Genomic DNA, 112,835 nt, shown 5'->3' with positions numbered 1-112,835 from the left:
AGACGCGCATCGCGTGCAGTTTGTCCATGGTTGGTCCATCGACGCAGTGGGGGCGGCCCGCACATATACGGAGCGGGCCGGGTTGCGCCTATCTAAGCACAGCCCGGCGCGAAGTCGATGGGGCTTTGGTGGGGCGGGACGATGGGCGCGTTCGACGTGAAATCCCTCTCCCGCCTCTCGCGCCCGCGCATGCGGGCGCTGACGGCGTCAGGCGGCCTTTGGCCGCCGAGAGCCCGGGAGAGGGTGCCCGCGAAGCGGGCGGGTGAGGGTCGTGCGAGGATCAACGAACCCATCCTCGGCGGCACCCTCACCCTTCCCGCGCTTTGCGCGGGCCCCTTCCCTCTCCCGGGGCGGGAGAGGGACTTCAGGACAGCCGCTTTGGATGATGGGGCGCCCTCAGGTGGCCGGCACCGGCTTGGCGGCCGGGGCGCGGCCCAGCGTCGGGACCAGCAGCGCGGCCCCCAGGCAGAGAAGCCCGGCGATGAAGAAGGCCGGCAGGTAGCTGTCCAGCGTGCTGCGGGCGTAGCCGGCCCCGAAGGCGGCGCAGGCGGCACCGATCTGGTGCCCGGCGAAGACCCAGCCGAAGACGAGGTTGGCGCGCTCCCGTCCGAAGCGTTCCGCCGTCAGCCGGACGGTCGGCGGCACGGTGGCGATCCAGTCCAGCCCGTAGAACACCGCGAACAGCGACAGGCCGTAAAGGGTGAAATCGGAATAGGGCAGGAACAGCAGCGACAGCCCGCGCAGCCCGTAATACCAGAACAGGAGCCAGCGGTTGTCGTAGCGGTCCGACAGCCAGCCCGAGGCGACCGTGCCGACGAAGTCGAAGACGCCCATCAGCGCCAGCAAGCCGGCGGCCCGCACCTCCGGCACGCCGAAATCGACGCAGAGCGGGATCAGATGGGTCTGGATCAGACCGTTGGTGCTCGCCCCGCAGACGAAGAAGGTGGCGAACAGCACCCAGAAGACCCGCGTCTTCGACGCGTCGCGCAGGGCGCCCAAGGCGGCGGCCACCACCGATCCGGCGGGCGGCGGCGGGGCGGTCGCCGCGCCCTCCTCCCCATAGGCGGCCAGCCCGAGGTCGGACGGACGGTCGCGCATCAGGGCGAGCACGGCCAGCGCCGCCACCCACAGCAGCCCGCACAGCAGCGCCAGCGCGACGCGCCAACCCATCTGCTCGGTCAGCATCGACAGCAGCGGCATGAAGACGAGCTGCCCGGTGGCCGAACTGGCGGTCAGCAGGCCGACGACCAGCCCGCGCCGCCGGCTGAACCAGCGCGTCGCCACGGTGGCGCCCAGCACCATGGCGGTCAGGCCGGTGCCGAAGCCGACGACGAATCCCCACAGCAGGATCAACTGCCAGACCTCGCGCATGGCGAGCGACAGCAGAAGCCCGCCGCTGACCAGCGTCAGCGAGGACAGCACCATCCGCTTGACGCCGTAGCGGTTGATCAGCGCGGCGGCGAACGGCCCCATCAGGCCGAACAGCAGCAGGCGGATGGCCAGGGCGATGGAGATGTCGGCGGTGGACCAGCCGAACTCGCGTTGCAGGGGCAGCAGGAGGACGCCGGGGGCTCCGACCGCGCCGGCCGACACCAGCATGGTCAGGAAGGTGACGCCGACAACGGCCCAGCCGTAATGGACGTTGCGCCGCGCCAGCGCGGCGGCGACGGGGGAGGACAGCATGGATGCGGTTCCGGTCTGGCGGAAAGGGTCAGGCGGGCCGTTCGACCGCGATGGCCGTGGCCTCGCCGCCGCCGATGCACAGGGAGGCGACACCGCGGCGCTGCCCCCGCGCGGCCAGCGCGTGGAGAAGCGTCACGATCAGCCGCGCGCCGGTGGCGCCGATCGGGTGGCCGAGCGCGCAGGCCCCGCCGTTGACGTTCAGCGCGTCGCGGGGGATGCTTAGGTCGCGTTGCGCGGCCATGGCGACGACCGCGAAGGCCTCGTTGATCTCGAACAGGTCGACGTCGCCGACACTCCAGCCGACGCGGTCGAGCAGCTTGCGGATCGCCGGAATTGGCGCCGTGGTGAACCAGGCCGGGTCCTGGCTGTGGGTGGCGTGGCCGAGGATGGTCGCCAGAACGGGCAGCCCCTCGCGTTCCGCCAGCGAGCGGCGGGTGAGCAGCAGCGCCGCCGCCCCGTCGGCGTTGGCCGAGGAGCTGGCCGCGGTGATCGTGCCGTCGCGGCGGAAGGCCGGCTTCAGGCCGGGGATTTTCTCCGGCGCGACCTTCAGCGGATTCTCGTCGTCGGCGACGGTCCGCTCTCCGCCTTTCACGGCCAGGGTGACGGGCGCGATCTCGGCGGCGAAGGCGCCGCTCGCGATGGCGGCGCGGGCGCGGGTCAGCGTCTCGACGGCGTAGGCGTCCTGCTCCGCGCGGGTGAAGCCGTAGAGGTCGGCGGTCGCCTCGCCGAAGTCGCCCATCGGGCGCCCGCCCTCATAGGCGTCCTCCAGCCCGTCGAGCATCAGGTGGTCGAGGATGCGGTCGTGCCCGATGCGGTAGCCGCCGCGCGCCTTGGCCAGCAGATAGGGCGCGTTGGACATCGACTCCATGCCGCCGGCGACCACGAGGTCGGCGGAGCCGGCGCGGATCAGGTCGTGGGCGAGCATCGTCGCCTTCATGCCGGAGCCGCAGACCTTGTTGACGGTGGTGGCGCCGGTGGCGTCGGGCAGACCGGCGCCGCGCGCCGCCTGTCGGGCCGGCGCCTGCCCTTGGCCGGCGGGCAGCACGCAGCCGAGCAGAACCTCGTCCACCCGCTCCGGCGCCAGGCCCGCTCGGCTTAATCCGGCGCGGCTCAGCGCGGCGCGGACGGCGTGGGCGCCCAGCGCGTGGGCGGGCAGGGCCGACAGCTCCCCCTGGAAACGGCCGAGCGGCGTGCGCGCGGCGGACACGATGACGACGGGATCGGTGGCGGGATTGGTGGTGTCCATGATCGCGAACTCCTGGATGGGGTGGGGATCACTGCACCGTCAGGCCGCCGTCGACGTTGATCGACTGGCCGGTGATGAAGGATGCGGCGTCGGAGCACAGCCAGACCACGGTGTCGGCGACCTCGCGCGGCTGGCCGACGCGACCGACCGGGTGCAGCGGGCCGAGCGCCGCGTTGACCGCCTCTTCCCCGCCGAAGGAGCCGGCGCTCATCGGCGTCTGGATGATCGCCGGGCAGACGGCGTTGATGCGCACGCCGGACTTGGCGACCTCGATGGCGACGCTGCGGGTCATGCCCTCGACCGCCGCCTTGCTCGCGGAATAGACGCTGTTGCCGGCCAGACCGATCTGGCCCAGCACGGAGCCGGTGGACACGATGGCGCCCTTGCCCTGGCGCAGCATGATCGGCAGCTCGTGCTTCAGGCACAGCCAGACGCCCTTGATGTTGACGGCGACCATGCGGTCGAAGTCGGCCTCCGTCGTGTCGGCCACCGACCGGCCGAAATGGATGCCGGCGTTGTTGAAGGCGTAGTCGAGCCGGCCGTGGTCCCGCTCGATCCGGGCGAACAGGGCGGCGACCTCCCCGGCGTCGGCGACGTCGGCCTGGACGAAGACGGCGCGCCCGCCGGCCTGCCGGACGAGGTCCACCGTCTCCAGCCCCTCCGTCTCGCGCCGCCCGGTGACGATGGCCGTGGCGCCCGCCTTGGCGAAGGCCAGCGCGGTCGCCCGCCCGATGCCCGAGGTGCCGCCGGTGACCAGGGCCACGCCGCCGCTCATATCCGTCATTGTCCTCTCCATGCTCGCTGGGTTATGATGATGATCATCATGAATGGACTTATTCATGACGTCCATCATGAATATCGCCGTGACTCCCCACGATGGAGGCGTGGCAGCCATGCACAGGGTGACGACGTGAAGGTTTCCAAGGAAAAGGCGGCGGAGAACCGGGCCGCCATCGTCAAGGCGGCGGGACGCCTGTTCCGCGAGCGCGGATTCGACAAGGTCGGGGTGGCGGAGATCACCAAGGCCGCCGGGCTGACCCATGGCGGTTTCTACGGCCATTTCGCCTCGAAGGACGCGCTGGCCGCCGAGGCGTGCGAGGCCGCCTTCGCGGAGAGTCTCGACCGGCTGCCCGCCGACGAGGAGTCGCCGGAGGGGGCGCTCGACGCCTTCCTGACGCGCTATCTGAGCGAACGGCACCGCGACCGGCCGGACGCCGGCTGTCCGATGGCCGCCTTCGCCGGGGAGGTGGCGCGGCAGGACCCGGCGGTGCAGGAGCGCTTCGGGACCGGAGTCGAGCGCTTCTTCGAGGCGGTGGAAGAGCGCTTGCCGGAGCGGGGCGGGGAGGGAGACGCCGGCCGCCGTGACCGCGCCATCGCCATTGTGTCGGCCCTGATTGGCGGCATGGCGCTGGCCCGCGCCACCGCGCAAGCCGATCCCGACCTGTCGGCGGAAATCCTGGCGGCGTTGCGCGGTCAGCTCGGCATCCTGGGAAACGGCGTGGGAGACGGCGGGGCGTGAGCGCGCTTGCCGACGCTCAGCGCACCAGCGCGACCGGCTCGCCGCTGTCCGGGTGGGGGATCACCGCCATCGGCACCCCGTAGATGGCGTCCAGCCGGGCCGGCGTCATGATCTCGGCCGGGGGGCCGCGGTCGATCAGCCGACCGCCCTGCAGGGCGACGATGTCGTCGCAGAAGCGCGCCGCCATGTTCACGTCGTGCAGCACCGCGACCACCCCGATGCCGCGCTCGCGCGACAGGCGGCGGACCAGGGCCAGCACCTCCACCTGATGGGCGACGTCGAGCGCCGAGATCGGCTCGTCGAGCAGCAGGCAGCCGGCGTCCTGCGCGATCAGCATGGCCAGCCACACCCGCTGCCGCTCGCCGCCCGACAGGCTGTCGACCAGCCGGTCGGCGAAGGGCGCGGTGTCGGTCAGCGCCAGCGCCTCCTCCACCTTGCGGGCGTCCTCCGCGCGGAAGGCGCCGAGAGCGCCGTGCCAGGGATAGCGGCCGAGCGCCACCAACTCCCGCACCAGCAGGCCGGACGCCGCGGGCATGTGCTGCGGCAGATAGCCGATCCGGCGGGCGAGCGCCCGCTGCCGCCAGCGGTCCAGCGGCTGGCCGTCGAACAGCACCCGTCCGTCGCTCGGCTGCTGCTGGCGGGCGAGGATCTTCAGCAGGGTCGATTTGCCGGAGCCGTTGTGGCCGATCAGAGCGGTCACCCGGTGGGGGAATAGGTCGCAGGACGGCAGGTCGAGCAGCAGGCGCCCCGGCAACGCGAAGCGCACCCCGTCGAGGCGGAACATCGGCTCCATGGCGGGCATCATGCAGACGCCCCCGGCGGGGTGCGCCGCCAGTAGGCGACGGCGAGCATGCGGTCGCGGTCGACGCCGCATCCGCGCAGATGCTCGCGCAGCCGGGCGAGGTCGTCGAACTCGCAGGCGACCCAGGCGAACAGGGTGGCGCTGTCCGCCGGGAGGGGCAGGGCGCGCACCGCCTCGACCAGCGGGCTGGCCGTATCGGCGCTGCGGCGGTGCAGCCAGCGGATGGTGATTCCCGTGGGGCCCCGGAGCGGCAGCTCGTCCGCCGCGTCCTCCACCTCGATCAGGGCGGTGCCACGGGCGTCGTCGGGCAGCTCCTCCAGGATGCGGGCGATGGCGGGGAGGGCGGTCTCGTCGCCGGCCAGCAGGTACCAGGAGGCCGGACGGATGCCCAGCCCGTAGGGGCCGGACATGCCGCAGAGGTCGCCGGGCCGCGCCCGCCGGGCGAAGTCGGCGCCGGGGGCCTCGCCGGAATGGCCGTCATCATGGCCGTCATCATGGCGGTCGTCCTCGTGCAGGACGACGTCGATGTCCAGCTCACCGGCGTCGGCATCGACACGCCGCAGGGTGTAGTAGCGGACCGCCGGCCGGCGCTCCGGCTCCGGCAGGACCGGCCGCCCGTCGGGGCCGGGGCGCGGCCAGGACGGCACCGCCAGCCCTGGCGGCGGCAGGTAGAGGCGGACATGCAGGTTGTCCGACGTCGCGAAGCGGCCGAGATCCCGGCCGCGGAAGGTGATGCGGCGCAGGCGCGGGGTCAGGTCGCGGACGGCGGCGACGCGGATTTCGCGGAAATCGGCGAACAAGGCCCCGGTCTCGACGTCGCCGGTCCAGACGATCGCCGCGTCCTCCCCGAGCAGGCCGAGCAGCTGCTCGGTGACCGAGCCGCGGAACCGCTCCAGGAGGCCGCGGTCGTCCGATTCCGTCCGCAGACGCAGCGCGTCCGTGCCCACGGTCAGCGTCAGGCGGCCGAACGGCCCGTCCGTCGTCAGGCGGTCGCCGTCGCGGGTGAAGGTCAGCCCGTAGGGCTCGGAGGCGGCGACCAGCCAGTCCGCCGCGGCGGCGGGGGTACCGGGGAGGATGTCTCGGGAAATCGCGGTGTCGCAGAGGAAGCGGGTCATCAGCGCCGTCCCAGAAGCCAGAGGAGGAAGGGGCCGCCGATCACGGAGGCGAGCAGCCCGGCCGGCACTTGATAGGGGAAGATCACGCCGCGTCCAAGCCAGTCGGCGGCCAGCATGACCAGCCCGCCGAGCAGGGCGGAGCCGGCGAGATGGGCCGCCGCCCGCTGCAGGCCGAGCATGCGGGCGAGGTGCGGCCCCATCAGCCCGACGAAGCTCAGCGGCCCGACGATCAGCGTCGCCGCCGCGGTCAGCAGCGCCGACAGGCTGAACAGGACGGCGCGGCTGAGCGGCGGGCTGACCCCCAGCGCCGCCGCCACCCCGCCGCCGAGCGGCAGCAGGTCGAGCCAGCGGGCGACGAAGGGGATGGCGGCGACGGCGAGCAGGGCGAGCAGCAGCGCCGCCAATCCGTCGGTCCAGCCGACCAGATAGGTCGAACCGGACAGCCAGGTGACGAGTGTCTGCAGGCGCGGGTCCTGCCCGGCCATCAGAACGGCGACGACGACCCCGGAGATGGAGCTGGTGGCGATCCCGGCCAGCAGCAGCCGGTCGGGCGAGACGCCGTCCTTGCGGCCGAGCGCCAGCATCGCCGCCAGCACCGCTGCCGCTCCCGCCCCGCCGGCCAGGATCTGGGCGCCGCGGCCGGGGGCCCCCGGATCCTGGCCGGCGGAGAACATCAGAACGATCACACCGAGGATCGCGCCGGAGGAAACGCCGAGGATTTCCGGCGCCGCCAGCGGGTTGCCGGTCATCCGCTGCAGCGTGGCGCCGGCCACCGCCAGCATCGCCCCGCCGGCCAGCGCCGCCAGCGCCCGCGGCATCCGCCAGGGCTCCACCGCGGCAAGGGCGCTGCCGGCACTCCACTCCCAGCCGTCCGGACCGCGGCCGGCGGCGACCGCCGTCCACAGGGCCAGCGGCAGCAGCAGGGCGCCGGCGGCGAGCAGCAACGCCGGGCGGTGCGCCCGCGGCGGCGGCGCTGCGGCGGCGGTGACCGGTGGCGCCGCCGTGCGCAGGCGGGGCAGCAGCCACAGCAGCATCGGCACGCCCAGCACCGCGGTGACGGCGCCGGTCGGCAGCTCGCGGTAGGTGACCGGGGCCAGCAGCACGAGGGCGTCGGTCGCCCACAGCAGGGCGGCGCCGCACAGCGTCGCCCACAGCAGGCGCGGACCCAGCCGGCGGGCGCCGGCCATGCCGACGATGGTCGGGGCGGCCAGCCCGACGAAGCTGACCACGCCGACGGCGGCGACGCTCAGCGCCGCCAGCATCACCGCGATCACCAGTCCGGCCAGCCGGGCGCTCGCCACCGACAGGCCCAGGCTGCGCGCCCCGCCCTCACCGAGGCCGAGCAGGACCAGCGGGCGAAGGACCAGGACGGCGGCAAGCGCCAGCACCGTCAGCCGCGGCGCCAGGAAGGCGGCCGTGCCCCAATCCTGCTGGTCGAGGAAGCCGGCGCCCCACAGGAACAGGCCGATCAGCAGGTCGTGGTTGAACAGCACCATCACGCCGCTGACCGACCCGGCGTAAAGGCTGAGGACGAGGCCGGCCAGAACGACGGTGACCGGCGACAGCCCCTTGCGCCAGGACAGCGCCAGCAGCGCCGCCGCCGACAGCCCGGCGCCGGCCAGCGCCACCCATTCCCGCCCCAGCGCCAGCGCGTCGGGCAGCCACAGCGTGGCGACGGCGAGCGACAGATGCGCGCCGGCGGAGATGCCCAGCGTGGCGGGCTCGGCCAGCGGGTTGCGCAGGACCTGTTGCAGGATGGCCCCGGCGAGCCCCAGCGCCGCCCCGACCAGCAGGGCGACCGCGAAGCGCGGGAACAGGACGTAATGGGCGGCGAGTTGCTCGAGCCGCGCCGGGTCGGGAGCGACGAGCGCCCGCCACCACAGCTCCGGCGGCAACTGCCGCTCAAGGACGACGACGGACGCCAGCCCGGCCAGCAGGAACAGGCCGAGGACCGGTCCGGCGGGACCGAAGCGGCGGGACGGGGGTGATGTCGCGGTGTCAGCCATGATGCGGGGCAAGCCCTTCGCCGAGCAGGCGGACGAAGCGCTCCGCGGTCGGCACGCCGCCATAGAACAGGATGGGCGGCAGGATGGTGACCCGGCCTTCACGCAGGAAGGGCAACCCGGCGAACAGCGGCAGGACAGCCAGCGACTCCAGCGCCCGCCGGCCCTCGCTGCCGATGTGGACCAGCCCGGCGTCGGGACGCCCGGCCAGCCGGTCCATGGTCGCCGTGGCGTGGCCGTAGGGGCCGCTGGGACCGGTCCAGGCGTTCTCGATCCCCAGCCGGTCAAGGACATCCTGATAGAGGCTGTTGCGCCCATGGACGAGGACGCGCCTGCCGTCGAGAACGCTGAGGACATAGAGCGGGCGCGGCTCCCGGATAGACAGGCGGGCGCGCGCCTCTTCCATCGCGCGGTCGAGCCGGGCGACCGCGCGGTCCGCCGCCTCCGGCACGCCGAGACCGGCGGCCAGCTCGCGCAGCGAGGCGACGGCGAAGGCGAGTTGTCCGCCTGGCCGCCCGTCCTCGTCGGATCGGGTGTCGAAGGACTGGTAGAGGGTCACGGGGGCGATCCGTTCCAGCCGGCCCCGCACCGCCGACAGCATGCCGTCGGTGACGAAGCGCGCCGGCGCCAGCCGGTCGAGCAGTTCCAGGTTCGGCTCCGCCCGCGCGCCGATGTCCAGGACGCCGTCCGGCACCGCCGGTTCGATCACCGACCGCCGGTAGCGGTCCAGCTCGGGCAGTCCGCGGGGAGCGATGCCCAGCGACAGCAGCGCCTGAGCGCTCGTCCAGTCGAGCGCGCAGACCCCGCCGGCCGTTCCCCGCTCCGCCGACCATGCGCCGCCGGTCATCAGGCAGACTGGCAGCATGGCGGCGGTGCGGAGGAACCGGCGCCGATCGACGGCGCCGTCGATGCCCGGCATCGGTGGCAACATCGGGGACAAGGGTCCGGCCTTACCAGCTGTACTTCAGAGTCGCCAGGATTTGGCGGCGGTTGCCATAGAGCACGGTGTTGTCGTAGAAGCCCGCCGAATAGTACGTCTTGTCGGTCAGGTTGCTGACGTTGAGCGCGGCGCTGGCGCCCGCCAGTTCCGGACGCAGGGCGCCCAGGTCGTAGCGGATGGCGGCGTCGAACAGCGTGTAGTCGGGAATGGTCGCGGTATTGGCGGCGTTCTTGGACGAGCCGACGTAGCGCACGCCCGCCCCGAGCCCGAGGCCGTCCAGCGGACCCGACCGGAAGGTGTAGTCGCCCCAGGCCGAGGCCATGTGGCGGGGAATTCCCTTCGGCTGCAGCCCGACCGAGCTGCTGGTGGAGCCGACGGCGGGATTGTCCTTGGTGATCTCGGCGTCGACGAAGGCGTAGGAGGCGATCAGGCTGAACGCCTCCGTCAGCGCCATCTTGCCTTCCAGCTCGATGCCGCGGCTGCGGATCTCGCCTTCCTGCACGGCGTAGCCGCTGTAGAGCGGGTCGTTGGTCGCGACGTTCTGCTGGGTGATGTGGTAGAGCGAGGCGGAGATGAAGCTGTTCCAGCCCGTCGGCTGGTACTTCACGCCCACCTCGTACTGCGTGCCGGTGGTCGGCTTGAAGGTGCCGCCGCCGCGTTCCGGCGCCAGTGTGCCGGTGGTCGGCTGGAACGAGGTCGCGTAGCTGGCGTAGGGCGCGATGCCGCTGTCGAAGACGTAGCCGAGGCCGGCGCGTCCGGTGAAATCCTGGTCGCGCGTGGTCTGGAAGCCGTTGGACAGGTTGTCGACCTCCTTGCCGACCACCCAGTCCTGACGGCCGCTGAGCGTCAGGATCCAGTTGTCGTAGCGCAGCTGGTCCTGGAGATAGGCGCCGATCTGGGACAGCTTGCTCTTCCCGTTCACCCAGGGGTCGGCGTAGATGAACTCCGTCCCCGGATAGGTCGGGTTGAAGATGTCGACGACCAGCGAATTCAGCGTGTTCCGCCGCGTCTCCTTGCCGGAATAGTAGCCGTAATCGACGCCGGCCAGGATGGTGTGCGAGATCGGGCCGGTGGTCAGCTTGCCCTGGATGTTGCTGTCGATCAGGTAGGTGTCGGTGCTTTTTGGACGGTCCTGCAGCCCCACCGGGTAGTAGCGCCCGTCCACCAGCTCGACCGGCCATTCGGTGCTGAAGGCGGACTGGAAGCTCACCCGCGAATGCATGTAGCGGGCGTTCTGGTGGACCGTCCAGCTCGGGCTCAGCTCATGATCGATCTCATAGCCGATCGACGTGTTCTTCACCCGCCAGTCGGACACGCCCGGAACGCCGAAATAGAGGTCGGTGCCGATCTGGTCGAGCGCGCTGCGCGGGATGCTCTGCTCCGCCCCGCTCATCTTCAGCGACTGATAGCTGGCGAGCAGGGTCATCCTGGTCTTGTCGGTCGGCTTGAAGGTCACGGCCGGCGCGAGGTAGAGGCGGTCGTCCGGCGCGTGGTCGACCTGGGTGTCGGACAGGCGGCCGAGCCCGGTCAGGCGGTAGAGCACCTTGCCCTCGCCGTCGACCGGCCCGCCGAAATCGAAGGCGGCCTGACGGCGCTTGTAACTGCCGGTCTGCAACTGGATTTCGTGCAGCGGCTCGGCGGTCGGCCGCTTGGTGGTCAGGTTGACCACGCCGCCGGGCGAGGTTTGGCCGAACAGGACCGACGAGGGGCCCTTCACGACGTCGACGCGCTCCAGCCCGTAGGGTTCGAAATTGGTGTCGTAGTTGTTGAAGCCGGCCCGCAGGCTGTCGCGGTAGATGCCGAACAGGTTGAAGTCGCGGAAGCCGCGCATCGAGAAATCCGGGGCGCCGGGGCCGCCGGGGTAATCGACCACGGAGATGCCGGGCGAATAGGCGACCGCGCCGGCGAAATCCTGCACGGCGCGCTGGTCCAGCTCCTCGCGGGTCACGACGGAAATGGTCTGCGGAATCTCGACGAGCGGCGTCTCGACCTTGGTGCCGACGGCGCTGCGCGTCGCGACATAGCCGTCGGTGCCGCCGACGACGCCCTGGACGGTGATCGGGGCGAGAACCGTGGCGTTGACGCCGGTCGATCCGCCGTCGACCGTTCCGCCTTCCGGCTGTTGCTGCGCCAGGGCGGTTGGCTGATGCGCCAAACCGGTCATTCCCGCCAACGTCGTCGCCAACAGGAACGCTTTCAGACGCCCGCGTTTGCCCGTCGCCGGACGACCGGCCGCTGTGGCCGCCCCAACCCCAATCTCCATTTCCAAACCCCCGAATGACGCTCGATCCGGCGGGTTCCGCGTCCTGCGAAACCCGTCTCCTGGCTCTAAGACGAAGGGGGTAGGCGGAACTTAAGGGGATTCTTTCATCGCCGCGAATTTTTTAGCGGGTGAATTTTTCCTGCACGACCGCCCCCGCGGTCAGCCGGAGCAGATGGTCGGCCACGTCGAAATAGCGATCGTCGTGGGAGATGACGATGATCGTCTTGCCCATCGCCTTCAGGCTCGGCAGCAGCTCGGTGTAGAAGATCCGCCGGAAGGCCGGGTCCTGGTCGGCGGCCCACTCGTCGAACACCAGCACCGGCCGCCCCTCCGTCCAGGCCTGGAGCAGGGCCAGCCGCTTGCGCTGTCCGGTGGACAGGTCGGTGGTGCTGAACACCCCGTCGACCAGACTGACCTTGTGGGCGATCTCCAGCCGTTCCAGATAGGCCTGGGCTTCCTCCGGCACGTTTCCGCCCGCCTGGATCAGGTCGTCGAACAGGAAATAGTCGGCGAAGATGGTGGTGAAGAGTTGGCGGTAGTCGTCGCGCGTCTCCGGCGTCACCGGCCGACCGTTCAACAGGATGTCCCCGCCCTGCGGGGCGTAGAGGCCGAGCAGCATCTTGATCAGCGTGGTCTTGCCGCAGCCGTTCTCGCCGACGATGAACAGGATCTCACCGCGGCCGACGCGCAGCGACACGGGGCCGAGCACGAAGGGCGCGACGCCCGGCCCGGCCGGCGGATAGGCATAGCGGGCGTCGCGCAGTTCCAGCGAGTCGATGGTCGCGGGCGGCGGGCCGTCGTCCTTCATCAGCAGATGCGGTTCCGGCGAGGCGAAGGCCGCCGACAGTTCGGCGATGCGGCGGAAGGCGACCTGGGCGCGGCTGACGATGGGCAGCGTGCCGATCAGATGCTCCAGCGGCCCCTTCATGTAGAGCAGGACCAGGATGAAGCCGCTCAGCGTGCCACGGTCGGTGCTGGGCCACAGCGTCTCGACGCCGAGCGCCACCCCGATGACGATGAAGAACAGGGTGGAGCCGAACCCCTTGGCGACGACGAAGAGGGTGATCGAGCGGATCTGGACGTCGCGGATGCGGTCGATGGTCCCGCGCAGCGCCTCGCTCTGCAGGCGCAGCCGGCGCGGCCGGTTGATGCGCAGCTCCTTCGCCCCTTCCGCCAGCGAGCGGTAATGCTTCTGCAACTCGTCCTCGTGGGCGCGTGCCTCCTGGAAGCCCTCGATGCCGCGGCCGCGCGCGGCGTACTGCGCGGCGCTGCCGATCAGGATGGCCGCCGCCGTCGCCAGAAACATCGGCCAGGACAGCAGCGCCAGATAGACGAGGCTGCCCAGCGTGACGCTGAGCGACACCGCCAGCGGCGCGAAGGCGAAGGCGAAATCGCTGATGGTGTCCACATCGTGGGTCAGCACGGGGATCAGGCGGTGGCTGCGGTAGCGCTCCAGCCGGTCGATCGGCGCGGTCAGGATGCGGTCGCCCAGATCCTTGCGCAGCCGCGCGATGACCTGCTGCCCGATCCGGTTGGTGCCGATGTCGGACAGAACCGATCCGGCCAACGCCAGGGCGCACAGCCCGGCGAAGGCGAGCAGGAGCCCGGCGCCGGGGCTGTCCCCGGCGTGCAGGATGCGGTTGATGGCGGCGAGCAGCCCGGTCACGCTGAGCCCGCCCAGCACCCCCAGCAGGGTGGCGGCAGCGAGCAGCGGCCAGAAGGGGCGCAGGAGGCGGAGCAGCGCGGAAACGCTGGAACGGGGGGACGTCGGCATCGGCTTTCCAGGGGGACGGGACGGATGGCGGCCGGTGCGCAACCCCGCCGGGGGCGGGCGCGCACGGCCCTCCTGACTAGGACGAACGAGCGGCGCGAAACTGAAACGGCGCTTGCCGACCCGGTGCGGCGATCCGCCCCGTCTTGCGGTTCGGTCCCGGTCTGCCCTATAGCTGGCACACGATTTCCGGAGCCGAGCGGGCCTGTATGCCTCCGTCCCATCCTTCCGACGACGACCGCGTGACCGAAGAGGCGGCGGACTGGTGCCTGCGCCTGCAAGCGGAGGAGGTGAGCGACGCCGACCGGGCCGCCTTCGAACGTTGGTGCCGGGAGGACCCGCGCCATCTTGAGGAATTCGACGCGATGCGGGAACTCTGGGGCCTGTCCGCCGGACTGCGGCCGCGGGTGACCGCGCCCCCCGCCGCCATGCTCACTCCGGCGGCGGTGGTGGCGGCGGCGCGGCCTGCGCCGGTGCGCGGGCGGGCGGCGAACACCGGTGCCGTCCGAACCCCGAGACGGCAGCGGCGCTGGGCGCTGGCGGCCTGCGTCGCGGCGGCCCTGGCCGTCGGCTGGCCGGTGGGCTGGTCGTTCGGTGTGCTGCCCGGCACGGTGGACGTCTTCCTCGGCGGCGACCGGCACCGCGTGGTCGGTCTGCCCGACGGCTCCACGGTGGATCTGAACGTCCGCACCACCCTGTTCTACGCCCAGTTCCGCGATCGCCGCAGCGTCCTGATGGACCATGGCGAGGCCTATCTCGCGGTCGCGAGCGATGCCGCGCGGCCCTTCACCGTCTTCACCGCCGCCCATCAGGTCCGGGTGACCGGCACGAAGTTCAACGTCTGGGCCAACGACGGCGAACTCGTCGTGACTCTGGCCGAAGGGGCGGTGACCGTGAGCGCCGCCGCCGCGGCGGGGGAGGAGCCCCTGCGGCTGACGCCGGGCCAGCAGGGCCGCTTCGCCCGCGACAGCCGGTTCGGCAGCGTCGCGCGCGTCGATCCGACGCGGGTGCTGTCCTGGCGTGACGGCAAGCTGGTGTTCGACGACATCACCCTGGCCGACGCGGTCCCGTTGCTGAACCCCTACCTGTCGCAGCCGCTGCGCTTGGCCGACCGCCGGGTCGGGGCGATGCGCATCGGCGGCGTGTACGACGTCGCCGACCTTGACCGCGTGGTGGCGTCGCTGCCGCGGGTGCTGCCGGTGACGCTGGTCGCGAAGGACGGCGTGCTCCTCCTCTCCGCCCGCTGAGGCCGCGGGCCGGTCACCAGTGGTAGGACAGGGTCGCCAGCACCGCCCGCCGGTTGCCGAAGAAAACCGAGTTCTCATAGAAGCCCGGCGAGAAATAGCGGCGGTCGAACAGGTTGGTCGCGGTCAGCGTCAGCCCGACCCCGTCGAGCGACGGGCCGAGCCGGTCCAGCTCGTAGCCCAGGCTGACATCGACCAGCGTGTAGGCGGGGACGCGCACGCTGTTCGCGGCGTTGTATGTCGCGCCGACATACCGCATCCCGATGCCGGCGGTCAGGCCATCGGCCGGCCCCTCCTCGAAACGCTGGCGCAGCCAGAGCGACGCGGCGTGGCGGGGGACCGAGGCCACGCGGTTTCCGGTCTTGTCGGTGCCCCCGGGGTCGGGGGTGTCGCGGGCGACGCGTGCGTCGGTGTAGGCGTAGGCCGCCGTCAGATCGGTCGTTTCGCCGATCGTTGTCCGCGCCTCCAGCTCGACGCCGCGCGACCGCATTTCCCCGGTCTGGGCCGAAAAGCCGGGATGGTCCGGGTCGGCGGTGACGAGGTTGCGCTGCACCGCGCGGAACAACGACGCGGTGAACAGCCCGTCGAAGCCCTCGGGGCGGTAGCGCAGCCCGGTTTCCACCTGCGTGCCGCGGCTCGGCGAGAAGGGGCGGCCTTGCGCGTCGCTGCCGCTGGTCGGCTGGAAGGAGGTCGAATAGCCGGCGTAGGGCGTCAGGCCGTTCTCGAAGCGGTGGGCGAGGCCAACGCGCTTGGTGAAGGCGCGGTCGAATTGGCTCGTCCTCACCGGCGGACCATCGGACACGTGGCCGTGGGTGCCGGTGCGGCTCCAGTCCAGCCGCCCGCCGAGCGTCAGCCGCCAGCCCCCGAGGGCGATCTCGTCCTGGAGGTAGAGGCCGGTCTGGCGGACGCGGTCGGTCAGGTCGCTGGCCGGCGCTTCGTCCCAGGCGTAAGGGCCGCCATAGACCGGCTCGAACACGTCGAGCGGGTCGGCAACCGTGCCGTTCCGGCGCGTCTCGTGCGCCCCGTGGCGGCCGTGGTCGACGCCGGCCAGCAGGCCATGGTGGAGCGGCCCGGTGGTGACGCCGCCTTGCAGGTTGGCGTCGGCCAGCAGGGTGGAGCTGGTCTTGGGCCGGTCCTGCAGCCCGAAATGGTAGTAGCGGTCGGCCTCCAGCTCGCCGGACGCCGCCCAGCTTGACCGGTAGCCGACGCGGCTGCGGCTGTGGCGCAGGCTCTGGTTCAGCGTCCAGTCGCCACCCAAGACCCTGCCCAGGGCATGGCGGACCTCATAACCGGCCGAGAGGGTGCGCGAGCGGTAGGAACTCAGCCCCGGATAACCGAGGAACAGGCTGGAATCGAGGCGGCCGTAGGGATTGTCCAGCACCGTGCCCGACGCCGGGAAGCTCTGCTCCGCACCCATCTTGCGGAAATCGAGAAGGCTGGCGAGAAGCGTGATCTCGGTGTCCTCGCCGGCCGACCAGGACAGCGCGGGGGCGACGTAAAGGCGGTCGTCCGGCGTATGGTCGACCTGCGTGCCGCTTCGCCGTGACAGCACGGTCAGGCGATAGCGCAGCGATCCTTCGGCGTCGATGCGGTCGCCGATGCGGTCACCGATGTCGGCGGTGACCTGCCGCCGGTCATGGCTTCCGCCCTGGAGCTGGAGCCGGTGCAGCGGTTGGCCGGTCGGGCGCTTGCTGGTCAGGGCAATGGCGCCGCCGGGCGGCATCGCCCCGTAGATGGCGGAGGCCGGTCCTTTCAGCACCTCCACCCGCTCCACACCGAAGGGCTCATACTCCAGCCCATAGGGATTGAAGCCGCTGCGCAGCCCGTCGATCAGGACGGATTCGGTGCTCTGGCGGAACCCGCGGACGAAGACGTCGATAGCGCCCTGACCGCCGGGATAGTCGATGGGACGCACCCCGGCGCTGTAGGCCAGCACGCCGTTGATGTCCTGGACGTCGCGCTGGTCGAGATCGGCGCGCGTGACGATGGAAATCCCCTGCGGCAGGTCTTCGACCGGCGTTTCCGTACGGCCGACGCTGCGGTCGGGATTGGCGAGGCTCGCCGCCCGGCCGCTTGGCGGTGGGCGGCCCTCGACCCTCAGGACAGGCAGGACGTCGGCAGTCTCCGGCTGCCGGCCGATCGTCACCATCCGGTCCCGCAGGTCGAAGGACAGGCCGGTCCCGTTCAGCAGTTCGGCGAGGGCCGCCGCCGGGGCCATGCGTCCCGCCAGGGCGCGCGACCGGCGGCCCGACACGAGGTCCGGGCTGTAGAGGATCTGCAAACCGGTCTGCTGGCCGAAGCGGGTCAGCGCCTCGCCCAGCGGAAGGGGCGGGATCGCCAGCGGCCTGTCTTGGGCCGCAGGCTGCACGGAATCAGACAGGGCGGCGGGCGGCGCGGCGAACACCGACCAGCCGAGCGCCAGCCCGCCGAGCAGAAAGCCTGCGAGGCGCGGGGTCATCCAGAACTCGCGCAACGAATACTAGAAATCACCGCAGGAATTTCTGCCTTTTCCTCATTTGCAAATGACTGTCAGTTGCATTAGCTTGCGTCGGCTTGTCAAGCCTTGGGGACTGCCGCCCCGCCGCGGCGTCGCTTTGCACAAGGATCGTCCCATGCGACCGGTAGGAACCGCCGAGAATCAGACCCTGACCGACGTCTTCACGACGCATCGGCGGTCGTTGATCGGGATGGCCGAGCGGATCACCGGTTGCCGCCACCACGCCGAGGATGTGGTTCAGGACGCCTTCGTGAAGTTGCTGGGGACGGAATCGACCAGTTCCATCCGGGCCAAGGCGGGCTACCTGATGATGGTCGTGCGCAATCTGGCGATCGATCACTACCGCCGGAAAGGCCTGGAATCGCGTCTGATGGCGGCGGAGGAGGAAGGGCAGGCGGTGAGCACGCCGGAAGCGGCCTCGCCGGAAAGCGTGAACGTGAACCGCCAGCTCCTGCAGACGCTCGAATCGGCGCTGGCCGACCTGCCGGAGCGCACCCGCTACGCCTTCGAGATGCACCGGATCCATGGCCACAGCCAGAAGGACATCGCGGAGACCCTTGGCGTGTCGCCGACACTGGTCAATTTCATGATCCGCGACGCGCTGGTTCACTGCCGCAAGGCGATGAAGCGGGCCGATCCTTCCTCCTGAACGACGGGATGGTGCCCGACCGTGATGGTTGCTTGACCTGCGGCCCGGCGACGGCGTTACCTGTCCGGAACCAGACCGGGCGAGACTGGATCGGGCGAGACTGAATCGGGAATGCCGCGCGCTGCTTCGCCCGGGTTGGCTTTGCGGACCGATCGGACGGTTTCCGCCTTCCCGGAGACCGCCCGCCCATGATGCAAGCCGCCCCCTTCCAACCGACGATGGACGTCGAAACGCCGTTGGATCGCCAGTTGCGGCTCTGGCGGGGCCACCGCCGCCCGATGCCGCCCGACGCGCGGATGCGTGCCCTGACGGAACGGTGGCTGGTTCCTCATCTGGCCGCTTTGGAAGCGCTGATGCTTGAACTGCGCCATGGGGTCGATCGGGATCGGGAGGAGGGGCGGCTGACGTTTCCGCGGCGTCGCTACCCCTACCCGAAGGGTTTTTGCCGCGAGATCACCGACGCTGTCGTCGAGCGGCTCGGCCGGCGGATCGCTGCGCCGGTCACGCCGGTCACGCAGGCTCTTGCGGCCTTCGTCCATGAAGGTGGCAACCTGTCCCCGATCTGGGGGGCGCTGCGCGGCAGCTACTTCCAGAACGCCATGCAGTTCGGCGTCCTGTACGTCGACGCGGCCAACGACACCGTGACCGTGACCAAGCCCAAGGTGGAGATCCTGCCCTGGGAGGCGAGCGGCCTCGAACCCGTCGTCGAGGTGGCCCATTTCGCCCGGATCGCGCAGATCTACTGGGGTGGGACCATCTGGGCGAACACCCTGTTCCCGCGGCTGGCGCCGGTCTTTCCCATCCTCTACGTCGACCCGGACGGGCGCTCCCGCCTGCACCCGGACGGTCTTGGGGTCTTCGCCGAGAACATGGCCGGCGGCTGCCGGTCGGCCCTGGCCTTTCTGGAACAGGAATGGGAAAGCGGGCGCGTCCCGCCGGACGACGTCGCGGCGGCGCTCGCGCCATGGCGGAACCACGGCCCCTGGTTCGAGGAGATGTGCCCGACGCCCGACTGGGACCGGCTTCGCGCCTGTTTCGCCCGGGCGGCTGATCCGCAGGGACCGTACCGCACGACCCAGGGCTTTCAAGGGATGATCGAGGCGGTCAAGCGCGCGGGGGCGGTGTAGCGCTTCCGGCACCGGTGCTGTGGAGCAGGATGGTCCGATGAACGGCATTCCCAGCATCCGGATGCCGCGGGCCTACCGCGACGCGGCACGCCGGCGGCATCCGGCTGGACGGCGTCGAGTCGGGCGGACTCAACTCCTCCGAACGGGTGGCATGAAGCGGCATCTCGGGGTCGTGCTCACGGCGTGAGGACCGCCGTGGGGGCTGGCATCAGTCGGCGCGGACCGTCCGGTCCGCCGGACCCGTGCCGACGATGCGGACCCACAGGTCCTGCCACGCCGCCTGCGACGCGTCACGGGGCGTCTGGAAGCTTTCAACCGGACCCACCAGCCTCCCCGCCGGATCGACGACGGCCCGGATGCCCCAGAAGCCGAGCGATGAGACGCCCGGCATGCCGTAGCGATGGTCGAGGGCCTGCACCAGGGTGTTCCCGGACTCCAGCGGTTGTTCGCGCCAGATGAGGTTGTCCATCGAGAACCAGCGGAAGACCTCGGCCTCCGGGGTCGCCGCGATCGCCGTGATGGCCGGCGATCGGCCCCGCTCGAACCGTTCCCAGTGGATCTTGCCGTCGCTCAGCACGGAGTGGAAGCCGACCAGCACGGCGTCCGGGGTTTCGGCCACCACCCGGCGCAGCAGCGGCTGGAACAGGGTCGGGTAGGCCGTCACATTGGTGGTTGACGGGGCCAAGCCGCCCGTCTGCGCCCTGGCGATCGCCTCGACGCGGTCGTTGATGGCCCAGCCGCCCAGCGTATAGGTCGCCACCAGGATCAGCGCCGCGCCCGCGATGTCCTGCGCCAGGGCCGCCCGCTTGCGGAGCGCGACGCCGGCCGTCAGGGCGGCGACCAGGATCAGGCTGTAGACCGGATCGATGATCGGCATCGCGTTGATCGCGAAGCGCGTGTTGGTGAGCGGATAGAGCCACTGCGTCCCGTAGGACGTGAAGACGTCGATCACCGGGTGGGTCATCAGCGCCAGGATGGCCAGCCAGATCCAGGCGCGCCGCGCCTCGCCGTCGCCCGACGGGCTGTCCGGACCATGGCGCCGGCGCTGCCAGCGCCAGACCAGCCAGCCGAGCAGCAGGCCGGCGACCGGGCCGAACAGGATCGAATGGGTCAGGCCGCGGTGGTGGACCCAATTGGCGAAGGGGCCGCCGATCCAGCCGGCGGCGACGTCCAGGTCGGGGATCAGCGCGATGCCCGCGCCGACGGCCAGCGCGCGGCGGCCCAGCCGGCGGCGGAAGCCGGCCTGCGCGACCGTGGCCCCGAGAAGCATTTGGGTGACGGTGTCCATGGTCCTCGGTTGTGCCGTGACGCGCCGGGGTCAGGCGCCGGGGGCGATCGCCAGCATCCGCTTCAGCGCGTCCGAAATCTCCTCGACGCGCACCGGCTTGGGCATGATCGCGATCGGCTCCGGAAAACTTACCTTCAGTTTTTCGGAGATCTCGCCGGTGGCGTAGCCGCTGACCACCACAACGGGCAGGCCGGGCTCCTCGCTCCGCAGGTTGCGGATCAGTTCATCGCCGGCCATCACCGGCATCCTGAGGTCGGTGACCAGGGCGTCGAAGGAATCATCCTGCCAGAGCTTCAGGGCCTCCTGGCCATTGAAGGCCGTGGTGACCCGGAACCCTTCGTCCATCAGGCCATGCTCCAGCGCCATGATCGCGATGGCTTCATCGTCGACCAGCAGGATGTGGCGGGATTCGGTCACGGCGGCTCACCATACAGAGAAAACACAGTCCTGGGTGCGGGACGATGTGGTCCAGCTCCAGGTACGATTGTAACCGGCGACGCGATGAAAAACAAAGCGGAACGGGCTATGGTTGTTTCCCCAGCCATTTCGGGGGGCTTCTAGCCCTTGTTCGTTCCGCGGGGATGTGTGCATTCTTCCTGCTGGGAACCGGCATGGCGACGCCGGGGGAAGCCTTCACCAAGGGAAGACCCGCGACCTTGAAAATCGGCCTGAGGACGATGCTGATCGCGTGCCTGGGGGGTGTCGGGCTGGCCTTCACGGCCGGCACCGCCGCGATTCTGCAGGTCGAAGCCGGGGAGCGGCTCCAGCGTGTGATCGGCGGGCAGCTGCACCTCTACGCCGGGCAGGTCGCCGACAAGCTCGACCGTGGCATGTTCGAGCGCTACCGCGATCTTCTCGTCGTGACGAGCCTCGAAACCATCCGTGCGACCGACACCTCCCGCGATTCGCGGCGCGCCGTCCTCCAGAAGCTTCAGGACAGCTATCCGGACTATGCCTGGATCGGCTTCATCCGGCCGACCGGCCTTCTGGAGGCGGCGACGGGCCGTGTCTATGAAGGCATGGACGTGAGCGCGCGCGGATGGTGGAAGCAGGGGTTCGACCGCCCCTATGTCGGCGATGTGCACGACGCGGTGGTTCTGGGCAAGCTTCTCTACGCCAACCGGATGGAGGTTCCGCGTTTCGTCGATCTGGCGGCGCCGGTGCGCGACGAGCAGGGGACGCTGACCGGCGTCGTCGCCGCCCATCTGAGCTGGGATTGGGCGTCGGAGGTCGAACGCTCCGTGCTCGGCCAGATTTCCGAGGACGCCGAGGTCGAGGCGATGATCCTCTCCGCCGACGGCACGGTGATTCTCGGGCCCAAGCCCCTGGTGGGCAAGCCGCTGGCCTTCGCGTCGGCGCCGGGGCGGCGCGCCTGGGTCGAATCCTGGCCGGACGGGCGCCGCTTCCTGACGAGCGTGGCGCGGACGAAGGGCTACCGGGATTATCCCGGGCTGGGATGGAGCGTCGTGCTCCGCCAGCCGGTCGATCAGGCGATGGCGCCGGTCGCCGAGTTGCGGAACCGGGTGATCGCCTGGGGAATCGCCGCCAGCCTGCTGGCGGTCCTCGTCGGCCATGTCCTGGCGACGTGGCTGTCGGCGCCCCTGCGCGCCATGTCCAGGGCCGTCGAGGCGGCGGGTCCGGACGGCGCGATGCCCGTCCTGCCGCTGACCGGCCGCTACACGGAGGCGGCCACGCTGTCCGGGGCGCTGCACACCTACGTGAGCGACCTGCAGGAGACGGACCGGCGGCTGCGCGGCACCGTCGCCGAGAAGACGGTGCTGCTTCGCGAGGTCCATCACCGCGTGAAGAACAACCTGCAGGTGATCTACGGCTTGATGATGGTGGAGATGCGCCGCCTGCCCAAGGGGGACCTGTCGCGGGGCCGCATCGAGGCGCTGGCCGGGCGCGTCACCTCGATGGGGCGCCTGCACGAGCAGCTCTACACCTCCGGCGACCTGATGAACGTCGATTTCGGAACGCACCTGCGCCAGCTCTGCGACGCGCTTCAGGAGCTCCGCCCGAACGAGGCGATCGCCATCCACCCCGACACGGACGACGTGTCCTGCTCCATCGAACTCGCCACACCGCTCGGCCTGATCGCCAACGAACTCGTCGTCAACGCGCTGAAGCACGCCTTCCCGGAGGGGAGAGGCGGGACGGTCACGGTCCGGCTGCGGCAAGCGGGCGACCGTCTGACGATGACGGTGGCCGACGACGGCATCGGCTGCCCGGACATGCCGCCCAAGGGGGGAATCGGCACGACGCTGGTCGATGCGCTGGTCCGGCAGGTCGGCGGCACCATCACCTTCGACGCCCGGTCAGGCTGCACCGCCACGGTCAGCGTTCCGTTCACCGCCGACGCGAACCGTCCCGTCGCCGTTCACGCCTGATGTGATCCCGGCGTCGGGTGTGTGCCCAAATCATTTTTGGAAATCCGGACGTTACCGCTCAGTCTTCGCTTGTAAAAGCCGGCGGACCCTCCCATCTGGGACAGATCAAGATTGCTCCGGGGCCTGTTGTCTGCCGCTCCGGCCATCCGCTCTGGGTCTCTTTTTCCCAAAGTGCATTTGATGCCTTCCCGATGTCGGGCAGGACAGGGTGTCGACCGAGGACCTGCGGGCGCTTTGAGCGCCGCACACCCCGGATTTCAACACATAACAACAACGGCCGACGGGCTTCGCCCATATCGGCAAGGGGATTCTCATGACCATCAAGCTTCCGACGACCGGGGCGGCCCAGGCCGCCCAACCCCAGCATCAGCGCCCCGTTCCCGCGGTGGAGCCGGCGTGGGCGCCGGGGTGGCCCCGCCTCACCCCGCGCGAGATCCGCCAGATCGTTCTCGACACCTTGGGCTGAGCGGCCTTTTCGACGAAAAACCCTTTCCACACAAGCAATTGGGAGGATGATCGCCTTATGCTCGTTCAGGTCCGCGACAACGATGTGGGGGGCGCTCTGCGCGTCCTGAAAAGAAAAATGCAGCGCGAAGGGCTTTTTCGTGAGATGAAGCTGCACCGGCGTTACGAAAAGCCCTCGGAGCGCCGGGCACGGCAGGCGGCGGAATCGGTCCGGCGGCGGCGAAAGCTGCTGCGCAAGCGTTTGCAGCGCGAGGGCTATTGACCGTGGCCACCGATGCCTTAATTTGAGGGACGGCGTCAGGGCCGTCAGCACCCATTCCGGTTCCTCGCCGGACAGACCGTTGGAGACAGGACATAGCTAAACTCTACGATGCGGACCCGGTCCGCGAAGGCCCGCGCATCAATCGGGAAATCACGGCACGCACGGTGCGCCTCGTTGGTGCCAACGGTGAGATGATCGGCGTGGTCTCGCTGCGCGACGCCTTCGACGCTGCGGTCGAGGCTGAACTCGACCTCGTCGAGGTGGCCCCCCAGGCGGAGCCGCCGGTCTGCAAGATCCTCGACTACGGCCGGTTCCGGTTCGAGGAGCAGAAAAAGGCCAACGAGGCCCGCAAGAAGCAGAAGATCATCGAGATCAAGGAGCTCAAGCTCCGGCCGAACATCGATGACCACGACTACGACGTGAAGATGCGGGCGGCGCGGCGATTCCTCGAAGAGGGCGACAAGGTCAAGATGACCATGCGGTTCCGCGGGCGCGAGATGGCGCACCAGGATCTGGGCATGAACGTGTTGATCCGTGTGCGCGACCAGTTCGAGGACATCGCCAAGGTCGAGCAGATGCCCCGGATGGAAGGGCGCATGATGGTCATGGTCATCGCGCCGCGCTGACCGGCCGACGCGTTTGACGGCATGATCGATGGCAAGGGGACCGCCCTCCGTGGGGCGGTCCCCTTGCGTTTTTGGCGTCCGGCCGCCTTGATCGCACCCACTTTTCATCGGCATCGCTGAACCCAATCGCCGCGGCCCTGTTTAGAGGGCACGGTTGAACGGGAGCCTCCTCGATGCTGCGCCTTCGCCACGGCCTCACCGTCTCGTGCCTGCTCGCCCTGCTCCCATCGGGCGGGGTCCTGGCCCAGCAGCCTGCGAACGCTCCGCCCCCCTCGGTTACGACCGAGGTGGTGCGCGATCGGGAGATCACCCCGACCAGCGAATTCATAGGCCGCGTCCAGGCGATCCAGGACTTCGAGGCCCGCGCCCGCGTCGAGGGCTTCATCGAGCAGGTGGCTTTCCAGGAAGGCCAGAACGTCACCAAGGACACCCTGCTCTACGTCATCGAGCAGGCCCCCTACCAGGCCGCCGTGGACAGCGCCAAGGCCGACCTCGCCCGCGCCCAGGCGACCCTGCGCGAGGCCCAGCGCGCCTTCCAGCGTGCTCAGGAACTGCGGACCCGCGGCAACATCTCCCAGGCCGACCTCGATCAGGCCCAGGCGGCGCAGGAGACGGCGGACGCCGACATCATGCAGACGCAGGCCAAGCTGCGGCAGGCGGAGCTGAACCTCGGCTACACGCGCATTTCTTCGCCCATCGACGGGCGCATCGGCGCCACCGCCATGACGGTGGGCGACCTCGTCAACCCGTCCAGCGGCCCGCTCGCCACCGTCGTCCAGCTCGACCCCATCCGCGTCGTCTTCTCGGTCAGCGACCGCGACATCCTGGAGGTCCAGCGCGCCGCCCCCGATCTCGCCTCGGCCGAGGCGGTGAATCGCTTCGTTCCGGCCCTGCGGCTGGCGGACGGTTCCGAGTACGGGCAGAAGGGCAAGGTCTCCTTCGCCAGCAACCGCATCGACCCGCAGACCGGGACCATCCCCGTCTACGCCGACTTCGCGAATCCCAAGGGATTTCTGTTGCCCGGCCAGTATGTGACCCTCCTGATCCGCCCGGCGCAGACCGAGCGGCAGCCGGTGGTGCCGGTGTCGGCCATCCAGCAGGACCAGCAGGGCAGCTACGTCCTGGTGCTCGACCAGCAGAACCGGGCGCAGCGCCGCCCGATCGAGCCCGGGCCGCAGCTCGATCAGGTGATCGCGGTGCCGAAGGGAGTCCAGGCCGGCGAGACCGTCATCGTCGGCGGCGCTCAGAAGGTTCGCCCCGGCATGGCCGTGCGGCCCGAGCGGGCCCCCCAGACCGCCGAACAGCCGCGAGGATAGGCGCCCATGTTCTCCGGCCTGTTCATCCGGCGCCCGAACCTCGCCATCGTCATCGCGCTGGTCGTGACCATTGCGGGCGCGCTGGCCATCCTGGCCATCCCGGTGGCGCAATTCCCGCCGATCACCCCGCCCTCGGTGCAGGTTTCCGCCACCTATCCCGGCGCCAACGCCCAGGTCGTCGCCGACAGCGTCGCCGCCCCGATCGAGGCGCAGGTGAACGGGGTGGAGGGCATGCTCTACATGTCCTCGACCAGCACCGACACCGGCGCCTACACGCTGTCGGTCACCTTCGCGCAGGGAACCGACCCGGATCTGGCCCAGATCAACGTGCAGAACCGCCTGTCGCTCGCCACGCCGACCCTGCCGGCGGAAGTGTCGCGCCAGGGCGTCACGGTGCGCAAGCAGTCGTCCAACATGCTGATGGCCGTCAACGTCTTCTCGCCCGGCGGCCAGTTCGACCCGATCTTCATCTCCAACTACGCCAGCATCAACCTGCGCGACGCCATCGCGCGGGTGCCCGGCGTCGGCGACGCGCAGGTGATGGGCGCGCTGACCTACGCCATGCGCGTCTGGATGGACCCGAACCGCATGACGGCGCTGGGCATCACCGCGGCGGACGTGGTCGCGGCGATCCAGAACCAGAATCTCCAGGCCTCGGCGGGGCAGATCGGCGCCCCTCCCGTCCCCGACGGCCAGCAGCAGCAATTGACCATCCTGGCCCGCGGCCGGCTGGACGACCCCAAGCAGTTCGCCGGCATCATCGTGCGCACCAACCCGAACGGCGGCGTGGTGCGGCTGGGCGACATCGGGCGGGTGGAGCTGGGGGCGCAGAGCTACGGCTCCACCGCCAAGCTGGACGGCGACCCGGCGGCGACGCTGGTCGTCTACCAGTCGCCGGACGCCAACGCGCTGGACGTCGCCAAGGCGGTGCGGGCGGAGCTGGACCGGCTGTCCGGCCGCTTCCCGGAGGGGCTGGACTACGCCGTGGTGTTCGACACCACCAGCTTCGTCAGCGCGACGATCGAGGAGATCGTGCTGACGCTGGGCATCACCTTCCTGCTGGTGGTGGTGGTCATCTACGTCTTTCTCCAGGACTGGCGGGCGACGATGATCCCCACCCTGGCGATCCCGGTGTCGATCATCGGGGTCTTCGCCGTGCTGCTGGTGCTGGGCTACAGCGCCAACACCATCACGCTGTTCGCGCTGGTGCTGGCGATCGGGCTGGTCGTCGACGACGCCATCGTGGTGGTCGAGAACGTCCGCCGCGTCATGGAGGAGCATTCCGACCAGCCCGCCCCCTCGGCCAGCCGCATCGCCATGGAGCAGGTGACCGGGGCCATCGTCGCCTCCACCCTGGTGCTGGCCGCGGTGTTCGTGCCGGTGGCCTTCCTGCCCGGCATCACCGGCCAGCTCTACCGCCAGTTCGCGGTCACCATCACCACCGCCTTCCTGATCTCCGGCATGGTGTCGCTGACGCTGACCCCGGCGCTGTGCGGCCTGCTGCTGCGCCCGCCGACCCGGCCCTGGCGCCCGCTGGCCGCCTTCAACCGGGGGCTGGACGGGGTGCGCGACCGTTACGGCGGCCTCGTCGGCTGGCTGTCGCGCAAGCTGGTGATCGGGATCGCCGTCTTCGCCCTGCTGACCGCCGGGGCCTTCCTGCTGCTGCGCGGCCTGCCCACCGCCTTCCTGCCGGCGGAGGACCAAGGGTACTTCTTCGTCAACGTGCAGCTGCCGAGTGCCGCGTCGCTCAGCCGGACGGAGACGGTGATGACCGACGTCACCGAGCGGCTGCGCGCGACGCCGGGTGTGGCCCATGTGATCTCCATCGCCGGCTACAGCATCCTCAGCGGGGCGGCCTCCAACGTCGGCCTGCAGATCGTCGTGCTGAAGCCCTGGGGGGAGCGCGGGGCCGCCGAGACGGTGGACGCGCTGCTGGGCCGGCTGAGGCCACAGCTCGCGGCGGTGCCGCAGGCGACCATCGCCGCCTTCAACCCACCCTCCATCCCCGGTCTCGGCAGCACCGGCGGGTTCCAGCTCCAGGTGCAGGCGCTGGGCGGGCAATCCGCGCAGCAGCTCGGCGCCGTGCTGCGCGGCCTGCTGGTCGCCGCCAACCAGGACGCGCGGCTGTCGGCCGTCTTCAGCACCTTCAGCCCAGACGTGCCGCACCTGTTCGTCGACCTCGACCGCACCAAGGCGGCGCTGCTCGGCGTCTCGCCGGGTGACGTCTTCACCACGCTGCAGTCCCATCTCGGGTCGCGCTACGTCAACGACTTCAACCTCTACGGCCGGGTCTTCCAGGTCCAGGTGCAGGATGCCGCGGAGTACCGCGACGAGGTGGCGGCCATCGACCAGCTCTATGTGCGGAGTTCGTCGGGGGACATGGTGCCGCTGCGCAGCATCGTGACCATCCGCAACACGCTGGCCCCCGACAGCCTCGTCCGCTACGACCAGTTCCTCTCCGCCTCGGTCAACGGCAACCCCGCCCCCGGCGGCAGCTCCGGACAGGCGCTGGCGGCGATGCAGGAGGTGGCGAACCGCACCCTGCCGGCGGGCTACGCCACGGAATGGACCGGCTTGTCCTATCAGGAAAGCCGCATCGGCAACCAGACGGTCATCATCTTTGGTCTGGCGGTGATGTTCGGCTATCTGTTCCTGGTGGCGCAGTACGAGAATTGGCTGATCCCACTGGCCGTGCTGCTGTCCGTCGCCATCGCGGTCCTGGGGGCCGGCATCGGGCTGAGCGTCGCCGGGATCGCCAACGACGTCTACGCGCAGATCGGCCTCGTCCTGCTGGTCGGCCTCGCCGCCAAGAACGCCATCCTGATCGTCGAGTTCGCGCGGGAGCAGCGCGCCGCCGGCCACCCCGTCATCGACTCCGCGGTGATGGGCGCCCGCCAGCGCTTCCGCGCGGTGCTGATGACGGCGCTGGCCTTCATCCTGGGGGCGGTGCCGCTGCTGGTCGCCACCGGCGCCGGGGCGGCCAGCCGACGGTCCATCGGCACGACGGTCTTCAGCGGCATGACCGCGGCGACGCTGGTCGGCATCATCTTCGTGCCGGTGCTGTTCGTCGCCTTCCAGCGCCTGACCGAGCGGCTGGTTCCACACCGCGGCCCGGCAGACGTGCCCGCGAAGACCTCTCCGGCGGAATGACCCGGCCCGGTCCCTGTTGGACGTCGGACACACCCATGGACCCGGGAGGCACGGACATCATGAGCATGAGAGGAAGGGACCTCTGGTCCACAAGCGGTCTGATCGCCTTCGCCAGCGGTGCCGCCGTGGCGATCCTCGCCAGCCGCCTGCTGCCGCCGGTGGTCGCCCAGGCCGCCGGGACGACGATGGCGCGCGACCCGTTCGACGCCCTGATGGACGACCACCGCCACATCCTGGCGCTGCTCGACGCGATGGAGCGGACCCACACTGGCGAGACCTTCCAGCGGACGCAACTCTTGCTCCGTCTCAAGCGCCGTCTCGCCGCGCACGCCATGGCCGAGGAGGACGTCGTCTACCCCCTGCTGCACGACCACGCGCATCAGGAGGCGGACGCCCGGCACCTCTACGGCGAGCACGCCGACATGAAGATGCACCTGTACGCCCTCGAGCAGATGCCGAAGGACGATCCCGCGTGGCGGCGGCGCGTCATCCAACTGAAAGAACTGATCGCGGAGCATGTCCAGCAGGAGGAGGAGGTTGATTTCCCCAAGCTGCGGAACGCGCTGGACCAGCGGGAGACGGCCCGGCTGTCGGGCCATGTCCGGCGGGAGAAGGCCCTGCTGCTGTAGCGCGGCGATCCGGCTACGCCTCGGAGTCGGCGGTGATGCCGTGCTTGCGCAGCTTCGCGTAGAGGTTGGTGCGCGACAGGCCGAGGCTTCGCGCGGCTTCGAGCTTGTTGCCCTGCGCGTCCTCCAGCGCGGCGAGGATGAGCGAGCGTTCCAGTTCGTCCATGCTGTCGGCGAGGGGGCGCCTGCGCGCCGGCGATCCGGTGGGCCGGGGGGCGGCTCCGGGAAGGATGTCGGCGAAGTCGTCGGCCAGGATGCGCTCGCCTTCGGTGCGCACATAGACCTGCTCGATGACGTTGGCCAGTTCACGGACGTTGCCCGGCCAGTCATGCCCGCGCAACGCGTCGAGTGCCGCGGGGGTGAGGTCGCGCATCGGCTGGTCGAGGCTCACCGCCATCCGTTCCGAAAACAGCGAGGCGAGGATTTCCAGATCCTCCTTGTGGTCGCGCAACGCCGGCAGCTGGATCGGGAAGACGTTCAGCCGGTAGTAGAGGTCCGAGCGGAAGGTGCCGTTCCGCATCATCTCCGGCAGCGGCCGGCTGGTCGCGGCGATGATGCGAACATCGACCTTGATGACCTGATTGGAGCCGAGCGGCTCGACCTCGCGCTCCTGAAGCACGCGCAGAAGCTTGGCCTGAAGCGGCAGCGGCATGTCGCCGATCTCGTCGAGGAACAGCGTGCCGCCGTGCGCGAGCTGGAATTTTCCGGGCCGCGGCTGGCGGCCGGCCCCGGTGTAGGCGCCCGGCGCGACGCCGAAGAACTCCGCCTCCAGCAGGTTTTCGGGAATCGCCGCGACGTTGATGCCGACGAAGGGGCGGTCGACCCGATCCGAGGCGGCATGGATGGCCTGCGCCACCAGTTCCTTTCCGGTCCCCGTCTCGCCCAGCACCAGCACCGCCGAGTTGATCTGGCCCGCCTTGCGCACCAGCCGCTTCACCTGGAGCATCGCCGGGCTGAAGCCGACCAGATTCTCGACCGAGTATTTCGGCGCCCGGCTGGCGGCGAGTTCCTGTTCCATGCGCGCGAGCCGCGATTGCAGCTTGTTGAAGCGCTCGGCGATGGGGCGGAGGTAGGTCAGGCTGTTCTTCAGGGCGAAGGCGAGGGCGCCGATGATCTCACCCTGCTCGTCGCGCAGGGGCAGGCGGCTCACCAGCAGCGTGTGCTCGCCGTAGCGCATGATGTCGAGCGGGAAGGAGCGGCCGGTCTCGACCACGTCGCGCATCTGGCTGTGCGGGATGACCCGTTCGATGGGCTGCCCCACCACCTCGGTGAGGGAGCGGATGCCCAGCAGCGCCTTGCGCTTGTCATCGAACCAGACGTGCTTATCATTGGACCAGACGATCCGCGCGTCCTTGTCGACGAGGATGGCGCCGTCGATCATTTCGTCGATCATCACCATCAGCGCGCGCGCCGCCGCGAAATGCTCGTCCCGTCCCGCCGTCATGGCCCGCCTCCCGTCGCGTCGTTTCTGTCAATATTCTGAACACTGTTTGTCAAAATTCAGCACACGAGGGTAGCCCTGATATCGAGGGCGCCGACGGAAAAAGGCGCGAATCTTCAGGCAATCCGCCCGCTTGGCTCACCCATCCCCGGCCATGGCGACGCCTTCCATCATTGGCACGCCCCTTGCTTTGATTACACCAAGAAAATATGGGTGCAGCGAACAATCGGCCAGACGGCCGTCGTGGCGGCGCTCCGGCAGGGAGGGAAGCACGAGGGCATGACGCAGCAGCGTATTGGAATCATCGGCGCCGGGCTGATGGGGCATGGGATCGCCCAGGCGTTCGCCGTCGCCGGGCACCCGGTCGACATCCACGAGCCTGATCCGGGCCGCCGGGCCGGGATCGTCGAACGGGTCCGCGGCAACCTGCATGGGCTGGGGATGGACACCGCTGCCGCGGACCGGGTTCAGCCCTGCGAATCCCTGGAGGACGCGGTCGGCCGGGCGGACGTCGTCATCGAAGCGGTCCCGGAGGATCTGACCCTCAAGCAGCGGGTCTTCCTGGCGGTCGAGGCCGCCGCCCCGCGCCATGCGCTCCTGGCGAGCAACACGTCGGTGATCCCGATCACCCGGATCATGGAACCGCTTCGGGACAAGAGCCGTGCGCTCGGCACCCACTGGTGGAACCCGCCATACCAGATCCCGCTCGTCGAGGTCATCCAGACCGCCGACACCGATGACGCGGCGGTCGCCGCGATGATCGGGCTGCTGGCCGCCGTCGGCAAGACGCCGGTGCATGTCCGCAAGGACGTTCCCGGCTTCATCGGCAACCGTTTGCAGCACGCGCTCTGGCGCGAGGCCATCGCGCTCGTCCAGAACGGCGTGTGCGACGCCGAGACGGTGGACGCCGTGGTCAAGGCCAGCTTCGGCCGCCGCCTTGCCGTGCTGGGGCCGCTGGAGAACGCCGACCTCGTCGGCACCGACCTGACCCTGGCGGTGCACGAGCATGTCCTGCCCGACCTCGATCGGACGCCGGAACCGTTGCCCCTGCTGCGCGACCTCGTCGCGTCCGGGCGGCTGGGCATGAAGTCCGGCGCCGGCTTCCGGACCTGGACGGAGGCGCAGCGGACCGAGACCCACGCCCGTCTGGCGGCCCACCTCCAGCGGCTGGACGGCGTCGAGCGCGGGTGACCGCGCGCCTCCTCCTCTCCATTCGAATTGAACCCACACAGGGAACCTCTCATGGCCGCACCACAGAAGAAGGTTATCATCAGCTGCGCGCTGACGGGGTCGATCCACACCCCGACCATGTCGGACGCGCTGCCGGTGACGCCCGATGAGATCGTCGAGCAGGGCGTCGGCGCCGCCGAGGCCGGTGCCGCGATCCTCCACCTGCACGCCCGCGACCCCCGGACCGGGCAGCCGACGCCGGACCCGGCGGTGTTCATGCAGTTTCTGCCCCGCCTCAAGCAGTCCACCGACGCGGTGCTCAACATCACCACCGGCGGCTCGCTCAACATGACGGTGCAGGAGCGTCTTGCCGCCCCGCTCCAGGCCCAGCCGGAGATGTGCTCGCTCAACATGGGCTCGATGAACTTCGGCATCTTCCCGCTGGCCGACCGTTACCAGGGTTGGAAGCACGATTGGGAGGAGCCCTATCTGCGCAGCACCGACGACTTCATCTTCCGCAACACCTTCCGCGACATCGCCTATATCCTGGAGCATCTGGGCGAGGGCTGCGGGACGCGCTTCGAATTCGAGTGCTACGACGTCGGGCATCTCTACAACCTCGCGCATTTCGTCGATCGGGGGCTGGTGAAGCCGCCCTTCTTCGTCCAGACGATCTTCGGCATCCTCGGCGGCATCGGCGCGGAGCAGCGCAACCTCGTCTTCATGCGCGAGACCGCCGACCGGCTGTTCGGGACGGATTATGAATGGTCGGTGCTCGCCGCCGGGCGTCACCAGATCCCCTTCACGACCATGGCCGCGGTCATGGGCGGCAACGTCCGGGTCGGGTTGGAGGATAGCCTGTATCTCAGCAAGGGCCGGCTGGCCCGGAACAGCGCGGAGCAGGTCGCGAAAATCCGCCGGATTCTCGAGGAGCTGTCGCTCGAGGTCGCCACCCCCGCCGAGGCGCGCGCCATGCTTGCGCTGAAAGGTGCCGATCAGGTGGCCTTCTGAACCGCGACACGCCATTGACATCCAAGACGTCCGAAAGAAAGACCGAGATGCGAAACAGGAACGCTGTCGTCACCGGCTCCACCACCGGCATCGGGCTGGCGACCGCCCGCGAACTCGCCCGCCAGGGTTGCCACGTGATGCTCAACGGCTTCGGCGACCGCGCGGAGATCGACCGGCTGTGCGCGGACATCGCGGCGCAGAGCGGCACGACGATCGTCTATTCGGGGGCCGACCTCAGCCGGCCGGAGGAGGCCCGCGCCATGATGGCCGACGCGGCGGCGGCGCTCGGCCCCATCGACATCCTGGTGAACAACGCCGGGGTGCAGCATGTGGCGGCGGTGCACGAGTTCCCCGACGACAAGTGGGACCTGCTGCTCGCGGTCAACCTCAGCGCCGCCTTCCACACCATCAAGGCGGCCGTTCCGGCGATGCGGGAGCGCCGCTGGGGACGCATCGTCAACACGGCGTCGGTCCTCGGCATGGTCGGCGCCCCGCACAAGCCCGCCTATGTCGCGACCAAGCACGGCATCATCGGCCTGACGAAGTCGGTGGCGATCGAGGTGGCGGAGCACGGCATCACCTGCAACGCGGTGTGCCCCGGCACGGTGCTGACCCCGATCATCGAGAAGCAGATCGCCCAGCAGGCGCAGGTCACCGGCCTGCCGGAGGAGCGAGTCCTCCAAGCGGTGTTCCTCGACCGCATGCCGACCGGCCGGCTGATCCCCCCGGAGGAGGTTGCCGCCGCCATCGCCTTCCTGTGCTCCGACGCCGCCGCGTCGATCACCGGCACCGCGATCCCCGTGGACGGCGGCTACACGACCCACTGACACCCCGACCACCAAGAAAACAACACCCTAGGGAGTGAACCATGCGCAGCACCCGTCTTGCCGGCCTTCTCGCCGGAGTCGCCTTCGCCGCCCTGGCTTGCGGCACCGCCCAGGCCCAGATGTCGGACAACGTCATCAAGATTGGCATGCTGTCCGACCGGTCCGGCATCTACGCCGACATCAACGGCGAGGGTTCGGCGGTGGCCGCGCGGCTGGCCGCCGAGGAGTTCGGCAACGCCATCAACGGCACCAAGATCGAGATCATCGTCGGTGACCACCAGAACAAGGCGGACATCGCCGCCAACCTCGCCCGCCAGTGGATCGACGTGGAGAAGGTCGACGTCGTCGCCGACGTGCCGAACTCGGCGGCGGCGCTGGCCGTGCAGGGCATCACCAAGGACAAGAAGCGCATCTTCCTGATGTCCGGCCCCGGCTCCACCGATCTGACGGGCAAGGACTGCAGCCCCTACGGCTTCCTGTGGACGTGGGACAACCACGCCGTGGCGTCCTCCACCGCCCGCGCGCTGGTCGAGCAGGGCAAAAAGAGCTGGTTCTTCATCACCGCCGACTACGCCTTCGGCCATTCGCTGGAAACCGAGGCGGTCAACACCGTCAAGCAGCTCGGCGGCACCGTCAAGGGCAGCGTCCGCCACCCCCTGGCGAGCTCGGACTTCTCATCCTTCCTGCTGCAGGCACAGGCCTCGGGCGCGGAGGTCGTCGCCTTCGCCAACGCCGGCGGCGACACCATCAACGCGGTCAAGCAGGCCGCCGAGTTCGGCATTCCCCAGGGCGGCCAGACGCTGGCCGGCCTTCTGCTGAACGTCAACGACATCCACGCGCTGGGCCTCGACACCGCGCAGGGGCTGATGCTGGCGAACTCCTTCTACTGGGACATGAACGACGAGACCCGCGCCTGGTCGAAGAAGTTCGAGGAGCGGACCGGGCGCAAGCCGTCGATGAACCAGGCGGGCGTCTATTCGGCGGTCAAGCATTACCTGAAGGCCGTGCAGGAGGCCGGCACCGACGACGCGGACAAGGTTGCCGCCAAGATGCGCAGCATGCCCATCACCGACATGATGATGAAGGACGCGAGGATCGCCGACAACGGCCGGATCTTCAACGACATGTATCTGGCGCAGATCAAGACGCCGGGCGAGTCGAAGGCGGCCTGGGACTACTTCAAGATCCTCAAGACCATTCCCGGCGAGCAGGCCTACATCAACCCGAAGGACAGCGGCTGCCCCCTGGTGAAGTGACGGTGGAAGGGGAGCGATTTCGCTCCCCTTTCGACGTTCGGTCGTTCCGCGCGGGATCGGTCGTACAGGCCTCTCCTCGGGCCGGATCTCACTGATACTTGGCGTAGACCCAGAGAACGCGGGCGTCCTCGTCCCCTTCGGACACCCATAGGTGGGGTGTGCTGGCGTCGTAATACATGGAATCGCCGGCTTCCAGCCGCAGCGGCTCGTAGATCTGGCTGTGAACCACCAGCGTGCCGGAGACGACGTGGAGGAACAGCTCCGCGTCGTATTTGGCCCATTCCGGATAGGCGTCGAGCGAGCGGGCGACGACGGTGGTCATGATCGGGGTCATGACCTTGTTCGTCAGGTCCGGGCAGAGCCAGGCGTTGTTGCAGGTGCCGGTCGGAAAGGGACGGCCCTGCCCCGACCGTGTCACCGAACGGCGGCCGGCAACGCGCAGCGCCGGGGTGGGCCCGCCGATGATCGCCGCCGCGTCCATCTCGAAGCCGGCGGCGATCTTCAGCAGGGTGGTTACGGTCGGCGACAGCTCGTTCCGCTCGATCTTGGACAGGGTGGACACCCCGACCCCGGTGCGGTCGGCCGCCTGCTGGAGCGTCAGCCCCAGCCGCTTGCGCAGATTCTTCAGCCGGACGCCGAGGTCCAGTTCCCCGTCCGCCCCGCTCTGGGAAGGGGAGGGGGAGGCCGCGTCGGGCCGGTCAATCACATCCATTGCGTCGTCCGCCGCCTGTCGTGTCGCGATTCGTCGTACATGCTTGGTCGTCAGGGCGGGCCGCTTCATTGAGGGTCCTCGAACACCAGAACCTTTCCAGGATTCATCATATGGTCAGGATCCAGCAACGCTTTGATCTGCGTCATCAGCCGGTAGCGCGCCGGGTCGATGGAGCGGGCAAGCCGTTTGCGGTTGCTGAGGCCGATCCCGTGCTCCGCGCTGATCGAACCATCGCAGGCGAGCGTCGCGCTGTCGACGATCTCGTTGATCCGCTCCGCCGCCGTCTCGAACGCGGCACGGGAGGGAAAGGCGTCGTGGTCGAAATGGATCACCGCGTGCAGGTTGCCGTCGCCGACATGGCCGACGAACAGCAGCCGCGCCTGCGGAAAGGCGGCGCGCACGCCGCGCTCCGTCTCCGCCGCGAAGTCGCCCAGCCGGTCGAGCGGCACCACGGTGTCGTAGGAGACGCTGATGCCGGCAACCTTGTTCGCCTCCGACACCGAATGGCGCAGGCGCCACAGCGCCTCGCGCTGCGCGCCGCTCCGGGGGATCACGGCGTCGGCGACGAGGCCCCGCTCCAGCGCGTCGGCAAGGCACTCTTCCAGGATGGCGGCCAGATCCATGGCGGCGAAGCTGTCCTCGGCCTCGATCAGCACGTACCAGGGGTGCGGCTCCGCGAAGGGCAGGGTGCAGCCGGGAATGTGGTCGAGCACGAGCTGCATCTGTGAGTGCGACATGACCTCGTAGGCGCTGACCCGGTCACCGAAGCGGGAGCGGACGGAGGCCAGCAACTCCAGCGCCTGGTCGAGATGGCCGGCGCCGGCCATGGCGGTGGCGTTCGTCTGCGGCTGCGGGAACAGCTTCAGCACCGCCGCCGTGATGATCCCCAGCGTGCCTTCCGCCCCGATGAACAGGTGGCGCACGGCGTAGCCGCTGTTGTCCTTGCGCAGCCGTTTCAGGTCGTTCATCACCGAGCCGTCGGGAAGCACCACCTCCAGCCCCAGCACCATGTCGCGCATCGGGCCGTAGCGCAGCACCGCCGTGCCGCCGGCGTTGGTCGCGATGTTGCCGCCGATCTGGCAGCTCCCCTCCGCCCCCAGGCTGAGCGGGAAGAGGCGCCCGGCCTCCTGCGCGCGGGCCTGCAGATCGGCCAGGATGCAGCCGGCCTCCACCGTCATGGTGTTGTCCAGCGGGCTGACCTGACGGACCCGGTTAAGACGGTCGAGCCGAAGCACCACCGTGTTGTCGGAGAAGGGCGTGGCGCCGCCGCACATCCCGGTGTTGCCGCCCTGCGGCACGATCTTCCCGCCATGCTCGCGCACCAGCAGGACGATCGCCGCCACCTGCTCGGTGTCCGCCGGATAGACGGCGCACAGCGCCGTGCCCTGGTAGCGGCCCCGCCAGTCCCGCGTCAGCGGTTCCAGATCCACCGCCTGCGCGACCACATGGCGCTCCCCCAGGAGCACACGCAACGACGTCAGCAGAGACTGTGGGTCACGCATCGGGCAGGTCCTTGTGGCTTCGGGGTCGGAGGAGGGGCGCCGGGGTGGAGATCGGTGAGGCGGACAATCGGCCGGGACGATCGGACGTTGACGATACTGTTTCCCCATGTCTAGCATACGAAAAATTGTTCCCGAAAAGATAATTTTTGCCGGAGCAGCACCCAATGGGCACATCCTGCGAATCGTGCGATGCACGCGTCCTCCCGCGGAAACCGGGGACATGGCGGTGACCGCGCCGCTCAACATCGCCGAGGCCCGGCAGCGGGCACGCGCCCGCCTCCCGCGCGGCCTGTTCGAGTACATCGAGCGCGGAACCGAGGACGAAACCGGCATCGCGACGAGCAAAACGGCGCTCGACGGCCTCGTCTTCAAGCCGCGCGTTCTGGTGAACGTGTCGAAACGCGACGCCACCACCCGCCTGTTCGGGGTGAACCAGCCCATGCCGCTGGTCGTGGCGCCCACCGCCGTGGCCGGGCTGGTCTGGTACGACGGCGAGGTCGAACTGGCCAAGGCCGCCGCCGCGGTCGGCATTCCCTTCTGCGTCTCCACCCAGTCCATCACCTCCGTCGAGCGGATCGCCGGGGAATCCGGGGCGCGGCTGTGGTTCCAGCTCTATGTCTGGCGCAGCCGCGAGCGCACCCGCGAGCTGGTTCGGCGCGCCGAACAAGCCGGGGCGGAGGCGCTGGTCCTGACCGTGGACACGGCGGTGACGCCCAACCGCGAATACAACATCCGCAACGGTTTCGGGATTCCGATCAAGCCCTCGCTGCGCGCCGGGCTGGACTGTCTCGCCCACCCGCGCTGGTTCGCCGGCGTCTTCGCCAAGTATCTGCGCAACGGCGGCGTACCGACCTACGCCCACTATCCCGACGAGTTCCGCACCGCGCTGGGTCGGGCCGCCGTCGGGGACGAGATCGGCCTCGCCCAGGACGTGGGATGGGACGACGTGCGGAGCTTGCGGGACGCCTGGAAGGGCAAGCTGATTTTGAAGGGCGTGCTGCGCGCCGACGACGCGGAGAAGGCCGTCGAACTGGGTGTGGACGGGATTGTCGTGTCCAACCACGGCGCCCGCAACCTGGACCACGCCATCCACCCCGTGCGCTGTCTGGCGGACATCGCCGAGCGGGTCGGTGACCGGGTGACCGTCCTGGCCGACAGCGGGGTGCGGCGCGGCAGCCATGTCGCCGGCTATCTGGGGCTCGGCGCGCAGGGGGTGCTGCTTGGCCGCGCCGTTCTCTACGGGCTGGCCACCGACGGGGCGGCGGGTGCGCAGGCGGTGCTGGAGCTGGTCCGGCGCGAGCTTCTCACCACCATGGGTTTCCTCGGCGCACCGACCGTGGCCGACATCACGGGGACGGTGGAACGGCCACGTTGACGTGTGTTGATACGTCCGATTTTATCGTATCATCGCTTTTCATCCATGAAACGATTTGTTGTTGCAGCAAAAGGAAAAATAGGGTCACATCTTCTTTGTCGGATGCGGGCGGGGCCGGATCGAGGTCTCACAAGGGACGCTCCATCGCTCCCGTTCCCTCCGGCCCCCACCCGAGCGTTGGTCCGGGTGCGGTTTCAGGCACGGATTTCCGGCGGTGCGCCGGTCTTTGTCGATTTCATCGGACTCGTTTCATCGCGCTTTTTCCAATCGTCCCGAACCGGCTTCCCGCATCGCGGGGGCGAGGCCGCCCCGCGGCCGCAGCACACCGTCACGCCACGCCTCAAACGCCACGCTCACGAAATCCGAGGACCCCATGGCACTCACCCATTCGGAGATCAGCGGCCTGTTCAGCGCCATCGTCACGCCGCTGACGGCCGACGGTTCCGTCGACATCGCCGGCCTGAAGCGGCTGGTGCGCCACCAGCTCGACGCCGGGGCGTCCGGCGTCGTGCCGATCGGCGGCACCGGCGAGTATCCCGCCCTGTCGCGGGGCGAGCGCAAACGCGTCGTCGCCGCCTGCGTGGAGGAGGCCGGCGGCAAGCCGGTGATCCCCGGCGTGCTGTCCACCGGCTTCCAGGACGCGGTCGAGGCCGGGCGCGACTTCGCCGCCGCCGGGGCCGCCGCGGTGATGACCGTCACCCCCTATTACGCCGCCGGCACCCAGGAGGGCATGCGCGCCTATTTCCGCGCCTACCGCGACGCGGTGGACCTGCCGGTCATGCTGTACCAGATCCCGCGCCGCACCACCGTGGCGGTCACCGCCGAGGGCGTGCAGGCGATGGCGGAGGACGGCTCCATCATCGGCATGAAATTCTCCTCCTACGACATGCCGGAATTCATCAAGACGATGAAGTACGCCGGCGAGAAAATCTCCGTGCTGAGCGGCGAGGAGCCGCTGTTCGCCACCCACGTCGCGCTGGGCGCGCGGGGCGGCGTGCTGGCCTCGGCGACCATCTACCCGAAGATCTGGCTGCGCATCTTCGCGCTGGCGCGCGCCGGCAAGCTGAACGAGGCGCTGGCCGAACAGTCCCAGATCGATCCGGTGGTGAATTCCATCTTCCTGGAAACCAACCCCGGCCCGCTGAAGGCCTTCATGGCGATGGCCGGCATGCCGGTCGGCGGGGTGCGGCTGCCGCTGACCGCGCCGACCGCCGAGACCACCGAGAAGCTCCAGGCCGTCGCCCGGCACGCGCGCGACATCGCGCTCGCCTGACGGCCAAAAGGAACACGTCGGGCGCTTCTTCCCCTGGGGAAGCGCCCCAACAACGCGAAGCCGCGGCGGCGGCCGGTCAACGAACACGGAATGGCCTTAAGACACGTCGAGACACATCCGGTCGGACAGCCCGACGGACCACAAGGGAGACGGACATGGTGAATCGCAGGGAACTGGCTGGGTTTCTGGGCGCCGGCGCGGCGGTCGGGGCGTTCGGGGCCACCATGGCGGCGGGCATCGCCCCGGCCGCGGCGCAGGAGGGCGGCAGCTCCTTCGACCGGGTCCTGAAGGCCAAGAAGCTGCGCATCGGCGGTGTGGCGACCGGCGCCCCCTGGATCATGAAGGACCAGACGACCGGCCAGTGGTCGGGTCAGTTCTGGGACATCGGGTCGGCGCTCGCCGCCGACATGGACGTCGGCATCGAGGTGGTCGAGACCACCTGGGGCAACGCCATCCTCGACCTCCAGGCCAACAAGATCGACGTCATGTTCGGCATGAACCCGACGCCGAAACGCGCCCTGGCCGTCGACTTCACGGTCCCGGTCTACAACAGCGCCCTGGTCGTCATCGCCAAGCCGGGCTTCGAGCCGAAGAGCTGGGCCGACATGAACAAGCCGGAGGTGAAGATCGCGGTGGACGTCGGTTCCGCCCACGATCAGGTGGCCAGCCGCCTCTGCCCGAACGCCCAGCTCATCCGCTTCAAGTCGCTGGACGAGGCGACGCTGGCCGTGCGCAGCGGCCGGGCCGACGCCCAGTCGATCTTCTGGATGGGCGGCGTGCGCGCGGTAAAGCGCGACCCTTCGCTGGGCAAGGTGGTGGTGCCGCGCCCGATCTTCGGCTCGACCTCCAACGCGGCGGTGCGGCGCGAGCCGGACAAGACCCTGCGCGATTTCGTGAACACCTGGATCGTCTACGCCCAGGGCCTGGGCCTGATCCGCGAGGCGGTGGTCAACAGCCTCGCCAAAGTGGACATCGCCATGAGCGACATCCCGGAAGGCATCACCTTCTAAACGACCCGTCGACGGACCTGGATTCCGATGGCGCACGGCGGCCGGCCCCACGGGGATTCGGCCGCCGTTCCGAAGTTTTGCAAGCAGGCCCGCCATGTACACCTTCAACTTCGAGATGCTCTGGGGATACCGCTGGCTGTTCCTGAACGGGACACTGGTCACCATCGGTCTGACGGCCGCCGTCGTCGTGCTGGGCCTGCTGCTCGGGCTGGTCGGCGGGCTGGCCCAGCTCTCGCGCTTCGCGGTGCTGCGCTGGATCTCCTGGGCCTACATCGAGCTGTTCCGCTGCACGCCGCTGCTGGTGCAACTCCTCTGGTTCTACTACGCGCTGCCGATGCTGACCGGCATCCAGATCGACGCGATCACGGCCTCCGTCCTCACCCTGTCGCTCTACGGCGGGTCCTTCTACGCGGAGGTGATCCGCGGCGGCGTGGTCTCCATCGAGGCGGGACAGACGGAGGCCGGGCTGGCGCTCGGCATGACGCCGGCCAAGGTGATGCGGCGCATCGTGCTGCCCCAGGCGGTCAAGCGCATGATCCCGCCGCTGATGAACCAGTCGATCATCCAGTTCAAGAACACCTCGCTGGTCTCGGTGGTGGCGGTGCCGGACCTTCTCTACCAGGGGCAGGTCGCCGCGACGGACACCTTCCGCCCGCTGGAGGTCTACACCATCGTCGCGCTGATCTACTTCGTCGTGCTGGTCCCCCTGACGGCCATCGTGAAGCGGGGCGAGAAGCAGCTCCAGACCGGTCATTAAAGGTGACCCGGCGATCCAACGCGAGAGGCCCCGTTCCATGAGCACCCCCAAAATCGAAGTCGCCGGGTTGAGGAAACAGTTCGGCGATCTGGTCGTCCTGCGCGACATCACCCTGACGGTCGATCCCGGCGCCGTCGTGGCGCTGATCGGTCCCTCGGGGTCGGGCAAGTCCACCCTGCTGCGCTGCCTGAACCTGCTGGTGGTGCCGAACGGCGGCCGGGTCCGCATCGGCGGCGACGCCTTCGACTTCGAAAAGGGAAAGGCGCTGCCCCGGCCCAAGGCGCAGGCGAAGTTCCGCTCCAACACCGGCATGGTGTTCCAGCACTTCAACCTGTTCCCGCACATGACCGTGCTCGGCAACGTGATGGAGGGGCCGGTCTCCGCCAAGAACATGCCGAAGGCGCAGGCCGAGGCCATCGGTCGCCGGCTGCTCGCCAAGGTCGGGCTGGCCGACAAGGCCGACGCCTATCCGGACCGGCTGTCCGGCGGGCAGAAGCAGCGCGTCGCCATCGCCCGCGCGCTGGCCATGGAGCCGGAGGTGATGCTGTTCGACGAGGCGACCTCCGCCCTCGACCCGGAGCTTGTGTCGGAGGTGCTGGGGGTGATGCGCGACCTCGCCGCCGAGGGCATGACGATGATCATCGTCACCCACGAGATCGCCTTCGCCCGCGAGGTCGCCGACCGCGTGATCTTCATGCGCGACGGCGTGATCGTCGAGGAGGGGCCGGCGCGCGACGTCATCGACCGGCCGCAGCAGGAGGCCACCCGCGCCTTCCTCAGCCACTTCCACACTAGGAGTTGACCCGGACTCACTCCTGCTCGGGCAGGCGGAAGGCGGCGACGGCGTCGCGGAACCCTCCCAGGAAGTCCTGGGCGAGGGTGGACAGCGACCGTTGCGCCGAATGCAGCACGGCCATTTCGAAGGTGATGGCTGGCTCGAAGGGGCGGATGGCGACGCCGCGCCCCGCATACTCCTGCGCCGTGAAGGGATCGACGATGGAGATCCCCGCCCCGGCGGCGACCATGGCGCAGGCGATCATGGTGAGTTGCGTCTCCACCCGCGTCGACCGGGCGACGCCATGCTCGGCGAACATCGCGTCGATGGAATAGCGCATCAGCGTGGCGGCGCCGAGCGCGATGAAGGCCTCGCCCGCGAAATCCTCCGGAACCAGCCGCTTGCGCGCGGCCAGCGGGTGGTTGCTCGGCACCACGGCGACCGCCCGCACCCGCGGCATCCGCTCGCACAGCACCGTTGCGTGTTCCACCGCCGACTGGCCGAAGCCCAGCTCGCACTGGCCGGCAGCCACCCAATCGAGCACCTGGGGGGAACTGCTGCCCCACAGCGACACGTCCACCCGCGGCCGCTCCTCAAGGAAGCGGGCGACGAAGCGCGGCAGGAAGCCGATGGCCATCGCCGGCATGGCGGCCACCCGCAGCGTGCCGGCCCGCCGCTCCTGGAGGTCGCGCGCCGCCTGCTCGATCCGCTCCAGCCCGACGAAGGACCGCTCCACCTCCTGATACAGCGTCATGGCCTCGCTGGTCGGCGCGATGCGCGAGCCGCGCCGCTCGAACAGCGTCAGCTTCAGCGCGTATTGCAGGTCGGCGATCAGGCGGCTGACCGCCGGCTGCGAGATGTTCAGAAGCTCCGCCGCCGCGGTGATCCCGCCGGTCAGCATGACGGCGCGGAACGCCTCGATCTGGCGGGGATTGAGCATTCCGGTGCGGTCCAAGGGTGTCAGATGCGTTGCAGCATAACATTCAGTTATAGACACCGCAAACAATTCGATTTGACGATTATGCCAGCGGGGCGCGACGCTCCGGGGGTGCGACAAAACGCGCACCGCTGGGAAACGAACCAGAACAGGAGAGGGACAGATGCGAGCGTTGGTGTACGGCCTGATGGCAACCGCCGCCCTGGGATGCGGCGCCGCGCAGGCGCAGCAGAAGACCCTGTATGTCGCCGCCTACGGCGGGTCCTTCGAACAGACGATGCGCAAGGACATCATCCCGGCCTTCGAAAGCAAGACGGGCGTGAAGGTCGAGTATGTCGCCGGCAACTCCACCGACAACCTCGCCAAGCTCCAGGCCCAGAAGGGGAACCAGCAGATCGACGTGGTGATCCTGGACGACGGTCCGATGTACCAGGCGGTGGCGCTGGGCTTCTGTACCGACATCGCCAAGGCGCCGGTCTACGACGACCTCTACGATCTGGCGAAGATCCCCTCGGGCAAGGCGGTCAGCGTCGGCGCGGTCGGCACCGGCATCGTCTACAACAAGAAGGTCTTCGACGAGAACGGCTGGGCCGCCCCCGCCTCCTGGAAGGACATCGAGGACGCCAAGTTCCGCAAGAAGCTGGTCGTCCCGCCGATCAACAACAGCTACGGCCTGCACGCGCTGGTGATGATGGCGCGGCTCGACGGCGGCGGCGAGAAGAACATCGATCCCGGCTTCAAGGCCTTCAAGGACAAGGTGAACCCGAACGTGCTCGCCTACGAGCCGTCGCCGGGCAAGATGACCGAGCTGTTCCAGAGCGGGCAGGCCACCGTCGCCGTCTGGGGCTCGGGCCGCGCCAAGGCGCTGGCCGACACCGGCTTCCCCGCCGCCTTCGTCTACCCGAAGGAGGGCGGCATCGTGCTGGCCTCGGCGGCCTGCGCCATCACCGGCAGCAAGCAGGCGGCGGAGGCCCAGCAGTTCATCCAGCACATGCTGTCGCCCGAGGTGCAGACCGTGATGGCGACCGGCGCCGGCTTCGGCCCGGTCAACAAGACGGTCACCCTGACCGCCGACCAGCAGGTGGGCATCCCCTACGGCCCCGAGCAGATGGGCAAGCTGCTGGTGGTCGACTGGGACACCATCAACGCCAACCGCGAGGCCTGGAACAAGCGCTGGACCCGCGAGATCGAGCGCTGACCGCAACCCCCGGCCCGCACCCGCGGCGGGCCGGAGTTTTCCAGGCTCCTTGGTGGGAGACGACGCCATGCCTTACCTTGTCCTCGACCGGCTGACCAAGCGGTTCGGCCCCTGGGTCGCCGTCGACAACCTGTCCCTGACGGTGGAGAAGGGGGAGCTGGTCTCGCTGCTCGGCCCGTCGGGCTGCGGCAAGACCACGACGCTCCAGATGATCGCCGGCTTCCTCGACCCCAGCGCCGGGCGCGTCACGCTGGACGGCGCCGACCTGCTGGCCAAGAAGCCCAACGAACGCGGGCTCGGCATCGTCTTCCAGAGCTACGCCCTGTTCCCGCACATGACGGCGGCGGAGAACGTCGCCTTCGGGCTGGAGATGCGCGGCATCCCGCGCGCCGACCGCGACCGCATGGTGCGCGACGCGCTCCAGCTCGTCGGGCTGGGGGCCTTCGGCGACCGCTACCCGCGGCGCATGTCCGGCGGCCAGCAGCAGCGCGTGGCGTTGGCCCGCGCCATGGTCATCAAGCCGAGCCTGCTGCTGCTCGACGAGCCGCTGTCCAACCTCGACGCCAAGATGCGCGAGGAGATGCAGATCGAGCTGCGGCGCATCCAGCGCAGCGTCGGCACCACCATGATCCTTGTCACCCATGATCAGGCGGAGGCGATGGCCCTGTCCGACCGGGTGGTCATCATGAACAAGGGCCGGGTCGAGCAGGTCGCCGCCCCGCAGGACGCCTACGACAACCCGGCCAGCGCCTTCGTCGCCAACTTCCTCGGCCGCACCAACCTGCTCCAGGGCGTGGTGCGCCGCGACGGCGCCGGGCGGCGGATCGACGTCGCCGGCACCGCGTGGCCGGTCGCGGCGGAGGTGCCGGACGGCCCCGGCCTGCTGACCGTGCGGCCGGAGAAGGTCCGCTTCGTGGACGGCGCCGGCGTGCCGGGCCTCGTCCGGGCGCGGGTCTTCCAGGGCACCCAATGGCTGTTCGAAATCCGCACGGAGGCCGGCGACCTGACGGTGATCCGCCAGCACGACGGCCAGACCCTGCCGGCGGAGAACGAGCCGGTCATGCTCGGCTGGCGGGCGGAGGACATGCGCGTGATGGCGGGTGAGGCATGACCGCCGTGGACGCTCATAAATCCCTGGTCGATACCCCGGCCGTGGGCACGGCGGCCGATACCCCGCCGCCGCGGCCGGAGCGGCGTCCGCTGGCGCCCTACCTGCTCAGCCTGCCGGCGCTGGCGCTGTTCGCCGTGCTGCTGCTGGTGCCGCTGGTCATGACCGGGCTGCTGTCGCTGAACAGCTTCGGATTCTACACCGGCATCCAGGACGTCTGGCAGCTCGGCAACTACATCGACATCGTCACCGACGACTATTTCCACGAAATCTTCCTGCGCACCTTCCGCATCGCCGTGGTGGTGACTCTGCTCTGCGCCGTGCTCGGCGCGCCGGAGGCCTACATCCTGCGGCGCATGCGGTCGCCCTGGCGCGGCCTGTGCCTGCTGATCGTTCTGGGGCCGCTGCTGATCTCCGTGGTGTCGCGCACGCTCGGCTGGGCGCTGCTGTTCGGCTCCACCGGCATCATCAACACGGGGCTGCTGGCGGTCGGTCTGATCGCGACGCCGATCGAGTTCATGTACACCGAGACCGGCGTCATCATCGCCCTGACCCATGTGCTGGTACCCTTCATGGTGTTGTCGGTCTGGGCGTCGCTGCAGCGGCTGGACCCGCAGGTCGAGAACGCCGCGCTGTCGCTGGGGGCCAAGCCCTTCACCGTGCTGCGCCGGGTGGTGCTGCCGCAGGTGGTGCCGGGCATCCTGTCGGGCTCGATCATCGTCTTCGCGCTGGCCGCCAGCGCCTTCGCCACCCCGGCGATCATCGGCGGGCGGCGGCTGAAGGTGGCGGCGACGCTGGCCTACGACGAGTTCCTGAACACGCTGAACTGGCCGCTGGGCGCCGCCATCGCGATCCTTCTGCTGCTCGCCAACATCGTGATCATCGTCGGCTGCAACCGGCTGGTCGAACGTCGCTACAAGCAGGTGTTCGAATGAACCGCAACGGCCCCGTCGCCCTGGTCTTCCACACGCTGTTCCTGGCCTTCCTGCTGGCGCCGATCCTGGTCGTCTGCGTGGTCGCCTTCACCTCGCAGGGCTATCTGTCGCTGCCGACCGAGGGGCTGTCGCTGCGCTGGTTCAAGGCCATCGGCGACAACCCGGAATTCGCGCGGGCCTTCCGCGACAGCCTGCTGCTGGGGGCGGTCAGCTCCACCATCGCGGTGGCCTTCTCGGTCCCGGCGGCGCTGGCCATCGCCCGCCACCAGTTCCGCGGGCGCGAGGCGATCACCGCGCTGTTCCTGTCGCCGCTGATGGTGCCGCACATCGTGCTGGGCATCGCCTTCCTGCGCTTCTTCACGCAGATCGGGCTGGGCGGCACCTTCGCCGGGCTGGTGCTGAGCCATGTGGTCATCATCCTGCCCTTCGCGCTGCGGCTGATCCTGGCGGCCTCCACCGGGATGGACCGCTCCATCGAGAACGCCGCGGCCTCGCTCGGCGCCACCTCCTGGACGACCTTCCGGCGGGTGACGCTGCCGCTGATCCTGCCGGGCGTGGCGAGCGGCTGGGTGCTGGCCTTCATCAACAGCTTCGACGAGGTGACGATGACCGTCTTCATCGCCTCGCCCGAGACGACGACGCTGCCGGTGCGTCTCTTCCTCTACATCCAGGACAACATCGACCCTCTGGTCGCCGCGGTGTCCGCCTCGCTGATCTTCATGACGGTGGCGGCGATGCTGGTGCTCGACCGGCTCTACGGGCTTGAGCGGCTGCTGGTCGGCCGCGGACAGGAGTGAGCGTCACCATGACCGAGTTAACGAGGTCCGACTGCGACGTCGCCGTGATCGGCGGCGGGCTGGTCGGGTCGGCCATCGCCTGGGGCCTCGCCCAGCAGGGGCAGACGGTCGCCGTCCTCGACGAGGGGGACGTCGCCGTCCGCCCGTCGCGCGGAAACTTCGCCCTGGTCTGGGTGCAAGGCAAGGGGCTGGGCCTGCCGGAATACGCCGGCTGGACCAAGATGTCCTCCGACACCTGGACCGGCTTCGCCGAGCGGCTTCAGGAGCAGACCGGGATCGACGTCTGCTACCGCCGGCCGGGCGGCTTCCTGCCCCTGCTGTCGGAGGAGGAGATGGAGCGGCGCGCCGGCCAGCTCCGCCGCCTGCACAACCAGCCGAACGTCGTCCGCTACGACTATGAGATGATGGACCGCGCCGCCGTGGCGAAGGAGATGCCCTTCATCGGCAAGGACGTGGTCGGGGCGAGCTACTGCCCGCTCGACGGCCATTGCAACTCGCTGAAGCTGCTGCGCGCGCTGCACACCGGGATGAGCCTCTCCGGGGTCTCCTATCTGCCGCATCACCGGGTGGAGCGGATCGAGCCGCGCGACGGCGGGTTCCGCATGGTCACCGCCTCGGGGGACGAGGTGCGGTCGGGCAAGGTGGTCATCGCCGCCGGCCACGACGCGCGCCGGCTGGCCCCCATGGTCGGGCTCGACGCCCCGGTGCGGCCGGAGCGCGGCCACATCATCGTGACGGAGAAGACCGCCCCCTTCCTGAACTTCCCGGTCGGCTTCATTCGCCAGACCGACGAGGGCGGGGTGATGATCGGCGACAGCTTCGAGGACGTCGGGCTGGACACCACCGTGCGCAACGGCGTCACCTCGACCATCGCCGACCGCGCGCTGCGCATCTTCCCGCTGCTCGGCAAGCTGAACGTGGTGCGGACCTGGGCGGCGCTGCGCGTGCTGACCCCGGACGGCTTCCCGATCTACGAGCAGTCCACCACCATGCCCGGCGCCTTCGTCGCCACCTGCCACAGCGGCGTGACGCTCGCCGCCAACCACGCGCTGGCGCTGGCGCCGCACATCGCCGCCGGCACCCTGCCCGACGAATTCTCGGCCTTCAGCGCCCGGAGGTTCCATGTTCCAGCGGTTGCCTGACGCGGGCGGAGAGCGCGTCTCCTTCACCATCGACGGCCGGCCGGCCGAGGCGCTGTCCGGCGACAGCGTCGCCGCCGCCCTGATCGCCAACGGGGTCGGCGCCTGCCGGACCACCCCGGTGTCCGGCGCGCCGCGCGGCCCCTACTGCATGATGGGCGTGTGCTTCGACTGTCTGGTGACCATCGACGGCACCGGCAACCAGCAGGGCTGCCAGATCCGCGTCCGTTCCGGCATGCGGGTGGAGACCCAGAACGGCAAGCGGGAGATCGACCGGTGACCGACCTGAAGCCTCGTTACGATCTGGCGGTGATCGGCGCCGGCCCGGCCGGCCTCGCCGCGGCCACGCTGGCCGCCAAGCGCGGCCTGTCCACCGTCCTGCTGGACGAGCAGGCGGCCCCCGGCGGCCAGATCTACCGCGCCATCACCCGCTCGCCGGTGAGGAATCCCAGCGTCCTCGGGACCGACTACTGGCACGGCGCCGATCTGGTCGGGCCGTTCCGCGACAGCGGCGCCGATTACCTGCCCGGTGCCGCGGTGTGGAGCGTCTCGCGCACGCTCGACATCGGCCTGTCGCGCGACGGTGCGGCGCGAATCCTGCCGGCGCGGCACGTCATCCTGGCGACCGGTGCGCTGGAGCGGCCCTTCCCGGTCCCCGGCTGGACGCTGCCGGGCGTGATGGGGGCGGGGGCGGCGCAGATCCTGCTGAAGACCTCCGGCCTCGTCGCCTCGGGCAACGTGGTCATGGCCGGCAGCGGGCCGCTGCTCTGGCTGCTCGCCTGGCAGTATCTGCGGGCCGGCGCGCGCATCGACGCGATCCTCGACACCACGCCGCGGGAGAACTGGCGGCAGGCCATGCCGCTCCTGCCGGCCTTCTCCCGCTCCGGCTATGTCGGCAAGGGGCTGAAGCTGCTGCTGGAGGTCCGCCGCAAGGTCAAGGTGATCGGCAACGTCTCCGCCCTGCGCGCCGAGGGCGACGGGCGGGTGCAGTCGGTCGTCTACCGTCAGGGGAACGGCGCCGAGCAGCGCCTTCCGGCCGACACGCTCCTGCTGCACCACGGGGTGATCCCCAACATCAACCTCGCCAACGCCATCGGCTGCGCCCAGTCCTGGGACGAGGCGCAGCGCTGCTGGGTGCCGGACGTCGACGGCTGGGGCGCCACGTCGGTGGAGGGAGTCGCCATCGCCGGCGACGGGGCCGGCATCGGCGGCGCGATGGCGGCGGAGCACCGCGGCCGGCTGACGGCGCTGGACGCCCTGCACCGGCTGGGCGCCATCGACCGCGCCACCCGCGACCGCGACGCCGCCCCGCACCGCGAGGCGCTGGACCGGGCGCTGCGCGGCCGCGACTTCCTCGACGCGCTCTACCGGCCAAGTCAGGAGTTCCGCGTCCCCGCCGACGACACCATCGTCTGCCGCTGCGAGGAGGTGACGGCGGGGCAGGTGCGCGACGCCGTGAAGCTGGGCGTCAGCGGGCCGAACCAGACCAAGTCCTTCCTGCGCTGCGGCATGGGGCCGTGCCAGGGGCGGCTGTGCGGCCCGACCGTGGTCGAAGTCATCGCCGACGCCCGCGGCGTCTCCCCGGCGGAGGTCGGCTATTACCGGCTGCGCCCGCCGGTGAAGCCGATCACGCTGGCCGAACTCGCCTCGCTGCCCAAGGCCGAGGACGAGGTGGCCGCCGTGATGCACCACTGACGGGGCAGGGGGACGCCATGTCGGAGCCGGACGTCATCATCGTCGGGGGCGGCCTGCACGGCTGCTCCACCGCGCTTCACCTCGCCATGCGCGGGGTCCGGGCGCTGGTGCTGGAGAAGGACCACATCGGCCGCCACGCCTCCGGCGTGAACGCCGGCGGGGTGCGCCAGCTCGGCCGCCATGCCGCGGAGGTGCCGCTGTCCGTCGCCTCGATGGCGCTGTGGCACGGCATCCGCGACCTCGTGGACGACGATTGCGGCTTCGAAAGCCACGGCCAGCTCAAGGTCGCGGAGACCGAGGCGGAGCTGGACTCCTGCCGCGAGCGGGCGGCCCAGCTCACGGCGCTCGGCTTCACGCACGAGGAGGTGGTGGATCAGGCGGAGTTGCGCCGCCTCGTCCCGTCCATCGCGGAGCATTGCGTTGGCGCGCTGGTGTCGCGCCGCGACGGGGCGGCCATCCCCTACCGCACGACCTTCGCCTTCAAGCGCAAGGCGGAGAGCCTGGGTGCCCGTTTCCACGAGGGGGAGGCGGTGGCGCGGATTGCCCGCTCGGGCCGCAACTGGCGGGTGGAGACGGCGGACGGCGTGGCGCACGAGGCGCCGGTGCTGGTCAACTGCGCCGGGGCCTGGGCCGACCGGCTGGCCGCCCAGCTCGGCGAGCCGGTGCCGCTGGAGGTCATCGCGCCCATGCTGATGATCACCGCCCGCGTGCCGCCCTTCCTGAAGCCGGTGGTCGGGGCGACGGGCCGCACCCTGTCCTTCAAGCAGTTTCCCAACGGGACCGTGCTGATCGGCGGCGGGCTGTTGGGCCGGGCCTACCGCGACGAGAACCGGACGGACCTGGACTTCGCCAACGTCACCACCAACGCCCGCACGGTCTGGGACCTGTTCCCGATCATGCGCAGCGCCACCATCGTCCGCGCCTGGGCGGGGATCGAGGCGCGGATGCCCGACGATATCCCGGTGATCGGCCCCAGCGGCACGGAGGAAGGGGTGTTCCACGCCTTCGGTTTCTCCGCCCACGGCTTCCAGCTCGGCCCCATCGTCGGGCGGATCACCGCCGACCTCATCACCCGCGGGGCGAGCGACCTGCCCATCGACGCCTTCCGCATCCAGCGATTCCGCCATACGGCGGCCGCCGCGTGACCGCTCCGGCGGAGCGGCCTTTTCAGGAGACCCACGTTTTGACGATTCAGCGTTTCGATTGCGGCCCGCGGATGAGCGAGATGGTCGTTCATAACGGCACCGTCTATCTGTGCGGCCAGATCGCCGATTTCGAGGCGATGGGCGGCGTCACCCACGACGTGACGGCGCAGACCCGCGACGTGCTGCGCCAGATCGACGTTCTGCTGGAGCGCGCCGGCACGGACAAGAGCCGGCTGCTGACCGCCACCGTCTATCTCGCCGACATGGCCGGCTTCGCGGCGATGAACGCGGCCTGGGACGCCTGGGTGGACCGCGCCAACGCCCCGGCCCGCGCGACCGTCGAGGCCAAGCTCGCCGACCCCGACCTGCTGGTCGAGATCCAGGTGATCGCCGCCCTCTGATCGGCTCCTACCGATTTACCAAACCGGAGTTTTTCCATGAAACGTCTGGCCCTTGGGCTGGCGATGAGCCTGTGTGCCCTCGCGGCGGCCGTCCCCTCGGACTCGCGGGCAGACGGTCCGCCGCTGCGCATCGCGACGGAGGGCGCCTACCCGCCCTTCAACATGACCGCCCCCGACGGCACGCTCGGCGGGCTGGAGGTGGAGCTGGCCAACGCGCTGTGCGAGCGCATGAAGCGGCGCTGCACCCTGGTCGCCCAGGACTGGGACGGCATCATCCCCGGCCTGCTGTCGCGCCGCTACGACGCGATCATGGCGACCATGAACATCACGCCGGAGCGCGCGAAGGCCATCGCCTTCTCCGTTCCCTACATGGTCGTGCCGGCCTATTTCGTGGCGGCCACCGGCGGCGGCATCGACGGGACCGAGGCCACCCTGGCCGGCAAGTCGGTCGGCGCCCAGACCTCGACCACCCATTACCGCTACGTCGAGAAGCACTTCGGCAAGACCGTCTCGCTGAAGAACTACGACACCGCGTCGAATCTGCTGGCCGACCTAAAGAGCGGGCGCATCGACGCCGCCATCACCACCGGCGCCACCGCGTCCGACTGGGTGAAGGCCGACGCCTCGAAGTCGCTCCAGCTCGTCGGCAAGCCGCTGGTCGACGCCGAGGTGTTCGGCCCCGGCGTGGGCGTCGGCCTGCGCAAGGAGGACGCGGACCTCAAGGCCGCCTTCGACGCCGCCATCGCGTCGGTCGTTCAGGACGGCACGCTGGCCCGCATCGCCGCCAAATACGTCGATTTCACCGTCATCCCCTGACCAACAACCGTACCGATACAAACCAAAATTGGGAGAGTTCTCGTGATCAAGCGCGTTGAGAAGACCAAGATCATGCACCGCGTCGTCGTCAGCAACGGCATCGCCTTCCTCGGCGGCATCATCGCCGACGACGTCAGCGTCGGCATGCAGGAGCAGACCGCCCAGATTTGCCGGAAGCTCGACACCGTGCTCGCCATGGCCGGCACGGACAAGACGAAGCTGCTGTCCGCCCAGCTCTTCATCACCGACATGAAGGCCAAGGACGGCATGAACGCCGCGTGGCTGGAGTGGCTGAACGGCGACGACCTGCCGGCCCGCGCCACCATCGGCGTCGCCGACCTGGGCGACCCGTCGATCCTGATCGAGGTCGTGGTGACTGCGGCCGTTTAACCAGTCCCAAACGAACGGGGGGCGCCCGGCACCGTCATGGTGCGGCGGGCGCCCCCGGTCAACGAGCCCGACCGCGAGCGGCGGCCGGCCTCACGCCATGTCCTCAGGCCATGTGGCGGAGGACTTCGTTGCTGCCGCGCCAGATCATGTCGAGCGCGACGTAGGAGATGATGGCGAGGCCGACCCAGCCGATCCAGCGGTGCTTGTGCAGCACATGCGCGATCATGTTGGCGGCGGCACCCATCAGAACGACCGACAGGACCAGACCGATCACCAGGATGGTCGGGTGTTCCTTGGCGGCGCCGGCCACCGCCAGAACGTTGTCGAGCGACATCGACACGTCGGCCACCACGATCTGCCAGATGGCAGCACCGAAGGTGGTCGCTCCGGCCGCCGCGACGGCGGCGTTGCCCGCCACGCCAGCGGTGACGGTGCCCGAGGGATCGGGCGCGTCCATCGCCTCGTCGGGGGCGATCTCGTCGGCGCCGTGGCTGCGCAGCTCGCGGAACATCTTCCAGCACACCCACAGCAGCAGGACGCCGCCCGCCAGGGTCAGGCCGATGATGGCGAGGAGCTGGGTGGTGATGAGGGCGAAGAACACGCGCAGCCCCATGGCGGCGGCGATTCCCCAGAAGATGACCTTGCGGCGCTGGGCCAGCGGCACCGCCGCGGCGGCCATGCCGACCACGATGGCGTTGTCGCCGGCCAGAACGAGGTCGATGGCGATGACTTGAAGCAGCGCGGCAAGCGCTTCGGCTGTGAACAGATCGGTCATGCGGTGCCTTCCTCTAGCATAGGGCAAGAGAGCAGCACCCACGGGCGGGACCAGGCACACGGCAGAAACGCTGCCGGCAGGGGCGGGCGGGGGCCACTCTGTATGTCTCCAGTCCGACATCACAGTTCAGGGAACTGTCAGAGGGGCCCGGCCTGGTAAGCCGGTCTTTATACCAACACGCCGGATTCCACCACTTCGGTTTCGCCGGGGCGGCCATGCGATCCTGTGTGGGGTGGAGCGGCACGCCCTTGGACGTGGGCGTGCCGTTTGATCCGGTCAGAGGGGCAGGCTGCCGACCGGCGTACCGTCCGCCGCCTCGATGGACAGGGAGGTCCAGCGCGGCGCCCGGCCGCCGCTGCGGCTCACCGACAGCGCGGCCGCGTCCGTGCCAGTGATGGTCAGCAGGCAGACGGACTCGTCGCGGCACACGCTCTCCCCGTCGTCGTCGAAAAGGGTCAGCGGGGCATAGCCCTCCGGTCCGGGGAAGCAGCGGACGGTCAGCGGACCCTCGGCCCAGGACGGGGCGGGGCCGAGCGGCAACAGCGTGCCGGCCCGGACGAAGGCCGGGGACACGCCCAGCGGCGCCGCCACGGTGACCCGTCCGCCGCCGTCGTAACGCCGCCCGTCGCGCAGGTCGTACCAGCCGCCGGGCACTGCCGGCAGCCAGACCTCCAGCTCCGTCCGGCCGGGGTCGAGGACCGGGGCGACGAGCAGCCGGTCGCCGACCATGGTGCTGTCCTCCTCCCCGTAGGCTTCGGGCTGGTCGGGGAAGTCGTAGAACAGCGGCCGCATCACCGGGTCATGGTCGCGGTGCGCCCGCCACAGCAGCGTGTAGAGCAGCGGCACCAGCCGCTCCCGCCAATCCAGCGCGGCCTTCACCTGCGGCAGCAGCTCCGGGTAGGTCCAGGGCTCGGTGACGCTGCCGTCGTCGTTCCAGGAATGGATGGTGAAGCGCGGCCACCACACCGCCTGCTCGATCCAGCGCATCAGCAGCTCCGGCTCCGGCCGGGGACCGGCGAAGCCGCCGACGTCGTGGCCGTAGTCGAACAGGCCCGACAGGCTGAAGCCGTGGCCCATGCGCAGGTTCCAGCGCAGCGTCTTCCAGCTCGTCCGGTTGTCGCCCGACCAGGTCTGCACATAGCGCTGAAGGCCCGGCCCGCCGGAGCGCGAGATCAGGTAGGGGCGCTTGTCCGGTGCGTGCGCCACCTGGGCGAGGTGCGAGGCGCGGATCATCAGGTGGGTCTGCACCGGGCGCAGCGTCGCCATCGTGCCGCCATGGCCGTTGACGTCGCAGACCGCCGCGTCGTCCCAGATCTCGAACTCGTTGTTGTCGTTCCAGGTCGAGCCGATGCCGCGCTCCAGCAGTTCCTTCGTGACGTTCGCCATCCACCAGCGCGTGGTCGCCGGGTTGGTGAAGTCGAGATAGGCGCCGTCGCCGCCCCAGAACTGGGTGATCTGCGGGCTGTCCGGAGCGTCGCTGTCGCGCACGAAGCCGCCGAAGCCCTGGACCTCGGCGAATTTCGGATGGTCGCCGAGCAGCGCCGGCTTGATGTTGGCGACGAGATGGACGCCGGCCTCGGCGAACTTGGCGGTGACCGCCTCCGGCTCGGGGAACTTGTCGCGGTTCCAGTGGAAGACGTAGCGCTTGTCGCCGATCATCGTGTAGCCGGACGACATCTGGAACGACCCGCAGGGCAGGCCGTGCTCCTTCAGCGCGTCGAGGAAGCCGAGCAGCCGCACCCCGGCGTCCGGCGCGTCGGTGTACTGCATGGTCGAGCCGGAATAGCTGATCGCCCAGCGCGGCCGGAAGGAGGTGCGGCCGGTCAGGGCGGTGAAGTTCGCCACGACCTGCGGCACGCTCGGCCCGAACAGGACGTAGCAGTCGAGGTCGCCGTCCGACGCCTCGAACCGGATGAAGTCGCCGTGGTAGGCGTCGATGGTCTGGCCGAGGTCGAAGAGGCCGCGCGACAGGTTGTCGTAGAAGACGCCGACCGCCGCCCCATCGCGCTCCGGCCGCACGCTGAGGCAGAAGGGGATGTGCTTGTAGAGCGGGTCGCTCGTCTCCGCGTCGTAGCCGAGCGCGTCGGTCGTTCCCATGGCAAGGCGCCGTCCGCGCTTGTCGGTGCCGCCGCTCTTGTCGCCGAAGCCGTGATAGCGCTCCCCGGCGTGGCTGACCAGATGGTGGGCGAAGCGGGGGGAGCGGTCGTCGAACAGGTAGGGCTGCGTCGGCCGGTCGGCGAGGACGAGGCGCCAGCCGTCGCCCTCCGCCGCCGGCTCGTACCAGCGCAGCGCCAGGGGCGCGCGCTGGACCACGACGCGCCAGCCGGGGGTGGTGACGGTGACGCTGTCGGCGCTTTCCTCGACCGCCGCCGGGGTGCCGGGGAAACCGGTCAGGTCGCGGCGGTCCCGCCCGTCGATGGGGTCGGCCAGGGCGGGGTCGGTCTGGCTCGACAGCTCGGGCGCCAGCGACCAGGTGCGCGGCGCGCGCAGTCCGGCCGGCCGCTCGATGAGGACGCGCGCCAGCGCGGGCCCCAGCGGGAACAGGGTCAGGCGGTAGCCGCGGTCGAGGTCGAAGGCGATCCCCTGGGGGCTGGCTTCTCCCCCATCGCGGGACGGGGCGGGCGCAACGAGGGAGGCGCCGGTCAGCGTGCGCATGGCGCGTGAACTCCTGACGTCATGAGACCTGAAATTGGAAGGCCGGTTCCTGAGGGCAGGGCGCGGCTTACTTGATGAGGCCGAAGAGGCTGGGCAGCCAGAGCGACAGGCCGGGCACGTAGGTGACGATCAGCAGCGCCGCCGTGCTCCAGGCGAAGAGGGGGATCAGCGGCCGGATCACCTGCTCGATCGACACGCGCGCCACGGCGCAGCCGATGAACAGGGCGCTGCCGGTCGGCGGCGAGACGATGCCGAGCGACAGGTTGAACACCAGGATCACCCCGAAATGCACCGGGTCCACCCCCAGCTCCACCAGCACCGGCAGGAAGATCGGCGTGAAGATCAGGATGCCCGGCGTGATGTCGAGGAAGGTGCCCATCAGCAGCAGCACGATGTTGACCAGCAGCAGGGCGATGATCCAGTTGCCGGACACCGACTGCACCCAGTCGCCGATGATCTGCGGGATCTCGGCCAGCGACATCACGTAGGCCATCGCCATGGAGGTGCCGACCATCAGCGCCACCACCGCCGTTGCGACGATGGTGTCCACCAGGATCTGCATGATGTCGTCCATCGACAGCTCCCGGTAGGCGAGCGCCAGGGCGAGCGCGTAGACGACGGCGATGGCCGATCCCTCGGTCGCGGTGAAGACGCCGCCAACGATGCCGCCGATCACCACGATGATCAGCCCCAGGCTGGGCAGGGCGGACAGCAGGGCGCGCGAGGACTGGGACAGGGTCGGGGAGGGCAGGCGGGCGTAGCCGCGCTTCTTCGCCATCATCCAGGCCGGGATCATCACCGCCAGCCCGAGCAGGATGCCCGGCAGGTAGCCGGCCACGAACAGCGCCGCGATGGAGGTGCCGCCCGACACCAGCGAATAGACGATGAAGGCGCCCGACGGCGGGATCAGCAGTCCGGTGATGCAGGAGGAGATGTTGACCGCCGCGGTGTAGCTGCGGTCGTAGCCGGCCTTGTCCATCGACGGCTGCATGGTGCCGCCGATGGCCGAGGCGGCGGCCACCGCCGACCCCGACACGCAGCCGAACATCATGTTGGCGAGGATGGTGATCTGCGCCAGCGGTCCGGGCATCCAGCCGACGAAGACCTTGGCGCAGTCGATCAGGCGGCGGGCGATGCCGCCACGGTTCATGATCGAGCCGGCCATGAAGAAGAAGGGGATCGCCAGCAGCGCGAAGCTGTCCAGGCCGGTGGCGATGCGCTGCGCCGTCACCGAGATTGCCGGCAGCGGCGGCATGATGGTCAGCAGCGCCGTGATCGAGGCGAGCCCGGTGGCGTAGGAGATGGGAACGCCGAAGGCCAGAAGGGCGACGAAGGCGGCGCTGAGGACGAGGGCGGGGGAGAAGTCCATGGCTGCGTTTCCGCGACGGAAGGGGTGGGCGTCATACCGACGGCACCTGAAGGCGCCGCCGGCATGACCCTCTCGATCAATGCCAAGGCATTGATCTGCCGGGTTTCACGGCTGGAAAATGAAGGAAGTGATCATTTTCCAGCCGTATCAGTCGAGCGAGACGGCGTGGCTGGTCACGCCCGGCCCTTCGCGCAGGCTCTCCATCAGGGCGATGACCATGTAGATCAGGGTCAGCACGCCGGACAGCGGGATCACGGCGTAGACCATCCACATCGGCAGCTGGAGCGCCGGCGTGACCTGGCCGAGCGTGCGCGCCTTGTCCACCAGCAGCCAGCCGCCGCCGCACAGGATCGTCACGGTGAATAGCGCGACCAGCGCCGCGATGGCGATCTCGACGCCGCCGCGCGGCCGGGCCGGCAGAAGGTCCACCAGCCCGGTGATGGCGATGTGCCCGCGCTTGCCCAGCACATAGGCCGAGCCGAGCAGGCTGACCCAGATGAAGGCGAAGCGGGCGATCTCGTCCGTCGCCGACGTCGAGACGTTGAGCGCGTAGCGGGCGACGACCTGCCACACCACGCAGCCCAGCATGGCGACCGTCAGCGGGATCGTGATGGCGAGCACGACGCGGTCGAGCGTGCGGTGGATGGTGTCCAGCATGGGGGCGCTCCTCTGTTTCGACGCGGCGAGCGGGCGGGGCGGGGGCTTACTTGACCGACTGGATGCGGTCGGCGAGCGTGGCCAGCGCCGGGGTGGCCTTCAGGTCGTCGTACATGGGCTGCACGACCTGACGGTAGGCCGCCTTGTCGGCGTCCACGAACTTGACGCCCATCTTCGCCGCCTCGCCCTCGGCCTTCTCCAGCTCGGCCGCCCAGCGGGCGTTGTGGGCTTTGGCGCTGTCGCGGGCCGCCTGGCGCAGAAGCTCCTGCTGCTCCGGCTTCAGGCGGTCCAGCGTGGAGGTGGCGACCAGCACCACGTCGGGCACGCGGGTGTGCTCGTCGCGGGTGTAGACCTTCATCACCTCGCCGTGGCGGGCCAGCGTCAGGGCGGTCACGTTGTTCTCCGCCCCGTCGACGACGCCGGACTGCAGCGCCGTGTAGACCTCGCCCCAGGCCAGCGGGGTGGCGGTGGCGCCCAGCAGGTTGATCATGCGGGTGGCGATCGGGCCGGGCTGGACGCGGACCTTCAGGCCCTTCAAGTCCTCCGGCTTGGCCAGCGGCTTGTTGGCGTAGAAGCTGCGCGTGCCGTTGTCGTAATAGGCGAGGCCGACGAAGGCCTTGGCCCGGCTGGAGGCCAGGACCTCGTCGCCGACCGCGCCCTCGACCACCTTGAAGAAATGGTCGTTGTCGCGGAACAGGAAGGGCATGTCGTAGACGCCGAAGCTCGGCTCGAAGGCGGCGAGCGGCGAGGCGTTGGCGTGCACGAGGTCGAGCGCGCCGTTCTGCATCTGCTCGATCAGTTCGCGCTGCTGGCCGAGCTGGCCGGCGGGAAACACCTTGATGTCCAGCTCGCCCTTGCTGCGCTCGCGCACCAGCTTGGCGAACTCGTCCAGCGAGACGTCCACCGGGTGGCCCTTGGCCAGCCCGTGGCCGAGGCGCAGCGTGGTCTTGGCGGCGGCCGGCCCGGCGAGGGTCAAGCCCAGAACGGCGGCGGCGAGCAGGGCGGCGTGACGACGGTTCAACGCGAACATGACGAATCCTCCGGTTATCGTGATTTGGCTGAATCGGTGTGCGGCGATGCGGGCGCCTCGGCGTCGGCCATCGCCCGGTAATGCTCCGCAAGGACGGCGAAGGCGCGCTTGCGGGTGGTCTTGTCCTCGGCGATCAGCCCCTTGCGGTTCCAGCCGCGCTGGAAGGCGGTCTGCCGCCGCTCGGTGCGGAAGTCGTAGAGGACCCAGGGCGTCATCCCGCGCACGTAGGGGGCGGTGGCGAGGATGGCGAGCTGCTCGCGGTAGACCGCCTCCTGGCAGTCCTCGGTGAAGAGATCGCGCGGGCCGCCGTGCAGACCGGCCACCGCGTCGGCGCCGAACTCGGAAATGATCACCGGCTTTCCGGGAGCGGAATTGACGAGCAGCCGGCGCAGCCCGTCGAAGGAGGGCTCGTACCAGCCGAAATACTCGTTGAGACCGATCACGTCGAGATGGTCGGCCAGCCGGTCGGCGATGGCGAAGCGTTCGCGGTCGATCAGGCAGGCCGCGGTCACCAGCCGCGTCGGGTCCAGCTTGCGGGCCAGCGCGGCCAGCCGCGCCATGAAGGAGAGGCGGGCGTCGGTGTCGGCGTTCTCGTTGCCGACGCCCCACAGGATCGTGCTGGCCCGGTTGCGGTCACGGGCGATCAGCTCCGCCAGCTGGTTCGCGGCGTCCTCGTAGGTGTCGGGGTTGGCGAAGTCGATGGCCCAGTAGACGGGAATCTCCGACCACAGCATCAGCCCGACCTCGTCGGCGATGGCCGCCGCCCGCGGGTCGTGCGGGTAGTGGGCGAGGCGCAGGAAATTGCAGCCCAGCGCCTTGGCGTCGGCGTAGCGGCGGCGGATGTCCGCCTCGTCGCTGGTCTTGCCGAGCGTGAGGTCGTCCTCATGCACCGAGACGCCGCGCAGCGTGATGTCGCGCCCGTTGAGGAGGATGTGCTCGCCCGCCACGGCAATCTCGCGGAAGCCGACGCGGTCGGCCACGGCATCGGCGCCGAAACGCAGGGTGACGCCGTAGAGGCGGGGCGACTCCGGAGACCACAGCTCCGGGGAGAGATCGAATTCCACCCGCCCGCGTCCGGCGGCGACGGGAATGGGGGAGGGCGGCAGCAGCCCGTCGATGGCGACGGTCGCCGTGCCGTCCACCGGGTCGGACAGGGTGACGTCAACGGCGACGCGGCCGAAGCCGCTGCCCGGCACCAGCGCCACGCCGAAGTCCCGGATGAACAGCGCGGGCAGTCGCAGCAGTGCCACGGAGCGGTAGAGGCCGCCGTAGTTGAACCAGTCGGTGTGGCGCATCGGCACCCGGTCGGCCCGGCGCGTGTTGTCGACCTGGATCTGGAGACGGTTCGCGCCGGGGCGAAGATGCGCGGTCAGCTCGACGCAGAAGGGCGTCGAGGCGCCGCGGTGCGCGCCGAGGAATTGGCCGTTGAGGAAGACGCGCGCCTCATAGGCGGCGGCGCCGATGTGCAGGACGACGCGTTCGTCCGCCTGACCGGGCGTGTGGTCCAGCGTCCGCGTGTACCAGGCGCCGCCCTCGTAATGCCGCCACTCGGGGTGCTGCATGTTCCAGCAGGCGGGGACCGGTGCGGTTTGCCACGCGCCGTCGTCGTAATCGCGCGGGGCGGTCCACTCCGACGCCGGCACCGGCGCGTCGGCGTACCATTTTTGGCGCAGTCCCTCGTCATGGGGATCGATGGCGAAGCGCCAGTCGCCGTCCAGCGACTCGACGGCGCGCCCGGCGACGGTCACCAGGGTTGCGACGCCCACCCGTCCGCGGGCGAAGGCGTCGGCGTATGCCTCGTCATGGAGATGGTCGTAAGGGTCAACGACCGTGGCGCGCTCGGCGCCTTCGGCTGTCATGAGCGTCCTCTCCCTAATCTTTTTTTCGCGCCCGCCTTGTCGGAGGGGCGTGATGGGCCATTCGTCCGTCCCCCGGCGTCGATAGCGATATCACCGCCGAGGGAAATCGATTACCCTTGCCGAAACAATAGGCGGGCGTGCATCTCTACGCAACCGGTTTTCACGCCGCCGCCCACCCCCAACCCTCTTGCGCAGACCGAGGTGCCGATGCCCCCGCCATCCGACCGCAGCCGCGCCTCGCGCACGGAGCGTGCGTCGCTCGCCCCGTCGCTCGCCCAGGTGGCGGCCCGCGCCGGGGTGTCGGTCGCCACCGCCTCGCGCGTCATCAACGGCGTCGCGAACAAGGCGACGGAGGAGACGGCGGAGCGGGTGAGGGCGGCGATCCGCGAGCTGGGCTACCGGCCCGGCAGCGTCGGGCGGGCGCTGCGCCGCCGGGAGAGCCGCATCGTCGGCGTCCTCGCCGCGAACCTCGCCAACCCCTCCATGGCCGCCATCGCCTCGTCCATCGAATGGTCTCTGCGCGGGGAGGGGCTGGTGATGTCGCTGTGCGACACGCACGAGCGCGCCGACGTGCAGGACGAGTACATCCGCGAAATGCGCGCCCAGCTCGTCCGCGCGATGATCCTGGTGGGCGCGGTGGACAGCCCGGCACTGGACGAGGCGCGGGCCGCCGGCGAAACGCTGGTCTTTGTGAACCGCCCGGACCCCGGCGACCCGTCCTCGCCCTATGTCGGTATCGACAACGCCGGCGCCGGGGCGGAGATCGCCGACCGGCTGCTGGAGCGCGGGGTGCGCCGCATCGGCGTCCTCCACGCCTCGCTGGACCGCACCGCCGGCCACTGGCGCCTGCTCGGTCTGTTCGACCGGCTGGCCGCGGCGGGGGTGGATACGGCGGCCATTCCCCGAGCCACCGGGCCGGGGCTGGATCACATCGTGGCCGGCTACCACGCCATGGGAACGATGCTGGAGCGGCCGGACCGCCCGCCGGTGATCGTCTGCCTGAGCGACCTGCTGGCCTACGGCGCCTACCGCCGCGCGCGGGAGGCCGGGCTGGAAGTGCCGGGCGACGTGGCCTTCTTCGGTTTCGACGACAACCCGATCAACCCGTGGATCGCCGACTGGCTGAACTCGGTCCGCGTGCCGTCCGACGATTTCGGTCCGGCCATCGTGGGCATGCTGCACCGGCTCTGGGACGGGGAGGAGCGGCCGGACCCGCTGCTGCTGACCCACCAGCTGACCATCCGCAATCGGCGCCTGCCCGGCGAAACCGAGCCCACCCTGCGGCGCTGAGGGGAAAACGGGGCGACCCCCGTGACCCGGTAAGCTTTCGTACGTAGCTGGTTAGTGAATTTTTCGAGGAGATTGAGGTTGGGGATGCATCAAAATCCCATAAGCGCTGTTATGGAAAATAATGCAAGAAGCGTTTCCTCGTTGGCTCGGCTTTCGACATGGTCAAGCCATCCGGTGCGTCGTTATGGACGCGCCCACATCTGCGCGACTCCCTTGTAATCGGCGATCACGCCATCAGCATGGACCAACGTCAGGTTCTGGGCTTGCGCCTGGGCCACCAGCATGCGGTCAAACGGGTCCGGATGCGCCCACTCCAGACTTCCGGCCCGCTCGGCGTGCGCCGGGTCGATGACGAGAGGCAGAAAGCCGTTCAAGCCGATGGCCGCGCTCGGCGAACCGGTGAAGGCCAGCTTTCCCTTGCCGCTCTTGATCGCGATCTCCCACACGGAGGCCGCGCTCACATGGACGCGGTTGTCCGGATTGGCGATCGCGGCCCGCACCGCCGGGCTGATCGGATCGGCGCCGGCGTCCCACCAGAGGAAGACGTGGGTGTCGAGCAGCAGGTCCATCAGCGGTTCGCCGCGTTGTCCAACCGATCATCCGGCCCATCGTCCGGTTCGCAGCCGGCGAACAGCGCTTCGATCTGCGGGTCGGGATCGTCGAAATCCGGCGCGATCCGGGTGACGCCCAGCGCGCGGGCCGGGGTGCGGGGCGCCGTCACCTTGGGCAGCGGAACCAATTTGGCCATGGGAACGCCGTTCTTGGCGATAACGAACTCCTCGCCGGCCGCCGCCCGGTCGACCAGACCCGAGAGGTGCGTCTTCGCGTCGTACAGGCTGATATGACCCATGGCCCCCTCCCCTTAACCAGCTTGACCAATATGGGTGGGGCCGTTGATTTGGTCAAGTTGGTCAGGCGCGTTCGGTCGCCGCAGACTCCTTGTGGCTCCGGAACAGCAGGAGACGCACCAGCGTCGTTCCGATCGCCCCCTGGGCGACCGTCAGGGCCGTCACCGCCGCCGCTCCGGTCATGCCGAAGAGCGGAATCAGGACGGCGCCGAGCACGATGCACGCCGCGAGCTGCAGCAGGTTGAGCCGGCGCAGCGTGCGTCCGTGTCCCGTCATGGCCAGCAGGATGTCCTGGCAGGCCAGAAGGCAGTGGATCATCTGGCCCACGGCGAGGATTCGCAGCGCCGTCGCCGCGCTGCCGAATCCCTGCCCGACCAGATCGAGCAACAGCTCCGGCACGATCATCATGACCGACACCATGGGCAGGCCGAGCGCCGCGACGGTCAGCATGATGCCGCGGTTCATGGCCAGCAGGCGGGACGTCTCGCCGCGGCGATGCAGCTCGGCGTAGTTGGGCGCGGCGAAGGTTCCGATGCTGATGACGACAACCCAGATCAGCATGGAGATGCGGTTCGCCACGCTGAACGCGCCGACCGAGGCCGCGTCCACGAAGACGCCCAGCGCGAGCACCGGCAGCGACGCCAGCGACACCTGCACCAGCTCGACGACGAACAGGGGACGCGCTGTGTGCCACAGCGACGGCAGAACCTCCGCCGGCCCGTCCGCTGAGGGGGCATCGGCTGGCATGGCATGGTCGGTGAATCGGCGGCGGTCGCGCGCGAGAATGGCCAATCCGACCGCGACGCTGAGGGTCCATGCCCCGGCCAGAGCCAGGATCAGGGAATCGAGGCTGGAAATCCCCGCCAGAAGAGCGGCGAGCATCAGCACCGGCCACAGCGCGTTCTGCACGAACTGCGCGGCGATGCCCCGCTTGAGCCCCGCCAGGGCCGACCCGATGGTGATGGTCAGGGTCTGCGGCAGCAGGACCAGGGCCGACAGGCGCAGCGGCGTTTCGAGGTCCGGCGCCCCGAACAGCAGATGCGACGCCGGCCCGGCCAGGGCGAAGGCCGCCACCGCGGCCAAGGTCGCGGCAAATCCCGTGCCGATCAAACCGGTCCGCAGGTCACGGCCGGCCGCCCGTCCCTGGCCGATGGCCAGTTCGGCGGCGATGTGCCGCGTGATCGCCCGTTCGAGCCCCAGCCGCGCCAGGGTCGATGCCAGGCCGATCCAGGTCAGGCACAGGAAGAACAGGCCGGCATCATGGGCGCCCAGCGCGCGCGCCGCTATGATATAGAGGCCGAGCTTGCCGACGACCTCCACCCCGCGCAGCCCGAGGCCGACGCCGTAACGCCCGAGGGCACGCCATGTCTGGAGACGCATCACGCTCTGTGGGATAAAGGGTTGTTGTGGAGGCGGAAGAGAATCGGAGACGCGCGGCGACCCGCCGTGTTGGGCCGCGCAAGGAGAGCAGTCGGTTGATGACCATGGTGACGACAGGGCGAGGGCACCGGAGAGTCCATGCGGCGCTGGCCTTGTGCCTTGCCGCAGCGCTGCTCGGGCAAGGCCGCCCGGCCGCCGCGCAGGACGAGGAGGAATGGCGCGCCATCGACATCCGCCAGGAAATCCGCACCCATTTCGACCGTCTGCCCTATGGCTGGTGGATTCGTGAACCCGAGCTGCACCTGAACACCTACGAGGTCGAGGTCCACCTTCCCGACTGGTGGCGCGGCAACCCGACCTCGGCGGTGAACAATCTGTGCCCCGAGCGCCAGAGCCGGATCTGGAAGGTGGCGACGATCCTGACCTTGCGCCCCTTCTACCAGAAGCGGCCCTGGCCCGAGGTCGATTGCCGCCGCTGATGCCACCGCTGACGCGGTCAGTTCCCCCCTGATTGCCCGAGCGCGGCGCGCAGCCGGTCGGCCATGCCGTCGCGCGCGACGAAGATGAAGTTGTTGATGTAGACCCGCCCCTTGACGCGGTGGGTGCCCGCCGCGTTGAGGGCCGAGCGGGACTGGTGGCGATCCGGGTCGAAGCCGTCCAGCGTGCACAGGCGTCCCGCCAGGACGAAGTAGCCGCGATAGCCCAGCGGGGCCAGCCGCGCCTGCAACGCCGCCAGGGCTCCGGGATTGTGCCGCTCCTCCGCCTCGATCAGCAGGTTGGGACGGTCGCGCCCGATCAGGCGGAGGCCGCCGCCGACCACCGCGGACTCGTGCCCTTCGACATCGATCTTCAGGAACCCGACCGGGCGATCGTCGTAGCGGTCCAGAGTCCGGCGCGGGACGGTCACCGCCTCCACCTCCCCGCCATGGGCGCCCACCGCCCCCGCCTCGACCGAGGCCAGGGCGGACGAGCGCGGCACATGAAGCACGATCGACCCGTCGCCGTCGCTCAGCGCGCACCCCTCGACCCGCAGCCGGCCGGACGCGATCAGCGGCGCGAATTTGCTCTCCAGCAGCGCCGCGAGCTTCGGATTCGGCTCGAAGGCCGTCACGCTGGCCGCGACCCGGCAGAGCCAGAAGGTGTAGATCCCGCTGTTGGCGCCGATGTCGTAGGCGGCCTCCCCCGGTACGCACAGGGCGGGAAGCAGGCGCAGTTCCGGCTCGGCGTAATAGGGCGCGAGCCGGTCGCGAAGCCAGGTCAGGCGACGGAACATCCGCGGGTGGCGAAGCTCGATCGCGGCTTTCAGGGCGGACAGTCGGTGGATCATGGGGCGAGGCTCGATGGGGCTGGGGCCGGCATCCTGACACCCAACCAAAAAGTGCGGGGATTCGGCAAAAAGCAAATAGCTAAAAATTGAGACAAAATGCTTCAAAAGCCCAACCACCCCATGACAGGGGTACACCGGGCGTGGTAAACCATAGCGGTTAAGTGTTCGATCCACACGCTACGGTACCCATAAAAGATGCTGTCCCAACATCTGGAAAATCGCAGGCAGAGTCAATCGGCTGATCAACTGGATAGCTCGCCGGCTCAGCAATCGCAAGGGGTGCTGTTCTCCAGCGGAGTATCGGCATTTACGCCGCGCGACCTTCTGATACTCGCTTTTTATCACAAGCGCATCATTCTGATCGTTGCCCTCCTCTCGATCATTGCCGGTTTGGCTGCCGCCACCTATGCGCGCACCCGCTACGCTGCGGAAAGCCTGGTCATGATGATGATCGACCGCTCGCACGCGGGGATCAGCGATGTGGCCGGGACCCTGCCCTCCGTCCTGTCGATCGACGGGCTGAAGTCGGTGGACAGCGAGATCCGCATCCTGGAAAGCCGCCGGGTGATCGAGGACACGCTGAGCGCGCTGGACCCGGTCACCCTGTTCCCGGAGATCGCGCGCCCGCGCCTCTTCGGCCTGCTGCCCGCCGACAGCCCACAGGACCAGCTCGAAAAAGCCATCGACAAGTTCAAGCGCCGCCTTCAGGTGGAGCAGCAGTCCTCCTCCAACATCGTGCGCCTCAGCTTCAGCCACGAGGACCCGGACCTCGCCGCGGACACCGTCAACGCCCTGGCCGACGCCTACCTGAAGCGCCGCCGCGCGATCTTCGACATCCCGCGTTCGCCCTTCCTCGCCTCCGAACTGGCCCGCCACTCCGACCAGCTGAAGAGCATCGAGGGGCAGATCCAGGCGCTGAAGTCCGAATACGACATTGTCGATCTCGGGCAGGAAAGCCTGCTGGCCGCCAACCAGGTGGACAGCATCGTGCAGCGCCGCCGGCAGACCCAGGAGCGCCAGGCGGCCCTTCAGGCGGAGGTCACGGCGGCCAAGAAGCGGCTCGCCGCCCTGCCGGAGCGGGTGTTCGACTTCCGGGAGCAGAGCAACCAGACCCAGAACGACGACGACCGCAACGTGCTGCTCCGCCTGGAGCTGGAGCGCGACCGGATGGCCTCGCAGTTCCTGCCGGACTACCCGCCTCTCCAGGAGCTGGAGCGGAAGATCCGGACGGTCCGGCAGTCGATGAAGGGCGGCGACAAGCCGGTCTACAACACCACGCGCGAGGTCCGCAACCCGTCCATCCCCTTCCTGAACAACCATCTGCTGACGCTGGAGATCGAGCAGGACGCGGTGGCCCGGCAGCTCGACGAGCTGAACCGCCAGCACACGGTGGCGGTGGAGAAGGTGGGACGCCTGCGCAAGGCGGAAAGCGAGCTGCGCGACCTGGAGCGCACGCGCGGCGTGATGGAGGACATCTACCGCGACTACGCCCAGCGCACCGAGGCCGCCCGCGCCGAGGAGGAGGCCGCCAAGGTGCGCTTCTCCAACGTCCGCGTCGTGCAGCCGGCCGTGGCCCCGGCGACCGGGACGAGCATGGCGCCGAGCTTCATCATCGCCGGTCTGGTCGGCGGCATCCTGCTGGGCGGTGCGGCCGGCGTGCTCGCGACATGGCTGCGCCAGGTCTACATCCTGCCGCACGAGATCGAGCGCGATCTGGGCGTCCCGGCCATCGCCAGCTTCTCCGACACCGACGGCGAGCTGGTGTCCCCCGGTGCCCAGCAGGAGCTGATCCATCTGGCCGCCCAGCTGCGCGACCACGGCCTGGACGACCAGCCGATGGCCCTGATCCAGTTCGTGACCGCCAACGACGGCGACGGCGACGCCATCGTGGCGCGCGGGCTCGCCCTGGAATTCGCCAAGGGGCGGGGCCTGCGGACGCTGGTCATCGACCTTTGCGGCGACGGCACCGGCCAGCTGACGGCGATCAACGCGGGTGCCGACGACAAGACGGACGGCGAGGCGGCCGGGGAAGTGGACAGCGGAGCCGGCGAGCGGCTGCCGACCATCGAGCCGCAGGGCACCGGCGACCTCGAAGCGCTGCCCTCCGCCGTGCCGTTGCTCTGGGTGTCGCGGCAGGCGACGGGATCGGCGCTGGGCAGCCTGCGCACCCCCATCGCCCAGTCGCGCCAGATGCTGGAACGGCTGAATCAACGCTTTGACATCATTTTGATTCTGTCGCCGCCGATCGGGAACAGCCATCTTGCCCGCCGGCTGTCGCCGATGGTGGATGCGAACATCCTGGTCGCCCGCGCCGAGCACACCCGTGCGCCGGTCGCCGCCCGGATGCGCGACTCCATCCTCGCGTCCGGCGGCGACATCGTCGGCTTGGTGCTGACCGGCCGTCACTTCCACATTCCCCAGGTGATCTACCGATGGCTGTGATGCGGATGGCCGCGATGCGGGGCTTCCTGTTGGCGGCGTTGCTGGCGCTCGGCGCGTGCACCGGCCAGTCGTTGACTCCAAAGGAGGCGATGCCCGAGGGCTTCGCCCGCTGGGAGGACTCCACCCCGCCCTACCGGCTGGGTCCGGGCGACCGCTTCCAGGTCAAGTTCATGCTCACCCCCGACATGGACGAGGAGGTGATGATCGGCCCCGACGGCTCCGCCGGGCTGCGCATGGCCGGGCAGGTCGACGCCGCCGGGCTGACGCCGGGCGAGCTGGCCACCGTGGTCGAGACGCGCGCGCGGCGTTGGATGCGCGCCCCGCAGGTCAGCATCGGGCTGAAGGAGACTCCGTCGAACCGCGCCTACATCGGCGGCGCCGTCGCCCGCCCCGGCACCTACCTGCTGAACGGCCGCATCGGCGTGATGGAGGTGATCATGCTGGCCGGCGGTTTCGACCGCGAGGCGCGGTACGAGGAGGTGGTGCTGATCCGCCGCAACCCCGAGAACAAGCCGATGCTGCGCACCATCGACACCCGCCGGTTCATCGAGACCGGGGCGGCGGTCGGCGACGTGCCGCTGGTCGCCGGCGACATCCTGTTCGTGCCGCGCAGTTCCATCGCCGAGACGGGCCTGTGGGTCGAGCAGTTCATCAACCGCGTCGTCCCGTTCGAGCGCACGTTCAACTACACGATCAGCCGCCAAACCGGCGCGATCACGACCTTCCCATGATGACGCCCCAGACCGAACCGGGGCGGGAGCACCCCGCGGACACCGTCTTCGGGGTCGCCATCACCCGCCTCGACGTGGCCGGTGCCGCCCAGGCCATCGCCGCGCGTGCGCCGGGGGAGCCCTTCGCCTACGTCGTGACGCCGAACGCGCAGCATGTGGTGCGGCTTCACCGCGGCGGCGACGCCCGCTTCCGCGCCGCCTATGACGGCGCGTGGCTGCGGCTGTGCGACAGCCAGATCATGCGGCACCTGTCCCGCCGGCTGTTCCGCAAGCCGCTGCCCAGCGCCAGCGGCAGCGACCTGACCGCCCACCTGTTCGCGCGCGTCATCACCCCGGACGATACCGTCACGGTGATCGGCGGCAACGACGAGCTGGAGCGCCGCCTGCGCGACCGCTTCGGCCTGACCCGGCTGGCCCGGCACGACCCGCCGATGGGCTTCGCCGCCGATCCGCGGGAGGTCGAGCGCTGCGTCCGCTTCGTGCTGGACCACCCGGCCCGCTTCGTCTTCCTGGCGGTCGGCGCACCGCAGTCGGAATGCTTGGCGCTGGCCATCCGGAACACCGGACAGGCCACCGGCGTCGGGCTGTGCGTCGGCAGCTCGCTGCTGTTCGTGACGGGACTGGTCGAACGCGCGCCGCCGCTGTTCCGCCGCTTCGCCCTGGAATGGCTGTACCGGCTGGCCCAGAATCCGCGCGGCCACGCCCGGCGGGTCTTCGTGGAGTCCCTGCCGCTGCTCGGCATCGCGCTGTCGGCCTGGTGGTCGGAACAGCGGGACCGGACTCGCCCGAAGCCGGCGGCTCGCCCATGATCGTCGAGCTGGGAGCCCGGCAGCGCGGCCGCATCCTGTCGCCCGTCCGGGTGGCGGCGCCCCGCCGCGCCCTGCCCCGCTCCCTGACGGTGATGATCCTGCTGGCGGTGCTGCCCCTGTTCGGGCAGAGCTTCCATTACTTGGTCGATGTCCCGCCGCTCTACGCCCTGTCGAAAAGCTGGCCGGTCCTGACCATACCGCTCGCCGTCTACGCGTTGGCGCAGATCGAGCTGCCGTTCAAGTCGTTGTGCATCGCCCTGCTCGCCTATCTCGTGGCGATCACCCCGGCGGTGTCCATGGTCCAGCTCGGCAACGGGCTGACCGATGCGATGGCGACCACGGTCAAGGTCTGGCCCTTCGCCTACTACTTCTCCCTCGCCGCCCTTCTGACGATGCTGCGCCCGACGCTGCCGCAGCTGCGTGGCGCGCTGATCGCGCTCGGCGCCGGCACCTTCGTCGTCATGCTCGCTTTGTGGCTGGTCCTTCCGCCGGAGGCCTACGCCACCGACCCGCTGAAGAGCAAGCTGCTGATGTACGACGTCGAGCGCGGTCCCCGCATCTTCATGCCGATGTTCTTCGGCGTGCTGTTCCTCTTCTATCTGTCCCGGCGGTTCTGCGCGTACCGGGAATGGTGGACCATCCCGCTGCTGCTGGTCGGGCTGTTGCTGATGGTCCTGATCTACAAGCAGCGCACGGCTCTGGGCAGCGTGGTCCTGGTGGTCGGCTTCGCGATGATCACCTCGGCGCGCGGCTGGTGGCGGATCCTTGCGGTCGGCATGGCCCTGCTGGCAACGGTCGTCCTGGCCGCCGTCTACAGCGTGGACCTCGCCAACCGGGCCGAGCAGATGCTCGGCGCCTCCCTGTCGATCCGGCAGAACTCCATCATCCTGGCGCTCGACTTCCTTGAGGTGACGCCGTTGCGCTGGTTGCTGGGGGTGGGCGCCGTCACCCGCTTCAGCAACGTGACCCTGGCGGACATCCTGGGCAACGACCAGTTCTATCTCGCCGACATCGGCTGGATCGGCATCGTCTTCGAATACGGCGTCATCGGCGCGGTGCTGATCGCGGCCTTCTACGTTGCGGCGCTGCGCACCGCCCGCAAGGCCGCCACCGGCGACGATCCCATGACCCAGGCGCTGGGCGACTACATCCTGTTCGCCCTGGCGACCTCCACCATCTACTCCGTCGTCTTCACGCCCGGCGAGGTTGCCAGCGTCATGGCGCTCGCCCTCTACTGGCGCAACGCCCGCCGACAGGCCGGCGCCCGGCGCCCCCTTCACCCACCGAAACGCCCGGTCTTCACCATGGGAAGACGATGACCGCCGCCATCCCCTCCCCATCCCCGGCCTTATGCATGGCGGGAACCCCCAATCATGAGCCGGACCAATGGATCGCAAGGCGAGTGCAGCAGGATCATCGGAATCCGCCTCTCCGGAATTCTTCAAAATGCAACAGAATCGAAAAGATCGATTGTGACTCTTTGTCGAAATTTATCGCGCCAGCGTCGCCAATGCTGGCTTAATCCATTTTAAATAGTGTGATAGTAAGAGGTCACCATGTCGCCTCAACCCCCAATAGCATTTTCATCGCCGCTTCACCGCTACGTGCGTGGTGGCCATCGCCGTGTGGACGGCTGGCTGTCGCGCCTGGACGCCGGCCTGATCGCCACCGTCGGCGTCTGGCAGAGCGGCCAGGGCGTGGTGGGGAGCGTCGGCGAGATCGGCGTTCACCATGGACGGCTGTTCATCCTGCTGGCTCTTGTCCGCCGACCGGGTGAGCGGGCCTTCGCCGTCGATCTGTTCGACGACCAGCAGTTCAACGTCGACCAGTCGGGGCAAGGGGACGAGACGGCCTTCCGCGCCAACCTCGTCCGCTTTGGAATCGAACCGGCGTCGGTCGAGGTCGTCAAGGGCAACTCGATGGCTCTCGCCTGGACCGGCCTCGCCGGCCGGCTGGGGCCCGCGGTCCGGCTGTTCAGCATCGATGGCGGCCACACCGCCGACATCACGCGCCACGACCTGGGCATCGCCGACGACAGCCTGGGCGACGGCGGGGTGATCGTCCTCGACGACTACTTCAACCCGGAATTCCCCGCCGTGTCCGAGGGCATGTGCCGCTTCATGGCCGATCGGCCGGGAGCCCTCGTCCCTTTCGCCATTGGCGACAACAAGCTGCTCCTGGCCCGCCCGGACTGGGCGGAACGCTACCGCGCCATGCTGGTCGGCGCGATGCCGTCGCGCCATTTCGTGCGCGACACCGAGCTGTTCGGCCAGCCCGTCACCGTGTTCCGCACGCCGCGGACGCCGATGCAACTCATCCGGCAGACCGGCCTGACCCGCCGGCTTCGCTCCCATCCGCTGGGGCAGGCGTTGAAGCCGATCATCCGCCGCTTCGTGCAGGGGTAAAGAATCCACCATGCGCGACGACGTGCAGGTCCGTTTTCCGGCTGAAGAGCGAAGCGCCGTTCCGGACACTGCCGCACCGCCGGCGGCCATGCCGGACGCCGCGCCGGACTTTGCACCGCCCCCAAGCGATTTCTCCGGGGCGCGGGACGGCTGGCTGCACTGGACGCATGGGCTGGTCAACCGGCTGGTGAAGGGGGCGGACGGGGTCCTGCTGGCGCTCGCCGGGCTTGCTGCCTGGGTCGCCTGGGCCGACCGGACGGAGGGGGAGTCCTTCGACGACGGCCGTCTGCTCATCCAGGCGGTCATCTTCACGGCCGTCACGCTCGTCGTCTATCTGCGCGCCATGACCACCATCGGCGCCTACCGAGTCGAGAATTACCGGCACTGGGGGAAATCGCTGCTGGACGTGGTCGGGGGTCTGCTGCCGGCCGGGACCGTCCTGTCCCTGCTCGTCTGGGCCTTCCTGCCGGAGGTCGGCCCGTCGGACATGCTCGCCCTGTGGGGCGGAACGGCGCTCGCCTGTCTGGGGGTGGGACGCATCATGGCGGCGCGGGGCGTGCGTCTTCTGGAGGAGCGCGGGGTGCTGCGCCGGCGGGTCGTCATCCTGGGCGCGACCGAGGTGGCGGAGCGGATGATCGCGCATCTGGCGCTGCCGCAACACCGGGCGAACTACAGCATCCTCGGCCTGTTCGACGACCGCGACAGCGACCGCCGGCCGACTTCGCTCGCCGGCCTCCCGGTGTCGGGCGACCTGACGGACTTCAAGCGCTTCCTGCCGGACAACCGCGTCGATATGGTCGTCATCGCCCTGCCCTGGCGGGCGGCGATGCGCATCCACAGCCTGCGCATGCAGCTTCAGATGATCTCCCTCGACATCCTGATTCCGCTGGACGAGGAGAGCATCCGGCTGCGGCTCGCCAACCTGCGGCACATCGGCGACATCCCGGCCCTGCTGGTGATGCGGCAGCCGCTGCGCGGCATGCAGATCATCGTGAAGCGGATCGAGGACGTCGCCGTCGCCGGGCTCGGCCTGCTCGTCGCCTCGCCCTTCATGCTGGCCGCGGCCATCGCGGTCCGCCTGGACTCGCCGGGGCCGATCATCTTCCGGCAGACCCGCGTGGGCTTCAACAACCGTCCCTTCACCATGCTGAAGTTCCGCACGATGAAGGTGGACGACAGCGACGACGGCGCCGTCGGCACCAGCCGGGACAACCCGCGCATCACCCGCGTCGGCCGCTTTCTCCGCCGGACCAGCATCGACGAGCTGCCCCAGCTCTTCAACGTGCTGACCGGCGACATGTCGGTGGTCGGCCCGCGCGCCCATGTCCCGAACATGCGGGTCGGCAACCAGCGCTACGCCGAGGTCGCGCGCGAATACGCGGCGCGCAGCCGTGTCAAGCCGGGGATCACCGGCTGGGCCCAGATCAACGGCATGCGCGGCGGCATCCACACGGTCGAGAAGGCGCGCGTCGGGGTTGACATGGACATCCACTACGTCGAGAACTGGTCGCTATGGCTCGATGCGAAGATCATCATCAGCACCGTGACCACCGGCCTTTTCGGGCGCGACGTGTTCTAGGCGCCCTGGCCATCGCCGCCGGGCTGCTGGCGGGTGGCATGACAGACGCGAAATCGGACGGGCTGCCGGCGCGCCCCCTGCTCGTCTACCATGACAGCTGGTACGAGCGCCCGGCCACCGGACCGGCCGCCACGACGCTAGCGACTCTCCCCGGCTACATGAATCTGGTCGCCCTGTCCTTCGTCCGGCCCGACGCCTCCTATCCCGGCCGCTTCGACCTCAAGGAAACCGGCTTGCAGTACGGCTTTTCCGGCGCAGTGCTGAGGGACGCCATCGCGCTGTTGAAACAGCGCCAGCCGGGCACCCGCGTTCTGCTCGCCGTCGGCGGCGCCAACTACGCGAATTGGGACGCTCTGAACCTCGACGCGCTGGTGCGGCTGGCCCGCGATCTCGGCGTCGACGGGGTCGATCTGGATTTCGAGCCGGTGGCGCCCGGCTGTTCGGTCCGGCCGCCGGGCCGGGTGCGCTGCCTCTCCGACGCGACGTGGCTGGACCTGGTCGCGCGTTTCCGCGACGCCTTCCCGCGCCCCCTGCTGCTGACCGTGCCGGGCTGGAGCATCGGGGCCTACGGCGAGGGCGCGTTCCGCGATGCCCAGCCGCGCGGCCCCCACACCGGGTCGATTCTCAACCTGCTGCGCTCCCCGCAGGCGGCGGCGATCGACCTCGTCTCCATCATGGCCTATGAGGGCGGCCCGACCTTCGATCCCTGGCAGGCCTGGCAGGCTTACCGGCAGGTCTGGAAGGGGCCGCTCGCCCTCGGCGTCCAGGTGCCGCCGAGCCAGCTCGGCGGGCCGACCTACACGGTGCCGCTGGCGGAACAGCTCGCCCGGAACGTCGCGCAGGACCCGCAGGGCGGCATGATGCTCTACCCGCTCCTGGGGCGTCCGCCCGGCACGCTCGGGCCGGACAATCCCGACGGACGCCTGCTGGCCCAGGCGCTGTGCCGCGGGCTGGGCCTCGACGGCTGCGCCGAGACGCTGCGCTGAGCGATCCCCGGCTTTACCCCTCCCAGCGGTGCGACAGCACGAAGCTGTAACGCTCCGGACGGACGTGGAAGACGGCGTGGTCGGCGCAGGCGCCGTCGGCGAAGAACGACCGCCGGATCATCACCAGCACCGGCATCCCCACCGTCCCGCCGAGCGGTTCGGCGACCGCCGCACCGGCGGCCTCGGCCTTGACCTCGACATCGGCGCCGACCACCGGCTGCCCGGTGACCTCCCGCAGAATGGCGTAGACCGGCCTCTCTCCCGCCGCCGCCCAGTCGACGCCCTCCAGGTCCGCAGACAGCAGGCTGCGCCCCAGCGCCACCGGCTCGCCGTCCACCAGATGCAGGCGGCGCACCTCCAGGCAGCGCGGGCCGAACGCGCCCGTCAGGTCCGGCGGCGTGGCGGTCATGCCCGCCGACAGAGGACGCATGCTGGCGTTCAGCCCCTGGAGACGCAGGGATTCGTGAAAGCTGCGCAGCCGGTCCAGCGGGTGGCGGACGCGCTTTCCCGCCGTGAAGGTGCCCTTGCCCTTGCGCCGCTCGATCAGCCCTTCCGCCTCCAGCCGGTCGAGCGCGAGGCGGACGGTCACCCGGCTGACCGCGAAGCGGATGCCGATCTCGCTCTCGCTCGGCAGGCGGCCCGACGGCTCGAACCGGCCGGCGGCGATCTCCTCGCGCAGGCGGTCGGCGATTTGCCGGTAGAGGGCCGTCGCGTTATCCCGCACCAAACTGTCCCGCATCGGGGCCACCGTTCCCTCCCCGCCCGTGGCGATCGTGTCCGCGCCTTGATGCCACCGGAGTCCGGCCGGCTCAAGCGCGCCGATCCTCCCCAAACACGTCATCATCCGGTGGGACGCCCCACATGTCTTATATTGTATCATCGAACCTGTTATGAAATGTATTAGCCGTTGCGGTGCGCCGCCCCCTTGCCCGAGGTCCCGTTCCATGAGCGATCCCGTCCCCACCGGCCACATCGCCCCCGCCGGTCTTTACGAGCGGAACAAGGCCCGTCCCTTCCTCGGCGCCACCGCCTGCTCCCACCGGCGGCTGGTGGCCGGCGAGTGGACCGAGGTGACGCTGACCTACGAGGTCGGCGGGTCGGGTCTCGCCGACGGGGCGGGGATCAAGCTGGCGATGAAGTTCTATTCGGACTGGGCGCTGTTCCAGACCAGCGATCCCACGGCGGCCAACTTCGTCTCCGCCGAGTACGAGGCCGGACCGCTGGTGCCGGGGCAGAGCCCGGCGACCGTGCAGGCGCTGAAGGTGCGCTTCGACCAGAAGGGGCACGAACGGCCCTACCAGAAGGCCATCGTCATCGACGTGATCGACGGCTACCTGAATCCCGGCGACCGCATCGTGATCCGGCTGGGCGACCGGCGCCAGGGCGGGCCGGGCACGCGGGTGCAGACCTTCGTCGAGCAGGGCTTCCGCTTCCGCGTCTTCATCGACCCGCTGGGCAGCCAGAAATACGCGGAGGTGCCGGGCGACTGCGTGATCGACATCGTGCCGGGCGTCCCCGCCGTTCTGCGGCTGGTCGCGCCGCGGCTGATCGCCCCCGGTCCGGCGTCGCTGCTGCTGCGCGCCGACGACGCCTGGGGCAACTGCTGCCTCGACACCGCGCTCGACGCCACCCTGACCGTCACCGGGCCGAATGGCACCGGGCCGAAGGGCGAAAGCGCACGGACGGTCGCGCTGGCCCCCGATCCCCAGGCGAACGGCTGGCTGGTCCGGCGCGAGGCGCTCGACCTCGGCGCCGGGGAATGGCGGATCGCCGCGACGGCGCCGGGCCTCGCCCCCGCCGAAGCCTTCGTCACCGCCGAGGACGGGGCGCCGCGCGCCGTCTACGCCGACCTGCACGTCCATTCCAACGACACGGTGGGCACCAACGACACCGCCTACAACCTGTCCTACGGGCGCGACGTCGCCGGGCTGGACGTGCTGGGCTACACCGCCAACGACTTCAACGTGACGGAACGCGCCTGGACCGAGGCGGTCGGCCTGATCGACCGCTGCAACGAGCCGGACCGCTTCGTCTGCTACCCCGGCACGGAGTGGTGCGGCAATTCCGCGGCGGGCGGCGACCACAACGTGATCTTCCTGCGCGACGGCGCGCCGCGCTTCCCGGCGGACGGGCGGGGCCAGCCGGTGCGCTCCTTCGAATGGAACGAGTCGACCCGCGGCGCGCTGCGCCCCGGCGCCTGGCCCCTCGACGACCTCTACGCCGCCTACCGGGACGACCCGGAAGGCCATCTGCTGATCCCCCATGTCGGCGGTCGGCGCTGCAACCTCGATTGGCACCACCCGGAGTTGGAGCGGCTGATCGAGATCGGGTCCGCCTGGGGCCAGTTCCACTGGGTCTACGCCGAGGCGCTGGCCCGCGGCTACCGGCTCGGCGCCTCGGCGAGCAGCGACGAGCATCAGGGGCGCTGCGGCGGCGGGGCGCCGGCGACCGCGGTGTTCGGGGCGCGCGGCGGGCTGACCGGCGTCTTCGCCGACCGGCTGGACCGCGCGTCGGTGGGCCGGGCGCTGCGGGCGCGGCGGACCTTCGCGACCACCGGCGAGCGCAGCTTCGCCAGCCTGCGGCTCGGTGACCGCTGGATGGGCGAGGTGGTGCAGGCCACGTCGGGCGACGCGCTGGACTACCGCCTGCTCGGCGACCGCGGGTGGGAGAGTCTGCGCCTGTTCGACGGCGGCCGGCTGGTCTGGGAGCGCGACCTGCACCGCGAGCTGGGCCTGTCGGAAACGAAGATCCGCCTGCGGCTGGGCGGCGCCCGCATCAAGGACCGCTACCGCGGCGCCTATTGGGACGGCGGGATCACCGTCACCGGCGCCGCCGTGCAGCGGGTCGAGCCCTTCGGCTTCGACCATCCGGAGCAGGGCTGCTGGCGCCGCGATGCGACCACCGTCGCCATCCGCACCGTCACCCACGGCGACAGCGACGGGGTGGAATTGGCACTGTCGCGTCTGGCCGGTGCACGCATCCAGGTGCGGCTCGCCATCGGCACCTATGTGAAGGTCGGCAACCCGCTGACCCCGCCGCCCAACCCGCACGCCCCGGAGGCGGTTCTGGACATCGACGGCGATGCGCTGCTGGCCGACGCGGACGCCGGGCGGATCACCCGCATGCTGCCCGGCACCGAGCTGGAGGTGACGGTGGAGCGGGTCACCGAGGCGCCGCTGCCCCGCGACCTCACCGGGCGCATCCCGCTCGCCGACCTCGCCCTCGCCCCGGGCCGTGAGCATCCGTTGTTCCTGACCGCGCGCCAGCGCGACCAGTCGCGGGTCTGGACCTCGGCCCTGTTCCTGACGCCGTGAGCGAGGGCCACCGCGCCCATCATCAAGCCCTCCGTCAAGTCCGCAGTGGCGGGACGGAGGGCGGCCCGGCTGTAGTCGCCGGCGACGGAAAAAATGCTCAGCGGGGTGGCTTCACCGCCTTGTCCAACGCCTCGGCCAAGGCCGCGTTGTCGTAGGGCTTCGGCAGGTGGACGCCGCCGGCGGGCGCCCGGTCGGCCCCCGACGCGAACACCACCGGCAGGGCCGGGTGACGTTTGCGCAGCGCGGCGGCCAGCTGCTCTCCCGACATCCCCGGCAGGCTGATGTCCGTCAACAGCGCATCGACGGTCTGGGTCTCGGCAATCGCCAAGGCTTCCTCGGCGTTGCCCGCTTCGGCGACCGAATGGCCGAGGCCGGTCAGCATCTCCACCGTGACGAGGCGGATCAGCGCGTCGTCCTCCACCACAAGCACACACAAGCCCTGCTGGCCGTTCACATTCGCCGGCGCGGGTTCGGCGGACGGCTTCGGCGCCACGACCGGGTTCCCGGATCGGTCGCCAGCCTGCCCCTTGGATCGCTGCTGCTGGTTGCGCAGGACATGCCGAACCTTACGGGACAGCGCCTCGCGGGTGTAGGGTTTGCTCAACAGCTCGACGCCGAGATCGAGCCGCCCGCCATGCACGATCGCGTTCTCGGTGTAGCCCGAGGTGAACAGGACCGCGATCCCCGGCAGACGCTCCTTCGCACGGCGCGCCAGGTCCGGGCTGCGCAGCGGCCCCGGCATGACGACGTCGGTGAACAGCAGGTCGATCGGCACGCCGCTTTCCACGATGGCCAGCGCGCTCTGCGCATCCCGCGCCTTGAGCACGCGGTAGCCGAGGTCGGCCATCATCTCGACCACGGTCGCCCGCACGTCGTCGTCGTCCTCGACCACCAGCACGGTTTCCGACCCGCCCGTCTCAGGCCCGTTGTCGATCACCGTCACGACGTCTTCCGCCTGATGCGCGCGCGGCAGATACACGCGGACCGTGGTTCCCTGGCCGGGTTCGCTGTAGATCTTGACGTGCCCGCCCGACTGCTTGACGAAGCCATAGACCATGCTGAGACCGAGGCCGGTGCCCTGCCCTTCGGGCTTGGTCGTGAAGAACGGTTCGAAGACGTGATCCAGCACGTCCGGCGGGATGCCGCAGCCGGTGTCGGTCACCGCCAGCATGACGTACTGGCCGGGCTCCACCTCGGCGTGCCGGGCGGCGTAGGGATCGTCCAGGAAGGCGTTGCCGGCCTCGATGGTCAGCCGGCCGTGGCCGTTCATGGCGTCGCGGGCGTTGATCGCCAGATTGAGCAGCGCGTTCTCGACCTGGCTCTCGTCGGCGAAGGTGGTCCACAGGCCGCCCGTGATCATGGTCTCGATCTCGACACCCTCGCCGAGCACGCGGCGCAGCATCTCGTCGAGACCGCGGACGAGCCGGCCCAGATTGACCACGCGGGGGGCGAGGGGCTGGCGGCGGCCGAAGGCGAGGAGCTGGGAAACCAGCTTCGACCCCCGGCTGACGCCGCTCAGCGCGTTCTGCAGCCGCTGTTCGGCGCGGTCATTTCCCGCAATGTCCTTCGCCAGGAGTTGGAGGTTGCCGGAAATCACCTGGAGAAGATTGTTGAAGTCGTGCGCCACCCCGCCGGTCAGCTTGCCCACCGCGTCCATCTTCTGGGCTTGGCGAAGCTGCGCCTCGACCTGCTCCCGCTCGGTGATCGCCGAGGCGATGCGCTGCTCCAGCACATCGTTGAGGCGCCTTTGCGCGTCCTCGACCTCCTTGCGCTCGGTGATGTCGATCACCGAACCGATGTAGCCGAGGAACCCACCCTCCGCGTCGAAGCGCGGGGCGGCGGCGTCGATCGCCCAGCGGTAGACCCCGTCGACCCGTCGCAGCCGGTACTCCAACCGGAACGCTTCCTTCTTCGCGTTGGCCGCCAGGAACACGTCCTCGGCGGCCTGACGGTCGTCGGGATGAGTCGCGTCCAGCCAGCCGAAGCCCAACCCCGTCTCGGGGGTCTGTCCGGTGAACTCGTACCAGGACTTGTTGAGATAGGTGCAGGAGCCGTCGAGTTCGGTGACCCACACCATCACCGGCGCATGGTCGGCGAGATTGCGGAAGCGCGCCTCGCTCTCGCGCAGCGCGTTGTCCACCTCGCGGCGCAGGCGCACCATGGCCAGGGCGGTGTCGACGCGGGCGATCAGTTCACGCGCGGAGAACGGCTTGACCAGATAATCGTCGGCGCCGGCCGACAGCCCCTCGACGCTCGCCTCCTCGCCGGCGCGGGCCGACAGCAGGATGACCGGCAGGTCGCGCAGGTCGGCGTCCCCGCGGATCGCGCGCAGCAATCCGAAGCCGTCGAGCACGGGCATCATGATGTCGGTGAGCACGAGATCCGGACGGTTCGCGCGGATCGCCGCCAGGGCGGCCTGACCGTCGGGCGCCGCATCGACGATGTAGCGGCCATTCAGCAGGCGGCTCACATAGTCCCGCATGTCGGCGTTGTCGTCGGCCAGCAGGAGGCGCGGACATTCACCTGCTGCCGGCGCCAGGACCGTCTCCGCGGTGCCGATGAACGGGTCCGGCCCCGCGCCTTCGGCGGCGGCCGAGCCGGGCAGCCAGCGCAGCGCCTCCTCGACATAGGTTTGGGTGCGCAGGCCGGCCGCGGCGCCGGTCGGCGCCGACAGGACGCGCTCCTGCGGCAGATGGGCGGTGCCGAACGGAAGGGTGATGATGAAGGCCGAACCGCGCCCCATCTCGCTCTCGACCCGGATCGTGCCGCCATGCAGCTTGACGAGTTCCTGGACGAGGGCCAGACCGATGCCGGTGCCCTCGTGGCTGCGCCCCCGCGCGCCCTCGACGCGGTGGAAGCGCTCGAACAGGCGCGGCAGTTCGGATTCGAGGATACCCGTGCCGGAATCGCGCACCACCAGTTCGGCGCCCCCGCCGACCGGCCTCAGCGAGACCGCGATCCCACCGTCGAAGGTGAATTTGAAGGCGTTCGACAGAAGGTTGAGGACGACCGTCTCCCACATGCCGCGGTCGACGTGGATCGGCCCGGGAAGGGGCTGGCAGTCGACGGTGAGGCGCAACCCGGCCCTCTCGCACGCCGAGCGGAAACCGCTCGCCAGCTCGGCCGTGTAGGACGCGAGGTCGGTCGGCTCGTAGCGCGCCTGGGTCCGTCCGGCCTCGATGCGCGAGAAATCCAGGAGCGCGTTGACGAGTTTGAGCAGGCGCTGCCCATTGCGATGGACCACCATCAGGTCCTCGCGATGGTCCGGCATGCGCTCCGGCTCGGCCTGCAGCACCTCCTCCAGCGGCCCCAGCATGAGGGTCAGCGGCGTGCGGAACTCGTGGCTGATGTTCGAGAAGAACACCGTCTTGGCGCGGTCGATCTCGGCCAGCATCTCCGCCCGTCGGCGCTCGGCCTCGTAGGTCTGGACGTTGGTGATGGCCGCGGCGATCTGCCCGGCCACCAGTCCCAGGAAGCGTTGGTAACCGTCGTCGAACAGGCGGAACGGGTTCAGCCCGACGACGAGAAGGCCGGCCCGCCCCGCCTCGCCGCTGGCCGGGATCGGGATCGCCGCGGCCTGGGCCGGCGGCCGGCGCCAGACACCGGGCGGCAGATCGGCGCCGAACCTCGCCGCCAGATCGCCGATCAGCACCGGGTCGTGGAGCGTCGGGGTGAAGGGCCACACCGACGTGCCGTCCACCGCCAGCGTTTCCGGAGCCGCCGGATGGCCGCGCCCGATGCCGCAGGACCCGGCGAGGGCGGCGCTGGCCCCGTCGGGCTCGGCCACGTAGAGCAGCGCGAAGGGCATGTCCCGCGGGTTGGTGGCAAGCGCCTGGGCGCTGCGCTCGCACACCTCGGGCAGAGTCCGGGCGTCGGCGGTGCCGGCGGCCAGATCGCGCAGCAGGGTGAGCTGCCGTTCGCCGATCATCCGCTGCGTGTCGTCGGAGTTGGCGCAGATGATGCCGCCGGGGCTGCCGTCGTCGTCGGGAACCGGGCTGTAGGAGAAGGTGTAGTAGGTCTCCTCCGGATAGCCGTTGCGCTCCATGACAAGGAGCTGCCCCTCGACGTAGGTCCCCTCGTCCCCCGTCATGGCGGTTGCCAGCATCGGGCCGATGTCGCCCCAGATCTCCCGCCAGACGACCGAGGTCGGCCGCCCGAGCGCCCAGGGATGCTTGCCGCCGATGATCGATTTGTAAGCGTCGTTGTAGAGATAGATCAGGTCCCTGCCCCAGCCGATCCAGATCGGCTGTCGGGAGGTCAGCATGATCCGCACCGCGGTCTTCAGGCTGCGCGGCCAGTCCTCGGGCGGACCGAGCACCGTCGATGCCCAGTCGAACGCGCGCATCTGGGCGCCCATCTCGCCGCCGCTGGCGAGGAAATCGGGAGCGGTGGAGACGTCGGTCTCGTTGGACATACGCAGGCGTCCCGTCCTTTGTTCCAAACCCCCTCTACAACAGGGGCGCGGCCATTGCCGCACAGCGGGACGCCACTTTAAGCTGATCCGGGGGGCGGCGGCGAGAAACGATTTGTTAGCCCAATAGCCATAGGCCGAGACTCAAAACCCGAAAGCGGTGGCCCCAGGATCGCCTTTCACGCGAAGCGCTTCGCTCCGGCGACGCACAGCACGATCAGCCCGGTCACGGCGATCATGCTCCATGCCACCGGCTCGTTCAGCAGAAGACCCGCCAGCGACAGCCCGAAGAAGGGTTGGAGCAGTTGCAATTGCCCGACCCCGGCGATGCCGCCGAGCGCGAGCCCCCGGTACCAGAAGACGAAGCCGATCAGCATGCTGAAGACGGAGACGTAGGCGAGGCTGATCCAGGCCGGAGTCCCGACGCCCGTCCAGGTGTCCGGCATCGTTGCGAGCGCCAGCCCGGCCATCACCGGCATCGTCAGCACAAGCGCCCAGGAAATCACCTGCCAGCCGCCGAGACGGCGCGACAGCACCGCGCCCTCGGCGTAGCCCAGCCCGCAGAGCAGGATGGCCGCCACCATCAGGCCGGCCCCGGTGAGCGACGCGCCGCCGCCCTGCGCCAGGGCGAAGCCGACGACCGCGAGGCTGCCCAGACCCGAGAACAGCCAGAAGACCGGCTTCGGCCGCTCCCGGCCGCGCAGCACGCCGAACAGGGCGGTGGACAGCGGCAGAAGGCCGATGAAGACCATGGAGTGCGCGGAGGTGATGTGCCGGAGCGCCAGCGCAGTGAGCAGCGGAAAGCCGACGACCGCGCCGAGCGCCACCACCGCGAGCGGCGCGAGGTCCCGGCGCAGCGGGCGGGCCTGCCGCAGCACGGCCAGCAAAACGGCCGCCAGCAGGGCGGCGATCAGCGCCCGCGCCGAAGTCAGGAACAGGGGCGTGAAGCTGCCCACCGCGACGCGCGTCGCCGGCAGCGACCCGCTGAAGATGAGCACGCCCAGCAACCCGCTGCCCCAGCCCGCCGTCGCCCACCGCATCCCCTGATCCTTTCCAGTCCCGTGCCCATTGCGGGGCGAGCCTAGCCCGGCGGGCACTGGCGGAGACAGCGACAGTCCCATACAATCGCATCAAACTGTATTGGCACTGAATGCAATACACTTGCCGAAGGCGGCGTGATGACGAACCGAATGGGCACACGGACGGTCGAGGTAATGGACGCGATCCGCCAAAGGATGGCGGACCGCCGGCTGTCGCCGGGGGACCGGCTGCCCTCGATTCGCCGCTTCGCCACCGCCATGGGCGTGTCGCCGTCCACCGTGGTGGAGGCCTACGACCGGCTCGCCGCGGACGGCGTGATCCGCTCGCGGCCCGGCTCCGGCTTCTACGTGTCCGGGGCCCAGCCGCCGCTCGCCCTGGCCGATGCCGAACCGCGCCGCGACCGGGCCATCGATCCCTTCTGGGTGTCGCGCCAGTCGCTCGACGCCGACGCGGACATGCTGAAGCCCGGCTGCGGCTGGCTACCGGCGGACTGGATGCCCAACGCCGCCCTGCGCCGCGCCATCCGCCGCCTCGCCCACGCCGACGATTCCGTTCTGGCGGATTATGGCAGCACGCGCGGCTCGCCCGCCCTGCGCCGGCTCCTGGCTCGGCAATTCGCCGAGGAGGGGATCGCCGCCGGGGCCGAGCAGATCCTCCTCACCGGGTCGGGCACCCAGGCGATCGACCTGATCTGCCGCTTCCTGCTGCGCCCCGGCGACGCGGTGCTGGTCGACGACCCCTGCTATTTCAACTTCCAGGCTCTGCTGCGCGCCCATCAGGTCCGCATCGTCGGCGTCCCCTACACGCCAAGCGGTCCGGACATCGCGCTCTTCGCCGCGGCGCTGGCCGAGCACCGGCCCCGCCTCTACATCACCAACGCGGCGCTCCACAACCCGACCGGCGCCACCATGTCGCCGCAGACGGTGCACCGGCTGCTCAAGGCCGCCGCTGCCCACGACGTCACCATCGTCGAGGACGACATCTTCGCCGGCTTCGAGCCGGACCCCTCGCCGCGCCTCGCCGTCCTCGACGGGCTGACCCAGGTCATCCGGATCGGCAGCTTCTCCAAGACGCTCTCCGCCTCGGTCCGCTGCGGCTACCTCGCGGCGCGGCCGGACTGGGTGGAGGCGCTGGTCGATCTGCAGGTCGCGACGAATTTCGGCGGCCCCAGCCCGGTCGCCGCCGAACTCGTCCTCGCGACTCTCGGCGACGGCGGCTATCGGAAGCATCTCGACGGGCTCCGCCGCCGTCTGGCGCGGCTGCGGAGCGAGACGGCGGACCGGCTGGCGGCCATCGGCCTGCATCCCTGGCTGATGCCGCGCGGCGGCTTCTATCTGTGGTGCCGCCTGCCGGACGGCCGGGATGCGGCGGCCGTCGCGCGGGCGGCGCTGGACGAGCGGGTGGTCCTTGCCCCCGGCAACGTCTTCAGCATCGGCCAGTCGGCCGCCGGCTTTCTGCGCTTCAACGTCGCCCAGATGGGCGATCCGCGCGTCTTCGAGGTTCTGAAGCGCGCCGTGGCGGCGGCGGAACCATAAGTCTCCGGGTCAGCGGGGCGCGCCATCCCGGCCGGCCGAGGCATCGTCGCCGGATGCCTTGCGCGGCCACAGCCCCGAGAGCAGCAGCAGGCCGACACCGCCGGTGATGCCGATGTCGGCGACGTTGAAGGTCGGCCAGTGCCAGCCGAAAGCGTGGAGATCGATGAAGTCGGTGACGGCGCCCTGGCGGAGGCGGTCGACGACGTTGCCCACCGCGCCGCCCGCGATCGCGCCGAAGCTCGCCGCCTCGGCACGGCTGTCCGAGCGGGCCGCCCAGACCACGAGGACCGCAGCGACGAGCAGCGCCGCTCCGGACAGCAGCCAGGGGCCATAGACGCTGTCGTTCTCCAGCAGGCCGAAACTGACCCCGGTGTTGAAGCCGAGCACGACATTCAGAAAGGGCGTGACCTCGATCAGCCGGGGCGGCTCCAGAAGATGCTCCAGCGCGACCCATTTGGTGAGCTGGTCGAGGATCAGGACCACGGCACCGATGGTGCCCGCCAGTTTCAAACCGGCCGATCTCAAACCAGCGGACGGGGCCGCCCATGGCAAACTCATATCTCTCTCCTTCAAACAGCCGGCTGCGGAGCCGCGAGCCCGCCGCCATTGCGGCGGAGCAGGCGCAGCGCGTTGAGCGTGACGAGGATGGTGGCCCCGGTGTCCGCCAGGATGGCCAGCCACAGGTCGGTGATGCCGAACAGGGTCGTCACCAGGAAGACCGCCTTCAGGCCGAGCGCGAAGGCGACGTTCTGGTGGATGTTGGCGAGCGTCGCCCGCGACAGGGTGACGAGGTCGGCCACCCCCTCGACGCGGTTGCCCAGCAGGGCCGCGTCGGCGGTCTCCAGCGCGACGTCGGTGCCGCCGCCCATGGCGATGCCGACGTCGGCGGCGGCCAGGGCCGGGCCGTCGTTGATGCCATCGCCGATCATCGCGACCGTCCCCTGCCCTTTCAGGCCGGCGATCGCACGCAGCTTGTCCTCCGGCAGCAGTTCGGCCTCGACAGCCAAGCCGAGCGTCCGGGCGACCGCCTGACCAGTGCGGCGGTTGTCGCCGGTCAGCATGACGCTGCGCACGCCGAGCCCGCGCAACGCAGCGATCCCCTGCGCGGCGTCGGGCCGCGGCTCGTCGCGCAGCGCCAGGAGCCCGACGGGCCGTCCATCCGCCAGGACCACCGCGACCGTCTTCCCCTCCTCCTCGAAGGCGGCGACGGTGTCGGCGGGCAAGGCCCCGGCACCGCCCCGCTCGACGGCGTGGCGGGGGGAGCCAACCTCGATCAGCCGCCCGCCGACCACCGCCTGCACCGCGCGTCCCGGAACGGCCTTGCGGTCGCGGGCCGGGCGCAGCGGCACGCCGTCGGCCGCCGCGCGCTCCAGAATGGCGCGGGCCAGCGGGTGAGCCGAGCCATTCTCGACGGTGGCGGCGAGGCCGAGCAGCGTGCGCTCGTTTCCGTCGAGCGGGACGATGTCGGTGACCCGCGGCTGTCCCAGGGTCAGCGTGCCGGTCTTGTCGAAGGCGATGGTCCGCACCTTGCCGATCGCCTCCAGCGCGGCGCCGCCCTTGATGAGCAGGCCACGGCGGGCGCCCGCCGCGATCCCGGAGGCGATGGCCGCCGGGGTGGAAAGGACCAGCGCACAGGGGCAGCCGATCAGCAGGAGCGCCAGACCGCGGTAGATCCAGCTGTGCCAGTCCCCGCCGAAGGCCAGCGGCGGCACCAGGACGGTCAGGACCGACACGGCGATGACGGCGGGGGTGTAGCGGGCGCTGAACCGCTCGATCCAGCGGGCGGTCGGCGACTTGGCGGCCTGCGCCTCCTCGACGAGCTGGACGATGCGGGCGATGGTGTTGTCCGACGCCTTGCGGGTCACGCGGACGCGCAGCACCCCGGTGGCGTTGATGCCGCCGGCGAAGACCGGGGAGCCCACGGTCTTGGCGACCGGCACGGACTCGCCGGTGACCGGGGATTCGTCGATGTCGGACTCGCCCTCCTCCACCACGCCGTCGGCGGACACGCGGTCGCCGGGCCGGACGAGCACGAGCTGCCCGACCTCCAGCCGTTCCACCGGCACCGCGCGGGCGCTCTCCCCCTCGATCAGCAGGGCCGTCCGCGGGACCAGAGCCGACAGCGCCCGGATGCCCGAACGGGCGGTCCCGGCGGCCACGCCCTCCAGCAGTTCGCCGATGGCGAAGAGCAGGACGACCACCGCGGCCTCCTCCGCCTCCCCGATGACGAGCGCGCCCAGCGTCGCCACCGACATCAGCATTTCGATGCTGAAGGGCGAACCGGAGCCGGCGAGCCTGACGGCACGGCGTCCGAAGACGGCCAGCCCGAACAGGGCGGCGGGCATCGGCGCGTAATCCGCCAAGCCCGGCGCCAGCCAGGACAGCAGATAGCCGCCCCCGACCAGCAGCGCGATCAGGATGGTGATGCGGCCCCGGCCGGTTTGCCACCAGCGGGGCTCCGTTCCGCTGGCGGCGTCCGCAACCACTCCATCGCCGTCGGCGATGTGGATTGTGTCGGCGGCCTCGACCCCGAAGCCAAGCCCGCGGATGGTCGCCTCGACCGTCGCGCGCGGCGTCGCCGCCTCGTCCAGCGTCAGCCGCAGAATCTGCGAATGATGGTTGAGCCCGACGCCGGACGTCCCCGGCAGGCGGCGCAGCGCGGTTTCGATCTTGCCGACGCAGCTCGGGCAATCCATGCCCGCCACCTTGTAGCGCAAGGCCTGCCCGGTGCCTGGGGCGGCGGCCTCCATTGTCTCGTCCTGCATGATCCACTCCGACCGGCGGTGTGGCGGACCGCGCCATTGGAGGGTGCGCGGCTGCCTGTCGTGCGCTACCATGGACCCTGGAGTTACTACAGGGTCAAGAGGGTTTGTGATGGCGAAACAGGAGCTGTCCATCGGCGCGCTCGGCAAGCTGACCGGCACCAAGGTGGAGACCATCCGCTTCTACGAGAAGATCGGCATCCTGCCGGCGCCCGCCCGCACGGCGGGCAATTACCGCAGCTACGGCCACGACCATGTGCGGCGGCTGACCTTCGTCCGTCGGGTGCGCGATCTCGGCTTCCCGCTGGAGACCGTCCGGGCGATGCTCGATCTGGCCGACCAGCCGGACCGCCCCTGCGGCGAGGTCGACGCCCTGGTCGTCGAGCAGCTGAACGAGGTGGAGCGGAAGATCGCCGATCTGGAGCGCCTGCGCGAGGAGCTGGACCGGCTGGCCCACCAGTGCCGGCGCGGCGGCCGGGTGGCCGAGTGCCGCATCATCGAGGCGCTGTCGCCCCATCACGAGGACGGCCGCTGCTGCCCATGACCGGGCAGTTCCCGCGCGCCAAAAGACAATCCATACCAGGAACCGAGCCATGGCCGCCCTCACCCGCGCGGATCTGGAAAACCATCAGGTCCCCGTCTATTTCGCCGCGGTCGCCGCCGGTCTGCTGAGCGCAGCCGTCCTGCCGGGCGAACTCTGGGGAGCGGGCATCAACCCTTCCCTCGCCGCGCTGATCTACGTCACCTTTCTCCAGGTCCCGCTGGGCGACCTGCGGCGCAGCGTCACCAACACCCGCTTCCTGCTGGCCCTGCTGCTAGTCAATTTCGCGGTGGTGCCCTGCGTCGTCCTCGGGCTGGTGTCCGTCCTGCCCACGGAACAGGCGGCGGTGCGTCTCGGCGTGCTGCTGGTGCTGCTGGCGCCCTGCATCGACTATGTCGTCGTCTTCACCCATCTCGGGCGCGGCGACGCGCGGCTGGTGCTGGCGGCGACGCCGGTGCTGCTGCTCGTCCAGATGCTGCTTCTGCCCGTCTATCTCGGCCTGTTCGCCGGGGAGGGGGCGGCGGCGCTGATGCAGCCGGGTCCGTTCATCGACGCCTTCGTCGGTCTGATCGCCGTGCCGCTGGCGCTGGCCGGGGCGACGCAGGCCTGGGCGGCGCGCGGCGGTGCCGGAAAGGCCGCCGCGGACGCCCTGGCGTGGCTGCCGGTGCCGCTCATGGCGGTGGTGCTGTTTCTCGTCGTCGCGTCGGTCGCCGCCGACGTGGCCGCCCAGGCGCGGGCGGTGGCGCTGGCCGTGCCGCTCTACATCGCCTTCGCGCTGGCGATGCCCTACGCCGGCCGGGCCGTGGCCCGCCTGTTCCGGCTGGAGACGGCGGCGGCGCGGGCCGTCGTCTTCAGCGGCGGCACGCGCAACTCCCTGGTCGTCCTGCCGCTGGCCTTCGCCGTCCCGGACGGCGGGGCGCTGGTGCCCGCGGTGGTGGTGACGCAGACCCTGGTGGAGCTGGTGGCGATGCTCACCTACGTCCGCTGGGTGCCGCGCCTCGTGCCGGCGCGCTGAACCGGAAAGAGCGCTTTCTCAATGTTGACTCAGTCAATATTCTCCAATATTGACTGAGTCAACATTGGAGGCCCCATGACCACCCGACACGATCAGGACATCGCGACGCTGCGCGCTTTCAATCGGCTCTACACGAGCCGGTTGGGCCTCCTCGACGCCGCCTATGACGGCAGTCCCTTCACCCTCAGCGAGGCGCGCATCCTGTACGAATTGGCGAATCGGACCGACCCCATGGCTGCGGACATCGCCCGCGCGCTGCGCCTTGACCCGGCCCAGGTCAGCAGGACGGTGAAGCGATTCCAGGAGCGCGGCCTCGTTGCGGTCCGCGAGAGCCCGGCCCATGGCCGTCACCAGCTTCTCTCCCTCACCGAGGAAGGGGGACGTGCGTTCACGACCCTGGAAACCAGCACGCGCATGGCAGTCGGAAGGCTCCTCGAAAGCCTGAGCCCGTTCCAGCGCTCCCGTCTCTTGGCAGCGGCGGTCTCCATCGGCGACGCCTTCGAGGGTGCCGAACCCGAGGTAAGGCTTCGCGGCCTGCGGCCCGGCGACCTCGGCCTCGTTGCCGCTCGCCAGGCGATCCTCTACAGCTCGGAATACGGATGGAACGGCGATTACGAGGCCCTGGCCGCCCGCATTCTTGCCGACTTCCACCAAGCCTTCGATCCCCGGAAGGACGACGCTTGGATCGCGGAGGTGAGCGGCCGCATGGTGGGCTCGATCTTCCTCGTGCGTGGCGAGGAGCCCGGAGTCGCCAAGCTCCGCCTGCTCTACGTCGAACCCGACGCGCGAGGCATGGGCGTGGGGCAGCGGCTGGTCACCACCTGCATCGCGCGCGCCCGTGCGTTGGGCTACGGGCGGCTGGAGCTTTGGACCGTCAGCACGCTGACCGCCGCCTGCCGGCTTTATCAGCGTGCCGGCTTCGTGATGACCGGGGAGACGCCGAACCACCGGTTCGGCCACGACCTCGTCGATCAGATCTGGTCGCTCAGGCTCACTCCCTAGTGGGCCGGTCCAGACGGTCCTTTAGTCACCGACCGTCCCTCCGCCGCAACTCGATGGCTGCCGAGCGGGCGAAACACGTGCCAGGCTTTCACCGGCTGCGGATCGGCCAAGGGCTATCACCGAATTCTTCATCCAGGCGACAGAGCCTTCGTAGCCATCCTTCTGACGCGGCTGTGCGTTCACATCACGCCCAGGCCAGCCTACCCGTAGCTCGACCTGTCGCTGTGATCCGGGCGTCCTGAATCCCGTCACCCTGTCAACGCACTCGCCCGCCCGCGCCCGGAATGGCACTCTGTCGGGACCGGCGGATTGCGGATGGCCGGTGAATTGCGGATGGGGTGTGTGGACCGTGCTTCACCATGACTTGGCGACGCTTCGGCTGTTCGTGAAAGCCTGCGAGCTGAAAAGCCTGAGCCGCGCCAGCGAGGCCCTGAATCTCGCGGTGTCCGCCGCCAGCCGGCGCATCCGGCTGCTGGAGCACGACGCCGGGATGCCGCTGCTGAAGCGGCGCCCGCACGGCATCGAGCCGACACCGGCCGGGCTGCTCGTGCTGCGCTACGCCCACGACATGGTCTATCTGGGGGCGCAGCTGGAGGCGATGCTCGCCGAATACCGGTCCGGCGTGCGTGGCCATGTCCGGGTCTACGCCTCCTCCTCGGCGCTGGTGGAATGCCTCGCCGCCGACCTCTCGCGCTTCGCCGCCGAGAATCCCGGCATCAAGCTGGAGCTGGAGGAACGCCCCAGCGCCGACACGCTGGACGCGCTCTATCGCAAGAAGGCCGACATCGGAGTCATCGTCGGCGGCCGGGGGACCGAGGGGCTGGTCCGCTACCCCTACGCCAAGGACCGGCTGTGGGTGGCGCTGCCGCGCGGGCATCGTCTGGCTGACCGGCCCAGCCTGCGCTTCGCCGAGCTTCTGGACGAGGAGCATGTGGCGCTGGAGGGCGGCACCGCCGTGCACGGCCTGCTCGCCGAGCGGGCGCGGGCGGAGGGCCGCTTCATCAAGGTGCGCGTCCAGGTCCGCAGCTTCGAGGTGATGTGCCAGATGATCAGCCTGGGGCTGGGCGTCGGCGTTCTGCCGAAGCGCGCCGTTCTGCCTTTGTCGAACGCACTCGGCGTCGAACTGGTCGCCCTCGACGAGGAGTGGGCGGAACGCAGCTTCGAGATTTGCGTTCGTTCACCCGATGCGCTGGACGCGCCGAGCCAACGGCTTCTGGATTTCCTGCGGGAGCAGGCCGTGCCGAAGCCGTGATTTCGAGAAATTCGAAATCAGGTGTGTCGCAATTGTTCTTCTAGGCAACTGTGCAGACCCTCATCATCAGGTCCGGCGATGAGGGAGTGGGCCGAATGTCCTGGACCAGCCAGAACCCCGATGTTCCTGACGATCCCCGCGGGGCCGGTCCCGGTTTCGCGGATTGGAGCGGGCTCCCGACAACGGCCCGCGCGGAAGCCGCCACGGCCTGCGCGGCCTGGGCGCCGGAGGTTCAGGCCCGCTTCGGCTGCTTCGTCGAGATCGGCACCGCCGAAACGGACACCGCCGGCCCGCTGGCCGGGCTGCCCTACGCCGCCAAGGACATGTTCGACAGCGTCGGGCGCTCCCCCGGCTGCGGTCTTCCCGGCGCGGCGGATGGCGACGCCCCGGTGCCGGAGCGGGCGGCAGCGGTGCTGGAACGGCTCGACGGGGCCGGGGCGCGGCGGATCGGCTTCACCACCATGACGGCGCTGGCCTACGAGCCTTCCGGCGTGGGCAAGGCGCTCAACCCCTGGAACCGCGACATCGTCCCCGGCGGTTCGTCCTCCGGATCGGCGGTGGCGGTGGCGGCCGGCGCGGTGTTCGCCGCTCTGGGGTCGGACACCGCCGGGTCGTTGCGCATTCCCGCGCAGGCCTGCGGAGTCACCGCCTGGAAGCCGACCTACGGTGCGGTGCCGATCGCCGGTGCGATGACGCTGGCCCCCAGCCTCGACACCATCGGGCTTCTGGCGCGCAGCGCACGCGACATCCAACTCATGGCGCCCGTGCTGGCGGCGGATATGGCGTTCCCATCCGAACCGCCGGCCCGCGTTGCCCTCCTGTCCGACGCGCTCGAGGCGTCCGAAGCGCCGATCCAGGCGGCCTGCCGCGAGGCGGTGGAGGCCGTCGCCGCCTGCGGCGTCTCTCTGGAGCAACGGTCGGGCCTCCCCGCCATCGAGGCGCTGTCCGACCCGCTCTTCCTCATTCTCCAGGCCGAAGCGGCGGCCCAGCATGGCGGGCTCGCCCTCGCCGCGCGGGACCCGACCCTCGCCCGGCGGCTCGCCAAGGGCCTGGACATCACGCCGGACCGCCTCGTGGCGGCGAAGGCGGCGCTGTCCGGCGCCACGGCGCCCATCCTCGACAGCCTGTTCGGCGAAGCCGACGCCCTCCTGCTGCCGGTCATGCCGATCCGCACACCGCCGGTCGCCGTGGCCGATCCGGCCTCCCCGGACTTCCGCGCGGCGACGCTCTACCAGCTCAGCGCCTACACCCGCTTCGCCAACGCCCTCGGCCTGCCGGCGGTCGCCGTCCCGGCCGGCTTCGACGACCGCGGGATGCCGGTGGCGCTCCAGATCGTCGGCCGTCCGGGGACGGACGGCGCGCTGCTGGCGCTGGCTGCGGCGCTGCAGGCGCGGACCGGCTGGCACCGGCGGCGGCCCAGCGACATCACCGATTTTCCCAGCCCTCTTGCACAGCGTGGCTCATGACCCGATCCGAACCCGCAAAAGCTCTTGAGCACATCCGAGTCCTGGATCTCACGCGCGTGCGCGCCGGCCCGACCTGCTGCCGCGTGCTCGCCGACTTCGGGGCGGACGTCATCAAGGTCGAGGCGCCGCCGGGCGTCGACCGCAACGAGGGGATGAGCGGCCCCCGCCACGGCTACGACATGCTGAACCTGCACCGCAACAAGCGGTCGCTGTCGCTCAACCTCCGCACCCCGCAGGGGCGGGACCTGTTCCTGGAGCTGGTGCGCACGGCCGACGTGGTGGTCGAGAACTACCGGCCCGACGTCAAGGACCGCCTCGGCATCGGCTACGACGCGCTGCGGGCGGTGAATCCGCGGATCATCCTGGCCTCCATCTCCGGCTACGGGCAGACCGGCCCCTACCGCGAGCGCGCCGGCTTCGACCAGATCGCCCAGGGCATGGGCGGGCTGATGAGCGTCACCGGGCTTCCCGGCCAGGGGCCGGTGCGGGCGGGAATCGCGGTCGCCGATAGCGCCTCCGGCCTGTATGCGGCCATCGGCATCCTGGTCGCCCTGTCGGAGCGCGACCGCTCCGGCGAGGGGCAGTGGGTCCAGACCTCGCTTCTGGAATCCCAGATCGCCCTGATGGACTTCCAGGCGGCGCGCTATCTGGTGGAGGGCGAGGTTCCGCAGCCGGCGGGCAACGACCACCCCTATTCGACCCCCATGGGCGTGATGGCGACGGCCGACGGCCATCTGAACATCGGCGTCGGCGGCGACGGCCAGTGGCAGTCCTTCTGCCGCGCCATCGAGCGCGAGGATCTCGCCGACGCCCCCGAGTACGCCACGCAGGAGCAGCGCTTCCGCAACCGCCCAACGCTGAAGCCGCTGCTGGAGGAGGTGTTCCGCACCCGCAAGACCGCGGACTGGCTGGCGCGGCTGGAGGAGGAAGGGGTTCCGGCGGGGCCGATCTACCGCATGGACGAGGTCTTCGCCGACCCGCAGGTCGGGCATCTCGGCATCGCCGTGCCCTGCGAGCATCCCGCGCGCGGCGCCATGCGCCTCGTCGGCCAGCCGGTCGGCCTGTCGCGCACCCCGGCCCGCATCGAACGGCCCGCCCCCGACGCGGGCGAGCACACGGCGGAGGTGCTGGGCGCCATCGGCCTGTCCGCGGCGGACGTCGCCGCCCTCAAGGCACAGGGGATCGTCTGATGGCCGAGCAGGAACCGGGCGCGGTTGGCGGCGTGGTGGGGCTTGACGTGTCCGGTGGAATCGCCCGCCTGACGCTCGACCAGCCCCGGCGGCTGAACGCGATGACTCTGGAGATGTGGCGGTCCCTGCCCGAGCGCATCGGCCGTGCCGTGGCCGACCCCGCGGTCCGCGTCCTGCTGGTTCGCGGCGCCGGGGAGCGCGCCTTTTCCGCCGGGGCCGACATTTCCGAATTCGGCACCGTCCGCGCCGACGCCGCCCAGGCCGCCGCCTACGAGGAGGCGGTGTCGGCGGCGACCGAGGCGCTCCTCAACGCCCCGGTGCCCACGGTCGCGGCCATCCGCGGCATCTGCTTCGGCGGCGGGCTGGAGCTGGCCCTGTGCTGCGACCTGCGGCTCAGCGACGACGGCGCGCGGTTCCGCATGCCAGGCGCCCGGCTCGGGCTCGGCTACGGCTTCCCGCTGGTGCGCCTCGTCGTGCAGCGGATGGGCGCTGCCGCCGCCGCCGACCTGCTGTTCAGCGCGCGCATCGTGACGGCGGACGAGGCGGCGAGCCTCGGCATCGTTCAGCGCGTGGCCGCCGCGTCCGCCTTCGACGGCGCGGTGGAGGACTATATCGGCCTGATCGCCGGAAACGCGCCGCTGACGCTGCGCGCGGCGAAACGGGCCATGCTGGAAGCGCTGCGGACCGACGGTCCGGCCGACACCGAAGCGGTGGACGCCCTCGTCGCCCGCTGCTTCGCCAGCGCCGATTACGCGGAGGGGCGTGCCGCCTTCGCGCAAAAAAGAGAACCCGGTTTCAAGGGAAAGTAAGGCGGAGGATCGGCCCCACGGGGCGGCGAACCATAAACAGGGAGACAAGTCATGAACTGGAAGCATCTCGGTCTCAACACCATCGGCGCGGTCATCGCCGGATGTCTGGCCTTGTCGCCCGCCGCGCGCGCGGCGGAACCCGCTCCCCTGCCGAAGCCGGTCGAGCTGACGGTGGGTTATCAGAAGGTGGGCCATCTGGCCCCGGTGGTGATGATCACCGACGACCTCAAGAAGCTCGGGGTCGAGCTGAAGACGGTCGAATTCGCCCGCTACGCCGACGCGCGCACCGCGCTGCTCGCCGGCTCCCTCGACATGGCCACCGTCGGACCGGCCGACCTCGCGATCTCGCTGGCCCAGGGCGCCACCGACATGGTCGGCATCATGGGCGTCGGCAGCTCCCCGAAATACGTGATCGGCCGCAAGGGCGTGAAGCTCGACAGCTGGGACGATCTCAAGGGCAAGAAGGTCGCCATCGCCCCCGGTTCGGCGGTGTGGTTCCAGTTCGCCGCGACCCTGACCGAGAAGAACATTCCCTACAACAGCTTCCAGGCCGTGAACATCCAGGGCGGCGGTGCCAACTTCGACCAAGCCCTCCAGCGCGGCGAGGTCGACGCCATCGTCACCTGGGAGCCCTTCGAATCCATCCCGGTGATGGAAGGCTACGGCTTCTTCGCCAAGAATCTCGAATACAGCCAGTCCAAGTCGGTCGGCGCGGAGCTCGGCATGCTGGCCGCCAACCGCAAGTCGATGGCCGAGAAGCGCCCCGCCATGGAGCGGTTCGTCTGGGCCTATCTGCAGGCGCAGAAGAAGCTCGCCGCTTCGCCGGACGAGTTCACCAAGGCCTACGCGTCGCTGACCGGCCTCGACACCAAGCTCGCCGCCGAGGCGTCAAAGGTGATCGAGCTTGGCTCCGTCACCACGGTCGACCAGATCAAGCGTCAGGCCAAGGCCTTCAACGAGTTGGGCGTCATTCCGAAGGACGTGTCGGGCGACATCGAGAAGTACTGGGACGCCTCCTTCGTCGAGAAGGCTCAGTGACACGGCAAGCCGCCGCCCGCTCCGGCGGGCGGCCTTCCGACCGCGTGGCGGCCGACAAGAATGGCGGAGGACTGGAGTGATGAATGACGCGCCCGCAAGAGCCCTGGACGCGGCCCCCGTGCCGGCGGCTCCCAAGGTGAAGAGCCGGGGCCTGTTCCCGGCGGGACGCACCGGGGCGGCGATGCGCGCGGCGCTGCTGCCCGTCCTGGTGATCGCGGCGTGGCAGCTCGCCGGATCGGGCGGTTCGCTGGCCGGCGGTGTGCTGCCAACACCGGACCGGGTGTGGGACGCCTGGGTCGTCTGGGCCTTCGGCCCGCAGGGCATGGGGCTCAACCCCTACAGCGGCACCTGGCTGAGCAACGTGCTGTTCTCGTCGATGCGCGTCGCCCAGGGCTTCGTGCTCGCCATGGCCATCGGCATCCCGGCTGGCGTCATGATCGGCTGGAGCCGCGCCGTGTCCGGCACGGTGGACCCAACGATCCAGCTTCTCCGCCCCATCCCCATCACCGCGTGGCTGCCCTTCTCCATCGCCGTGTTCGGCATCCAGGACATGGGCGCGATCTTCCTGATCGCTCTCGGCGGTTTCTACCCGATCGTGGTGAACGCCACGCACGGCGCCCGCGACGTCGACCGCAACTGGATCCGGGCGGCCGAGATGATGGGGGCCAGCCGGTTCGACGTGCTTCGGCGCGTGGTCCTGCCGGCGGCGCTGCCGGCCATCTTCACGGGTCTGCGCATCGGTCTGGGCATCGCCTGGACGGCGGTCATTGTCTCCGAGATGGTCGCGGTCAAGTCGGGGCTCGGCTACGTGCTGTGGGACGCCTACTATGTCGGCCGCATGGACGTCGTCATCGCCGATATGCTGTCGATCGGGGCCATGGGCCTGCTGAGCGACCGCCTGATCGTCACCGTCGAGCACTGGGCCCTGCGCTGGCGCCGGCTCCAATCCGCCTCGCGCTGAGGCGAACACCGGTTCGCCTCGCACTTATATCGCCTCATTCGCCGGCGGGCTTCGGCCGCACAGGCGGCCGGGACCGCCGTCGCGGTCCAAAGCGGATCACGATCCGCTTTAAAGGACGGAGACACACATGGGCACCATCCGTTTCCGCGAGGTCGTCAAGACCTACCCCGGCAAGCAGCCGGTCATCGCGCTCGACCGCGTCAACCTCGACATCGGCGAGGGCGAGTTCGTCGCCCTGCTCGGCCCCTCGGGCTGCGGCAAATCCACCCTGCTCAACCTCATCGCCGGCTTCGAGGAGATGACCTCCGGCGCGCTGTCCTTCAACGGCGGCACGGTCGACAGCCCCGGCCCGGAACGCGCCGTCGTCTTCCAGGAGGCGGCCCTGCTGCCCTGGCTGACGGTGGAGCAGAACATCGCCTTCGGGCCGAGCGTCCAGAAGCGACCGCGCGCCGAATACGAGCCGAAGATCCGCGAACTGCTCCGCCTCGTCGGGCTGGAGCGCTTCGCCCACTCCCTGCCCTCGCAGCTTTCCGGCGGCATGCGCCAGCGCGTCGGCATCGCCCGCGCCCTGGTCATGGACCCCAAGGCTCTGCTGATGGACGAGCCCTTCGGCGCGCTCGACGCCCAGACGCGCATGAGCATGCAGCAGCTTCTGCTCGACGTCTGGCAGTCGCTCGGCACCACGGTGCTGTTCGTCACGCACGACATCGACGAGGCGATCCTGCTCGCCGACCGCATCTGCATCATGTCGGCCCGGCCGGGGCGAATCACCCGCGAAATCACCGTGGACCTGCCGCGGCCCCGCTCGGTGGACCAGCTGACCGACCCCGCCTTCATCCGGCACAAGGCCGCCATCATGGCCGAGATGCGCGAAGCCCAGAAGGAACACGCATGACCAACCCCCGGATCAGCTACCGCCTGTCCGACGCGCGGCCGGCGCTGCCGGACTTCCAGGGGCGCCGGATCATCGCCCATCTGGTGGTCAACGTGGAGAACTGGCGCTTCGACGAGGCGATGCCGCGCACCATCATCACCCCGCCCCACGGGCGGGAGACGGTGCCGGACGTGCCGAACTTCAGCTGGGCCGACTACGGCATGCGCAGCGGCCTGCCGCGCATCCTGACGCTGTTCCGCGACCGCGGCGTGCCCGCCTCGACCAGCCTCAACGCCGGCGTCATCGACGCCTACCCGCAGGCCGCCGAGGCCATGCTCGCCGCCGGCTGGGAGTTCATCGGCCACGGCATGCACCAGAAGGCGATCAACCATGCCGGCGACGGCGAGGAAGCGCTGATCGAGGCGGCGCTGGACCGCATCGAGCGCTTCACCGGCAAACGCCCGCGCGGCTGGCTGAGCCCCGGCCTGCGCGAGACGGTGCAGACCCCCGACCTGCTGCGCCGCCAGGGCGTCGACCATGTCTTCGACTGGGTGGTGGACGATCTGCCGAGCTGGATGCGCACCGCGCACGGCCCGCTGCTCGCCATGCCCTACAACCTGGAGATAAACGACTCCATCGTCTACGCCATCGAGAAGCACGCGACGGGCGAGATGCTGAGCCGGCTCGGCCACACCCTGCGGCTGTTCGAGCGGGAATGCGCGGAGAACCCGCGCGTCCTGGCCATCGGCCTGCACCCGCACCTGATCGCGGTGCCGCACCGGCTGCACGAACTGGAAGCCATGCTGGACCTGTTGCAGGCCTCGCCGCACGTCGCCTTCGCCACCGGTCCGGAGATCGCGGACTGGTACGCGGCGGCGGAGCCGGCAACGGAATTGGGGGAGGGCTGAGCGATGGATTTGAACCTTGCCGGCAAGCGGGTCCTCGTCACCGGAGGCTCCAAGGGCATCGGGCTCGCCTGCGCCGAGGCCTTCGCCGCCGAGGGGGCCCTGCCCGTCCTGGTCGCCCGCGACGCGGCGGCGCTGGAGGCCGCCGCCGCGGGCATCCGCGCGCGTCACGGCGTGACGGTCGAGACAATGGCCGCCGACCTCGCCAACGGGGAGGCCCGCGAACGGCTCGCCGCGGCGCTTCCCGGCATCGACGTGCTGGTCAACAACGCCGGGGCGATCCCCGGCGGCAGCGTCCTCGACCTCGGCATGGCCGAATGGGAGGCGGCGTGGCAGCTCAAGGTCTTCGGCTACATCCACATGACGAAGCTGTTCGTCGAGGCGATGCGGCAGCGCGGCGGCGGCACCATCGTCAACGTCATCGGCATGATGGGCATGACGCCGCGCTGGGACTACGCCTGCGGGTCGGCGGGCAACGCGGCGCTCATCGCCTTCACCCAGGCGGTGGGCGCCCGCAGCACCGACTGGAACGTCCGCGTCTTCGGGGTGAACCCCTCGGCGACGCGCACCGACCGGGTCGCGGCGGTCTACCGCAAGCGCGCCAAGACGCGCTTCGACGATGAGGAGCGCTGGGCCGAAGCCCTGGGTGATCTTCCCTTCGGGCGCCTCGCCGAGCCGTCGGAGATCGCCTCCCTCGTCACGCTCCTCAGCTCGCCGCGCGTCGCCTACCTGTCGGGCTCGGTGGTCGACATGGACGGCGGCGGACGGTTCCGCTGAACCGGATCGCGCGACGGCCCTCCCCGGTCAAACCGGATGGGCCTCATGGGATCGCACCCGCTCCGCCAGCGCCGCCGCCAGTTGGGCGACGGCCGGCTGCCACTCGCCGGGGCCGGGCTGGTGGAACAGGCGGAGCGTCGGGTACCAGGGGCTGTCCGCCCGCCGGTTGAGCCAGCGCCAGCAGCCGGAAAAGCGTGACAGCACCCAAACCGGCAGGCCCAGACCGCCCGCCAGATGCGCCACCGACGTGTCCACGGTGACGATCAGGTCCAGGCAACGCATCAGCGCCGCCGTGTCCGCGAAATCCGTCACCGCGTCCATCGGGTCGATCAGCGTCATGCCGGGGGGCGGCTCCTTGGCCTGGGCCGCAGGGCTTCCCTTCTGCAGGCTGACGAACAGCGCGTCCCCGGCCACGGTCAGCGGCGCCAGGGCGGCGAGCGTCAGGCTGCGCCGCCGATCCACCGCGCTGGCCTTGGGGCTGTGCGGGCGCGGATCGCCGGACCAGACGAGCCCGACCTTGAGGCGCCCGTCCGAAGGCAGGCGCGACCGCCACCGCTCCACCTCCGCCGGATCGGCGGTCAGGTAGGGGACCGCCGCGGGGATGCTTCCGAGTTCCGTTGCGAAGGCCCGCGGCAGGCTGAGCAGCGGGCAGTGAAACTCCGTCGCCGGCAGTCCGCTGTAGAGGTCGTAAACGCCTTCCAGCCCGGGAATACGCTCCATCAGACGCCGCAGACCATTGTGGACGGCCAGATGGACGCGGCCGCCCCGTGCCGCCACCAGCGGGGCGTAGCGCACGAACTGGAGCGTGTCGCCATGGCCCTGCTCGGCGTGCAGCAGGATGCTCCGGCCCTCCAGCGGCTCGCCGGTCCACAGCCGGCCGGGCGCCTTGGGAACGGGAATCTCGCCGATCCGCCAGCGCTCCTCGTAATGCTCCCACCCCTCCCGCAGGCGGCCGCCGGTCAGCAGGACCAGCGAGAGGTTGAAGCGGGCCTGGGCGCTCTCCGGGTCACGGTCGATGAGCGTGCGGAATCCGGCTTCCGCCTCCTCCAGGCGCCGCAGGTCGAGGCACAGCACCGACAGCGCGTTGAGCGCCGCGCCATGGTCCGGCACCAGAGTCAGGGCGCGGCGGCACTGCACCTCCGCCAATCGGAAATCCGCCAGCCCGGCCGCCGAGGAGCGGATCGTCTCGCCCATGTTCGCGTAGGCCACGGGATGGTCGGGGGACAGCGCCACCGCGCGCCGGTAATGATCCAGGGCGAGGGCGGTGTCGCCGCGCTCCTGCAGGGCGCTGCCGGCGTTGTTCCAGGGGTCGGGATAGCCGGGACGGAGTTGGATGGCCCGGCGGTACTGGCGCCCCGCCTCCTCGCGGCGGCGCAGCCCGAGCAGCGCGCCGCCGAGGTTGTTGAGCGCCTCCGGAAAGTCGGTGGCGAGGGCGATCGCCCGTTGCAGCATCGGCAGGGCAGCGGCGTGGCCGCCCCTCTTCAGGCACAGATCGGCCCGCTCGCGCCACGCCGCCGCCGATTCCGGGGTGAGGCGCAGGACGCGCCCGAGCAGCCGCTCCGCCAGGTCCCGGTCGCCGCGCCGTCCGGCCAACCGCGCGGCGTGGCCCAGCGCTTCCCCATCGGTGGGGAGGAGCGCCAGAGTCCGTTGGCCGGCCCGCTCGGCCACCACGGCCTCGCCCTGCTCCAGAGACGCGTGGCCCAGGCTGCGCCAAGCGTCCGGCAACAGGGGCGACAGGCGCACCGCGCGCCGGGCCTGCCGGATTCCGGTCCCTGGCCGGCCGGCGGCCACCGACAGTTTGGCGAGGTTGACTTGCGGCTCGGCATAGGCGGGATCGAGCGCGACGGCCTGCCGGTAGGACCACCCGGCGGCCTCCACCCGGTCGGCGGAGCGCTGGCACTCGCCCAGCGAATTGCGGAAGACCGCGCGACCCGGTTCGACGGCGACGGCGCGGCCGAGCCAGCGGCCGGCCACCTCCTGATCGCCGCCAGCCAGACCCGTCAGCCCGAGAAGATGCAGCGCGTCGCCCTTCGCCGGGTCGGACGCAAGCGCCCGGCGATAGCCGGCGGCGGCCTCGGTCAGGCGTCCGGACCGATGGGCGGCGAGCGCCGCCGCCAGCCCGGCGCCCTGCCGGGCTTCCGGTCCCGCAAAATCGCCGCGGCCGGCAGCCAGGGCGGTCAGGGCGGCGGCCAGCCGCGCGATGGGAGGCTCCCAGACACCCGGCTCGTCCTGGTAGAACAGGCGCATCGTCGGGTACCAGGGGCTGTCCTCGCGGTGGCCGAGCCAGCGCCAGCAAGCGTCGAACCGCGACAGCACCCAGACCGGCTTGCCCAGCCCGCCGGCCAGATGGCAGACCGACGTGTCCACCGTCACCACGAGGTCGAGTTCGTCGATGAAGGCCGCCGTGTCGGCGAAATCGCGGATGTGGCCGGTCCAGTCGATGACCTCCATCCCCGGCGGCGGCGCCTTGGCCTGGGCGCCCGCCTCGCCGATCTGCAGGCTGTAGAAGGCGACGCCCGGTATGCCGGCCAGAGGCGTGAGGGAGTCCAACGTCAGGCTGCGCCGCCGGTCGACGGAATTGGCCTTCATGTCGCCCTTGCGCGGCTCACCCGCCCAGACGAGGCCGACCTTCAGCCGCCGCTCGCCGGCCAGCCGCTCCCGCCACGCGGGGCGGTCGGCCTCGTCGGGCCGCAGATAAGGCATGGCGGCGGGAATGCTGTCCAGCCGGGTCCCGACCAGCCGGGGCAGGCTCAGCAGCGGCGCGCACAGGTCGCAGGCGGGCGGCTCCTCGTCCATCCCATGCACGGCGGTGACGCCGGGGGTGTTGGCGAGCAGCCGCTTCAGCAACGGCTGGACGTGCAGGAACACGCGCCCGCCGCGCTCGGCCAGCAGGGTGGCGTAGCGGACGAAATGCAGGGTATCGCCGTGCCCCTGCTCGGCGGTCAACAGGATGCTGCGGCCGTTCAGGGGGCTGCCGTCCCAGGCAGGGGCGTGGTTCGGATAGCTCGCCCCCCACATCGACCAGCGCGCCTCGTACAGCGCCCAGCCGCGGGCGAAATCGCCCCGCTGCAACAGCGACATCGACAGGTTGAAGCGGGCCACGGTGCTCGTAGGGTCCAGGCGCAGGGCGCGCGTGTTCCAGCGGATGCTCTCGTCGCCCCCGTTCCCGGCGTGCAGGAGCAGGGCGGCGTTGATCAGGACGCCGGGGTTGCCCGGGTCCAGGGTCAGGGCGCGCCGGATCGCGGCGGTACCACGCCGGAAGTCGCCCCTCATCATCCAGGTCAGGGAATCCTGCGCGTCCGCCGCCGACGCCATCGGGTCGATGCGCCGGCAGCGCGACGACGCCAGCAGGGCTCCGTCGCAATCGCCGGCGTGCATCAGTCCGGAGGCCAGCTGGCCCAAGGACTCGGCCCCGCCGGGAGACAGCGCCACGGCGCGGCGCAGCGCCTCCTGGCCGCGGCGGGCCTCCTTGATTTCGCACAGGGCGATGCCGTGGGCGGCCTGGAGGCCGGCGTTGCCGGGATCGGACAGCACCGCCCGGCGCAGCAGCCGGACCATCGCCTCCGGCTGGTTCAGGGGCTGGAGCAGCATCGCCAGATTGCGCCAGCCCATCGCGAAGGCCGGGTCCGCGATCAGGGCGCGGGCAGCGAGGCGCCGCGCCCCGCGTCCCGTGCCCTGATCCTGCATCATCAGCGCGAAGGCCGTCAGCGCCCTGGGATAGTCCGGACGCAGCCGCAAGGCCCGCGTGAAGGCGATGGACGCCCGCCCCTTCCGCCCGGTCAGGCGCAGCGACTCGGCGAGATTGTGCATCGCCTGCGCCCGGTCGGGCGCCAGAAGCATGACGCGGGCGAAGCAGCGCGCCGCGCGGCCGTGGCGCCCGTCGGTGAGCGCGAGGCCGCCCAGCCGCAGCCACGCCTCCTCGTTGGCCTCATCGGTGGCCAGGATGCCGCGCAGCACCGCCTCCGCGGCGGCGGGACGGCCGGACCGTTCAAGCCGGATCGCGTCGGCGAGAGGGCCGGCGAGGGTGGCGGAACGACCGGGAGACGAGGAAGGCGGCATGGCGGCGCATCGGGGTTGGAGTGGTTCGATCGGCGAATGGAGTACAGCACATTCACCGTCGCAAACGCACGCGGCTTCGCGGCCACGCCGCCGCGGGACGAGCCGGAGCCGGCGAACCGCATCCGCGGTCAGCCGCGGGCGCGACGCTCCCGCCACAACAGCGCCAGTGTCACCACCAAGCCGGTGAACAGAACGACCACCGCCGGCGACGGCGCCCACCCCAACAATCCGGCCAGGTCCCGAATCCCGTCGGACACGCCTTGCGCCTGGACCGCCACGCCCTGCGCCTGCTCGGCGAGGTCCTGCACCTGCCGGGTCACCTGAACCACCGGCAGCAGAACCTCCGCCACCACGCCAAGCGACCCGCCGACCGCCAGCGTCCCCGCGGCGGCGCGGACGGCGCCGGCCGAAACGGAGGGCCCCGCCGGCTCCACCGTCTGCGCCATCGGCCCGTCGTCGAGCGCTCGGCGCCAGTCCGCCCCGCGGAACAGCAGTTCCTCGGCCCGCCGCCGCCGCACCAGACCGGGCAGCACCCGGCCGCCACCATAGACCCAGGCGCCGAACTCGGCGGCGGCCCCCTCGGCGTCGCCGGCGTTCAGCTTGCGCAGCAGGGTGGAGGGCCTTCCGCTGCGCAGACGGACGAAACCGTCCTTTCCCGGGTCCTTGCCCCTCCCGGGCCGTCCCGGCCCGACGTTGAAGACGAAATCGATCAGCGCGGCCCGCTGCCCGTCGGTCAGCGGCACGGTCACGGCGCCGTCCACCGCCGAGGCTGCCTCGGCCAGATCGTCGGCGAGCAGGCGCTCGGCCCGTTCGGTCGTGACGGTGTCTCCGGGGCTCACCGACCGGGTGTGGCCGTAGCCGATGGTCCACACGCCGGCGGGGCAGCGGTAGGCGGTTCGGGACAAACCCTCGAAATGGCGGGCGAGGTCGAAGGCGGCGGGCGGCGGGGCCGCCTGGATGGTGGTGGTCATGGTCGCTCCTGCGAAGGGTCGGGACGGTTCCACACCGGTCATGAAAAGCACGGCCGAAAACGACGACGCCCGCCGCGGCGGAGCCGGGCGGGCGCAGTTCGGGTGTTGATGACCACAGTAAGGATTATTTTCCTTTCCCTGTAAAGCGCTTTCTTCGCGCCGGCTGGATCAGCCGAACACCACGTCCGGCACCGCCAGCGCTGCCAGTTCCGGCAGGTCGCGGGACCGGCTGTCGGTGACCAGCGTGTCGATGCCCTCCACCGGGCAGAAGCTGACCCGGCTGGCCTGCCCGATCTTGCTGTGGTCGGCCAGGATCACCGTGCGGCCGGCGTTGCCGACCATGGCGCGGGCGACCTCCGCCTCGCGCGGGTCGAAGCTGGTGGCGCCGTAGCGGGGGTGCAGCGCCACCGGCGACAGCAGCGCCGTGTCGGCGCGATAGCGGTGGATCTCCGCCACCGTGCCCTCGCCGAAGGTGGCGGGCAGTCCCTCGTCCACCCGGCCGCCCAGCAGCACCACCCGGCTGCGGTTCTGGTTGGCGACGGTCTGCGCCACGTCGAAGGAGTTGGTGACGATGGTCAGGCCGGGCAGGCTCGCCAGCTCCTCCGCCAGGGCCGACACCGTGCTGCCGAAGTCGAGGAACAGCGTCTGGCCGGGCGAGACCAGCCGCGCCGCCGCCTTGGCGATGGCGCGCTTCTCCTTCAGGCGGACTTGGCTGCGCACGGCGATGGGCGGTTCCGGCTCCGGCCCCACGGCGACGACGCCGCCATGGACGCGGCGCAGCTCACCGCGCGATTCCAGCTCCACGATGTCGCGCCGCACCGTCTCGCGCGACACGCCCAGATCCCCGGCGATGCGGTCGGTGGACACCCGGTGCAGCGCCGTCAGCAGGGCGCGGATGCGCTGGTGGCGTTCCTCCTGCAGCATCGCTCAGGCTGCCTTGCGCCGGGTCGCCAGCGCCAGGGCGCCGCGCATCGCCAGCGCCGCCGCCGCGACCGCCGCCATGATGCAGGTGGAGAAGGCCGCCGCCTGCGACACGAACCCGGCCTCGTCCAGCCGCATCACCGTCACCGCGGCGAGGTTGGTCGAGGGGGTGACCAGGAAGATGATCGCCGACAGCGTGACCATGGAGCGCATGAACAGGAAGAAGAAGACCGACAGCAGCGTCGGCACCATCACCGGAACCACCACGTCGCCCAGCACCCGCAGGACGCCGCCGCCGAGGCAGCTCGCCGCCTCCTCCAGCGCCGGGGGCACGGCGCGCATTCCGGTGACCATCGTGAGGAAACCCTGCGTGTGGTAGTGGTAGAAGTTGCACAGCGCCAGCAGAAGCACCGTGCCATACAGCATGTGCAGCGGCGTTCCTGCAAGGTTGAAGGCGAAGATGTAGGACAGGCCGAGCACCAGCCCGGGCACGCCGACCGGCAGGACGGCCAGCAGATAGACCGCCTTCGCCACCCCCGGCGGCATCCGCCGCAGTCCCAGGACCAGGGCGAAGAGCAGCGCCGTGCCGATCGCCGCCGCCCCCGCCGACACGGCGAGCGAGGTCCACAGCGGGTCGTAGCCGCCGCTGAGCGTGATCGAGTAATGCTTCAGCGTGAGGTCCAGCCGGTAGGGCCACAGCCGGACGAAGCTGGCAAAGACCACCGTCGCCACCACCGCGACGATGGACAGGGCCAGCGTCATGGTGGCGAGGAACAGCGGGATGTCGCGCGCCGGCACATGGTCGGGCACCGGCGGCAGGGCGCTTTCCGAGGCGCTGCCGAACTGGCGCCGGGCGGCCACCCGCTCGATGTAGACGGCGATGCCCGTGGGCAGCAGCAGCAGGATGCCCACCGCGGCGCCGATGCCGAACTTCATCTGGCCGGTGACCTGGTTGTAGATCTCGGTCGCCAGGACGGAGAAGTCGCCGCCGATGGTCACAGCGTTGCCGAAATCGGTGATCGTCACGGTGAAGACCACGAAGCCGGCGCTGAGCAGCCCGAACTTCACGTTGGGCAGGGTGATGCCGAAGAACTGCTGCAGCCGGGTCGCCCCCATGACCTCTGCCGCGTCGTAATAGCGGGCGTCGGACTGGCGCAGCGCCGCCTGGATGATCAGCACCGCCTGGGGCAGCGCGTAGAGCACGTTGGCGATCAGCAGGCCGGGGAAGCCGTAGATGTTCAGCCGCGTGCCGATCAGGTTGCTGACCAGCCCGTTGCGTCCCAGCAGGAAGATCAGGCCGAGGCCGAGCACCAGCGACGGCGCCAGCAGCGGCAGCGACAGGGCCGCCGAGACGAAGCGCTTGCCAGGGATGCGCGTGCGCTGCACGGCGTAGGCGACCATGAAGCCGAGCAGCAGGCAGACCACCGTGGTGGTGGCGCCGACCAGCAGGCTGTTGCCGACCGCGCGCAGGATTCCCGGCGTCCGGAACAGGGCCAGATAGTTGGCGAAGCCGACGCCGCCCTCCTCCTCCAGGACGCTCCGCCAGACGATGGTGCCCAGCGGCAGCAGGAAGAACAGGACCAGCGCCACCACCGGCACCAGCACGCAGGCGCCGTAGAGCAGCCGCTCGTCCAGCGGGCGATGCAGGCGACGGGGCCGGGCTGTGTTGGGCGTCTTGCCGGGAAGGGTCAGGGCGGGCATGGTCATGCGCGCACCCAGGCGCAGGCCTCCGCCGCCACCGACACGTCCACCGCGGCGCCCGGACCGACGCCGGGGTCCTGGTGGGTTTCGGCCAGCAACTCCCGCCCCCGCCAGGACAGGCGCAGCCGGCGGATGTTGCCGAGGAAGGTCAGGTCGATCACCCGCCCCTCCCCGTCCGCCGCCGGGGCGACGGCGATCCGCTCCGGACGGACGCAGGCCTCGTAAGCGTTCTCCGCCCCGTCCGGACGGCCGGGCAGCAGGTGGGGCATGGCGTCGCGCACCCAGCCGGTCGGCAACAGGTTGCTGCTGCCCATGAAGTCGGCGACGAAGCGGGTGCGCGGGCGCAGGTAGAGGTCCTGCGGCGTGCCGACCTGCTCGATCAGCCCGTGATTCATGCAGACGACTTTGTCAGCCAGGGTCAGCGCCTCCTCCTGGTCGTGGGTGACCATGATGGTGGGGATGCCCAACCGGCGCTGCACGTCGCGGATCTCCGCCCGCAGGTCGGCGCGCACGCGGGCGTCGAGCGCCGACAGCGGTTCGTCCAGCAGGATCAGCGACGGGTCGACGGCCAGCGCGCGGGCAAGCGCCACGCGCTGCTGCTGCCCGCCGGAGAGCTGCCAGGGGTAGCGGTCGGCGAGTTGCGGCAGCTTGATCAGCTCCAGAAGCTCCTTCACCCGTGCCGCGATGCGGTCGCCGGGCGCCCTGCGGATCTTCAGGCCGTAGCCGATGTTCTCGGCCACTGTCATGTTGGGAAACAGCGAATAGGATTGGAAGACGATGCCGAAGCCGCGATCGCGCGCCGGCACGGCGCCGAGGTCGCGCCCGCCCATCAGCAACTCGCCCGTGTCGTAGGGCATCAGCCCGGCGACGATGCGCAGCAGCGTGGTCTTGCCGCAGCCGCTCGGCCCCAGCAGGCAGACGAATTCCCGCTCCTCCACGGTCAGGTTGATGCGGTCGAGGGCGACGAAGCCGTCGAAGGTCTTCAGGAGGTTCTTGATCTGCAAATCCATGGCGCGGCCATCTGGAGCGGGGGATGACTCCCTCTCCCGTCCCGGGAGAGGGAAGGGGCCCGCGCGAAAGCGCGGGAAGGGTGAGGGTGCCGCCAAGATGCGTGCTTTGATTCTCGCGCGACCCTCACCCGCCCGCTTTCGCGGGCACCCTCTCCCGGGACGGGAGAGGGGAACAGGACTCAGCGGCCGATGCTGCCCTGCCACGTCTTCAGGATGGCGTCGCGCTCCGCCGCGGACTTGGCGAAGTCCATCGGGTAGAGGACCTTCTGCACGTCCGCCGGCAGGCCGGCCTCTTCCGCCGCCTTGGCGACCGGGGCGCCGGGGATCGTCACGATCTCCTTGTACTTGGTGTAGAGCGCGGCGGCCTTCGGCGACAGGGTCCAGTCGAGGAAGCGCTTGGCGTCCTCCTTGTTCTTCGACGTCTTCATCAGCGCCGACGCCTCAAGCTCGTAGCCGGCGCCGTCGGTCGGGATGACCATCTTGAGCGGGAAGCCCTCCTCGACCGACTTGATGGCCGCGAAGGCGAGCGAGGCGCCGATGGCGAACTCGCCCGAGCGGGCCGACTTGCAGGGCTTGGAGCCGGACTTGATGTACTGGGCGATGTTGCCGTCCAGAGTCTTCAGGAACTGCCAGCCCTTCTCGTTGCCCTGGCTCTGCAGGATGGCGGCGATCTGGAGATAGCCGGTGCCCGAGGAGACCGGGTTCGGCATCACCACCTCGCCCTTGTAGACCGGGTTGGTCAGATCCTTCCAGGAGGTCGGGACCGGCAGGTTCTTGGCCTTCAGAAGCTCGGTGTTGACGCAGAAGGCGGCCATGTAGCCGGTGGCGGCGAACCAGCTCGCGTCCGCACCCTTGTAGGCGGCCGGCAGCGCGTCGGAGCCCTTGGCGGCGTAGGGCTCGACCAGCGCCATGACGCGCGGGTCCAGCATGTTGGTGACCGCCCAGCCCCAGATCACGTCGTGCTGCGGGTTGGACGCCTCGGCCAGCATGCGGGCGCCGAGGTCGCCGGTGGACAGGCGCAGCACCTTCAGGTCGATGTCCGGCAGGTCCTTCTTCGCCGCCGCCACATAGTCGGCGATCTCGTCCTCCTCCAGCGCCGTGTAGACGGTCAGCGTCCCCGCCTGCGCGACGGCCGGCAGCACCGCCGCGCCCATCAGGACCACGCCGGCCAGCAGCGACTTCCCAGCAAACTCCACCATCACCAACCCCCTCTGTTCCGCATGCCCTTTCCCGGCGCCCAGGCCGGTGGCGAACCCCTGCTCGCCGTGGATTTAAGTGGAGGTTTGCACTTCTGTGCGTTTGTGTCTACCATGATTGCACAGTTGGCGTGCATTTGCGCAGCCGCACAAAAATAAGGCAAATCATGAGCCCCATCACCAAGGACGCGACCATCGACCGTGCGGTGTTGACCGGGGAGCTGGCCGGCTTCGCCGCCGCCCTGGCGGACGAGGCGCGCGGCCTGTCCCGCCGCTGGTTCCGCACGCCGGTCGCCATCGACACCAAAGCCGACGACAGCCCGGTGACCATCGCCGACCGCGAGGTGGAGGCCGCCCTGCGCCGCCGCATCGCCGAGCGCTTTCCGCACCATGGAATCTTCGGGGAGGAGCATGGGCGCGACCGCCTCGACTCCGAGATCGTCTGGGTGATCGACCCCATCGACGGCACGCGCAGCTTCATCAGCGGCTGGCCGGTCTACGGCACGCTGCTGGCGGTGCTGGAGCGCGGGGTCCCGGCGGTCGGGGTGATCGACATGCCGGTGCTGGGCGAACGCTGGACGGGACGCGCCGGCGCCCCCACACTCTACAGCGACGGGACGGAAGCGGAGCGGCCCTGCCGCACGCGCGACTGCCGCCGGCTGGCCGACGCCACGGTCTACACCACCTCGCCCGACGCCTTCGACGCGGCGGGGCTGCGGGTGTACGAGACGGTCAGCCGGCAGGCGCGGACGCGGCGTTTCGGCGGCGACTGCTACATCTACGGGCTGGTCGCCTCCGGCCACATCGATCTGGTGATCGAGGCCGGGCTTCAGCCCTATGATTATCTGGCCATGCAGCCGGTGATCGAGGGGGCCGGCGGGGTCATCACGGATTGGGAGGGCAAGCCGCTGACCATGGAGTCGGACGGGCGCGTGGTCGCCGCCGCCACCGCCGACCTGCACGCCGAGACCATCGCCGCCATCGCGCGGGCGGCGGGTTGAGCGGACGAACCGAGGAGGGGGAGAGGGGACGCCATGGCATTTGCCCACACTCTGGCCGGGACGCGGTACGGGTTTCCCGATCTGAAGACGCTGCTCGCCCGCGCCTCGCCGCCGCGCTCGGGCGACGCGCTGGCCGGGCTGATCGCCGCCAGCGCGGCGGAGCGGGTGGCCGCGCAGATGGCCCTGGCCGACCTGCCGCTGCGCCATTTCCTGACCGAGGCGGTCGTCCCCTACGAGGCGGACGAGGTGACCCGGCTGATCGTCGACGGTCATGACGGCGCCGCCTTCGCCCCGGTCGCCCACCTGACCGTCGGCGGCTTCCGCGACTGGCTGCTGTCGGAGGCGGCGGACGCGGCGGCCCTGACGGCGCTCGCCCCCGGCCTGACGCCGGAGATGGTCGCGGCGGTGTCGAAGATCATGCGGCTGCAGGATCTGATCGCCGTCGCCGCCAAGACCCGCGTCGTCACGCGCTTCCGCAACACCATCGGTCTGCCGGGACGCCTCTCCACCCGCCTGCAGCCCAATCACCCGGTGGACGACCCGCGCGGCATCGCCGCCAGCGTCCTCGACGGGCTGATGTACGGCAGCGGCGACGCGGTGATCGGCATCAACCCGGCGACCGACAGCGTGGAGGCGATGACCACCCTCCTGGAGATGCTGGAGGAGCTTCGCCTGCGCACCGGCGCGCCGATTCAGTCCTGCGTGCTGGCCCACGTGACCACGGCGCTGCGGGCGATGGAGCGCGGGGCGCCGGTCGATCTGGTCTTCCAGTCCATCGCCGGGACGGAGGCCGCCAACCGCGCCTTCGGCGTCTCGCTGGCCCTGCTGGACGAGGCGTGGGAGGCCGGCAAGGCGCTGAACCGCGGCACCGTCGGCGACAACCTGATGTATTTCGAGACCGGCCAGGGCAGCGAGCTGTCGTCCGGCGCGCACGAAGGGGTGGACCAGCAGACGGTGGAGGCGCGCTGCTACGCCGTCGCCCGCCGCTACCGGCCGCTGCTGGTCAACACGGTGGTCGGCTTCATCGGGCCGGAATACCTCTACGACGGCAAGCAGATCACCCGCGCCGGGCTGGAGGATCATTTCTGCGCCAAGCTGCTCGGCCTGCCGATGGGCTGCGACGTCTGCTACACCAACCACGCGGAGGCCGACCAGGACGACATGGACGCCCTGCTGACCCTGCTCGGCGTGGCCGGATGCACCTTCATCATGGGGGTGCCGGGGGCCGACGACATCATGCTGAACTACCAGAGCACCTCCTTCCACGACGCGCTCTATGTGCGTCAGGTGCTTGGCCGCCGCCCGGCGCCGGAGTTCGAGGCGTGGCAGCAGGCCGCCGGCATCGCCGATTCCGCCGGGCGCCTGCGCTTCGATCCCGCCGCGTCCTGCCTTTTGCCCGCCCTGCCCCTGCCGGAGGAGCAGCCATGACCGAGTCCGAACCGGTGCCCCTCCCCTCCCCGGCCCAACCGGACCCGGTCCAACCCGATCGCTGGGCGCATCTGCGCCGCCACACCGACGCGCGGATCGCGCTGGGCCACGCCGGGAGCGGCCTGCCCACCGCCGCCCACCTCGCCTTCCAGGCCGCCCACGCCCAGGCGCGCGACGCGGTGCACACGCCGCTCGACGCCGCGGCGCTGCTGGCGGCGCTGGCGGAGCGCGGCTGGCCGGCGGTGCCGGTCACCAGCGCGGCGCCCGACCGCGCCGCCTATCTGAAGCGCCCGGACCTCGGCCGGCAATTGTCGGAGGAGTCGCAGCGCCGCCTGTCGGAGCCGGTCCGCGCCCCCGACGTCGTGCTGGTGGTCGGCGACGGGCTGAGCGGCACCGCCGTGCAGGCCAATGCCGTCGCGGTGCTGGAGGCCCTGATCCCGAAACTCCAGGCGGCCGGGCTGCGGTTCGGGCCGGTGGTGGTGGCGGAGCAGGCGCGGGTGGCGCTGGGCGACCCGGTCGGCGCGCTGCTCCAGGCGCGGGCGAGCGTCGTCCTGATCGGCGAGCGGCCAGGGCTGAGCGCCGCCGATTCGCTGGGCCTCTATCTGACCTGGGAGCCGCGCCCCGGCCGGGTGGACAGCGAGCGCAACTGCATCTCCAACGTCCGAGTCGGCGGCCTCCCCGCCGCCGCCGCCGCCGCCCAGGCGGCCGCCCTGCTCACCGCGATGTTCGCCCAGCGGCGGTCGGGTATACTGCTCGACAGCGCGGCACCCGCCCCCCCTCCGGTCCTGCCGGGCGACGGCGTTCCGTAACCGATCCGCATCGGTGTGGCGGCGGAATGTTCGCATTCGTCTTAATCCCATT

The 112,835-nt window shown here is 70.2% G+C and carries 95 protein-coding genes (1 of these 95 only partly in view); 57 read left to right on the top strand and 38 right to left on the bottom strand.

Annotated elements, in window-relative coordinates; genetic code table 11:
• The 4 genes from ACFPMG_RS01755 to ACFPMG_RS01740 form a co-directional block, all read right to left on the bottom strand.
• Nucleotides 1–28, bottom strand: the start of a protein-coding gene (locus ACFPMG_RS01755; protein ID WP_376993530.1) for a LysR family transcriptional regulator. 971 nt of this gene lie to the left of the window's left edge; only the first 28 of its 999 coding nucleotides appear in the window; its start codon is at nucleotides 26–28; the stop codon falls past the left edge of the window.
• Between the two features lie 368 nt (nucleotides 29–396).
• Complete coding sequence (locus ACFPMG_RS01750; protein ID WP_376993529.1) at nucleotides 397–1,683, bottom strand: MFS transporter; 1,287 nt, start codon at nucleotides 1,681–1,683, stop codon at nucleotides 397–399.
• A 28-nt stretch (nucleotides 1,684–1,711) separates the two neighbouring features.
• A complete protein-coding gene (locus ACFPMG_RS01745; RefSeq protein WP_376993528.1) occupies nucleotides 1,712–2,929 on the bottom strand; it encodes an acetyl-CoA C-acyltransferase in 1,218 nt (405 codons plus the stop codon).
• A gap of 28 nt (nucleotides 2,930–2,957) precedes the next feature.
• Complete coding sequence (locus ACFPMG_RS01740; RefSeq protein WP_376993527.1) at nucleotides 2,958–3,713, bottom strand: SDR family oxidoreductase; 756 nt, start codon at nucleotides 3,711–3,713, stop codon at nucleotides 2,958–2,960.
• A gap of 126 nt (nucleotides 3,714–3,839) precedes the next feature.
• Here ACFPMG_RS01740 and ACFPMG_RS01735 point away from each other — a divergent pair, with 126 nt between their 5' ends.
• Nucleotides 3,840–4,448: a TetR/AcrR family transcriptional regulator gene (locus tag ACFPMG_RS01735; protein WP_376993526.1), complete on the top strand. Its 609-nt coding sequence runs from the start codon at nucleotides 3,840–3,842 to the stop codon at nucleotides 4,446–4,448.
• Nucleotides 4,449–4,464: 16 nt separating this feature from the next.
• Here the strand turns inward: ACFPMG_RS01735 and ACFPMG_RS01730 are convergent, their stop codons facing one another.
• The 6 genes from ACFPMG_RS01730 to ACFPMG_RS01705 all read right to left on the bottom strand — a co-directional run bounded on the left by ACFPMG_RS01730 (nucleotide 4,465) and on the right by ACFPMG_RS01705 (nucleotide 13,345).
• The gene (locus ACFPMG_RS01730) at nucleotides 4,465–5,253 is read right to left on the bottom strand and encodes an ATP-binding cassette domain-containing protein (RefSeq protein ID WP_376993525.1); all 789 of its coding nucleotides are present in this window, start codon (nucleotides 5,251–5,253) and stop codon (nucleotides 4,465–4,467) included.
• A complete protein-coding gene (locus ACFPMG_RS01725; protein ID WP_376993524.1) occupies nucleotides 5,250–6,365 on the bottom strand; it encodes an SIP domain-containing protein in 1,116 nt (371 codons plus the stop codon). The genes ACFPMG_RS01730 and ACFPMG_RS01725 overlap by 4 nt, the downstream gene beginning before the upstream one ends.
• Nucleotides 6,365–8,371: a Fe(3+)-hydroxamate ABC transporter permease FhuB gene (gene fhuB / locus ACFPMG_RS01720; protein WP_376993523.1), complete on the bottom strand. Its 2,007-nt coding sequence runs from the start codon at nucleotides 8,369–8,371 to the stop codon at nucleotides 6,365–6,367. Before fhuB ends, ACFPMG_RS01725 begins: the two co-directional genes overlap by 1 nt.
• Nucleotides 8,364–9,287 carry an ABC transporter substrate-binding protein gene (locus ACFPMG_RS01715; protein ID WP_376993522.1) on the bottom strand — a complete coding sequence of 308 codons (924 nt, stop codon included), beginning with the start codon at nucleotides 9,285–9,287 and terminating at the stop codon, nucleotides 8,364–8,366. Before ACFPMG_RS01715 ends, fhuB begins: the two co-directional genes overlap by 8 nt.
• A gap of 31 nt (nucleotides 9,288–9,318) precedes the next feature.
• Nucleotides 9,319–11,472: a TonB-dependent siderophore receptor gene (locus tag ACFPMG_RS01710; protein ID WP_376993521.1), complete on the bottom strand. Its 2,154-nt coding sequence runs from the start codon at nucleotides 11,470–11,472 to the stop codon at nucleotides 9,319–9,321.
• 220 nt (nucleotides 11,473–11,692) lie between these two features.
• Nucleotides 11,693–13,345, bottom strand: coding sequence for a cyclic peptide export ABC transporter (locus ACFPMG_RS01705; protein WP_376993520.1), 1,653 nt, complete (start codon nucleotides 13,343–13,345; stop codon nucleotides 11,693–11,695).
• Between the two features lie 206 nt (nucleotides 13,346–13,551).
• On the opposite strand from ACFPMG_RS01705, the gene ACFPMG_RS01700 reads away from it, so the two are divergent.
• The gene (locus tag ACFPMG_RS01700; RefSeq protein WP_376993519.1) at nucleotides 13,552–14,589 is read left to right on the top strand and encodes a FecR family protein; all 1,038 of its coding nucleotides are present in this window, start codon (nucleotides 13,552–13,554) and stop codon (nucleotides 14,587–14,589) included.
• Nucleotides 14,590–14,602: 13 nt separating this feature from the next.
• Here the strand turns inward: ACFPMG_RS01700 and ACFPMG_RS01695 are convergent, their stop codons facing one another.
• Nucleotides 14,603–17,044 carry a TonB-dependent siderophore receptor gene (locus ACFPMG_RS01695; protein ID WP_376993518.1) on the bottom strand — a complete coding sequence of 814 codons (2,442 nt, stop codon included), beginning with the start codon at nucleotides 17,042–17,044 and terminating at the stop codon, nucleotides 14,603–14,605.
• Between the two features lie 154 nt (nucleotides 17,045–17,198).
• On the opposite strand from ACFPMG_RS01695, the gene ACFPMG_RS01690 reads away from it, so the two are divergent.
• A complete protein-coding gene (locus tag ACFPMG_RS01690) occupies nucleotides 17,199–17,732 on the top strand; it encodes an RNA polymerase factor sigma-70 (protein WP_376993517.1) in 534 nt (177 codons plus the stop codon).
• A 188-nt stretch (nucleotides 17,733–17,920) separates the two neighbouring features.
• A complete protein-coding gene (locus ACFPMG_RS01685) occupies nucleotides 17,921–18,859 on the top strand; it encodes a hypothetical protein (protein WP_376993516.1) in 939 nt (312 codons plus the stop codon).
• A 208-nt stretch (nucleotides 18,860–19,067) separates the two neighbouring features.
• On the opposite strand, the gene ACFPMG_RS01680 is transcribed toward ACFPMG_RS01685, so the two are convergent.
• Together ACFPMG_RS01680 and ACFPMG_RS01675 are read right to left on the bottom strand one after the other, a co-directional pair.
• Nucleotides 19,068–20,147: a metal-dependent hydrolase gene (locus ACFPMG_RS01680; protein WP_376993515.1), complete on the bottom strand. Its 1,080-nt coding sequence runs from the start codon at nucleotides 20,145–20,147 to the stop codon at nucleotides 19,068–19,070.
• Between the two features lie 30 nt (nucleotides 20,148–20,177).
• Nucleotides 20,178–20,564 carry a response regulator gene (locus ACFPMG_RS01675; RefSeq protein WP_376993514.1) on the bottom strand — a complete coding sequence of 129 codons (387 nt, stop codon included), beginning with the start codon at nucleotides 20,562–20,564 and terminating at the stop codon, nucleotides 20,178–20,180.
• Nucleotides 20,565–20,728: 164 nt separating this feature from the next.
• Between ACFPMG_RS01675 and ACFPMG_RS01670 the strand changes: the two genes are divergently transcribed.
• From ACFPMG_RS01670 to ACFPMG_RS01640, 7 genes are all read left to right on the top strand, one after another.
• Complete coding sequence (locus ACFPMG_RS01670; RefSeq protein WP_376993513.1) at nucleotides 20,729–22,537, top strand: sensor histidine kinase; 1,809 nt, start codon at nucleotides 20,729–20,731, stop codon at nucleotides 22,535–22,537.
• A gap of 313 nt (nucleotides 22,538–22,850) precedes the next feature.
• Entirely contained in the window at nucleotides 22,851–23,003 is a 153-nt protein-coding gene (locus ACFPMG_RS01665; RefSeq protein ID WP_158310442.1) for a hypothetical protein, read from the top strand.
• 57 nt (nucleotides 23,004–23,060) lie between these two features.
• The gene (rpsU, locus tag ACFPMG_RS01660) at nucleotides 23,061–23,264 is read left to right on the top strand and encodes a 30S ribosomal protein S21 (RefSeq protein WP_014198985.1); all 204 of its coding nucleotides are present in this window, start codon (nucleotides 23,061–23,063) and stop codon (nucleotides 23,262–23,264) included.
• 92 nt (nucleotides 23,265–23,356) lie between these two features.
• Complete coding sequence (infC, locus tag ACFPMG_RS01655; protein ID WP_035673684.1) at nucleotides 23,357–23,890, top strand: translation initiation factor IF-3; 534 nt, start codon at nucleotides 23,357–23,359, stop codon at nucleotides 23,888–23,890.
• Nucleotides 23,891–24,063: 173 nt separating this feature from the next.
• Nucleotides 24,064–25,206, top strand: a complete 1,143-nt coding sequence (locus tag ACFPMG_RS01650; protein ID WP_376993512.1) for an efflux RND transporter periplasmic adaptor subunit — start codon at nucleotides 24,064–24,066, stop codon at nucleotides 25,204–25,206.
• Nucleotides 25,207–25,212: 6 nt separating this feature from the next.
• Complete coding sequence (locus ACFPMG_RS01645) at nucleotides 25,213–28,356, top strand: efflux RND transporter permease subunit (protein WP_376993511.1); 3,144 nt, start codon at nucleotides 25,213–25,215, stop codon at nucleotides 28,354–28,356.
• A gap of 59 nt (nucleotides 28,357–28,415) precedes the next feature.
• On the top strand, nucleotides 28,416–28,985 hold the full coding sequence (locus ACFPMG_RS01640) for a hemerythrin domain-containing protein (RefSeq protein WP_376993510.1): 570 nt from the start codon (nucleotides 28,416–28,418) through the stop codon (nucleotides 28,983–28,985).
• Between the two features lie 13 nt (nucleotides 28,986–28,998).
• Here the strand turns inward: ACFPMG_RS01640 and ACFPMG_RS01635 are convergent, their stop codons facing one another.
• On the bottom strand, nucleotides 28,999–30,426 hold the full coding sequence (locus tag ACFPMG_RS01635; protein ID WP_376993509.1) for a sigma-54 interaction domain-containing protein: 1,428 nt from the start codon (nucleotides 30,424–30,426) through the stop codon (nucleotides 28,999–29,001).
• A 210-nt stretch (nucleotides 30,427–30,636) separates the two neighbouring features.
• Between ACFPMG_RS01635 and ACFPMG_RS01630 the strand changes: the two genes are divergently transcribed.
• The 4 genes from ACFPMG_RS01630 to ACFPMG_RS01615 are packed head-to-tail and all read left to right on the top strand — an operon-like array spanning nucleotide 30,637 to nucleotide 34,687.
• Nucleotides 30,637–31,614: a 3-hydroxyacyl-CoA dehydrogenase family protein gene (locus ACFPMG_RS01630; protein ID WP_376993508.1), complete on the top strand. Its 978-nt coding sequence runs from the start codon at nucleotides 30,637–30,639 to the stop codon at nucleotides 31,612–31,614.
• A 51-nt stretch (nucleotides 31,615–31,665) separates the two neighbouring features.
• On the top strand, nucleotides 31,666–32,604 hold the full coding sequence (gene kce, locus ACFPMG_RS01625) for a 3,5-dioxohexanoate:acetyl-CoA acetone transferase (protein ID WP_137106974.1): 939 nt from the start codon (nucleotides 31,666–31,668) through the stop codon (nucleotides 32,602–32,604).
• A 47-nt stretch (nucleotides 32,605–32,651) separates the two neighbouring features.
• Nucleotides 32,652–33,431, top strand: coding sequence for a 3-hydroxybutyrate dehydrogenase (locus ACFPMG_RS01620; RefSeq protein WP_376993507.1), 780 nt, complete (start codon nucleotides 32,652–32,654; stop codon nucleotides 33,429–33,431).
• 41 nt (nucleotides 33,432–33,472) lie between these two features.
• A complete protein-coding gene (locus tag ACFPMG_RS01615) occupies nucleotides 33,473–34,687 on the top strand; it encodes an ABC transporter substrate-binding protein (RefSeq protein ID WP_376993506.1) in 1,215 nt (404 codons plus the stop codon).
• Nucleotides 34,688–34,775: 88 nt separating this feature from the next.
• On the opposite strand, the gene ACFPMG_RS01610 is transcribed toward ACFPMG_RS01615, so the two are convergent.
• Together ACFPMG_RS01610 and ACFPMG_RS01605 are read right to left on the bottom strand one after the other, a co-directional pair.
• Nucleotides 34,776–35,399 carry a helix-turn-helix domain-containing protein gene (locus ACFPMG_RS01610; RefSeq protein WP_376993505.1) on the bottom strand — a complete coding sequence of 208 codons (624 nt, stop codon included), beginning with the start codon at nucleotides 35,397–35,399 and terminating at the stop codon, nucleotides 34,776–34,778.
• Between the two features lie 65 nt (nucleotides 35,400–35,464).
• A complete protein-coding gene (locus ACFPMG_RS01605) occupies nucleotides 35,465–36,901 on the bottom strand; it encodes an FAD-binding oxidoreductase (protein ID WP_376993504.1) in 1,437 nt (478 codons plus the stop codon).
• A 220-nt stretch (nucleotides 36,902–37,121) separates the two neighbouring features.
• On the opposite strand from ACFPMG_RS01605, the gene ACFPMG_RS01600 reads away from it, so the two are divergent.
• The 5 genes from ACFPMG_RS01600 (at nucleotide 37,122) to ACFPMG_RS01580 (ending at nucleotide 42,118) form a co-directional block, all read left to right on the top strand.
• On the top strand, nucleotides 37,122–38,276 hold the full coding sequence (locus ACFPMG_RS01600) for an alpha-hydroxy acid oxidase (protein ID WP_376993503.1): 1,155 nt from the start codon (nucleotides 37,122–37,124) through the stop codon (nucleotides 38,274–38,276).
• A gap of 373 nt (nucleotides 38,277–38,649) precedes the next feature.
• Nucleotides 38,650–39,549, top strand: coding sequence for a 4-hydroxy-tetrahydrodipicolinate synthase (dapA, locus tag ACFPMG_RS01595; protein WP_376993502.1), 900 nt, complete (start codon nucleotides 38,650–38,652; stop codon nucleotides 39,547–39,549).
• Between the two features lie 155 nt (nucleotides 39,550–39,704).
• Nucleotides 39,705–40,559: a transporter substrate-binding domain-containing protein gene (locus ACFPMG_RS01590; RefSeq protein ID WP_376993501.1), complete on the top strand. Its 855-nt coding sequence runs from the start codon at nucleotides 39,705–39,707 to the stop codon at nucleotides 40,557–40,559.
• 94 nt (nucleotides 40,560–40,653) lie between these two features.
• The gene (locus ACFPMG_RS01585) at nucleotides 40,654–41,316 is read left to right on the top strand and encodes an amino acid ABC transporter permease (protein WP_114857194.1); all 663 of its coding nucleotides are present in this window, start codon (nucleotides 40,654–40,656) and stop codon (nucleotides 41,314–41,316) included.
• A gap of 37 nt (nucleotides 41,317–41,353) precedes the next feature.
• Complete coding sequence (locus ACFPMG_RS01580; protein WP_376993500.1) at nucleotides 41,354–42,118, top strand: amino acid ABC transporter ATP-binding protein; 765 nt, start codon at nucleotides 41,354–41,356, stop codon at nucleotides 42,116–42,118.
• 7 nt (nucleotides 42,119–42,125) lie between these two features.
• Here ACFPMG_RS01580 and ACFPMG_RS01575 read toward each other — a convergent pair whose 3' ends face one another.
• A complete protein-coding gene (locus ACFPMG_RS01575) occupies nucleotides 42,126–43,031 on the bottom strand; it encodes a LysR substrate-binding domain-containing protein (protein ID WP_376993499.1) in 906 nt (301 codons plus the stop codon).
• 160 nt (nucleotides 43,032–43,191) lie between these two features.
• Between ACFPMG_RS01575 and ACFPMG_RS01570 the strand changes: the two genes are divergently transcribed.
• The 11 genes from ACFPMG_RS01570 (at nucleotide 43,192) to ACFPMG_RS01520 (ending at nucleotide 52,652) form a co-directional block, all read left to right on the top strand.
• Nucleotides 43,192–44,226, top strand: a complete 1,035-nt coding sequence (locus ACFPMG_RS01570; protein WP_376993498.1) for an ABC transporter substrate-binding protein — start codon at nucleotides 43,192–43,194, stop codon at nucleotides 44,224–44,226.
• A gap of 67 nt (nucleotides 44,227–44,293) precedes the next feature.
• Nucleotides 44,294–45,337, top strand: a complete 1,044-nt coding sequence (locus ACFPMG_RS01565; RefSeq protein ID WP_040137500.1) for an ABC transporter ATP-binding protein — start codon at nucleotides 44,294–44,296, stop codon at nucleotides 45,335–45,337.
• Nucleotides 45,334–46,269, top strand: coding sequence for an ABC transporter permease (locus ACFPMG_RS01560; RefSeq protein ID WP_376993497.1), 936 nt, complete (start codon nucleotides 45,334–45,336; stop codon nucleotides 46,267–46,269). The genes ACFPMG_RS01565 and ACFPMG_RS01560 overlap by 4 nt, the downstream gene beginning before the upstream one ends.
• Entirely contained in the window at nucleotides 46,266–47,066 is an 801-nt protein-coding gene (locus ACFPMG_RS01555) for an ABC transporter permease (RefSeq protein ID WP_040137502.1), read from the top strand. Before ACFPMG_RS01560 ends, ACFPMG_RS01555 begins: the two co-directional genes overlap by 4 nt.
• An 8-nt stretch (nucleotides 47,067–47,074) precedes the next feature.
• On the top strand, nucleotides 47,075–48,208 hold the full coding sequence (locus tag ACFPMG_RS01550; RefSeq protein WP_376993496.1) for an NAD(P)/FAD-dependent oxidoreductase: 1,134 nt from the start codon (nucleotides 47,075–47,077) through the stop codon (nucleotides 48,206–48,208).
• Nucleotides 48,189–48,485 (top strand): (2Fe-2S)-binding protein, encoded by a 297-nt coding sequence (locus ACFPMG_RS01545; RefSeq protein WP_376993495.1) that lies wholly within the window; start codon nucleotides 48,189–48,191, stop codon nucleotides 48,483–48,485. The genes ACFPMG_RS01550 and ACFPMG_RS01545 overlap by 20 nt, the downstream gene beginning before the upstream one ends.
• Nucleotides 48,482–49,900, top strand: a complete 1,419-nt coding sequence (locus tag ACFPMG_RS01540; protein WP_376993494.1) for an FAD/NAD(P)-dependent oxidoreductase — start codon at nucleotides 48,482–48,484, stop codon at nucleotides 49,898–49,900. The genes ACFPMG_RS01545 and ACFPMG_RS01540 overlap by 4 nt, the downstream gene beginning before the upstream one ends.
• Before the next feature lie 17 nt (nucleotides 49,901–49,917).
• Nucleotides 49,918–51,045: an NAD(P)/FAD-dependent oxidoreductase gene (locus ACFPMG_RS01535; protein WP_376993493.1), complete on the top strand. Its 1,128-nt coding sequence runs from the start codon at nucleotides 49,918–49,920 to the stop codon at nucleotides 51,043–51,045.
• A gap of 38 nt (nucleotides 51,046–51,083) precedes the next feature.
• Complete coding sequence (locus ACFPMG_RS01530) at nucleotides 51,084–51,446, top strand: RidA family protein (protein ID WP_035680295.1); 363 nt, start codon at nucleotides 51,084–51,086, stop codon at nucleotides 51,444–51,446.
• Nucleotides 51,447–51,482: 36 nt separating this feature from the next.
• Complete coding sequence (locus ACFPMG_RS01525) at nucleotides 51,483–52,262, top strand: transporter substrate-binding domain-containing protein (protein WP_376993492.1); 780 nt, start codon at nucleotides 51,483–51,485, stop codon at nucleotides 52,260–52,262.
• A gap of 42 nt (nucleotides 52,263–52,304) precedes the next feature.
• A complete protein-coding gene (locus ACFPMG_RS01520) occupies nucleotides 52,305–52,652 on the top strand; it encodes a RidA family protein (protein ID WP_376993491.1) in 348 nt (115 codons plus the stop codon).
• Between the two features lie 103 nt (nucleotides 52,653–52,755).
• Here ACFPMG_RS01520 and ACFPMG_RS01515 read toward each other — a convergent pair whose 3' ends face one another.
• From ACFPMG_RS01515 to ACFPMG_RS01490, 6 genes are all read right to left on the bottom strand, one after another.
• Nucleotides 52,756–53,427, bottom strand: a complete 672-nt coding sequence (locus ACFPMG_RS01515) for a TerC family protein (RefSeq protein ID WP_014199023.1) — start codon at nucleotides 53,425–53,427, stop codon at nucleotides 52,756–52,758.
• Nucleotides 53,428–53,703: 276 nt separating this feature from the next.
• Entirely contained in the window at nucleotides 53,704–56,082 is a 2,379-nt protein-coding gene (locus tag ACFPMG_RS01510; protein ID WP_376993490.1) for a glycoside hydrolase family 31 protein, read from the bottom strand.
• Between the two features lie 67 nt (nucleotides 56,083–56,149).
• Entirely contained in the window at nucleotides 56,150–57,451 is a 1,302-nt protein-coding gene (locus ACFPMG_RS01505) for a TRAP transporter large permease (protein ID WP_376993489.1), read from the bottom strand.
• A gap of 147 nt (nucleotides 57,452–57,598) precedes the next feature.
• The gene (locus ACFPMG_RS01500; RefSeq protein WP_376993488.1) at nucleotides 57,599–58,108 is read right to left on the bottom strand and encodes a TRAP transporter small permease; all 510 of its coding nucleotides are present in this window, start codon (nucleotides 58,106–58,108) and stop codon (nucleotides 57,599–57,601) included.
• A 46-nt stretch (nucleotides 58,109–58,154) separates the two neighbouring features.
• Nucleotides 58,155–59,138 (bottom strand): TRAP transporter substrate-binding protein, encoded by a 984-nt coding sequence (locus ACFPMG_RS01495; RefSeq protein ID WP_376993487.1) that lies wholly within the window; start codon nucleotides 59,136–59,138, stop codon nucleotides 58,155–58,157.
• Nucleotides 59,139–59,152: 14 nt separating this feature from the next.
• Nucleotides 59,153–60,997, bottom strand: a complete 1,845-nt coding sequence (locus ACFPMG_RS01490) for a glycoside hydrolase family 2 protein (protein WP_376993486.1) — start codon at nucleotides 60,995–60,997, stop codon at nucleotides 59,153–59,155.
• A gap of 207 nt (nucleotides 60,998–61,204) precedes the next feature.
• Here ACFPMG_RS01490 and ACFPMG_RS01485 point away from each other — a divergent pair, with 207 nt between their 5' ends.
• The gene (locus tag ACFPMG_RS01485; RefSeq protein WP_376993485.1) at nucleotides 61,205–62,287 is read left to right on the top strand and encodes a LacI family DNA-binding transcriptional regulator; all 1,083 of its coding nucleotides are present in this window, start codon (nucleotides 61,205–61,207) and stop codon (nucleotides 62,285–62,287) included.
• A gap of 182 nt (nucleotides 62,288–62,469) precedes the next feature.
• Here ACFPMG_RS01485 and ACFPMG_RS01480 read toward each other — a convergent pair whose 3' ends face one another.
• The 3 genes from ACFPMG_RS01480 to ACFPMG_RS01470 all read right to left on the bottom strand — a co-directional run bounded on the left by ACFPMG_RS01480 (nucleotide 62,470) and on the right by ACFPMG_RS01470 (nucleotide 64,515).
• A complete protein-coding gene (locus ACFPMG_RS01480; RefSeq protein WP_376993484.1) occupies nucleotides 62,470–62,856 on the bottom strand; it encodes a type II toxin-antitoxin system VapC family toxin in 387 nt (128 codons plus the stop codon).
• Nucleotides 62,856–63,137, bottom strand: coding sequence for a type II toxin-antitoxin system Phd/YefM family antitoxin (locus ACFPMG_RS01475; RefSeq protein ID WP_376993483.1), 282 nt, complete (start codon nucleotides 63,135–63,137; stop codon nucleotides 62,856–62,858). The genes ACFPMG_RS01480 and ACFPMG_RS01475 overlap by 1 nt, the downstream gene beginning before the upstream one ends.
• Nucleotides 63,138–63,198: 61 nt before the next feature.
• Nucleotides 63,199–64,515 (bottom strand): lipopolysaccharide biosynthesis protein, encoded by a 1,317-nt coding sequence (locus ACFPMG_RS01470; RefSeq protein ID WP_376993482.1) that lies wholly within the window; start codon nucleotides 64,513–64,515, stop codon nucleotides 63,199–63,201.
• A 98-nt stretch (nucleotides 64,516–64,613) separates the two neighbouring features.
• Here ACFPMG_RS01470 and ACFPMG_RS01465 point away from each other — a divergent pair, with 98 nt between their 5' ends.
• Nucleotides 64,614–64,994: a hypothetical protein gene (locus ACFPMG_RS01465; RefSeq protein WP_376993481.1), complete on the top strand. Its 381-nt coding sequence runs from the start codon at nucleotides 64,614–64,616 to the stop codon at nucleotides 64,992–64,994.
• A 17-nt stretch (nucleotides 64,995–65,011) separates the two neighbouring features.
• Here the strand turns inward: ACFPMG_RS01465 and ACFPMG_RS01460 are convergent, their stop codons facing one another.
• Entirely contained in the window at nucleotides 65,012–65,842 is an 831-nt protein-coding gene (locus ACFPMG_RS01460) for an FkbM family methyltransferase (protein ID WP_376993480.1), read from the bottom strand.
• Nucleotides 65,843–66,283: 441 nt separating this feature from the next.
• On the opposite strand from ACFPMG_RS01460, the gene ACFPMG_RS01455 reads away from it, so the two are divergent.
• The 7 genes from ACFPMG_RS01455 (at nucleotide 66,284) to ACFPMG_RS01425 (ending at nucleotide 74,794) form a co-directional block, all read left to right on the top strand.
• On the top strand, nucleotides 66,284–68,284 hold the full coding sequence (locus ACFPMG_RS01455; protein ID WP_376993479.1) for a GumC family protein: 2,001 nt from the start codon (nucleotides 66,284–66,286) through the stop codon (nucleotides 68,282–68,284).
• The gene (locus ACFPMG_RS01450) at nucleotides 68,275–69,015 is read left to right on the top strand and encodes a polysaccharide biosynthesis/export family protein (RefSeq protein ID WP_376993478.1); all 741 of its coding nucleotides are present in this window, start codon (nucleotides 68,275–68,277) and stop codon (nucleotides 69,013–69,015) included. Before ACFPMG_RS01455 ends, ACFPMG_RS01450 begins: the two co-directional genes overlap by 10 nt.
• Nucleotides 69,012–69,824 carry a WecB/TagA/CpsF family glycosyltransferase gene (locus tag ACFPMG_RS01445; protein ID WP_376993477.1) on the top strand — a complete coding sequence of 271 codons (813 nt, stop codon included), beginning with the start codon at nucleotides 69,012–69,014 and terminating at the stop codon, nucleotides 69,822–69,824. Before ACFPMG_RS01450 ends, ACFPMG_RS01445 begins: the two co-directional genes overlap by 4 nt.
• Nucleotides 69,821–71,143, top strand: a complete 1,323-nt coding sequence (locus ACFPMG_RS01440) for a hypothetical protein (RefSeq protein ID WP_376993476.1) — start codon at nucleotides 69,821–69,823, stop codon at nucleotides 71,141–71,143. Before ACFPMG_RS01445 ends, ACFPMG_RS01440 begins: the two co-directional genes overlap by 4 nt.
• Nucleotides 71,144–71,380: 237 nt before the next feature.
• Nucleotides 71,381–72,229 carry a class I SAM-dependent methyltransferase gene (locus tag ACFPMG_RS01435; protein WP_376993475.1) on the top strand — a complete coding sequence of 283 codons (849 nt, stop codon included), beginning with the start codon at nucleotides 71,381–71,383 and terminating at the stop codon, nucleotides 72,227–72,229.
• 10 nt (nucleotides 72,230–72,239) lie between these two features.
• A complete protein-coding gene (locus ACFPMG_RS01430) occupies nucleotides 72,240–73,808 on the top strand; it encodes an exopolysaccharide biosynthesis polyprenyl glycosylphosphotransferase (protein WP_376993474.1) in 1,569 nt (522 codons plus the stop codon).
• A gap of 38 nt (nucleotides 73,809–73,846) precedes the next feature.
• Complete coding sequence (locus ACFPMG_RS01425) at nucleotides 73,847–74,794, top strand: hypothetical protein (RefSeq protein WP_376993473.1); 948 nt, start codon at nucleotides 73,847–73,849, stop codon at nucleotides 74,792–74,794.
• Nucleotides 74,795–74,807: 13 nt separating this feature from the next.
• Here ACFPMG_RS01425 and ACFPMG_RS01420 read toward each other — a convergent pair whose 3' ends face one another.
• A complete protein-coding gene (locus ACFPMG_RS01420) occupies nucleotides 74,808–75,533 on the bottom strand; it encodes a GntR family transcriptional regulator (protein WP_376993472.1) in 726 nt (241 codons plus the stop codon).
• Between the two features lie 205 nt (nucleotides 75,534–75,738).
• Here ACFPMG_RS01420 and ACFPMG_RS01415 point away from each other — a divergent pair, with 205 nt between their 5' ends.
• A complete protein-coding gene (locus ACFPMG_RS01415) occupies nucleotides 75,739–78,108 on the top strand; it encodes a PHP domain-containing protein (protein WP_376993471.1) in 2,370 nt (789 codons plus the stop codon).
• A gap of 97 nt (nucleotides 78,109–78,205) precedes the next feature.
• On the opposite strand, the gene ACFPMG_RS01410 is transcribed toward ACFPMG_RS01415, so the two are convergent.
• Both ACFPMG_RS01410 and ACFPMG_RS01405 read right to left on the bottom strand, forming a co-directional pair.
• Nucleotides 78,206–82,522, bottom strand: a complete 4,317-nt coding sequence (locus tag ACFPMG_RS01410) for a response regulator (protein WP_376993470.1) — start codon at nucleotides 82,520–82,522, stop codon at nucleotides 78,206–78,208.
• A 176-nt stretch (nucleotides 82,523–82,698) separates the two neighbouring features.
• Nucleotides 82,699–83,559 (bottom strand): DMT family transporter, encoded by an 861-nt coding sequence (locus ACFPMG_RS01405; protein WP_376993469.1) that lies wholly within the window; start codon nucleotides 83,557–83,559, stop codon nucleotides 82,699–82,701.
• Nucleotides 83,560–83,697: 138 nt separating this feature from the next.
• On the opposite strand from ACFPMG_RS01405, the gene ACFPMG_RS01400 reads away from it, so the two are divergent.
• On the top strand, nucleotides 83,698–85,095 hold the full coding sequence (locus ACFPMG_RS01400; protein ID WP_376993468.1) for an aminotransferase-like domain-containing protein: 1,398 nt from the start codon (nucleotides 83,698–83,700) through the stop codon (nucleotides 85,093–85,095).
• Nucleotides 85,096–85,104: 9 nt separating this feature from the next.
• Here the strand turns inward: ACFPMG_RS01400 and lspA are convergent, their stop codons facing one another.
• Nucleotides 85,105–85,653 (bottom strand): signal peptidase II, encoded by a 549-nt coding sequence (gene lspA, locus ACFPMG_RS01395; RefSeq protein ID WP_376993467.1) that lies wholly within the window; start codon nucleotides 85,651–85,653, stop codon nucleotides 85,105–85,107.
• A gap of 11 nt (nucleotides 85,654–85,664) precedes the next feature.
• Nucleotides 85,665–87,860 (bottom strand): heavy metal translocating P-type ATPase, encoded by a 2,196-nt coding sequence (locus tag ACFPMG_RS01390; protein WP_376993466.1) that lies wholly within the window; start codon nucleotides 87,858–87,860, stop codon nucleotides 85,665–85,667.
• A gap of 109 nt (nucleotides 87,861–87,969) precedes the next feature.
• On the opposite strand from ACFPMG_RS01390, the gene ACFPMG_RS01385 reads away from it, so the two are divergent.
• From ACFPMG_RS01385 to ACFPMG_RS01330, 12 genes are all read left to right on the top strand, one after another.
• Complete coding sequence (locus ACFPMG_RS01385) at nucleotides 87,970–88,401, top strand: MerR family transcriptional regulator (protein WP_145683735.1); 432 nt, start codon at nucleotides 87,970–87,972, stop codon at nucleotides 88,399–88,401.
• 49 nt (nucleotides 88,402–88,450) lie between these two features.
• Nucleotides 88,451–89,413 carry a bile acid:sodium symporter gene (locus tag ACFPMG_RS01380; protein ID WP_376993465.1) on the top strand — a complete coding sequence of 321 codons (963 nt, stop codon included), beginning with the start codon at nucleotides 88,451–88,453 and terminating at the stop codon, nucleotides 89,411–89,413.
• Nucleotides 89,414–89,488: 75 nt separating this feature from the next.
• Nucleotides 89,489–90,415, top strand: coding sequence for a bifunctional helix-turn-helix transcriptional regulator/GNAT family N-acetyltransferase (locus ACFPMG_RS01375; RefSeq protein ID WP_376993464.1), 927 nt, complete (start codon nucleotides 89,489–89,491; stop codon nucleotides 90,413–90,415).
• 349 nt (nucleotides 90,416–90,764) lie between these two features.
• Nucleotides 90,765–91,667 carry a LysR family transcriptional regulator gene (locus tag ACFPMG_RS01370; protein WP_035681627.1) on the top strand — a complete coding sequence of 301 codons (903 nt, stop codon included), beginning with the start codon at nucleotides 90,765–90,767 and terminating at the stop codon, nucleotides 91,665–91,667.
• Between the two features lie 95 nt (nucleotides 91,668–91,762).
• A complete protein-coding gene (locus ACFPMG_RS01365) occupies nucleotides 91,763–93,133 on the top strand; it encodes an amidase (RefSeq protein WP_376993463.1) in 1,371 nt (456 codons plus the stop codon).
• On the top strand, nucleotides 93,130–94,323 hold the full coding sequence (locus ACFPMG_RS01360) for a CaiB/BaiF CoA transferase family protein (RefSeq protein WP_376993462.1): 1,194 nt from the start codon (nucleotides 93,130–93,132) through the stop codon (nucleotides 94,321–94,323). The genes ACFPMG_RS01365 and ACFPMG_RS01360 overlap by 4 nt, the downstream gene beginning before the upstream one ends.
• Nucleotides 94,323–95,132 (top strand): enoyl-CoA hydratase, encoded by an 810-nt coding sequence (locus tag ACFPMG_RS01355; RefSeq protein WP_376993461.1) that lies wholly within the window; start codon nucleotides 94,323–94,325, stop codon nucleotides 95,130–95,132. The genes ACFPMG_RS01360 and ACFPMG_RS01355 overlap by 1 nt, the downstream gene beginning before the upstream one ends.
• Before the next feature lie 51 nt (nucleotides 95,133–95,183).
• Nucleotides 95,184–96,170 (top strand): ABC transporter substrate-binding protein, encoded by a 987-nt coding sequence (locus tag ACFPMG_RS01350; RefSeq protein ID WP_014199145.1) that lies wholly within the window; start codon nucleotides 95,184–95,186, stop codon nucleotides 96,168–96,170.
• A 79-nt stretch (nucleotides 96,171–96,249) separates the two neighbouring features.
• A complete protein-coding gene (locus ACFPMG_RS01345) occupies nucleotides 96,250–97,131 on the top strand; it encodes an ABC transporter permease (RefSeq protein WP_035681614.1) in 882 nt (293 codons plus the stop codon).
• A gap of 127 nt (nucleotides 97,132–97,258) precedes the next feature.
• Complete coding sequence (locus tag ACFPMG_RS01340; RefSeq protein ID WP_040137559.1) at nucleotides 97,259–98,026, top strand: ABC transporter ATP-binding protein; 768 nt, start codon at nucleotides 97,259–97,261, stop codon at nucleotides 98,024–98,026.
• Nucleotides 98,023–98,913: a polysaccharide deacetylase family protein gene (locus ACFPMG_RS01335; RefSeq protein WP_376993460.1), complete on the top strand. Its 891-nt coding sequence runs from the start codon at nucleotides 98,023–98,025 to the stop codon at nucleotides 98,911–98,913. The genes ACFPMG_RS01340 and ACFPMG_RS01335 overlap by 4 nt, the downstream gene beginning before the upstream one ends.
• 3 nt (nucleotides 98,914–98,916) lie before the next feature.
• On the top strand, nucleotides 98,917–99,687 hold the full coding sequence (locus ACFPMG_RS01330) for a short-chain dehydrogenase/reductase (RefSeq protein ID WP_376993459.1): 771 nt from the start codon (nucleotides 98,917–98,919) through the stop codon (nucleotides 99,685–99,687).
• 27 nt (nucleotides 99,688–99,714) lie between these two features.
• Here ACFPMG_RS01330 and ACFPMG_RS01325 read toward each other — a convergent pair whose 3' ends face one another.
• The 6 genes from ACFPMG_RS01325 to ACFPMG_RS01300 form a co-directional block, all read right to left on the bottom strand.
• On the bottom strand, nucleotides 99,715–103,746 hold the full coding sequence (locus ACFPMG_RS01325) for a tetratricopeptide repeat protein (RefSeq protein ID WP_376993458.1): 4,032 nt from the start codon (nucleotides 103,744–103,746) through the stop codon (nucleotides 99,715–99,717).
• Between the two features lie 128 nt (nucleotides 103,747–103,874).
• Nucleotides 103,875–104,717 carry a lysozyme gene (locus ACFPMG_RS01320; protein WP_376993457.1) on the bottom strand — a complete coding sequence of 281 codons (843 nt, stop codon included), beginning with the start codon at nucleotides 104,715–104,717 and terminating at the stop codon, nucleotides 103,875–103,877.
• A 168-nt stretch (nucleotides 104,718–104,885) separates the two neighbouring features.
• Nucleotides 104,886–105,641 (bottom strand): DeoR/GlpR family DNA-binding transcription regulator, encoded by a 756-nt coding sequence (locus ACFPMG_RS01315; protein ID WP_376993456.1) that lies wholly within the window; start codon nucleotides 105,639–105,641, stop codon nucleotides 104,886–104,888.
• A gap of 3 nt (nucleotides 105,642–105,644) precedes the next feature.
• Nucleotides 105,645–107,345, bottom strand: coding sequence for an ABC transporter permease subunit (locus tag ACFPMG_RS01310; RefSeq protein ID WP_376993455.1), 1,701 nt, complete (start codon nucleotides 107,343–107,345; stop codon nucleotides 105,645–105,647).
• Complete coding sequence (locus ACFPMG_RS01305) at nucleotides 107,342–108,349, bottom strand: ABC transporter ATP-binding protein (RefSeq protein WP_376993454.1); 1,008 nt, start codon at nucleotides 108,347–108,349, stop codon at nucleotides 107,342–107,344. Before ACFPMG_RS01305 ends, ACFPMG_RS01310 begins: the two co-directional genes overlap by 4 nt.
• A gap of 179 nt (nucleotides 108,350–108,528) precedes the next feature.
• On the bottom strand, nucleotides 108,529–109,548 hold the full coding sequence (locus tag ACFPMG_RS01300) for an ABC transporter substrate-binding protein (protein ID WP_175429901.1): 1,020 nt from the start codon (nucleotides 109,546–109,548) through the stop codon (nucleotides 108,529–108,531).
• 164 nt (nucleotides 109,549–109,712) lie between these two features.
• Between ACFPMG_RS01300 and hisN the strand changes: the two genes are divergently transcribed.
• The 3 genes from hisN to eutC are packed head-to-tail and all read left to right on the top strand — an operon-like array spanning nucleotide 109,713 to nucleotide 112,783.
• Entirely contained in the window at nucleotides 109,713–110,546 is an 834-nt protein-coding gene (hisN, locus tag ACFPMG_RS01295) for a histidinol-phosphatase (protein WP_376993453.1), read from the top strand.
• A gap of 33 nt (nucleotides 110,547–110,579) precedes the next feature.
• Nucleotides 110,580–111,974 carry an ethanolamine ammonia-lyase subunit EutB gene (locus ACFPMG_RS01290; protein ID WP_376993452.1) on the top strand — a complete coding sequence of 465 codons (1,395 nt, stop codon included), beginning with the start codon at nucleotides 110,580–110,582 and terminating at the stop codon, nucleotides 111,972–111,974.
• Entirely contained in the window at nucleotides 111,971–112,783 is an 813-nt protein-coding gene (gene eutC, locus ACFPMG_RS01285) for an ethanolamine ammonia-lyase subunit EutC (RefSeq protein WP_376993451.1), read from the top strand. The genes ACFPMG_RS01290 and eutC overlap by 4 nt, the downstream gene beginning before the upstream one ends.
• Nucleotides 112,784–112,835 lie beyond the last annotated feature (52 nt).

Origin of the sequence: Azospirillum himalayense, assembly GCF_042657465.1 — a bacterium.
Classification (GTDB): Bacteria; Pseudomonadota; Alphaproteobacteria; order Azospirillales; family Azospirillaceae; genus Azospirillum; species Azospirillum himalayense.
Note: the sequence above shows the minus strand (reverse complement) of the source record. Positions and strands in the feature narration are given on the sequence as shown.

What these genes read in the sequence shown, in the direction of transcription:
- ACFPMG_RS01750 (WP_376993529.1), bottom strand. Translation starts at nt 1,683, where the DNA reads ATGCTGTCCTCCCCCGTCGCCGCCGCGCTGGCGCGGCGCAACGTCCAT.
- ACFPMG_RS01745 (WP_376993528.1), bottom strand. Translation starts at nt 2,929, where the DNA reads ATGGACACCACCAATCCCGCCACCGATCCCGTCGTCATCGTGTCCGCC.
- ACFPMG_RS01740 (WP_376993527.1), bottom strand. Translation starts at nt 3,713, where the DNA reads ATGACGGATATGAGCGGCGGCGTGGCCCTGGTCACCGGCGGCACCTCG.
- ACFPMG_RS01730 (WP_376993525.1), bottom strand. Translation starts at nt 5,253, where the DNA reads ATGATGCCCGCCATGGAGCCGATGTTCCGCCTCGACGGGGTGCGCTTC.
- ACFPMG_RS01725 (WP_376993524.1), bottom strand. Translation starts at nt 6,365, where the DNA reads ATGACCCGCTTCCTCTGCGACACCGCGATTTCCCGAGACATCCTCCCC.
- fhuB (WP_376993523.1), bottom strand. Translation starts at nt 8,371, where the DNA reads ATGGCTGACACCGCGACATCACCCCCGTCCCGCCGCTTCGGTCCCGCC.
- ACFPMG_RS01715 (WP_376993522.1), bottom strand. Translation starts at nt 9,287, where the DNA reads ATGCCGGGCATCGACGGCGCCGTCGATCGGCGCCGGTTCCTCCGCACC.
- ACFPMG_RS01710 (WP_376993521.1), bottom strand. Translation starts at nt 11,472, where the DNA reads ATGACCGGTTTGGCGCATCAGCCAACCGCCCTGGCGCAGCAACAGCCG.
- ACFPMG_RS01705 (WP_376993520.1), bottom strand. Translation starts at nt 13,345, where the DNA reads ATGCCGACGTCCCCCCGTTCCAGCGTTTCCGCGCTGCTCCGCCTCCTG.
- ACFPMG_RS01700 (WP_376993519.1), top strand. Translation starts at nt 13,552, where the DNA reads ATGCCTCCGTCCCATCCTTCCGACGACGACCGCGTGACCGAAGAGGCG.
- ACFPMG_RS01695 (WP_376993518.1), bottom strand. Translation starts at nt 17,044, where the DNA reads ATGACCCCGCGCCTCGCAGGCTTTCTGCTCGGCGGGCTGGCGCTCGGC.
- ACFPMG_RS01690 (WP_376993517.1), top strand. Translation starts at nt 17,199, where the DNA reads ATGCGACCGGTAGGAACCGCCGAGAATCAGACCCTGACCGACGTCTTC.
- ACFPMG_RS01685 (WP_376993516.1), top strand. Translation starts at nt 17,921, where the DNA reads ATGATGCAAGCCGCCCCCTTCCAACCGACGATGGACGTCGAAACGCCG.
- ACFPMG_RS01680 (WP_376993515.1), bottom strand. Translation starts at nt 20,147, where the DNA reads ATGGACACCGTCACCCAAATGCTTCTCGGGGCCACGGTCGCGCAGGCC.
- ACFPMG_RS01670 (WP_376993513.1), top strand. Translation starts at nt 20,729, where the DNA reads ATGTGTGCATTCTTCCTGCTGGGAACCGGCATGGCGACGCCGGGGGAA.
- ACFPMG_RS01665 (WP_158310442.1), top strand. Translation starts at nt 22,851, where the DNA reads ATGACCATCAAGCTTCCGACGACCGGGGCGGCCCAGGCCGCCCAACCC.
- rpsU (WP_014198985.1), top strand. Translation starts at nt 23,061, where the DNA reads ATGCTCGTTCAGGTCCGCGACAACGATGTGGGGGGCGCTCTGCGCGTC.
- ACFPMG_RS01650 (WP_376993512.1), top strand. Translation starts at nt 24,064, where the DNA reads ATGCTGCGCCTTCGCCACGGCCTCACCGTCTCGTGCCTGCTCGCCCTG.
- ACFPMG_RS01645 (WP_376993511.1), top strand. Translation starts at nt 25,213, where the DNA reads ATGTTCTCCGGCCTGTTCATCCGGCGCCCGAACCTCGCCATCGTCATC.
- ACFPMG_RS01640 (WP_376993510.1), top strand. Translation starts at nt 28,416, where the DNA reads ATGAGCATGAGAGGAAGGGACCTCTGGTCCACAAGCGGTCTGATCGCC.
- ACFPMG_RS01635 (WP_376993509.1), bottom strand. Translation starts at nt 30,426, where the DNA reads ATGACGGCGGGACGGGACGAGCATTTCGCGGCGGCGCGCGCGCTGATG.
- kce (WP_137106974.1), top strand. Translation starts at nt 31,666, where the DNA reads ATGGCCGCACCACAGAAGAAGGTTATCATCAGCTGCGCGCTGACGGGG.
- ACFPMG_RS01620 (WP_376993507.1), top strand. Translation starts at nt 32,652, where the DNA reads ATGCGAAACAGGAACGCTGTCGTCACCGGCTCCACCACCGGCATCGGG.
- ACFPMG_RS01615 (WP_376993506.1), top strand. Translation starts at nt 33,473, where the DNA reads ATGCGCAGCACCCGTCTTGCCGGCCTTCTCGCCGGAGTCGCCTTCGCC.
- ACFPMG_RS01610 (WP_376993505.1), bottom strand. Translation starts at nt 35,399, where the DNA reads ATGGATGTGATTGACCGGCCCGACGCGGCCTCCCCCTCCCCTTCCCAG.
- ACFPMG_RS01605 (WP_376993504.1), bottom strand. Translation starts at nt 36,901, where the DNA reads ATGCGTGACCCACAGTCTCTGCTGACGTCGTTGCGTGTGCTCCTGGGG.
- ACFPMG_RS01600 (WP_376993503.1), top strand. Translation starts at nt 37,122, where the DNA reads ATGGCGGTGACCGCGCCGCTCAACATCGCCGAGGCCCGGCAGCGGGCA.
- dapA (WP_376993502.1), top strand. Translation starts at nt 38,650, where the DNA reads ATGGCACTCACCCATTCGGAGATCAGCGGCCTGTTCAGCGCCATCGTC.
- ACFPMG_RS01590 (WP_376993501.1), top strand. Translation starts at nt 39,705, where the DNA reads ATGGTGAATCGCAGGGAACTGGCTGGGTTTCTGGGCGCCGGCGCGGCG.
- ACFPMG_RS01585 (WP_114857194.1), top strand. Translation starts at nt 40,654, where the DNA reads ATGTACACCTTCAACTTCGAGATGCTCTGGGGATACCGCTGGCTGTTC.
- ACFPMG_RS01580 (WP_376993500.1), top strand. Translation starts at nt 41,354, where the DNA reads ATGAGCACCCCCAAAATCGAAGTCGCCGGGTTGAGGAAACAGTTCGGC.
- ACFPMG_RS01575 (WP_376993499.1), bottom strand. Translation starts at nt 43,031, where the DNA reads ATGCTCAATCCCCGCCAGATCGAGGCGTTCCGCGCCGTCATGCTGACC.
- ACFPMG_RS01570 (WP_376993498.1), top strand. Translation starts at nt 43,192, where the DNA reads ATGCGAGCGTTGGTGTACGGCCTGATGGCAACCGCCGCCCTGGGATGC.
- ACFPMG_RS01565 (WP_040137500.1), top strand. Translation starts at nt 44,294, where the DNA reads ATGCCTTACCTTGTCCTCGACCGGCTGACCAAGCGGTTCGGCCCCTGG.
- ACFPMG_RS01560 (WP_376993497.1), top strand. Translation starts at nt 45,334, where the DNA reads ATGACCGCCGTGGACGCTCATAAATCCCTGGTCGATACCCCGGCCGTG.
- ACFPMG_RS01555 (WP_040137502.1), top strand. Translation starts at nt 46,266, where the DNA reads ATGAACCGCAACGGCCCCGTCGCCCTGGTCTTCCACACGCTGTTCCTG.
- ACFPMG_RS01550 (WP_376993496.1), top strand. Translation starts at nt 47,075, where the DNA reads ATGACCGAGTTAACGAGGTCCGACTGCGACGTCGCCGTGATCGGCGGC.
- ACFPMG_RS01545 (WP_376993495.1), top strand. Translation starts at nt 48,189, where the DNA reads ATGTTCCAGCGGTTGCCTGACGCGGGCGGAGAGCGCGTCTCCTTCACC.
- ACFPMG_RS01535 (WP_376993493.1), top strand. Translation starts at nt 49,918, where the DNA reads ATGTCGGAGCCGGACGTCATCATCGTCGGGGGCGGCCTGCACGGCTGC.
- ACFPMG_RS01525 (WP_376993492.1), top strand. Translation starts at nt 51,483, where the DNA reads ATGAAACGTCTGGCCCTTGGGCTGGCGATGAGCCTGTGTGCCCTCGCG.
- ACFPMG_RS01515 (WP_014199023.1), bottom strand. Translation starts at nt 53,427, where the DNA reads ATGACCGATCTGTTCACAGCCGAAGCGCTTGCCGCGCTGCTTCAAGTC.
- ACFPMG_RS01510 (WP_376993490.1), bottom strand. Translation starts at nt 56,082, where the DNA reads ATGCGCACGCTGACCGGCGCCTCCCTCGTTGCGCCCGCCCCGTCCCGC.
- ACFPMG_RS01505 (WP_376993489.1), bottom strand. Translation starts at nt 57,451, where the DNA reads ATGGACTTCTCCCCCGCCCTCGTCCTCAGCGCCGCCTTCGTCGCCCTT.
- ACFPMG_RS01500 (WP_376993488.1), bottom strand. Translation starts at nt 58,108, where the DNA reads ATGCTGGACACCATCCACCGCACGCTCGACCGCGTCGTGCTCGCCATC.
- ACFPMG_RS01495 (WP_376993487.1), bottom strand. Translation starts at nt 59,138, where the DNA reads ATGTTCGCGTTGAACCGTCGTCACGCCGCCCTGCTCGCCGCCGCCGTT.
- ACFPMG_RS01490 (WP_376993486.1), bottom strand. Translation starts at nt 60,997, where the DNA reads ATGACAGCCGAAGGCGCCGAGCGCGCCACGGTCGTTGACCCTTACGAC.
- ACFPMG_RS01485 (WP_376993485.1), top strand. Translation starts at nt 61,205, where the DNA reads ATGCCCCCGCCATCCGACCGCAGCCGCGCCTCGCGCACGGAGCGTGCG.
- ACFPMG_RS01480 (WP_376993484.1), bottom strand. Translation starts at nt 62,856, where the DNA reads ATGGACCTGCTGCTCGACACCCACGTCTTCCTCTGGTGGGACGCCGGC.
- ACFPMG_RS01475 (WP_376993483.1), bottom strand. Translation starts at nt 63,137, where the DNA reads ATGGGTCATATCAGCCTGTACGACGCGAAGACGCACCTCTCGGGTCTG.
- ACFPMG_RS01470 (WP_376993482.1), bottom strand. Translation starts at nt 64,515, where the DNA reads ATGCGTCTCCAGACATGGCGTGCCCTCGGGCGTTACGGCGTCGGCCTC.
- ACFPMG_RS01465 (WP_376993481.1), top strand. Translation starts at nt 64,614, where the DNA reads ATGACCATGGTGACGACAGGGCGAGGGCACCGGAGAGTCCATGCGGCG.
- ACFPMG_RS01460 (WP_376993480.1), bottom strand. Translation starts at nt 65,842, where the DNA reads ATGATCCACCGACTGTCCGCCCTGAAAGCCGCGATCGAGCTTCGCCAC.
- ACFPMG_RS01455 (WP_376993479.1), top strand. Translation starts at nt 66,284, where the DNA reads ATGATGATGATCGACCGCTCGCACGCGGGGATCAGCGATGTGGCCGGG.
- ACFPMG_RS01450 (WP_376993478.1), top strand. Translation starts at nt 68,275, where the DNA reads ATGGCTGTGATGCGGATGGCCGCGATGCGGGGCTTCCTGTTGGCGGCG.
- ACFPMG_RS01445 (WP_376993477.1), top strand. Translation starts at nt 69,012, where the DNA reads ATGATGACGCCCCAGACCGAACCGGGGCGGGAGCACCCCGCGGACACC.
- ACFPMG_RS01440 (WP_376993476.1), top strand. Translation starts at nt 69,821, where the DNA reads ATGATCGTCGAGCTGGGAGCCCGGCAGCGCGGCCGCATCCTGTCGCCC.
- ACFPMG_RS01435 (WP_376993475.1), top strand. Translation starts at nt 71,381, where the DNA reads ATGTCGCCTCAACCCCCAATAGCATTTTCATCGCCGCTTCACCGCTAC.
- ACFPMG_RS01430 (WP_376993474.1), top strand. Translation starts at nt 72,240, where the DNA reads ATGCGCGACGACGTGCAGGTCCGTTTTCCGGCTGAAGAGCGAAGCGCC.
- ACFPMG_RS01425 (WP_376993473.1), top strand. Translation starts at nt 73,847, where the DNA reads ATGACAGACGCGAAATCGGACGGGCTGCCGGCGCGCCCCCTGCTCGTC.
- ACFPMG_RS01420 (WP_376993472.1), bottom strand. Translation starts at nt 75,533, where the DNA reads ATGCGGGACAGTTTGGTGCGGGATAACGCGACGGCCCTCTACCGGCAA.
- ACFPMG_RS01415 (WP_376993471.1), top strand. Translation starts at nt 75,739, where the DNA reads ATGAGCGATCCCGTCCCCACCGGCCACATCGCCCCCGCCGGTCTTTAC.
- ACFPMG_RS01410 (WP_376993470.1), bottom strand. Translation starts at nt 82,522, where the DNA reads ATGTCCAACGAGACCGACGTCTCCACCGCTCCCGATTTCCTCGCCAGC.
- ACFPMG_RS01405 (WP_376993469.1), bottom strand. Translation starts at nt 83,559, where the DNA reads ATGCGGTGGGCGACGGCGGGCTGGGGCAGCGGGTTGCTGGGCGTGCTC.
- ACFPMG_RS01400 (WP_376993468.1), top strand. Translation starts at nt 83,698, where the DNA reads ATGACGAACCGAATGGGCACACGGACGGTCGAGGTAATGGACGCGATC.
- lspA (WP_376993467.1), bottom strand. Translation starts at nt 85,653, where the DNA reads ATGAGTTTGCCATGGGCGGCCCCGTCCGCTGGTTTGAGATCGGCCGGT.
- ACFPMG_RS01390 (WP_376993466.1), bottom strand. Translation starts at nt 87,860, where the DNA reads ATGCAGGACGAGACAATGGAGGCCGCCGCCCCAGGCACCGGGCAGGCC.
- ACFPMG_RS01385 (WP_145683735.1), top strand. Translation starts at nt 87,970, where the DNA reads ATGGCGAAACAGGAGCTGTCCATCGGCGCGCTCGGCAAGCTGACCGGC.
- ACFPMG_RS01380 (WP_376993465.1), top strand. Translation starts at nt 88,451, where the DNA reads ATGGCCGCCCTCACCCGCGCGGATCTGGAAAACCATCAGGTCCCCGTC.
- ACFPMG_RS01375 (WP_376993464.1), top strand. Translation starts at nt 89,489, where the DNA reads ATGACCACCCGACACGATCAGGACATCGCGACGCTGCGCGCTTTCAAT.
- ACFPMG_RS01365 (WP_376993463.1), top strand. Translation starts at nt 91,763, where the DNA reads ATGTCCTGGACCAGCCAGAACCCCGATGTTCCTGACGATCCCCGCGGG.
- ACFPMG_RS01360 (WP_376993462.1), top strand. Translation starts at nt 93,130, where the DNA reads ATGACCCGATCCGAACCCGCAAAAGCTCTTGAGCACATCCGAGTCCTG.
- ACFPMG_RS01355 (WP_376993461.1), top strand. Translation starts at nt 94,323, where the DNA reads ATGGCCGAGCAGGAACCGGGCGCGGTTGGCGGCGTGGTGGGGCTTGAC.
- ACFPMG_RS01350 (WP_014199145.1), top strand. Translation starts at nt 95,184, where the DNA reads ATGAACTGGAAGCATCTCGGTCTCAACACCATCGGCGCGGTCATCGCC.
- ACFPMG_RS01345 (WP_035681614.1), top strand. Translation starts at nt 96,250, where the DNA reads ATGAATGACGCGCCCGCAAGAGCCCTGGACGCGGCCCCCGTGCCGGCG.
- ACFPMG_RS01340 (WP_040137559.1), top strand. Translation starts at nt 97,259, where the DNA reads ATGGGCACCATCCGTTTCCGCGAGGTCGTCAAGACCTACCCCGGCAAG.
- ACFPMG_RS01335 (WP_376993460.1), top strand. Translation starts at nt 98,023, where the DNA reads ATGACCAACCCCCGGATCAGCTACCGCCTGTCCGACGCGCGGCCGGCG.
- ACFPMG_RS01330 (WP_376993459.1), top strand. Translation starts at nt 98,917, where the DNA reads ATGGATTTGAACCTTGCCGGCAAGCGGGTCCTCGTCACCGGAGGCTCC.
- ACFPMG_RS01325 (WP_376993458.1), bottom strand. Translation starts at nt 103,746, where the DNA reads ATGCCGCCTTCCTCGTCTCCCGGTCGTTCCGCCACCCTCGCCGGCCCT.
- ACFPMG_RS01320 (WP_376993457.1), bottom strand. Translation starts at nt 104,717, where the DNA reads ATGACCACCACCATCCAGGCGGCCCCGCCGCCCGCCGCCTTCGACCTC.
- ACFPMG_RS01315 (WP_376993456.1), bottom strand. Translation starts at nt 105,641, where the DNA reads ATGCTGCAGGAGGAACGCCACCAGCGCATCCGCGCCCTGCTGACGGCG.
- ACFPMG_RS01310 (WP_376993455.1), bottom strand. Translation starts at nt 107,345, where the DNA reads ATGACCATGCCCGCCCTGACCCTTCCCGGCAAGACGCCCAACACAGCC.
- ACFPMG_RS01305 (WP_376993454.1), bottom strand. Translation starts at nt 108,349, where the DNA reads ATGGATTTGCAGATCAAGAACCTCCTGAAGACCTTCGACGGCTTCGTC.
- ACFPMG_RS01300 (WP_175429901.1), bottom strand. Translation starts at nt 109,548, where the DNA reads ATGGTGGAGTTTGCTGGGAAGTCGCTGCTGGCCGGCGTGGTCCTGATG.
- hisN (WP_376993453.1), top strand. Translation starts at nt 109,713, where the DNA reads ATGAGCCCCATCACCAAGGACGCGACCATCGACCGTGCGGTGTTGACC.
- ACFPMG_RS01290 (WP_376993452.1), top strand. Translation starts at nt 110,580, where the DNA reads ATGGCATTTGCCCACACTCTGGCCGGGACGCGGTACGGGTTTCCCGAT.
- eutC (WP_376993451.1), top strand. Translation starts at nt 111,971, where the DNA reads ATGACCGAGTCCGAACCGGTGCCCCTCCCCTCCCCGGCCCAACCGGAC.